At 67.5% G+C, this 114,100-nt stretch carries 110 protein-coding genes, 1 pseudogene and 1 riboswitch (1 of these 112 only partly in view); of the genes and pseudogenes, 51 read left to right on the top strand and 60 right to left on the bottom strand.

Annotation, left to right across the window (positions count from 1 at the left end; genetic code table 11):
- Nucleotides 1-86: 86 nt before the first annotated feature.
- On the bottom strand, nt 87-875 hold the full coding sequence (locus A37U_RS0135280) for an IclR family transcriptional regulator (protein ID WP_020501379.1): 789 nt from the start codon (nt 873-875) through the stop codon (nt 87-89).
- A 303-nt stretch (nt 876-1,178) separates the two neighbouring features.
- Here A37U_RS0135280 and A37U_RS0135275 point away from each other — a divergent pair, with 303 nt between their 5' ends.
- From A37U_RS0135275 to A37U_RS0135250, 6 genes are read left to right on the top strand one after another with little or no spacing between them, the layout of a single operon-like run.
- Nucleotides 1,179-2,702 (top strand): ABC transporter substrate-binding protein, encoded by a 1,524-nt coding sequence (locus A37U_RS0135275; protein ID WP_157183203.1) that lies wholly within the window; start codon nt 1,179-1,181, stop codon nt 2,700-2,702.
- Nucleotides 2,695-3,522, top strand: a complete 828-nt coding sequence (locus tag A37U_RS46895; RefSeq protein WP_020501377.1) for an ABC transporter ATP-binding protein — start codon at nt 2,695-2,697, stop codon at nt 3,520-3,522. The genes A37U_RS0135275 and A37U_RS46895 overlap by 8 nt, the downstream gene beginning before the upstream one ends.
- Before the next feature lie 15 nt (nt 3,523-3,537).
- A complete protein-coding gene (locus tag A37U_RS46890) occupies nt 3,538-4,572 on the top strand; it encodes an oligopeptide/dipeptide ABC transporter ATP-binding protein (protein WP_083934158.1) in 1,035 nt (344 codons plus the stop codon).
- On the top strand, nt 4,569-5,516 hold the full coding sequence (locus A37U_RS0135260; protein WP_020501375.1) for an ABC transporter permease: 948 nt from the start codon (nt 4,569-4,571) through the stop codon (nt 5,514-5,516). The genes A37U_RS46890 and A37U_RS0135260 overlap by 4 nt, the downstream gene beginning before the upstream one ends.
- Before the next feature lie 16 nt (nt 5,517-5,532).
- Nucleotides 5,533-6,405 carry an ABC transporter permease gene (locus tag A37U_RS0135255; RefSeq protein ID WP_020501374.1) on the top strand — a complete coding sequence of 291 codons (873 nt, stop codon included), beginning with the start codon at nt 5,533-5,535 and terminating at the stop codon, nt 6,403-6,405.
- 43 nt (nt 6,406-6,448) lie between these two features.
- Nucleotides 6,449-7,804, top strand: coding sequence for a serine hydrolase domain-containing protein (locus A37U_RS0135250; RefSeq protein ID WP_020501373.1), 1,356 nt, complete (start codon nt 6,449-6,451; stop codon nt 7,802-7,804).
- On the opposite strand, the gene A37U_RS50570 is transcribed toward A37U_RS0135250, so the two are convergent.
- Genes A37U_RS50570 through A37U_RS52190 form a run of 4 tightly spaced genes read right to left on the bottom strand, consistent with a single transcriptional unit; the run spans nt 7,755 to nt 10,048 of the window.
- Nucleotides 7,755-8,315, bottom strand: a complete 561-nt coding sequence (locus A37U_RS50570) for a TetR/AcrR family transcriptional regulator C-terminal domain-containing protein (RefSeq protein WP_083934156.1) — start codon at nt 8,313-8,315, stop codon at nt 7,755-7,757. The genes A37U_RS0135250 and A37U_RS50570 overlap by 50 nt on opposite strands.
- Before the next feature lie 55 nt (nt 8,316-8,370).
- Complete coding sequence (locus tag A37U_RS0135245) at nt 8,371-9,276, bottom strand: WXG100 family type VII secretion target (protein WP_020501372.1); 906 nt, start codon at nt 9,274-9,276, stop codon at nt 8,371-8,373.
- A gap of 5 nt (nt 9,277-9,281) precedes the next feature.
- The gene (locus A37U_RS0135240) at nt 9,282-9,653 is read right to left on the bottom strand and encodes a type VII secretion target (protein WP_020501371.1); all 372 of its coding nucleotides are present in this window, start codon (nt 9,651-9,653) and stop codon (nt 9,282-9,284) included.
- Nucleotides 9,650-10,048, bottom strand: a complete 399-nt coding sequence (locus A37U_RS52190; RefSeq protein WP_020501370.1) for a YbaB/EbfC family nucleoid-associated protein — start codon at nt 10,046-10,048, stop codon at nt 9,650-9,652. The genes A37U_RS0135240 and A37U_RS52190 overlap by 4 nt, the downstream gene beginning before the upstream one ends.
- 343 nt (nt 10,049-10,391) lie before the next feature.
- Here A37U_RS52190 and A37U_RS0135230 point away from each other — a divergent pair, with 343 nt between their 5' ends.
- The gene (locus A37U_RS0135230) at nt 10,392-10,892 is read left to right on the top strand and encodes a 2'-5' RNA ligase family protein (RefSeq protein WP_020501369.1); all 501 of its coding nucleotides are present in this window, start codon (nt 10,392-10,394) and stop codon (nt 10,890-10,892) included.
- 6 nt (nt 10,893-10,898) lie between these two features.
- Here A37U_RS0135230 and A37U_RS0135225 read toward each other — a convergent pair whose 3' ends face one another.
- The gene (locus A37U_RS0135225; RefSeq protein WP_020501368.1) at nt 10,899-11,657 is read right to left on the bottom strand and encodes a FadR/GntR family transcriptional regulator; all 759 of its coding nucleotides are present in this window, start codon (nt 11,655-11,657) and stop codon (nt 10,899-10,901) included.
- A gap of 128 nt (nt 11,658-11,785) precedes the next feature.
- On the opposite strand from A37U_RS0135225, the gene A37U_RS0135220 reads away from it, so the two are divergent.
- Genes A37U_RS0135220 through A37U_RS0135210 form a run of 3 tightly spaced genes read left to right on the top strand, consistent with a single transcriptional unit; the run spans nt 11,786 to nt 15,004 of the window.
- Nucleotides 11,786-13,180, top strand: coding sequence for an APC family permease (locus A37U_RS0135220; RefSeq protein WP_020501367.1), 1,395 nt, complete (start codon nt 11,786-11,788; stop codon nt 13,178-13,180).
- A complete protein-coding gene (locus A37U_RS0135215) occupies nt 13,177-13,929 on the top strand; it encodes a serine hydrolase (RefSeq protein ID WP_020501366.1) in 753 nt (250 codons plus the stop codon). Before A37U_RS0135220 ends, A37U_RS0135215 begins: the two co-directional genes overlap by 4 nt.
- The gene (locus A37U_RS0135210; RefSeq protein ID WP_020501365.1) at nt 13,916-15,004 is read left to right on the top strand and encodes a dipeptide epimerase; all 1,089 of its coding nucleotides are present in this window, start codon (nt 13,916-13,918) and stop codon (nt 15,002-15,004) included. Before A37U_RS0135215 ends, A37U_RS0135210 begins: the two co-directional genes overlap by 14 nt.
- Here A37U_RS0135210 and A37U_RS0135205 read toward each other — a convergent pair.
- Complete coding sequence (locus tag A37U_RS0135205) at nt 14,976-15,734, bottom strand: MerR family transcriptional regulator (protein ID WP_020501364.1); 759 nt, start codon at nt 15,732-15,734, stop codon at nt 14,976-14,978. The genes A37U_RS0135210 and A37U_RS0135205 overlap by 29 nt on opposite strands.
- Nucleotides 15,735-15,771: 37 nt before the next feature.
- Here A37U_RS0135205 and A37U_RS0135200 point away from each other — a divergent pair, with 37 nt between their 5' ends.
- Entirely contained in the window at nt 15,772-16,233 is a 462-nt protein-coding gene (locus A37U_RS0135200) for a DUF6194 family protein (protein WP_040589470.1), read from the top strand.
- Complete coding sequence (locus A37U_RS0135195) at nt 16,230-16,949, top strand: IclR family transcriptional regulator (RefSeq protein ID WP_020501362.1); 720 nt, start codon at nt 16,230-16,232, stop codon at nt 16,947-16,949. Before A37U_RS0135200 ends, A37U_RS0135195 begins: the two co-directional genes overlap by 4 nt.
- Nucleotides 16,950-16,958: 9 nt before the next feature.
- Here the strand turns inward: A37U_RS0135195 and A37U_RS0135190 are convergent, their stop codons facing one another.
- The 7 genes from A37U_RS0135190 to A37U_RS0135160 form a co-directional block, all read right to left on the bottom strand.
- Entirely contained in the window at nt 16,959-17,444 is a 486-nt protein-coding gene (locus A37U_RS0135190; RefSeq protein WP_020501361.1) for a nuclear transport factor 2 family protein, read from the bottom strand.
- Nucleotides 17,441-18,853, bottom strand: a complete 1,413-nt coding sequence (locus tag A37U_RS0135185; RefSeq protein WP_020501360.1) for an FAD-dependent oxidoreductase — start codon at nt 18,851-18,853, stop codon at nt 17,441-17,443. Before A37U_RS0135185 ends, A37U_RS0135190 begins: the two co-directional genes overlap by 4 nt.
- Nucleotides 18,853-19,674 (bottom strand): SDR family NAD(P)-dependent oxidoreductase, encoded by an 822-nt coding sequence (locus A37U_RS0135180; RefSeq protein WP_020501359.1) that lies wholly within the window; start codon nt 19,672-19,674, stop codon nt 18,853-18,855. The genes A37U_RS0135185 and A37U_RS0135180 overlap by 1 nt, the downstream gene beginning before the upstream one ends.
- A gap of 32 nt (nt 19,675-19,706) precedes the next feature.
- Nucleotides 19,707-20,099 carry a nuclear transport factor 2 family protein gene (locus A37U_RS0135175; RefSeq protein ID WP_020501358.1) on the bottom strand — a complete coding sequence of 131 codons (393 nt, stop codon included), beginning with the start codon at nt 20,097-20,099 and terminating at the stop codon, nt 19,707-19,709.
- On the bottom strand, nt 20,096-20,860 hold the full coding sequence (locus A37U_RS0135170; protein WP_020501357.1) for an SDR family NAD(P)-dependent oxidoreductase: 765 nt from the start codon (nt 20,858-20,860) through the stop codon (nt 20,096-20,098). The genes A37U_RS0135175 and A37U_RS0135170 overlap by 4 nt, the downstream gene beginning before the upstream one ends.
- Nucleotides 20,857-22,176 (bottom strand): MFS transporter, encoded by a 1,320-nt coding sequence (locus A37U_RS0135165; protein ID WP_020501356.1) that lies wholly within the window; start codon nt 22,174-22,176, stop codon nt 20,857-20,859. Before A37U_RS0135165 ends, A37U_RS0135170 begins: the two co-directional genes overlap by 4 nt.
- Before the next feature lie 309 nt (nt 22,177-22,485).
- A complete protein-coding gene (locus A37U_RS0135160; RefSeq protein WP_020501355.1) occupies nt 22,486-23,193 on the bottom strand; it encodes an MBL fold metallo-hydrolase in 708 nt (235 codons plus the stop codon).
- A gap of 44 nt (nt 23,194-23,237) precedes the next feature.
- On the opposite strand from A37U_RS0135160, the gene A37U_RS52185 reads away from it, so the two are divergent.
- On the top strand, nt 23,238-23,633 hold the full coding sequence (locus tag A37U_RS52185) for a hypothetical protein (RefSeq protein WP_157183202.1): 396 nt from the start codon (nt 23,238-23,240) through the stop codon (nt 23,631-23,633).
- Here A37U_RS52185 and A37U_RS0135155 read toward each other — a convergent pair.
- Nucleotides 23,561-24,670, bottom strand: a complete 1,110-nt coding sequence (locus A37U_RS0135155; protein ID WP_020501354.1) for an NADH:flavin oxidoreductase — start codon at nt 24,668-24,670, stop codon at nt 23,561-23,563. The two genes, A37U_RS52185 and A37U_RS0135155, sit on opposite strands and share 73 nt — an antisense overlap.
- A 162-nt stretch (nt 24,671-24,832) precedes the next feature.
- Here A37U_RS0135155 and A37U_RS0135150 point away from each other — a divergent pair, with 162 nt between their 5' ends.
- Entirely contained in the window at nt 24,833-25,291 is a 459-nt protein-coding gene (locus A37U_RS0135150) for an RrF2 family transcriptional regulator (RefSeq protein ID WP_020501353.1), read from the top strand.
- Here the strand turns inward: A37U_RS0135150 and A37U_RS0135145 are convergent.
- Nucleotides 25,277-26,227 carry an LLM class flavin-dependent oxidoreductase gene (locus tag A37U_RS0135145; RefSeq protein WP_020501352.1) on the bottom strand — a complete coding sequence of 317 codons (951 nt, stop codon included), beginning with the start codon at nt 26,225-26,227 and terminating at the stop codon, nt 25,277-25,279. The two genes, A37U_RS0135150 and A37U_RS0135145, sit on opposite strands and share 15 nt — an antisense overlap.
- Before the next feature lie 66 nt (nt 26,228-26,293).
- Here A37U_RS0135145 and cmtR point away from each other — a divergent pair, with 66 nt between their 5' ends.
- Nucleotides 26,294-26,617: a Cd(II)/Pb(II)-sensing metalloregulatory transcriptional regulator CmtR gene (cmtR, locus tag A37U_RS0135140; protein WP_020501351.1), complete on the top strand. Its 324-nt coding sequence runs from the start codon at nt 26,294-26,296 to the stop codon at nt 26,615-26,617.
- The gene (locus A37U_RS0135135; RefSeq protein ID WP_020501350.1) at nt 26,614-27,231 is read left to right on the top strand and encodes a cation efflux transmembrane domain-containing protein; all 618 of its coding nucleotides are present in this window, start codon (nt 26,614-26,616) and stop codon (nt 27,229-27,231) included. The genes cmtR and A37U_RS0135135 overlap by 4 nt, the downstream gene beginning before the upstream one ends.
- Nucleotides 27,232-27,243: 12 nt before the next feature.
- Here the strand turns inward: A37U_RS0135135 and A37U_RS0135130 are convergent, their stop codons facing one another.
- From A37U_RS0135130 to A37U_RS0135110, 5 genes are all read right to left on the bottom strand, one after another.
- Nucleotides 27,244-28,059, bottom strand: a complete 816-nt coding sequence (locus A37U_RS0135130) for a MerR family transcriptional regulator (RefSeq protein ID WP_020501349.1) — start codon at nt 28,057-28,059, stop codon at nt 27,244-27,246.
- A gap of 81 nt (nt 28,060-28,140) precedes the next feature.
- A complete protein-coding gene (locus tag A37U_RS46880; RefSeq protein ID WP_020501348.1) occupies nt 28,141-28,752 on the bottom strand; it encodes a cysteine hydrolase family protein in 612 nt (203 codons plus the stop codon).
- A 10-nt stretch (nt 28,753-28,762) separates the two neighbouring features.
- The gene (locus tag A37U_RS0135120; RefSeq protein ID WP_020501347.1) at nt 28,763-29,566 is read right to left on the bottom strand and encodes an AraC family transcriptional regulator; all 804 of its coding nucleotides are present in this window, start codon (nt 29,564-29,566) and stop codon (nt 28,763-28,765) included.
- 60 nt (nt 29,567-29,626) lie between these two features.
- A complete protein-coding gene (locus A37U_RS0135115) occupies nt 29,627-29,902 on the bottom strand; it encodes a hypothetical protein (protein ID WP_020501346.1) in 276 nt (91 codons plus the stop codon).
- 137 nt (nt 29,903-30,039) lie between these two features.
- Entirely contained in the window at nt 30,040-30,624 is a 585-nt protein-coding gene (locus tag A37U_RS0135110; RefSeq protein ID WP_020501345.1) for a CGNR zinc finger domain-containing protein, read from the bottom strand.
- A gap of 51 nt (nt 30,625-30,675) precedes the next feature.
- Here A37U_RS0135110 and A37U_RS0135105 point away from each other — a divergent pair, with 51 nt between their 5' ends.
- Together A37U_RS0135105 and A37U_RS46875 are read left to right on the top strand one after the other, a co-directional pair.
- Nucleotides 30,676-32,061, top strand: a complete 1,386-nt coding sequence (locus A37U_RS0135105) for an MFS transporter (RefSeq protein WP_051111810.1) — start codon at nt 30,676-30,678, stop codon at nt 32,059-32,061.
- A gap of 26 nt (nt 32,062-32,087) precedes the next feature.
- Nucleotides 32,088-33,120, top strand: a pseudogene (locus A37U_RS46875) (epoxide hydrolase family protein).
- 127 nt (nt 33,121-33,247) lie between these two features.
- On the opposite strand, the gene A37U_RS0135090 reads toward A37U_RS46875, so the two are convergent.
- The 7 genes from A37U_RS0135090 to A37U_RS0135060 all read right to left on the bottom strand — a co-directional run bounded on the left by A37U_RS0135090 (nt 33,248) and on the right by A37U_RS0135060 (nt 42,227).
- Nucleotides 33,248-34,198, bottom strand: a complete 951-nt coding sequence (locus A37U_RS0135090; RefSeq protein ID WP_020501341.1) for an electron transfer flavoprotein subunit alpha/FixB family protein — start codon at nt 34,196-34,198, stop codon at nt 33,248-33,250.
- Nucleotides 34,198-34,944: an electron transfer flavoprotein subunit beta/FixA family protein gene (locus A37U_RS0135085; RefSeq protein WP_020501340.1), complete on the bottom strand. Its 747-nt coding sequence runs from the start codon at nt 34,942-34,944 to the stop codon at nt 34,198-34,200. Before A37U_RS0135085 ends, A37U_RS0135090 begins: the two co-directional genes overlap by 1 nt.
- A gap of 3 nt (nt 34,945-34,947) precedes the next feature.
- The gene (locus A37U_RS0135080) at nt 34,948-37,452 is read right to left on the bottom strand and encodes a GcvT family protein (RefSeq protein WP_020501339.1); all 2,505 of its coding nucleotides are present in this window, start codon (nt 37,450-37,452) and stop codon (nt 34,948-34,950) included.
- A 9-nt stretch (nt 37,453-37,461) separates the two neighbouring features.
- On the bottom strand, nt 37,462-39,159 hold the full coding sequence (locus A37U_RS0135075; RefSeq protein WP_026197949.1) for a formate--tetrahydrofolate ligase: 1,698 nt from the start codon (nt 39,157-39,159) through the stop codon (nt 37,462-37,464).
- A gap of 10 nt (nt 39,160-39,169) precedes the next feature.
- Entirely contained in the window at nt 39,170-40,009 is an 840-nt protein-coding gene (locus A37U_RS0135070) for a methylenetetrahydrofolate reductase (RefSeq protein ID WP_020501337.1), read from the bottom strand.
- A 20-nt stretch (nt 40,010-40,029) separates the two neighbouring features.
- Nucleotides 40,030-41,268, bottom strand: coding sequence for a glycine cleavage T C-terminal barrel domain-containing protein (locus A37U_RS0135065; protein ID WP_020501336.1), 1,239 nt, complete (start codon nt 41,266-41,268; stop codon nt 40,030-40,032).
- A gap of 257 nt (nt 41,269-41,525) precedes the next feature.
- Entirely contained in the window at nt 41,526-42,227 is a 702-nt protein-coding gene (locus A37U_RS0135060; protein ID WP_020501335.1) for a GntR family transcriptional regulator, read from the bottom strand.
- A gap of 76 nt (nt 42,228-42,303) precedes the next feature.
- Between A37U_RS0135060 and A37U_RS0135055 the strand changes: the two genes are divergently transcribed.
- The 4 genes from A37U_RS0135055 (at nt 42,304) to A37U_RS0135040 (ending at nt 47,774) form a co-directional block, all read left to right on the top strand.
- On the top strand, nt 42,304-42,900 hold the full coding sequence (locus A37U_RS0135055; RefSeq protein WP_020501334.1) for an RNA polymerase sigma factor: 597 nt from the start codon (nt 42,304-42,306) through the stop codon (nt 42,898-42,900).
- Between the two features lie 634 nt (nt 42,901-43,534).
- Nucleotides 43,535-43,748, top strand: a riboswitch (cobalamin riboswitch).
- A 111-nt stretch (nt 43,749-43,859) separates the two neighbouring features.
- Nucleotides 43,860-46,142, top strand: coding sequence for a 5-methyltetrahydropteroyltriglutamate--homocysteine S-methyltransferase (metE, locus tag A37U_RS0135050; protein WP_020501333.1), 2,283 nt, complete (start codon nt 43,860-43,862; stop codon nt 46,140-46,142).
- A 112-nt stretch (nt 46,143-46,254) separates the two neighbouring features.
- Nucleotides 46,255-46,950, top strand: a complete 696-nt coding sequence (locus A37U_RS0135045) for a FadR/GntR family transcriptional regulator (RefSeq protein WP_020501332.1) — start codon at nt 46,255-46,257, stop codon at nt 46,948-46,950.
- Nucleotides 46,947-47,774 (top strand): sulfite exporter TauE/SafE family protein, encoded by an 828-nt coding sequence (locus A37U_RS0135040; RefSeq protein WP_020501331.1) that lies wholly within the window; start codon nt 46,947-46,949, stop codon nt 47,772-47,774. The genes A37U_RS0135045 and A37U_RS0135040 overlap by 4 nt, the downstream gene beginning before the upstream one ends.
- Here the strand turns inward: A37U_RS0135040 and fgd are convergent.
- From fgd to A37U_RS0134975, 13 genes are all read right to left on the bottom strand, one after another.
- Nucleotides 47,731-48,732, bottom strand: a complete 1,002-nt coding sequence (gene fgd, locus A37U_RS0135035) for a glucose-6-phosphate dehydrogenase (coenzyme-F420) (protein WP_020501330.1) — start codon at nt 48,730-48,732, stop codon at nt 47,731-47,733. The two genes, A37U_RS0135040 and fgd, sit on opposite strands and share 44 nt — an antisense overlap.
- A 222-nt stretch (nt 48,733-48,954) precedes the next feature.
- Nucleotides 48,955-49,716 carry a precorrin-6A synthase (deacetylating) gene (cobF, locus tag A37U_RS0135030; protein ID WP_026197946.1) on the bottom strand — a complete coding sequence of 254 codons (762 nt, stop codon included), beginning with the start codon at nt 49,714-49,716 and terminating at the stop codon, nt 48,955-48,957.
- Nucleotides 49,717-49,787: 71 nt separating this feature from the next.
- Nucleotides 49,788-50,573, bottom strand: a complete 786-nt coding sequence (locus tag A37U_RS0135025) for an IclR family transcriptional regulator (RefSeq protein WP_026197945.1) — start codon at nt 50,571-50,573, stop codon at nt 49,788-49,790.
- 124 nt (nt 50,574-50,697) lie between these two features.
- A complete protein-coding gene (locus A37U_RS0135020; RefSeq protein ID WP_020501327.1) occupies nt 50,698-52,092 on the bottom strand; it encodes an NAD(P)(+) transhydrogenase (Re/Si-specific) subunit beta in 1,395 nt (464 codons plus the stop codon).
- Nucleotides 52,092-52,409 (bottom strand): NAD(P) transhydrogenase subunit alpha part 2, encoded by a 318-nt coding sequence (locus tag A37U_RS0135015; protein ID WP_020501326.1) that lies wholly within the window; start codon nt 52,407-52,409, stop codon nt 52,092-52,094. The genes A37U_RS0135020 and A37U_RS0135015 overlap by 1 nt, the downstream gene beginning before the upstream one ends.
- 1 nt (nt 52,410) lies before the next feature.
- A complete protein-coding gene (locus A37U_RS0135010; protein ID WP_020501325.1) occupies nt 52,411-53,568 on the bottom strand; it encodes a Re/Si-specific NAD(P)(+) transhydrogenase subunit alpha in 1,158 nt (385 codons plus the stop codon).
- A 528-nt stretch (nt 53,569-54,096) separates the two neighbouring features.
- A complete protein-coding gene (locus A37U_RS0135005; RefSeq protein WP_020501324.1) occupies nt 54,097-54,924 on the bottom strand; it encodes a siderophore-interacting protein in 828 nt (275 codons plus the stop codon).
- Nucleotides 54,925-55,088: 164 nt separating this feature from the next.
- Nucleotides 55,089-56,189, bottom strand: a complete 1,101-nt coding sequence (locus tag A37U_RS0135000; protein WP_020501323.1) for a WXG100 family type VII secretion target — start codon at nt 56,187-56,189, stop codon at nt 55,089-55,091.
- Between the two features lie 39 nt (nt 56,190-56,228).
- Nucleotides 56,229-57,683: a WXG100 family type VII secretion target gene (locus A37U_RS0134995; protein ID WP_157183201.1), complete on the bottom strand. Its 1,455-nt coding sequence runs from the start codon at nt 57,681-57,683 to the stop codon at nt 56,229-56,231.
- Nucleotides 57,680-58,282 (bottom strand): YbaB/EbfC family nucleoid-associated protein, encoded by a 603-nt coding sequence (locus A37U_RS48840; protein WP_020501321.1) that lies wholly within the window; start codon nt 58,280-58,282, stop codon nt 57,680-57,682. Before A37U_RS48840 ends, A37U_RS0134995 begins: the two co-directional genes overlap by 4 nt.
- Nucleotides 58,283-58,429: 147 nt before the next feature.
- On the bottom strand, nt 58,430-59,278 hold the full coding sequence (locus tag A37U_RS0134985; RefSeq protein ID WP_020501320.1) for a crotonase/enoyl-CoA hydratase family protein: 849 nt from the start codon (nt 59,276-59,278) through the stop codon (nt 58,430-58,432).
- 57 nt (nt 59,279-59,335) lie between these two features.
- Nucleotides 59,336-61,489: a 3-hydroxyacyl-CoA dehydrogenase NAD-binding domain-containing protein gene (locus A37U_RS0134980; RefSeq protein WP_020501319.1), complete on the bottom strand. Its 2,154-nt coding sequence runs from the start codon at nt 61,487-61,489 to the stop codon at nt 59,336-59,338.
- A gap of 37 nt (nt 61,490-61,526) precedes the next feature.
- The gene (locus A37U_RS0134975; protein WP_020501318.1) at nt 61,527-62,741 is read right to left on the bottom strand and encodes an acetyl-CoA C-acetyltransferase; all 1,215 of its coding nucleotides are present in this window, start codon (nt 62,739-62,741) and stop codon (nt 61,527-61,529) included.
- Between the two features lie 155 nt (nt 62,742-62,896).
- Here A37U_RS0134975 and A37U_RS46865 point away from each other — a divergent pair, with 155 nt between their 5' ends.
- Nucleotides 62,897-64,120, top strand: a complete 1,224-nt coding sequence (locus A37U_RS46865; protein WP_020501317.1) for a TetR/AcrR family transcriptional regulator — start codon at nt 62,897-62,899, stop codon at nt 64,118-64,120.
- Nucleotides 64,121-64,434: 314 nt separating this feature from the next.
- Here the strand turns inward: A37U_RS46865 and A37U_RS0134965 are convergent, their stop codons facing one another.
- On the bottom strand, nt 64,435-65,094 hold the full coding sequence (locus tag A37U_RS0134965) for a response regulator (protein WP_020501316.1): 660 nt from the start codon (nt 65,092-65,094) through the stop codon (nt 64,435-64,437).
- Nucleotides 65,091-66,116 (bottom strand): sensor histidine kinase, encoded by a 1,026-nt coding sequence (locus A37U_RS0134960; protein ID WP_020501315.1) that lies wholly within the window; start codon nt 66,114-66,116, stop codon nt 65,091-65,093. Before A37U_RS0134960 ends, A37U_RS0134965 begins: the two co-directional genes overlap by 4 nt.
- Nucleotides 66,117-66,280: 164 nt before the next feature.
- Between A37U_RS0134960 and A37U_RS50560 the strand changes: the two genes are divergently transcribed.
- From A37U_RS50560 to A37U_RS0134935, 5 genes are all read left to right on the top strand, one after another.
- A complete protein-coding gene (locus tag A37U_RS50560; protein WP_169526985.1) occupies nt 66,281-67,144 on the top strand; it encodes an SPFH domain-containing protein in 864 nt (287 codons plus the stop codon).
- Between the two features lie 44 nt (nt 67,145-67,188).
- The gene (locus tag A37U_RS0134950) at nt 67,189-67,644 is read left to right on the top strand and encodes a CBS domain-containing protein (protein WP_026197941.1); all 456 of its coding nucleotides are present in this window, start codon (nt 67,189-67,191) and stop codon (nt 67,642-67,644) included.
- Between the two features lie 27 nt (nt 67,645-67,671).
- The gene (locus A37U_RS0134945) at nt 67,672-68,952 is read left to right on the top strand and encodes an ArsB/NhaD family transporter (RefSeq protein WP_020501312.1); all 1,281 of its coding nucleotides are present in this window, start codon (nt 67,672-67,674) and stop codon (nt 68,950-68,952) included.
- Nucleotides 68,953-69,257: 305 nt separating this feature from the next.
- Complete coding sequence (locus A37U_RS0134940) at nt 69,258-69,599, top strand: ArsR/SmtB family transcription factor (RefSeq protein ID WP_020501311.1); 342 nt, start codon at nt 69,258-69,260, stop codon at nt 69,597-69,599.
- Nucleotides 69,600-69,602: 3 nt separating this feature from the next.
- Nucleotides 69,603-70,058: an SRPBCC family protein gene (locus A37U_RS0134935; protein ID WP_020501310.1), complete on the top strand. Its 456-nt coding sequence runs from the start codon at nt 69,603-69,605 to the stop codon at nt 70,056-70,058.
- A gap of 7 nt (nt 70,059-70,065) precedes the next feature.
- Here the strand turns inward: A37U_RS0134935 and A37U_RS0134930 are convergent, their stop codons facing one another.
- From A37U_RS0134930 to pheA, 3 genes are all read right to left on the bottom strand, one after another.
- The gene (locus tag A37U_RS0134930; RefSeq protein ID WP_476707426.1) at nt 70,066-70,863 is read right to left on the bottom strand and encodes an ArsR/SmtB family transcription factor; all 798 of its coding nucleotides are present in this window, start codon (nt 70,861-70,863) and stop codon (nt 70,066-70,068) included.
- Between the two features lie 178 nt (nt 70,864-71,041).
- Entirely contained in the window at nt 71,042-71,647 is a 606-nt protein-coding gene (locus A37U_RS0134925) for a histidine phosphatase family protein (protein ID WP_020501308.1), read from the bottom strand.
- On the bottom strand, nt 71,644-72,543 hold the full coding sequence (pheA, locus tag A37U_RS0134920) for a prephenate dehydratase (RefSeq protein ID WP_157183224.1): 900 nt from the start codon (nt 72,541-72,543) through the stop codon (nt 71,644-71,646). The genes A37U_RS0134925 and pheA overlap by 4 nt, the downstream gene beginning before the upstream one ends.
- Before the next feature lie 67 nt (nt 72,544-72,610).
- Here pheA and A37U_RS0134915 point away from each other — a divergent pair, with 67 nt between their 5' ends.
- From A37U_RS0134915 to A37U_RS0134895, 5 genes are all read left to right on the top strand, one after another.
- Nucleotides 72,611-73,243, top strand: a complete 633-nt coding sequence (locus A37U_RS0134915) for a flavin reductase family protein (RefSeq protein ID WP_020501306.1) — start codon at nt 72,611-72,613, stop codon at nt 73,241-73,243.
- A gap of 4 nt (nt 73,244-73,247) precedes the next feature.
- The gene (locus A37U_RS46860; RefSeq protein ID WP_020501305.1) at nt 73,248-74,768 is read left to right on the top strand and encodes an amidohydrolase family protein; all 1,521 of its coding nucleotides are present in this window, start codon (nt 73,248-73,250) and stop codon (nt 74,766-74,768) included.
- 225 nt (nt 74,769-74,993) lie between these two features.
- Nucleotides 74,994-75,623, top strand: coding sequence for a response regulator (locus A37U_RS0134905; RefSeq protein ID WP_020501304.1), 630 nt, complete (start codon nt 74,994-74,996; stop codon nt 75,621-75,623).
- 67 nt (nt 75,624-75,690) lie between these two features.
- Entirely contained in the window at nt 75,691-76,953 is a 1,263-nt protein-coding gene (gene serS / locus A37U_RS0134900; protein WP_020501303.1) for a serine--tRNA ligase, read from the top strand.
- A gap of 258 nt (nt 76,954-77,211) precedes the next feature.
- Nucleotides 77,212-78,048 (top strand): chitosanase, encoded by an 837-nt coding sequence (locus tag A37U_RS0134895; RefSeq protein ID WP_020501302.1) that lies wholly within the window; start codon nt 77,212-77,214, stop codon nt 78,046-78,048.
- Nucleotides 78,049-78,112: 64 nt separating this feature from the next.
- Here A37U_RS0134895 and lhgO read toward each other — a convergent pair whose 3' ends face one another.
- Together lhgO and A37U_RS0134885 are read right to left on the bottom strand one after the other, a co-directional pair.
- Nucleotides 78,113-79,294 carry an L-2-hydroxyglutarate oxidase gene (gene lhgO, locus A37U_RS0134890; protein ID WP_020501301.1) on the bottom strand — a complete coding sequence of 394 codons (1,182 nt, stop codon included), beginning with the start codon at nt 79,292-79,294 and terminating at the stop codon, nt 78,113-78,115.
- Nucleotides 79,291-80,169, bottom strand: coding sequence for an LLM class flavin-dependent oxidoreductase (locus A37U_RS0134885; RefSeq protein WP_051111809.1), 879 nt, complete (start codon nt 80,167-80,169; stop codon nt 79,291-79,293). The genes lhgO and A37U_RS0134885 overlap by 4 nt, the downstream gene beginning before the upstream one ends.
- A 31-nt stretch (nt 80,170-80,200) precedes the next feature.
- On the opposite strand from A37U_RS0134885, the gene A37U_RS0134880 reads away from it, so the two are divergent.
- From A37U_RS0134880 to A37U_RS0134805, 14 genes are all read left to right on the top strand, one after another.
- The gene (locus A37U_RS0134880) at nt 80,201-81,016 is read left to right on the top strand and encodes an HAD family hydrolase (protein WP_020501299.1); all 816 of its coding nucleotides are present in this window, start codon (nt 80,201-80,203) and stop codon (nt 81,014-81,016) included.
- A gap of 212 nt (nt 81,017-81,228) precedes the next feature.
- Nucleotides 81,229-83,139 carry a DUF6541 family protein gene (locus A37U_RS0134875; RefSeq protein WP_020501298.1) on the top strand — a complete coding sequence of 637 codons (1,911 nt, stop codon included), beginning with the start codon at nt 81,229-81,231 and terminating at the stop codon, nt 83,137-83,139.
- A 19-nt stretch (nt 83,140-83,158) separates the two neighbouring features.
- The gene (locus tag A37U_RS46855) at nt 83,159-84,139 is read left to right on the top strand and encodes a lysylphosphatidylglycerol synthase transmembrane domain-containing protein (RefSeq protein WP_020501297.1); all 981 of its coding nucleotides are present in this window, start codon (nt 83,159-83,161) and stop codon (nt 84,137-84,139) included.
- Nucleotides 84,126-84,734, top strand: a complete 609-nt coding sequence (locus A37U_RS0134865) for a class I SAM-dependent methyltransferase (RefSeq protein ID WP_020501296.1) — start codon at nt 84,126-84,128, stop codon at nt 84,732-84,734. Before A37U_RS46855 ends, A37U_RS0134865 begins: the two co-directional genes overlap by 14 nt.
- A 52-nt stretch (nt 84,735-84,786) precedes the next feature.
- Nucleotides 84,787-86,019 (top strand): hypothetical protein, encoded by a 1,233-nt coding sequence (locus A37U_RS46850; protein ID WP_157183200.1) that lies wholly within the window; start codon nt 84,787-84,789, stop codon nt 86,017-86,019.
- A 104-nt stretch (nt 86,020-86,123) separates the two neighbouring features.
- The gene (locus A37U_RS0134850) at nt 86,124-87,308 is read left to right on the top strand and encodes a hypothetical protein (RefSeq protein WP_020501294.1); all 1,185 of its coding nucleotides are present in this window, start codon (nt 86,124-86,126) and stop codon (nt 87,306-87,308) included.
- Between the two features lie 150 nt (nt 87,309-87,458).
- Complete coding sequence (locus A37U_RS0134845) at nt 87,459-88,826, top strand: hypothetical protein (protein ID WP_020501293.1); 1,368 nt, start codon at nt 87,459-87,461, stop codon at nt 88,824-88,826.
- A gap of 78 nt (nt 88,827-88,904) precedes the next feature.
- Nucleotides 88,905-90,089, top strand: a complete 1,185-nt coding sequence (gene glf / locus A37U_RS0134840) for a UDP-galactopyranose mutase (protein ID WP_020501292.1) — start codon at nt 88,905-88,907, stop codon at nt 90,087-90,089.
- A 421-nt stretch (nt 90,090-90,510) separates the two neighbouring features.
- Nucleotides 90,511-92,430: a glycosyltransferase gene (locus tag A37U_RS0134830; RefSeq protein WP_020501291.1), complete on the top strand. Its 1,920-nt coding sequence runs from the start codon at nt 90,511-90,513 to the stop codon at nt 92,428-92,430.
- 17 nt (nt 92,431-92,447) lie between these two features.
- Entirely contained in the window at nt 92,448-94,325 is a 1,878-nt protein-coding gene (locus tag A37U_RS0134825) for a glycosyltransferase (RefSeq protein ID WP_020501290.1), read from the top strand.
- Nucleotides 94,326-94,491: 166 nt separating this feature from the next.
- Nucleotides 94,492-95,028 (top strand): hypothetical protein, encoded by a 537-nt coding sequence (locus A37U_RS0134820; RefSeq protein ID WP_020501289.1) that lies wholly within the window; start codon nt 94,492-94,494, stop codon nt 95,026-95,028.
- On the top strand, nt 95,025-95,669 hold the full coding sequence (locus A37U_RS48835; RefSeq protein WP_020501288.1) for a DUF3558 domain-containing protein: 645 nt from the start codon (nt 95,025-95,027) through the stop codon (nt 95,667-95,669). The genes A37U_RS0134820 and A37U_RS48835 overlap by 4 nt, the downstream gene beginning before the upstream one ends.
- 20 nt (nt 95,670-95,689) lie before the next feature.
- The gene (locus tag A37U_RS54555; RefSeq protein ID WP_020501287.1) at nt 95,690-96,976 is read left to right on the top strand and encodes a hypothetical protein; all 1,287 of its coding nucleotides are present in this window, start codon (nt 95,690-95,692) and stop codon (nt 96,974-96,976) included.
- 72 nt (nt 96,977-97,048) lie between these two features.
- Complete coding sequence (locus A37U_RS0134805; protein ID WP_169526983.1) at nt 97,049-97,780, top strand: ESX secretion-associated protein EspG; 732 nt, start codon at nt 97,049-97,051, stop codon at nt 97,778-97,780.
- Here the strand turns inward: A37U_RS0134805 and A37U_RS0134800 are convergent.
- The 4 genes from A37U_RS0134800 to wzm form a co-directional block, all read right to left on the bottom strand.
- The gene (locus A37U_RS0134800) at nt 97,777-98,028 is read right to left on the bottom strand and encodes a hypothetical protein (RefSeq protein WP_020501285.1); all 252 of its coding nucleotides are present in this window, start codon (nt 98,026-98,028) and stop codon (nt 97,777-97,779) included. The two genes, A37U_RS0134805 and A37U_RS0134800, sit on opposite strands and share 4 nt — an antisense overlap.
- Before the next feature lie 102 nt (nt 98,029-98,130).
- Nucleotides 98,131-99,060, bottom strand: coding sequence for a galactofuranosyltransferase GlfT1 (glfT1, locus tag A37U_RS0134795; RefSeq protein ID WP_026197937.1), 930 nt, complete (start codon nt 99,058-99,060; stop codon nt 98,131-98,133).
- 15 nt (nt 99,061-99,075) lie between these two features.
- Entirely contained in the window at nt 99,076-99,951 is an 876-nt protein-coding gene (gene wzt, locus A37U_RS0134790; protein WP_020501283.1) for a galactan export ABC transporter ATP-binding subunit Wzt/RfbE, read from the bottom strand.
- A 9-nt stretch (nt 99,952-99,960) separates the two neighbouring features.
- A complete protein-coding gene (gene wzm, locus A37U_RS0134785; protein WP_020501282.1) occupies nt 99,961-100,902 on the bottom strand; it encodes a galactan export ABC transporter permease subunit Wzm/RfbD in 942 nt (313 codons plus the stop codon).
- A 187-nt stretch (nt 100,903-101,089) separates the two neighbouring features.
- On the opposite strand from wzm, the gene A37U_RS0134780 reads away from it, so the two are divergent.
- Both A37U_RS0134780 and A37U_RS46835 read left to right on the top strand, forming a co-directional pair.
- Nucleotides 101,090-101,716 (top strand): hypothetical protein, encoded by a 627-nt coding sequence (locus A37U_RS0134780; protein WP_026197936.1) that lies wholly within the window; start codon nt 101,090-101,092, stop codon nt 101,714-101,716.
- Between the two features lie 19 nt (nt 101,717-101,735).
- A complete protein-coding gene (locus A37U_RS46835) occupies nt 101,736-102,221 on the top strand; it encodes a hypothetical protein (protein WP_020501280.1) in 486 nt (161 codons plus the stop codon).
- Nucleotide 102,222: 1 nt separating this feature from the next.
- On the opposite strand, the gene A37U_RS0134770 is transcribed toward A37U_RS46835, so the two are convergent.
- From A37U_RS0134770 to A37U_RS0134735, 8 genes are all read right to left on the bottom strand, one after another.
- A complete protein-coding gene (locus A37U_RS0134770; protein WP_020501279.1) occupies nt 102,223-103,089 on the bottom strand; it encodes a TIGR03621 family F420-dependent LLM class oxidoreductase in 867 nt (288 codons plus the stop codon).
- 5 nt (nt 103,090-103,094) lie between these two features.
- Entirely contained in the window at nt 103,095-103,703 is a 609-nt protein-coding gene (locus A37U_RS0134765) for a LysE family transporter (protein WP_040589589.1), read from the bottom strand.
- Nucleotides 103,704-103,854: 151 nt separating this feature from the next.
- Nucleotides 103,855-105,171, bottom strand: a complete 1,317-nt coding sequence (locus tag A37U_RS0134760; RefSeq protein WP_020501277.1) for a reverse transcriptase family protein — start codon at nt 105,169-105,171, stop codon at nt 103,855-103,857.
- Nucleotides 105,172-105,526: 355 nt separating this feature from the next.
- A complete protein-coding gene (locus tag A37U_RS0134755) occupies nt 105,527-107,380 on the bottom strand; it encodes a phosphoenolpyruvate carboxykinase (GTP) (RefSeq protein WP_051111808.1) in 1,854 nt (617 codons plus the stop codon).
- A gap of 394 nt (nt 107,381-107,774) precedes the next feature.
- Nucleotides 107,775-108,497: a hypothetical protein gene (locus A37U_RS0134750; protein WP_020501275.1), complete on the bottom strand. Its 723-nt coding sequence runs from the start codon at nt 108,495-108,497 to the stop codon at nt 107,775-107,777.
- Between the two features lie 85 nt (nt 108,498-108,582).
- Nucleotides 108,583-110,421, bottom strand: a complete 1,839-nt coding sequence (locus tag A37U_RS0134745; RefSeq protein WP_040589464.1) for a dynamin family protein — start codon at nt 110,419-110,421, stop codon at nt 108,583-108,585.
- A 35-nt stretch (nt 110,422-110,456) separates the two neighbouring features.
- Nucleotides 110,457-110,801, bottom strand: coding sequence for a nucleotide exchange factor GrpE (gene grpE, locus A37U_RS0134740; RefSeq protein WP_020501273.1), 345 nt, complete (start codon nt 110,799-110,801; stop codon nt 110,457-110,459).
- Between the two features lie 44 nt (nt 110,802-110,845).
- Complete coding sequence (locus A37U_RS0134735) at nt 110,846-112,396, bottom strand: dynamin family protein (protein WP_020501272.1); 1,551 nt, start codon at nt 112,394-112,396, stop codon at nt 110,846-110,848.
- Between the two features lie 84 nt (nt 112,397-112,480).
- Between A37U_RS0134735 and A37U_RS0134730 the strand changes: the two genes are divergently transcribed.
- Both A37U_RS0134730 and A37U_RS46830 read left to right on the top strand, forming a co-directional pair.
- Nucleotides 112,481-113,668: a sensor histidine kinase gene (locus A37U_RS0134730; RefSeq protein ID WP_020501271.1), complete on the top strand. Its 1,188-nt coding sequence runs from the start codon at nt 112,481-112,483 to the stop codon at nt 113,666-113,668.
- 88 nt (nt 113,669-113,756) lie between these two features.
- Nucleotides 113,757-114,100: the start of a hypothetical protein gene (locus A37U_RS46830; protein WP_020501270.1), read on the top strand. Its footprint extends 376 nt past the window's final position; the window shows 344 of its 720 coding nt (coding positions 1-344); it begins with the start codon at nt 113,757-113,759; its stop codon lies beyond the right edge, outside the window.

Raw genomic sequence — 114,100 nt, 5'->3', positions numbered from 1 at the left:
AAGCGGCGTCGAAGTCGATCGCGGGCAATACCAGCCCGTTCTGTGCGGACGAGACGGGTCACTCCGAGATCAGAGTCGTCTCGCGTTCAGCGCAATCCTCCCAGCCGCCGGGAGATCTGCCCGGCGGCAGCACATACCTGCTCGGCGATCTCGGGCACCCGTTCGCGGGGCAGGCGTTGTTCGGGGGCCGATACGCTCACCGCGCTCGTGCACTCGCCCGCTCCGTCGAAGATCGGCGCGGCCACACAGCGGATTCCGTTCTCGTTTTCGATTTCGTCCACGGCGTAGCCGTCTTTTCGCACCCTGGCCAGCTCTCTGTGCAGTGCCCCGGCGGTGGTGATGGTGTTCGGGGTACGCGCGGGCATCCCGTCGGCGACGACCCGGGCGACGGTCGTTTCCGGGGCGTGCGCGAGCATCGCCTTGCCCACGCTCGTGCGGTAGGCGGGTTGGGTCCTGCCGATCCGGGAGAACATCCGGACCGGGTGCGGGCTGTCCACTTTGTCGATGTAGACGATGTTGGGGAAATCGGCAAGTACCAGGTGCGCGGTCTCGCTGGTGCGCTCGACCAGTTCGGTGAGCAGATCGTGCATGCTGGTGCGCAGGTCGAGGCCGGAAAGGTAGACCTGTCCGAGCTGGGCGTTGCGCCAGCCGAGGTGGTAGGCACCCGATCCGGACTGCTCCACGAACCGTGTCTCGAGCAACGGTTGCAGTAGGCGCAGGGCCGTACTCTTGTTCATCTCCAGCGCGCGGCACAGCTCGCTGACCGAGGCGCCGTCCTGCCCCGCCTCGCCGAGGTACAACAGGATCGACAGCGCCCGCCGCAGAGACGCGGAATTGTTGCGGGTCCCCGGTCTCGGGCCCAGTGAGTCGGTCATCCCTTCCCCCTTCGGATCGCCCGTCCCGCGGGCACACCGGTCAGTTCACCGTCACGGAGTACGAACCGGCCGACGGCTGCCCGGCACGCATTCGCCTTGTGCACAGACTGTTCCCCGGGCCGGTTCGACTCCCGACCGGACGCCGGTGAAGCCCGCGGAGACCTTGACAGCACTATGCCGCATCGGTAAGCATCCGTGCAATGCGCAATGCTATGTTGCATTGCAAACCTCGTTGGCCGCCCGGCCGATCGCGGTGCGCACTTGGTGCGCCGGTCATCCGTGATCGCCGAGAAAGGTTCGAAGATGAACAGGAGTCGCGACCGCCTTCGTGCGGCCGGGATGGCGCTGACGTGTCTGACACTGGTCCTTGCCACCTCGTGCGCACCCCCGCTCGGTCGCCCTTCGAAGTCGGTATTGCGTGTCGCCGAGACCACCGCACCGACCACTCTCGACCCGCAGGGCTCGGGCATCTTCAACGACCGGTTCGCCTGGCAGCTCTCCTACCAGTGTCTGCTCACCACGACCGCGGACGGCAGCGTCCGGCCCGAGCTGGCCACCCGATACCGGAAGTCGGCCGATGGCCTGCACTACACCTTCTCGCTGCGGCCAGGGGTGCGGTTCCACAACGGTGAACCGCTCACTTCCTCCGATGTCGTGTACACCTTCGACCGGCTCAGGCACAGTCCGGACGGCATCGACGACCAGATGTTCCCCACGCTCGCGGACACCGTCGCCGTCGACGACCACACTGTCCGGTTCGATCTGCGGAAACCGGATGCGGGCTTCACCAACAACATGGCGAACCCGCTGGTCTGGGGCTGTGCGATCCTGAGCAAGCGGGCCGGCGAATCCGAGAACCTGGCCGCGAACATGGTCGGAACCGGGCCATGGGCGCAGAAGTCCTACCGGGCCAACAGCGAACTCGACCTCGATCGCTTCGACGGATACTGGGGTGAACGCACCAAAACGCCACGGTTGACGGTGCTCTATGTGCCGAACCCCTCGACCCAGGTGAGCAACCTGCAAGCCGGCCAGGTCGACCTCATCTTCCCCGATGCGTCCGGTGTGGACAGTCTGCGCGGCGATGGCCGGGTCGCCGTCGAACGGGCACCGACCGATTCCACGATCTTCATGCAGATCAACAACATGACCAAACCCTTCGACGACATCCGGGTCCGCACGGCGCTCGCCCTGGCTCTGGACCGCGACCGGCTCGCCAGACAGGCCTATCGCGGTGCCACCCGGCCGAGCGGCTATCTCCCGCCCTCTGCCGAATGGGCACCGAAACCCGGCCAGCTGCCCCATTCCGCTCCGGACATCCGCAAGGCCCGGCAACTACTCGCCGAAGCGGGCTACCCGAACGGATTCGCCACCTCGCTGATGTACATCAGTGGCTACGACGTCGGCACCGACGACCTCGTCGCCGCGATCCAGAGCCAGCTCGCCGAGGTCGGCATCCGGGCCAGGCTCGATCCCCTGGAGCGCGGTGCCTGGGGCGACCGGCTCTCCGCTGCCGACTACGCGCTCAGCTGGAATGCCCAGTCCTACTACTCGAATCCCTACCAGTACGTCCAGCCGGCCGAAGGGCGCCAGGGCCCGGTGCCGCGGGCGCTGCGCCAGGAGCTCGACACGGCTATGCACGCCACATCCGATGCGGAATACCGGCGCGCGCTCGTCGCGGTGGAGAAAGAGGAGGCGAGAACCGTGTATCCCACACTCACACTGCTCGCGACCGATATGTTCGTGGCCTACGACAAGAGCCTGACCGGGGTCTCCGTGCCACCGAGCCAGAGCAGGACCTTCCTCGCACAGGTGCGGCATGGCTGATCCGCGAGCGGCGAGCACGCCGATCCTGACCGTCGAGGATCTCAGCATCCGCTACGCGGGTGCACCGGAAGACAGCCTGGCACTGGATCACGCCTCGTTCACCGTCGAGCGCGGCGACCGCGTCGGTCTCGTCGGCGAGTCCGGTTCGGGCAAGTCCACACTCGCCTCGGCGGTGCTGCGGATGCTCGCTCCGGGCGCGCAGCTCGCGTCCGGCCGGATCGAGTTCGACGGGGAAGATCTGCTCGGGCAGTCCGGCGAACGGATGCGGGCGCTGCGCAGCACACGATTGGCGCGCGTGCCCCAGGATCCGCTCGGCAGCCTCAATCCGGTGTTCACGGTCGGCCGCCAACTCGCCGACGTGGTGCGGGCACACCGTCCCGAGCGGATCGGCAGGCGAGAACTGCGCTCGCTGGTGGAGCGCGAGCTCACCAGTGTGGGAATCGGCGATGCCGCACTGAAACGCCGCAGCTTCGCCCACGAGCTCTCCGGGGGCATGCGTCAGCGTGTGGTGATCGCCATGGCACTGATCAACCGCCCCGACCTGTTGATCGCCGACGAGCCGACGACCGCGCTGGACGCGACCGTGCAGGCGCAGGTGATCGAACTACTGCGGGAACGGGTCGCCAGTGCCGATATGACGCTGATGCTGATCTCCCACGACATCGGCGTGATCTCCGAGCTGTGCACCCGCGTGCTGGTGATGTACCAGGGGCGGATCGTGGAGCAGGGCAGCACGAGGGAAGTACTCACCCGGCCTTCGCATCCCTACACCCGTTCGCTGCTCGATGCCGCACGCGGCCACACCGCGGCCGCAGTCTGAACCCGAGGAAGCCCAGTGACAACGTCAAACCAGAACGGCCAGGTGCTGTCCGTGCACGAGGCCGTCAAGCACTTCCCGCTCCGGCGGACCGTGCTTCGCGGTCCCCGGCCACGGGTCCATGCGGTGGACGGCATCAGCGTTTCCCTGGCCGCCGGGAGAACGCTCGGCGTCGTCGGCGAGTCGGGCTGCGGGAAATCCACGCTCGGCAGGCTCGTCACCGGGCTGGAGAGCGCCGATTCCGGCCAGATCACCATCGGCGAGGAGCAGCTGCCCGTCGGCCGGGCCAGCGGCACCGGAATCGTGCAGGCAGTGTTCCAGGATCCGGCGAGCGCACTCGATCCGCGGATGCGGGTCGCCGATTCCGTCGCCGAGGCTTTGCCCGGGCAACCCCGCGCCGAACGGGAAACACGCATCGCCGAGGCCTTCGAGGCCGTCGGCATCGCCGCCGAGCTGCGCGCCCGATTCCCCCACGAGCTCTCCGGCGGGCAACAACAGCGGGTGTGCATCGCGCGCGCGATCGTCAGCAGGCCCCGGCTCATTCTGCTCGACGAGGCGATCACCTCCCTGGACGCCTCGCTGCAGGCTCAGACCCTCGCACTGCTCGCTCGACTACAGCAGAACACCGGGACCGCTTATGTGTTCATCTCGCACGATCTGCGAGCGGTCCGCCGAATCAGCCACTCGGTGGCGGTGATGTACCTCGGCCAGATCGTGGAACAGGCCCCAGCGGCGGTGTTCGAGCACGGACTGCTGCATCCCTACTCCGTGGCGCTGCGTTCGACCGAACCGCGCATCCTCGATGAGGATTCCGGCCAGGAACCGGTCGAGCGCATCGTGCTCACCGGGGAACCGCCGAGCGCGGTCGATCCTCCGCGGGGCTGCCGGTTCGCGCCACGGTGCCCGCTCGCCGACGACCAGTGCCGGGCGAACGCCCCGCAGCTGCGCGAGACGGGCTCCGGCCACTTCGTGCGCTGTCACAAACCGGGCGGGCTCGCCCTGGTCCCGCGCGACCGGAACACCGAACCGACCGCAACGGACGTGGCCTCGTGATCCGGTACGTCGGCAAGAAAGTACTCGGCGCCGCCGCGGTGCTGTTCGTGCTGTCCGCGCTCGTGTTCATGGCCGGGCGCGGGCTGGCGCCCGGAAACCCCGCGATGACGCTCGCCGGTCCGAAAGCCTCGCCCGCCGACATCGCCGCCATCGAGCACAAACTCGGCCTGGACAAGCCGGTCTGGCAACAGTATCTCGACTGGCTCGGCAACGCCCTGCACGGCGACTTCGGCGTCTCTCCCATCTCCGGACAGGCCAATATCGAGGTGATCGGCCAGCAGGCGCCGGTCTCGTTCGAGCTCGCGGTCCTCGGACTGGTGATCGCCGTGGTCCTCGGGGTTCCGGTCGGCGTGATGACGGCCAGCCGAGCCGGAACGGCCGCCGACTGGACGATGCGCATCCCGCTGCTGGTGATCTTCGCCTTCCCCGCCTTCGTCTCCGGATCGATCGCCCTCTACCTCGCCACGCATTACCTGACGAACCTCTACTCGGCGAGCTACATCCCGCTGTCCCAAGCACCACTGGCGAATCTGCAGGCGATGCTCCTCCCGGCACTCGCGGTCGGCATCCCCACTGCTCCGCTCGTCGCCCAGATGACCAGGTCCTCGATGATCGAGACCCTCGCCCAGCCGCACATCGCCACCGCGCGGACCAATGGTATCGCCGAATGGCGCATCAAGTACCAGTACGCTCTGCGTGCGGCCCTTCCCCCGGTGCTCACGCTGATCGGGTTCATCTTCGGCCTGCTGGTCGGTGGCCTGTTCATCGTGGAGAAGATCTTCAGCCTTCCCGGTCTCGGCCGGGGCGTGCTGGATTCGATAACCAACCGGGACTTCGTCCAGGTGACCGGGCAGGCGCTCGTTCTCGCCGCCGCGTTCATCATCGGCAACCTCATCGTCGACCTGGTGCTGCCGCTCGTGGACCGGCGCATCCTTCGCAGGTAGTGGAAACGGAGTGAGCATGTCCTCGGTAACCGCGCAAGGCACACCGGTGACCAGGCGGCTGCGCTGGCCGTTTCGTGGAATCATCGCCAACTTCGCGATCCTGGTGATCCTCGCCTACCTCGTACTCGCCGTGCTCGGCCCGGTACTGGCTCCCTATGGACCGAACGACATCGGCGCCGGTCCGCAGCTGTCCACCCCCTCTGCCGCGCACTGGCTCGGCACCGACGGGCTCGGCCGTGACGTGTTCTCCCGGATCATCGCCGCGACCCGGCCCGCACTGCTCGCGGCCGTGATCGCGGTGGTCTTCGCGCTCGTACTCGGGACCGCGATCGGCATCGCCTCGGGTTTTCTCGGGCGGTTCTGGGACAGCGCGCTCTCCCGCATCGTCGACCTGCTTTTCGCCATCCCCGAGTACCTGCTCGCCATCCTGGTACTCGCGGTGATGGGCAGTGGACTGGTCAACGCCTCCCTGGCGATCGGGCTCGTCGTCATCCCCCGCTTCGCCAGGATCGCGCGCGGTTCCACGATCGAGGTCAACCAACGGCATTACATCGACGCGGCCAGGCTGTGCGGGCGCAGCCGGATCTGGATCATGCGCAGGCACATCCTCCCGAACATCGCCTCGCCGCTGGTGATCATGACCGCGATCAACCTGTCCACCGCCGAGGCCGCCTACGCCGCGCTGAGCTTCCTCGGATTCGGCAGCACACCACCGGATTCCGATTTCGGCAGCATGATCTCCTCATCGCAGCAGTACTTCCTGACCCATCCGTGGATCGTGGCCTTCCCCGCGATCGCCTTCGTGATCCTCGTAGTCGCGTTCAACCTGCTCGGGGACGCCATGCGGGACCGCCTCGATCCGCGCTCGCGCACCACCGCCGGTGCCTAGCACCAGACAGACCGCCCATCCCCGATCGACGAAGGAGAACCCAGTGGCCGATTTCGGCGAACTGCTCGACGAGCGGATCGACGCGATCCTCGAACGCCACGGCGTACCCGGTGCCGCCATCGGTATCCGGCACGCCGGAACCGAGATCCTGCGCGGCTTCGGGCACACCAGCGTGGCCAACCCGCTCCCGGTGGATCCGGACACGATCTTCCAGGTCGGCTCGATCTCCAAGACACTGCTCGGTTTCATCATCGGCAAGCTGCTCGACGAGGCCGAGGTGGGGCTCGACGATCCGGTGGCCCCACTGCTCGATCCCGAATCCGGCATCGATCCCCGGATCACCCTGCGCCACACCATCACCCACACATCCGGCATCGACGCGCAGAACATGATCGCCGACGCACCGAACCTCCTCGCCGGCCGCGCGAACGACTCGATCCAGGCCTCACTGCGGCACTTCGCACGGCGCCCGCTGCTGTTCGAACCGGGCAGTGATTTCTCCTATAGCGGACCGGGAATCATGGTCGCGGCCGCGGTCGTCGAACGAGTCACCGGCCGCGCCTACGCCGACGTGCTCCGCGATACCGTCCTCGTCCCCGCCGGAATGGAGATCACCTGCACCACCGCGGACGAGGCGATCCTGCGCCGGGTCGCCGCTCCGCACGGCCGCACCCCCGATGGCGAACCCGAGCTCTTGGTGGACCGGGGCTGGCAACGGCACTGGCAGTTGCCCGGTTGGGATGTTCCCGGCGGCGGGGTTCTCAGCACCGCACGCGAGCTGATGCGGTACGCCCGGTTCGTCACCTCCGATGCCGCACCCTCGCGACTGTTCGAGATACTCGCCGATCGTGGCCCACGTGGCGAGCACATCGGTCTCGCCTGGCACCTCGACGAGATCGAGGGCCACCCCAGCATGTCCCATGACGGGCTGACCATCGGCTACGCCTCCCGGCTGGTCCTGGTCCCCGCGCTGGATCTGGCCTACACCGTCCTCACCAACTCGCTCGAGGGCGGCGGCGTGGTCGCCGAAATCGATCGACTCATCAAGACCGAGGTCCTCGGCCATATACCGGGGCGGACACTGAGCCCGGTACCCGCGGAACTGGCCGAGGCACTCGCCGGAACCTACGACTGCGGCTTCTACGGCACCATGACCGTCGCCCCCGGGCGACACTCCGGCGAACTCCGGCTGATCGCGAACGCCGCGGCCACCGAACCGGGACAGTATGTGATCGACCTCGAATCCGCCGACCGAGTGCTGCAATGCGCACCGGACGCACTCATGATCATCGACGACGATGGTTCCCCCGTCTCTGATGTCCCCTTCGTCCAGGACAGGTACGGCCGGATCACCGCCATCCGCTGGCACGGACGAATCGCACACCGCACCGGAGCCTGAAGGTAGCCGCGGCGTTTGTCGTGGCTGAGGCGGGCTTGGTGTTGTCGTCGGCGGTGCAACCGTGACCAGGACCAGACGTGTTCGGCGGAGTCGGCGATTCCCGCGGTGATCGTGGGATGGCGTGCGGCGAACGATTCGGCGGTGACTGCTCTTCAAGGACGTGGCCGATGATGAACCGCTGTCTGGCAAGCACGATCAGGCGGGCCTGCCGCAGGTGCAATCCTCGACGGACGGGGGTGCTCATCGCCAGCTCCGTGACGGCCGCGAGGGCCGGTGACAGGTGCGCGGTGGAGACGACCCAGGCGCCGCCGGGATGGGTAAGGATCGCTTCTCGCATGCGTTGCGCCGCGACCGTCAGCCAGTCCCGCCAGGGTTCGCCCGCTGTCGGCCGACTCAGCTCTGTGAGGTCTTCGAGGGCGGCCTCGGCCGGTTCGTTGATCAGTTTCAACGCCAGCGTCACCTGCACTGTGTCGGTGTCCGCAGTCTGGCCAATCCGTTCGCAGGTGTCCAAGACGGAAATGATCTGGCTCGATGCCGAAATGTCATCACCGCTGTACGGTCGCCGATCAGTCTTCGAGGCGTTCGATGATTTTCACGATCTCGTCGAGGATCGTGAGGATTTTCGGGATGAGTCCCTCGATCTTGAACGCCCCCTCCACCGCTTTCGCGACGGCTTTCGCCGCGACCCCGCTGGCCCGCACGACCTCGCCCGTGGTCTGTTCGGGAATGGCCGCGGCCCCGACGACGGTCGCTGCCTCGGCCAGATCCTGCACGATCTGCCCGACAACGGCGGCGATGAGTTCTCTGATGAAGTCGTGCACGATGCCGACGAGTTCGCTGACGATGCGGACGAGTGTGGCCCAGGAGTGGCACATCACCCCAGCGGAGGCGAGGGCGCCGATCAGCTGCCGCGCGTGTTCCCGGTAGGCATCGGCGGCCTCACCCTGCCAGAACTGTACGGTCTGCTCGACCTTGTCCGCGTAGTTTTTGGACGCCTCCTGCAGTGCCCCGGCCATGTTCTCCCAGGTGTTGGCCACCGCGTTGACGGTGTCCTGATTCCCGGTCACCTCGTCGAGCAGTAACCGCAGTGGTTTGACATGTTCCAGCGCCCAGGACACGAGGGGCGCCACCGTGGTTCCGCCCCAGTCGCCTTCGGCAACGGCCACCCCGTAAGTGCCGAGGCTGTACCCGGCGGCGAACTGCTCGATCCAGTCGTGCACCTGCAGCTTTTCACCCTGCGCCGCCTTGTCGATGTTCTTGGCGATCGTGACCGCGTCATTGACCACCGGCGCCCCCTCGAACCAGTGGCTGAACCTGTCGAGGTCGGTCTTGTCCGTGGTGTAGCCCTGCCCCGGGGTGAACGGGTTCCACCACTGGGTACCGCCGTGGTCGCTGCCATCCTGGACGGGCGCGTAGTCACCCCATTCGAATCGGGAGTTCTTGTCGACGAGTGGATTATCCGAACCGGTCATGCCGCTCACTCCCCATCGAGCCGCTCGTGGAAGCTGCTGCGGCCTTGCGACCGCTGCCGCTGCTCGTACACCCGTTCCAGTTCCTGCTTGTTACGCCGTTCCTGACCGGCATAGTCGGTCGCGTTCTGCTCCAGCTTGGTCGCGCTCGTGCCGAGCACCCGATCGAGCCGCTTGATCAGGTCGAGATGGTGCTGCACATTGGCGCGCACGGCGATCGGAAACCCTTGGCAGGCAAGGCCGTAGGCATTGTCCCAGCCACCGGGTGTCACCTCGGTGCCCGCGTCGATCACCTGTTGGATCCGTGCGCGGACTTCGGCGATCGAGCTCGCGTGTTCGCGAAGCCGGTCCGGGTCGACGTGAAAACCCTTGTCGTTCATCGCGCGTCCTCCTGACCGCCGAACGCCTCGCGCAGCAGCGAGACCGCATGTTCGGCAGCGGCGTCGTGCGCACCGAACCGCTCCGCATAGACCTCCTCGGCCAGCTCAGGCAGTTTCGCGTACGCCCGCCGCACGCAGGCCAGGATCTCCGTGGAGAGTTCGGACCGCGACCAGCGATCGGCGCGCTCCCCGAGTTCGAGATCGCGCAACGTCCCGTTCGCCGCGACGGTGACCCGCACCTCGCCACGCGTGGACTCGGCGCTGACCGTCCGGTGCTCCAGGTCTTCTCTTGCCGCCCGCGCCCGTTCGTAACGCTGCTCGGCCTCCGCGACGATCCCGTCGATCCGGCTCTGTGCTTGCCGAAACGCCTCCTCCGAGGCCCAGGATTCAGTCATGACTCGCCTCCTGTCCGCAGGCCCGCCGACTGTCGGCGGACGATCCAGACCTGAGACCCACACGGCACCGGCAGGGGTTCCACCGGAGCATGCCTCGTAAGAAGTCCGAAAGAAACCCCGATGCGCAATTCGGTTCAGGAGTTGCAGCCAGGGAACTACACTACGTAGGTGGCCGCTGACAGCAACGGGCGTGTTGCCGGTCGGATAGCGGCTGCCCGCGGAAGCGAGGGAAAACGGCGGCGCGGGGCAAAGCCCTCGAAGAGTCGCCCATTCTTTCACCGCCATAATCGCCACCTGAGGAATGGGAGTGCACGCGAAGACAAACCCGCGAGACGGAGAATCCATGCCCGAGCCCGGTACCACGGCCGTCCTCGTCCTGCTCCCGGAAGCCGATCCGCTGCTCACACTGGCCGATCCGGGAATGACGCGGCCGGGCATTCCGGCGCACATCGCCCTTTCGTATCCGTTCCTGCCGCGGGACCAGGTCACCGATACCGTTACCGAGCGGATCGGCGTGCTGCTCGCGGGCACCGGTCCCTGTGAGGTGGTGCTCGAGGAAGTCACCACGGCACCGGGATTCGTCGCGGTGGACGCGCCTTCGCTGCAGCCGCTCGCCCACCGCTTGCGGGGCGCATGGCCGGAGCTGGTGCCCTACGGCGGACGGTTCGGTTCCGATCCCCGCACCCATTTGACGGTGGGTATGGGCGGCACGGAGCACGAAGCGGCGCTGCTCGCCGATCGGCTCGGCGAACAGCTGCCGGTGCGGGGCACGGTGCGCGAAGCGGTGCTCGTCACGCTCGGCGGCATGGGCTGGGAAACCCTGCACACGATTCCGTTGTGCTGAGGTGAGTCAGGACGCGGAATCCGGTTCGGCCGTGCTGCGTTCGAGGATGGCGCGCAGGTTCTCCCCGGTGATGGTGAAGTGCTCGCGCGCGATCCGGGCGGCCCGTTCGGCTTCCCCGGCGAGCACCGCTTCGGCGAGGGCACGGTGCTCGGCGAGCGATCGTTCGGTGAGGTTTCCGCTGTACGGCTCGATGGGGAAGCCCGCGGTGATCTCCTGCAGCAGCTGCCTGCTGTACACGGCGAGCGGCTCGTTGTGCGCCGCCCTGGCGATCGCCTCGTGCAGGCCCGCGCTCGTGCTGCGCACCTCGGCCGGTTCGCTTGCGGACTCGTAGGCCGCCAGTGCCGCCCGGATGTCGGCGGCTTCGTCCGCCCCACAGCGTTCCGCCGCGGTCCTGGCGATCAGCGATTCGATGAGGCAGCGGGTGTCCTGCAGGGTGTGCACCCGCTCCCATTTGGGCATCAAGGTGCGCCGCACCGCATCGGCGGATTCCGCGCGCCATCCGGTGCGCACGTAGTGGCCGCCGGAACGGCCGCGCACCACCTCGAGGCACCCGATCTCGCGCAGCCTGCCGACGGCGATGCGCACGGTCGGCCTGCTGACCCCGAGCTGTTCGGCGAGTTCACGTTCCGGGGGCAGCCGCTCACCGACGCTGAACTCGCCGAGCGCGATCGCGGTGAGCAACCGGTCGGCCACCTCATCGGCAGCGCTCGGTACCCGGACCGGCTCCAGACCGGCCTGTCCGGCCCGCCGCTGGCCCTGACCCATGCTCACCCTCCTGCCGCTGCTTCCCGTTCAGCATGCCAGGTCGGCCCGCCGAACGATTTTAAGGTCTTGTCTATTTACCTTTTATCGCTCAGGATGGGCGGGCACAAGAATCACGGGAAGAGGTGAGCATGGCGACGGACTCGCAGGCGGCGCGCGGAGCACCGGAATCCGGTGAACTCGCGGACTTCGGGTACACCCAGCAGCTCAAGCGCAGCCTCGGGCTCAAGGACCTGCTCGTCTACGGGCTGGTGTTCATGGCCCCGACCGCGCCGTTCGCGATCTTCGGCCCGGTGTTCAACGTCTCGCACGGCATGGTCCCGCTCGTGTACCTGATCGGCGTGCTGGCGATGATCTTCACCGCGCTGAGCTACCGGGAGATGTCCCGGGCCTTCCCGATCGCGGGCTCGGTGTACGCCTATGCCGGGCGCGGGCTCTCCGCCCCGGCCGGTTTCCTCGCCGGCTGGGCCATCCTGCTCGACTATCTGCTCATCCCCACCCTGCTCTACGTGACCGGGGCGGCGGCGATGTCCGCGATCGTGCCCGCGATCCCGGAACCCGCGTGGGTGGTGTTCTTCGTCGTGGTGAACACGGTGATCAACATGCTGGGCATCGAGACGACGGCGCGGGCGAACCGCATCATGCTCGCCGCCCTGCTGCTCGTGCTCGCGGCGTTCCTGGTGCTCGCGGTCATCGCGATCGTCCAGGGTGTCAACGGGGCACACTGGAGCACCGATCCGATCTTCAACCCGGCGACCTTCCATCCGGACATGGTCTTCGGCGCGGTCTCGGTGGCCGCATTGTCCTTCCTCGGTTTCGACGCCATTTCCACACTGGCCGAGGAAACCAAGGGCGGCCCCAAGGTGGTCGGCAGGGCGACCGTGCTTTCCCTGCTCATCGTCGCGGGCATGTTCATCGTGCAGACCTATCTGGCCGCGTTGTTGTTGCCGGGCAAGACATCCTTCGTCGGCACGGAAGCGATCAACGACGCCTTCTACGGGGTCGCGTATCTGGTCGGCGGTGGCACGTTCAAGGCGATAGCCGCGCTCACCGTGGCCCTTTCCGCCGCTCTCGCGGATTCGCTCGTGGCCCAGGCCGCCACCTCCCGGCTGCTGTTCGCCATGTCCAGGGACGGGCAGCTGCCCCGGTTCCTGGCCCATGTGCACCCGAAACGGCGCGTCCCGCAGCGCGCGGTGCTGCTCGTGGGCGGGCTGTCGGTGGTGCTCGGGATCGTGTTCGTCGGCCAGGTGGAAACCCTGTCCAGCCTGGTGAACTTCGGAGCGCTGGCCTCGTTCCTGCTGCTGCACGTCACGGTGTTCGGCTACTACATCGTCAAGCGCCGCACGCGCAGCTACGGCATGCACCTGGTGGTTCCGCTGATCGGTTTCGTGATCATCGGTTATGTGCTGTGGAACGCGGACCTGCACGCGAAGATCGGCGGACTGGTGTGGCTCGCGATCGGTTGCGTGATCCTGTTGGTGCGCAAGTTCACCGGTCGATCGATCAGCCTGGCGCAGCCGTCATGAGCGAGCTCGGGGACCACGCCTCGGTGTGGTGCGGGCGGCCCGGTCGTGCACCGGTGTTCGCCCACCGTGCTGAGATCGCGTACTACGCGGCGAGCCTGATGAAACTTCCGCTGCTGGCCGCCGCGTATCGAGCCGGTGCGCTGGACCTCGCAGAACGGGTACCGGTGCACGCGGAGTTCGCCTCGGCACACAGCGGCCGGTTCTCCCTCGACCACGCGGACGACAACGACGAGCAGCCCTGGGAGCTGCTCGGTCGCACGGCAACGCTCGGCTGGCTGTGCGAGCGGATGATCGTGGCCAGCAGCAATCTCGCCACCAATCTGGTGCTGGAACGGACCGGAATCCCCGCCGTGGCAACGGAATGCCCGCCAGGGATGCGGGTGCTGCGGGGTATCGGCGACGCGACCGCCTCGGCCGCCGGGATCAGCAACACCGTCACCGCGGCCTCAGTCGCCGCCCTGCTCGCGCGCTTCGCCGCGGACGAGGAACTGCTCGCCGTGCTCGACGCGGCGCAGTACCGCGACTGCATCCCGGCCGCCCTTCCGCCAGGGACCAAGGTGGGCAACAAAAGCGGCTGGGTGGACCGGTTGCTGCACGATGCCGCGATCATCCGCCCCGCCGACGCCCCGGCGTATGTGCTCGTGGTCTGCACCAGCGGGCTCGACGAGGGCACCGCGCTCGAACTGATCCACGAAGTGACCGCGACAACCTGGTCACTGCGCGCCGAGGAGCCGCATGCCGGTCACTGAGCTGCGCACCCACCGGGTCCGGATCCCGCTGCGTGAGCCGTTCGTCACCGCGGTGCGCCGGACCGACGCGGTCGAGGCGGTGCTCGTCGAACTGCGCGATGATCAGGGCAACCGTGGCTGGGGTGAGGGCACCGAAACCTGGCGGGTCACCGGGGAGAGCGGGCCGGGGATCACCGCGGCGCTCGAGGGACCGCTGCGCGAAACGGTGCTCGACAGGGATCCCGCGGACACCGAGGCACTGTGCCGGGACATCGAGCGCGCGATCGTGGCCAACACCTCCGCGAAATCCGCACTCGACTGCGCGGTGCACGATCTGGCCGCGGCCCGCAGTGGAGTGCCGCTCGTCCGGTTCCTCGGTGCCCGGCCGCGCACGATGCCGACCGATGTCACCCTCGCCGTCGGTACCACGGCCGCGATGGCGGAGACGGCGAACACCCGCACAGGCGAGGGATTCGGCACGCTCAAGATCAAGGTCGGCGATCGGGGCGAGGACGAACTGGACCGGCTGCGCCGCATCCGCGCGGCCGCAGGCCCCGAGGTACGGCTGCGGCTGGACGCCAATCAGGGCTGGACGGCCAAACAGGCGATCCGGCTGATCCGGCAATTCGAAGACGCCGGACTGGATGTGGAACTGGTCGAACAACCGGTCCCCGCCGGCGATCTCGACGGGCTCGCCCGGGTCACCGCGGCCGTGGACACACCGATCCTCGCCGACGAATCCGTGTGTGTGCCCGCCGATCTACTCGAACTCATCCGGCGCGGCGCGGCCGACATGGTCAACATCAAGCTGGCCAAATGCGGCGGACTGCGCCCGGCCCGCGCGCTCGCCGCGATCGCCGAATCCGCGGGCCTCGGCGTGCTTTTCGGTTCCATGATGGAAACCCACGTGGGTATCGGGGCCACAGCGGCACTCGCCGCGGCCACTCCCGGCGCCGATCCGGTACCCGATCTGGACGCCGCCTGGTGGCTGCGCCACTCCCCCGTGCTCGGCGGGATCGGTTACCACGGCAGTGAGATCACCATTCCGGACGCACCCGGTTCCGGTATCACCGGCCGCACCGAGGAGGTGTTCTAGGCAGGGACCCGATGATCGCGGCCAGCGTGGTTCCGGCCCGTAACAGGGCGAGGGAACGCGCGCCGATCGCTTCGATCCGTTCGTCCAGCGCGGCAAGGGACGGCTCGGTCTCACGCAGCCCGCGAATCGCCGTGAGTGCGCGCTGCACATCGGGGATGCGGTACCCGGCCGCGCGCAGTGCCGCGGTGATACGGGCCTCGTGAATCGCGGCGAGCGGATAGCTCCGGGCCGAACCCGCTGCGCTGGCGATCCGCTCGGGTTGCACGAGACCGGCGGTTTCCCAGAACCGCAGCGTGGAGGTGCGCACTCCGAGCGCATCGGCCAGTTCACGGATCGTCATCACGTCTTTTTCAGTGGGCACATCCGCTCCGGTGGCCGCCGCCTCCGTCACCGCTTCGGCGTGGATAGTCTGGAGGGCGCCCCGCGCGGCGCGGGCCTGTTCGCGCTCTTCGTTGAGCCGCGCGTGCAGAGAACACACCAGGGCGGCCGCCGCGTCCGGCGAGAGTGAGCGGATCTCGCGCATCGTCCTGCGGGCCGCCACCGGGCCCACCGCCGCGGCCAGGTCCCGGTAGGCGTGCAGATCGCGCACGTGCACCGGGGAGAACCGCCGGTACCCGTTGTCCGCGCGCTCCGCCGCCGGGATGACACCGATCGACTCCAGATCCCGGATCTGCTGGACTGAGTACCCGGTGGCGGCGGAGACGGCGGCGGTACTCAGCGCTCGACTCATGAACCCTCCATAAGCACTTCAACCTCATACTTGAACCATGAGTATGGAGCAGATCCTGGAAACCGCACGCGGGCTCGACGACGTTCTCGAGCTGGCGCCCACCGAAGGCAGCACCTTCCCCGAGATCGCCTGGGGTGACCGGTTCTTCTACTACGCCCCGGATGGACAGGTACCGCAGCGCGAACAGCCCTATGCCACCGTGGTCACCAAGAACTACCCCGGCGACACCCGCTCCGAGCTCGACCGGCCCGGTCGGCAGCGGCTGAACATCCACGTCGGCACACAGACGTTCACCGAGCTCATCGGCGAGGACCCGCGGACCGAGGGCGCTGAAGTCGACTTCGCGGCCGTGGACACCGTCCTTGCGCACCCGCTCTATCGCAGGCAGGGCTGGATCGCGATCGTCGACCCCGGTGAGCGCACCACGGACCTGGCAATCCGCCTCCTGCGCCGAGCGCACGAGGACGCCGCACGGCGGAAAGCTAGGATCGGACCGTGAGCTCGAATGTGGAGCGCGGTCGGGCGGTGGCAGGCGCGCAGACCCTCGACAGGGGAATCCGTGTGTTGTGGCACCTGGCGGCCAGGCCGGACGGCGAGACGGTGACCGAGATGGCGCACTCCTTGGGGCTCAACCGCAACGCGCTGCACCGGCTGCTGGAAACCCTGGCCGAGCATGATCTCGTGCGGCGCACCGAGGACAAACGCTTCCACCTGGCCTATGGACTGGTCGAGCTCGCCTCCTCGGTGGACAGTGGCCTTCGCGGTATCGCCTATCCGGTCATGGCCGAGCTCGCCGACCGGGTGGATGCCACCGCGAATCTGATGGTGCCGATCAGCGAGGACGAGGTGCAGGCGGTGCTCGTCGTGGAACCGCGCCTCGCCGCGGCGCACATCGCCTTCCGCACCGGGCAACGGCACGGGATAACCCAGGGCTCGGGTGGTATCGCGATCCTCGCCGGGCGCCCGGCCCGTCCCGGCGATGTTCCCGAAGTGGTCGAGGCTCGCGAACACGGTTACGCGGTCTCGCTCGGCCACATCATCCCCGGCGTCGTCGGGATCTCGGTCTCGGTGACCACCCCGCAGACGATGTCCGAGATGAGCGTGGGTGTCTCGCTCGTCGATCGGGAGGCCGTCGGCGAGGTCGCCCCGCATGTGGTGCGCGCCGCGGCCGATATCGGTGAGGCACTGCGGAATCCCCGCGCCAGGCTGCGCTGAGGACCGCGCTCAGCCGTAGACCGGATCGGTACGATCACGCGCCGAACGCACCCAGCTCGCGGGCAGTTCATCCGCGATCCGGCTCATCCGGTACTCGTCGAAGACCACGGTCCGCGCGGCGATGCGCCAGCACCCTGCGCGGTATTCGAACCGGTCCACATAACGGCAGCGGATGGTAGCCAGCAGCTGAGTGGTTTCGCCTTCGGCGAGCAGCTGGCGCAGATAGCACAGGCAGTACGATTCGACAGCGGCACTGTCCGCACCGGTGAATTCCACGAGAACATTGCTGATGAAATGCTGCGAGGAATCGATCGTGGCGTGCCTGGCCCGAATATCCTCGACCAGCCCCTCGGCGGTTCCCCGGTATCCGCCGTGATCGTCGATCGCCTCGGGGAAATAGCACGCGCGAATACCGTCGAAATCAAGCCGGTCTACCGCGCGCGCATAGGAATAGAGCACATTCTCGATCGCGATCCGGTCCTCGACCCTGGTCATCGGCGCTCCTTTGCTGCCTGTTTTCCCGCGATATACCCGAAAACCACGGCGTGCGCCACGGAGTTCCCACCGCCGACATACCGCTGCCCGAGCACTCCGCCCGCGGCCTCGCCCGCCGCGTACAGTCCGGGGACGGTCCGCCCTGCGGTGTCCTGTACCCGGGCCGCGCCGTCGATGCGCAGCCCGGCGTGGGTGCACACGAGCTCGGCGGGCAGCATCCGGACCGCGTAGAACGGTCCACTGTGGATCGGTTCGAGATGTGGGTCGACCCGTTTGGCGGCAAGGGTTTCGTGGCGGAGGAAGTCCTCGTCGTGCCCTGCGGGCAGCAGAGTGTTGAACCGGTGCACGCTGGCCGTGAGGTTCGCCGCGGGCACCTCGATGCACTCGGCCAGCCCGGTGAGGGTGTCCGCGCGGCGCACCACACCCTTCTCGGCTTCCTCGAGCACCCGGTCCGGGGTCCAGTCCGCGTATCCGTTCGGCAGCCCGGTCCGCGCGGACTCGTCGAACACCGCCCACACGAAACCGCCGTTGTCCGCGAGAATTCCCGGGCTCACCGCATACGGCGCGTCCTCGTCCATGCACCGGATTCCCGCGCGGTCGACATGGATCCGGGAGACCGGCGGGAAACCGCTCTGCCAGTGATGCATGCGCTGGAATTCCGCGGTCACCAGCAGCAGTCCCCATCCCTGGCCGAACAGGGCCAGCCCGTTCCGTTCGGCGAACCCGATGTGATCGCCCCTGCTCCCCGGGGCCGCGACCACGAACAGGTTCTCCCCCGCGATCCGCGTATCGGGGAAGAACCGCTCGCGCAGCACCGGATCCTGGGCGAGTCCGCCGCAGGCCACCACGACCGTGCCCGCGCTGACCCGCTCCCCGCCCACCACGACACCGCGCACGGCACCGTTCTCGACGACCAGATCATCGGCCCTGCTGCCGAGCGCGAGGTCGGCACCGAGCCGCCTGCGTGCCCGGTCCAGGGTCTGCACGAGGCCGTATCCCTGATCCTTGGGTACATGCCCGCGCCAGACATCCTCGACCCCGGCCCTGGTCAGCCCCGGCATGTGCGCATTGCCCGACTGCCGCGCGGGTATCTCCACGCCGAGTTCGAGCAACCATTCCAGCACCGGACCCGATTCGGCGCAGAATGCCTTGACCGGACCGGGAAGCACCCGCCACTGGTTGAGGTCCATGTAATGCTGGTACATCGCCGAAGGCGAGTCGGCGACACCGAGCCCGGCCTGCACACTGGTCGCCGAGGCGGTGAGCATGCCCGCGGAGAGCTGGGTGGATCCGCCGACCTCGTCCTCGGACTCCAGCACGAGCACCCGAAGTCCTTCCTGTGCCCCGGAAACGGCAGCGGCAAGGCCCGCCCCGCCCGCGCCGATCACCACCAGGTCGTAGTCGTCCATCAGGCGTGCTGCGATCCGCCGTCGACCGGGAGCACCGCGCCGGTCATGTACCGCGCGCTGTCCGAGAGCAGGAAATACAGCGCCCCGAACACCTCGATCGGCGCGCCCACCCGGTGCAGCGGGACCGCGCTGAGCGCGCGCTCGAGCGCTGCCGGGTCCTCCCGCACCCAGCGCGTCATCTCGGTGTCCACGAAACCGGGAGCGATGGCGTTGACCCGGATGCCGTCCGAACCGAGCTCCACCGCCATGCAACTGGTCAGGTGGCGCACCGCGGCCTTGGAGGAGTTGTACGCGGCCCTGGTCGCGCGCACCCGTACCCCCGCGACCGAGGCCATGTTCACGATCGCGCCGCCACCGTGCTCGCGCATGTGCCGCGCAGCGGTCTGCGCACCGTAGGCGACGCCGTTCACGTTGACCTGGTAGGTGGAGGTGAGCTGTTCCGGGGAGATCTCGGTGAACTCGGCCTGCGGGAAGATCCCGGCGTTGTTCACCCAGTAATCCACCCGGCCGAACTCGGCGAGCGCGGTCTGCAACAACCGCTGGTGCTGCTCGGCGACCGTCACGTCGATCTCCGCACCGAATACTCGCGCCGCCCCCTCGGTGCCGGTGAGCCGTTCGTTCACCTGCCCGGCAAGCTGTTTCATCGCGGCGCCGTCGAGGTCACCGCCGACCGCGTGCACACCGCGCCGGGCGAGTTCCTCCACGAACACCGCACCCATGCCGCGCGCCGCACCGGTGACCACGGCGACCTTGCCCACGGTCTCCGGGTAACGCGCGTACAGCGGGGCGGAATCGGTGCGCGCCGGGTTTTCCGTTGTCATCACTGATTTCCCTTCCAAATCTCGAACCTTCCTCAGTCTCGGGTGACCACGCGTTCGGCGACGCGGAGTGCGCCGTGTTCACGCAGCAGGTGGTCGTGGATGGTCGTCACCCGCTCGATGCGCACCGCACCGTCCTGGAGGGTGCGCACGATGAGCAGATTCGCCATGGCACGGCATTCATCGGGGCCGATCGAGTCCGCGATGCAGGCATTGGTGACGATGTGGTGCGCGCCAGGATTGTTCGCGGCGAACCGCTCGGCGAACCTGGTCAGCGCCGCCCTGCCGCGTACCGGTTCCGGATAGCTCGGCGAGGCGAACACCCCGTCCTCGGTGAAGGTGCGCGCCCAGTCGAGTGCCCGTCCCGAATCGATCGCATGTGCCTGCCCGCCGAGCAGTTCGAGTAGCTCGAAGAACTGTGCGCTCATACGGTCCCCGCCGCGAGCTCGGTCGTGATGCGGTGATAGATCCCGCCCGCGACGAGCGCACCGTCGACGACGAGTTCGGTTCCGTTGACATAGGAGGACTCCGGACCGAGCAGGAACGCGACGGTGTGCGCGATCTCCTCCGGGCTGGCAACCCTTCCCTGCGGCACCGAGCGCAGGCTCTCGGCGACGAACCGGCCGTCCCCGGAATGCAACAGCGGGGTGTCCACCAGTCCGGGATGCACGGAGTTGACCCGGATTCCCGCACCGGCGAATTCCAGCGCGGCGACCTTGGACAGCCCGCGCACGCCCCATTTGCTGGCGCCGTAGGAGGGGGAGAAGTACCCGAGCATGCCCGCGATCGAGGAAACGTTGACCACCGAGGCACCTTCGGCGCGAGACAGCGGCTCACGGAGGAACTTCATCCCGTAGAAGACACTGGAGAGATTGATGTCCATGACCCGGTGCCAATCCTCGACGCTGGTGTCCGCGATGCCGTTGCGGAAACTCACCCCGGCGTTGTTCACCAGTCCGTGCAGCACCTCCACCTCGGCGCGGATGTGTTGCCACGACTCGGGATCGGCGACATCGAGCCGATACGCGGTTCCACCGGTCTGTTCGGCGACGGTCTCGGCCGCGCCGAGATCGATGTCCGCGGCGAGGATCCGTGCGCCCTCATCGGCGAGCAGGATCGACTCGGCGCGACCCATTCCACTTCCCGCCCCGGTGACCAGGATGGTGCGTCCGGCGAAACGCGCGGTCATAACGGCAGTTCCTTTCCCTTGGTCTCCTTGACGAAGAAACACGCGATCAGGCTGATCAGCGCGCACACCACGAAATAGGCGGCGGGCGCGAGGGTATTGCCGCTCACGCTGACCAGCAGGGTGGCGATGAACGGCGCGGTGCCGCCGAGCAGCATGTTGGTGACGTTGTTGGCCAATGCGATGCCGCTGTACCGGAACCGGGCGCGCAGCAGCTCCGCGTACACGGTGAACGAGACTCCGTTGACGATGGAGACGCACACGAACAGCACCGCGGGCGCGAGGATCGCCAGGCCCGCCGGGCCATCGGACATCAGCATGAACATCGGCACACCGAGCACCACTGCGGCCGCGGATCCGAAGAGCAGCACCGGTTTGCGGCCGATGCGATCGCCGAGATAGCCGGAGACCGGCAGCGTGATCACCCCGAAGACCATGGCGATGCAGGTCGCGGTGAAAGCCAGCTGCGGTGAGCGTCCGCCCGCGGTCTGCAAATAGCTGGCGGCGTAGACCGAAGCGATGTAGTAGCCGCCCGTGATGAGCGCGCCGAGCCCGATGACGACGAGAATGTGCCGCCAGGATGTGCGCAACAGGGAGAACAGTGGCACCCGCTCGATTTCCGCCCGGTCGCGCATGTCCTTGAACTGTTCGGTTTCATCGAGGGAACTGCGGATCCACAGCCCGACGACCCCGATGACGAGGCTGAGCAGGAAGGGGATGCGCCACCCCCAGGCGGCGACCTGGTGCTCGCCGAGACCACTGGTCAGCGCCAGGGCCATCAGCGAGGCGACCAGCGATCCGATGTAGGTACCGGAATTGACCATCGAGGTCTGGAAGGCCCGCCAACGCCGCGGCGCGTGCTCGGACACGAAGGAGTTCGCCCCGCCGATCTCCCCGCCCGCCGCGAATCCCTGCAGGCAACGGGAAAGCGTGAGCAACACGGTCGCCCACACGCCGAGGGTCGCATAGGTCGGCAGGATTCCCATGATCGCGGTCGCCACGGCCATCAGGATGATGGTCCAGGTGAGCGCACGTTTCCTGCCGAACTTGTCGCCCATGTGCCCGAAGAAGATCCCACCGGGCACCCGGAGGAAGAAGGCGACCGCGAAGGTGGCGAACGTACCGAGCAGCCCCGCGGTCGAATCGCTTTTCACGAAGAAGTGCTCACCGATGACCGTGGCCATATAGCCGTAAATGCCGAAATCGTAGTACTCGACGATGGTGCCGAGGACAGCACCGCGGATGACCTTCGCGTGCGCCTTCGACGGTCTCGCGGGCACCTCGTCCACCACGGCGTCCGGGGAAACGGGTTTCGTCATTGACAACCCTTCTATGTTCACATAGTGAGCATCACGTTCGATAATTGAAGTATAAAAGGGCGATGATGGACGCGCAATGCCGCGAGATGCACGAATACCGGAAGCACAGGACCGGACGCCAGGTGTAGCCCACTCGATTCGCCGGCCGCGACCGGGGCGCAGTTCGCCGAACCGGCCGGGTCGGCCAGGACGCGAGAAGTGCGCTCCGCCCCCGAGAGCCGAGGACGGCTGATGCAGCCGGGCACGCACCAGCCGCGTGCAGAAGACGGCCGCCGAGAATTTCAGCGGCGTCCCGAACGAAGCCGCTGGTTAACCGAACAGGGTGCGCCACTCCTCGAGTGAACGCGGCCGGTAGACGAAGTTGGTGTCGCGCACCGTGGACAACGGCGCGGACGGCTCGGCGGAGTACTGGTGCCCTGGGTAGACCACCGGGTCACCGGGAAGATCCGCGAGCGCGCGCAGGCTGTGGTACATCTCCTCGGCGTTCCCACCGGGGAAATCGGTGCGCCCGCAGCCTTCCAAAAACAGGGTGTCCCCGGCGATGATCCGGTCCTCGAGCAGGAAACACTGGCTGCCCGGGGTGTGCCCCGGCGTGTGCAGCAACCGGATCGGAATCTCCCCGACGGTCACCACATCGTCGTGATCGTGGGTGATCAGATCGCTGGCGGACAGCCCGGTGACGGTCTGGACCCAGTCCCGCTCGGTCTGCTGCACGTGCACCGGAGCCGGCCTGCTGGCCATCAGCTCGGCGAGCCCGGCCAGGGTGAACCCCATCATCGACCCGCCGACGTGATCCGGATGGTGATGCGTGGCCAGCACCCCGGTCAGCCGCATGTCATCGGCGTCGAGCACGGCCAGCAGATCCTCGACCGCGTAGGCCGGATCGATCAGCACCGCCTCGCGCGTGACACGGTCACCGATCACATAGGCGAAGTTGAGCATCTGGGTCGCGATCGGGTCACCGGCGGCGAAGTCCCGGCCGGAGAGCAGCTGACGGAAATACAAGCGCTCGGACACGCCCCGACCCTACCGCCGCGCCCCCCGCCAGGGACAACGCCCGGGTGGGTGCCCTGCGCACCGTGCTCCCGGTCGAACCCGCCACCGCCGAGCACCTCGCCGCGCTGCACGGGCTGCGCCGCCGGATCGAGGATCGGCTGCACGACAGGAGAATCCGGCAGTGGCCGCGCGGCGAGGTCCCGCCCGAACGGATCGCCGCGCAGCTCTCCCGCGGGGAATGGCACGTACTGCGCCGTGCCACCGGGGTGGCCGCGGTCTGGGGCGGCCAAATACCGGGCGTGCCTGCGGGAGTTCTACCGGCGGCTCGGGTTCCGCGAGGTCGGCAGGCGCGAGTTCGCGCAGCTGAACACCGTGCTCGAGAAGCCGCTCAGTGCAGCGTCTGGATCGCGTCCTTGCTGAACGGGATCAGTTCCCGCTCGCGCCCCTCGAGGACCTTCTGACCCCATTCCGGATCGGCGAGCAGCGCCCGGCCGACGGCGACCAGGTCGAACTCGTCGCGCTCGAACCGGTCCAGCAACCGCTCGATGCTCTCCACTCCGGCGACCGCGCCGGTCAGCGAGTCCATGCCGAAGACCTTGTCCAGCCCGACCGAACCGACCGTGATGACGGGTTTCCCGGTCAGTTTCTTGGTCCAGCCCGCCACGTTCAGCTGTGCGTCGTGCTCCGGGAATTCCGGCTCCCAGTAGCGGCGCCCTGAGGCGTGGAAAGCGTCCACCCCGGCCTCCGCGATCGGGGTCAGCAGCGCGGAAAGCTGCTCGGGATCGGCGCCGAGCTTCGCGTCGTAGTTGTCCGCCTTCCACTGCGAAAACCGGAGTATCACAGGGAAATCGGCGGCGACCCGCTCCCGGACGGCGGCGGCGATATCGGCGGCGAACTTCGCCCGCGAGTTCCCGTACTCATCGCTGCGGCGGTTCGTGCGCTCCCAGAGGAACTGGTCGATCAGGTAGCCGTGCGCGCCGTGCAGCTCGATGCCGTCGAAGCCGATGCGCTCCGCCTGCTGCGCGGCCTCGGCGAACGCCTCGATGATGCGGTCCACCTCGACAAGGGACAGCGGTGTGCCCGCGCCTTCGGTGCCGTCCAGGGCGATCCCGGACGGGCCGACCGAGGGCGCCTCCGGGAACGGCGGCTTGCCCGCGGCGCGCTGAATGCCGACGTGCCACAGCTGCGGCATGATCTTGCCGCCCTCCGCGTGCACCGCTTCGACCACGCGCTGCCAGCCCGCCAGCTGCTGCTCGCCGTGGAACCGCGGCACGCTTTCCACGTCCCCGGCCGAAGGGTGATCGATATAGGTGCCCTCGGTGATGATCAGGCCGGTACCGGCAGCGGCACGCCGCGAGTAGTACCCGGCTACGTCCTCGCCGGGCACACCACCCGGAGAGAATGCCCTGGTCATCGGGGCCATGACGATCCGATTCGGCAATTCGGCCGAGCCGAGGGTGAACGGGCGGGCGAGGGCCGCGGCCGCGCGTGTCGACATAGTGACTGCTCCTGAGGTTCGCGCTGAGACTTCGTCGTGAAACTGCTCCTGTCAAAGATACATATCCGCGGCGAAAGCGCAACTGTGTCGAGTACCATTTACGGTGTGACGCCCGGCCCCGGGTACGATGGGGTGACCGACCATGGAGGGTGGTGAACCGACGTGCTGGACATCCGGTTTTCCAGTGCCCTCAAAGCGATGCTGTTCCTCGCCGTGGCCGCCGAGGACGAACCGGCGGTGCTGAGCTCCACCTACCTCGCCGCGGGACTGGGCACCAACCCGAGCCTGATCCGCAAGCTGCTGGTGCCGCTGCTGCACGCGGGGCTCGTCGAGTCGGTGAAGGGCCGCGGCGGCGGGACCAAACTGGCCCGGCCCGCCGAGGAGATCACCCTGGCCGAGATCTACCGCTGTTCGATCGGCGACAAACCGGTGTGGGCTTGCCGCCCGGATGGCGAGGTCGCCTCGTGCGAGGTGACCGCGAACGCCGCGGAGTACTTCACCCGCCTGATGACCGAGACCGAGCAGGCCATGCTCGAAGTGCTCGAACGCCGCACCCTCGCGGACAGCGTGACGGAACTGCGCCAGCTCGGCCGGGAACCCGTCTGCTCAACCGAGCACTGAGCCGAGCCGGGAAAGAATCCGGTACGACTCGAGCCGGTCCTCATGTTCGTAGACCGGTGTGGTGATCATCAGTTCCCCCGCGCCGGTCCGGTCGCGTAGTTCACGCAACCGCGCGGCGATGGTGTCCAGCGTACCGGCGATCGGGGTGGCCCGGATCCGGAGCACGGCGAGCTCGTCCTCGGTGTACGCATAGGCCGCCGCCTCTTCCGGTGGCGGCAACAGGATCGATTTTCCCTTGGCCCGGCACAGGGTTTTCAGTCGTGCGGACCCGGCGAGCCATTCGGCGCGGGCATCGGTTTCGGCGGCGATGACGGACACGCTGAGCAGGCTCGTGGTTCCGGAGTAACCGGCGAGGGACTCCTCGGCTGCGTGCGGGGCGATGTGGTGCGCGAAGGCATAGGGCAGCCCGTTTTCGCTTGCCACGGCGGCACTTCGCGGGCTCGAACCGAGAACCCAGACGGCGGGTTCGTTACCCCGCGCGGGAACGGCGACGGTCCGGCGCGCGTCATCGCCGCGGAAGAACCCCAGCAGCTGCCGGATCTGTTCGGGGAACGCGTCCGGCACCGGCCGCAGTTCCTCGAGCGCGTACGCGGGTGAACCACTCGCCCTGCCGAGGCCGAGATCGATCCGGCCCGGATGCAGTGCTTCGAGGGTGCCGAACTGTTCGGCGACGATGAGCGGGGCGTGCTGCGGGAGCAGGACCCCGCCCGCGCCGACCCGGATGCGGTTCGTGCGCGCGGCGATGGCCGCGGTCAGCACCGGCGGCGCGGCGCTCGCGACCCCCCGCATGCTGTGGTGCTCGGGAACCCAGTAGCGGTGGTAGCCGAGCTCGTCCGCGAGGGTGGCCAGCTCGAGCGTGTTCCGCAGCGCACGCTGGGCCGTGGAACCCTCCGCGATCGGCGAGGTGTCCAGCACCGAGCAGCGATTCTCGACCATGATGCCGCCAAGATACCCGCGCCCTGTTACTGGAAACAGTTCAGCATCGGATGTATTATTGCCTCCATGCTGACCTGTGAGACCCGTGGGGCGGCGCTGGCCCGGCTCGGTCGCGCCCTTGCCGACCCGACTCGCTGCCGCATCCTGATGGCTCTGCTCGACGGGGTGAACTATCCGGGCCAGCTCGCCGAACAGCTGGGGCTGACCCGTTCGAACGTGTCGAATCATCTCGCCTGCCTGCGCGGTTGCGGCCTGGTGCTCGCCACCTACGAGGGCCGCCAGGTGCGGTACGCACTCGCCGACGAACACCTGAGCCGTGCGCTCGGTGAGCTCGTGCAGGTGGTGCTCGCCGTGGACACCGAGCAGCCCTGCTTGCAGGAGTCGCGATGACCGAGGCCGTGCCGTGCTGTGCGGCCCGGCGCACCCAGCTGTCGCGCCGGGTGCGGTGGCTGGTCGCCGCGACGATCACCTACAACATCCTCGAGGCGGTCATCGCGATCTCGGCCGGGGCCGGGGCCGACTCCACCGCGCTGCTCGGATTCGGCCTCGACTCGGTGATCGAGGTGGCCTCCGCGGCCGCCGTGGCCTGGCAGTTCTCCGGGCGTGATCCGGAGGCGCGGGAACGCACCGCGCTGAAGGTGATCGCCGTTTCGTTCTTCGCCCTGGCCGCGTACATCACCGTCGATTCGGTTCGCGCCCTCACCGGAACCGGGCACGCCGGGGAATCCCTGACCGGGATCGTGCTCGCCGCGGTCTCGGTCGCCGTGATGCCCGTGTTGTCCCATGCGCAGCGCCGCGCTGGCCGGGAGCTCGGCTCGCACAGCGCGGTCGCGGACTCCAAGCAAACCCTGCTGTGCACCTATCTTTCCGTGGTGCTGCTCGCCGGGCTGTTGCTGAACGCGTTGCTCGGTTGGTGGTGGGCGGATCCGGCGGTGGGCCTGGTGATCGCCGTGCTCGCGGTGCGCGAGGGCCGCGAGGCGTGGCGGGGCCGGCATTGCTGCTGACCCCGCCGCCGTTCAGCCCACGGTGACCGACAGTTCGTAGACTGGGTCGGCCTCCCCGACCGTTTGCGGGTCACACAGGAAGGTCTGCCGCGGTGCCCAGTCGGCTTCCGCGCCGTTGTCCACGAGCCATTGGTGCAGCGACTCGAATCCGAGGGTTCCGCGCATATCCGATTTCGGCACCCGCACATAGATCTCCCGCGCCGCGGGTTCGGTGGTGCGGTTCATCTCCGGGAACCGGTGCGCGACTTCCTCGGCCCCGTCCTCGGTGACCGGCCCGCAGAATTCGACCGGCGCCTCGCTCTCCGGTCCGATTTCCCCGTGATAGCGCAGAAACGGGCGACCCGCGGCACCTTCCGGATGTGGCACATCCGGACCGGAGAACGCGGCGAGCAGTGGGCCGAGGAATTCCCCGATCTGGTCCGCGGTCAGCTGTTCGACACTGGTGAACAGGGTGCGCGCGGGCAGTTCGCGGCTGAGTACTTCGTACATTTCGGGACTCTTTCCGTCGAATCGATCGACGAGGAAATCGACCACGGCCCGCTTGGCCGCCATGTTCCGCTCTTGTTCGCGCCAGAATTCCTCCAGCGCCCGCGCCGCGGATTCCGGTGCCATGGCAAGCAGTTCGCGGATCCGGGCCAGTGGCATGTCCACCTGGCGCAGCAACCCGACCTGTCGTGCCGTGCCGAGCTGCGCCGTGGAATACCACCGGTAGCCCGTTTCCGGATCCACCCGGGCCGGCGGAAGCAGCGCCAGCTCGTCGTAGATCCGCAGCGCTTTCGGCGAAAGATGGGCCAGCCTGGCGAATGCGCCGATCGTCAGCAGCTCCATGCTCTCCTCCCTCGTCCCAGGCGGGATTGCCTGGTACGCGCCACTGTGTGCCCGTCCCCAGGGGCAAGGTCAAGGCCGAGACTACCCCGCGATTCCGGCCAGGATGTCCACCGCGCGCAGACTCACCACACCGATCCCGTCCAGGTCCTCGGCCAGCCAACCGGAGAGCCCATCGCTGACCGCGACCGTGCGCAGATCCCGTTCGGTGGCATCGATCAGCGTGGCCCGTGGACAGTTCGGGTAATTGCATCCGGCCACGGTCACCGTGTCGGTGCCGAGCACGGTGAGCTGGTCGAGCAGCCCGGTGCCGTGGAAGGCGCTCCAGCGGGGCTTGTACAGCAGCCATTCCCGTGGGCCGAGTTGCTGGGATTCCCCGCCGAGCAACAGTTCCGGGTCGAGAGTGGCCTCCACCGCGGCGGGTTGCGAACCGGGCGAGTGCGGGGTCACGAGGGTGTCCCCGGAGCGGAGCTGCGCGCGGCGGCAGCGCTCGGCATTGCTGCCGTCCGGCAGGTACAGCCGGATCACGTGCACGATCGGCAGCCCGGCCGCGCGGTAGGCGGCCACCAGTTCGCGCACCGTTCCCAGAATGTCGGCGGTACCGGGCACCGCGTGCGCCCCGGTGCAGAATTCGTGTTGCAGGTCGATGGCCAGCAGTGCGCTGCTCGGCCAGTGCGGTGCGATGTCCTCGTGCATGCCCGGCAGGTTAGGGCGCGCGGTGCTGCCGGTCTTGTACGTGATTGCGGGCGAACGCGCCCGGTGTGGCCCCGAACGTCCTGCGGAAATGCCGGTGCAGGTGCGCCTGGTCGTAGAACCCGCTCTCCACCGCGGCCTTGGCCACCGGTTGCCCGGCGGAAAGCACCTGCTGCGCTCGTTGCAGGCGCAGCTGCAGCAGATAACCGCGCGGGGTCACCCCGGTCTCCCTGCGGAATGCCCGCAGCAGCCGGAACCGCTCCAGCCCGGTGACCGCGGCCAGTTCTCCGAGCGAGGGGGCACGCCGCAGGTCGGCGTGCAGGTGGCGGATCACCTCGCCCACCACGGCGGGCGGCGCGTCCGGTGGGGACCAGCGCCGCGCGTGCCGGGCAAGGATGGCGGAGACCACGGTGTACAGCCGCTCCTCGGTGGCGGGTCCCGGCGGTTGCCGGTGCACAGCGGCCAGCAGTGCGGCCAGTTTCGGATCGTGCGGGGTCGGGTCCGGGAACATCGGCCGCTCGCCCGCGATCTCGGCCAGTAGTTCCGGCGCGAGGTAGCAGACCCGGTAATCCCAGCCCGCCGTATCCGCGGGGCCACCGGTGTGCAACTCCGCCGCGTCCAGCAACAGCAGACTGCTCGCGGGCGCATAGTGGGTGGCACCGCGGTAGCGCACTGCCTCTACCCCGCGCATTACCGCGGCAACCGCGTACTCCGGGTGCGCATGCGGCTGGAACCGGTGCGTCCGGAAGGATGCGGTGACCAACCGCACCCCGTCCGGTCCATACCGGTGCCGCACCCGGTTCCCGCTGTCTGCCACACCACGAGGATAGGTCACCCGACCCGGTATTCGGGTGGGGTGAATTCGGACGGGGTCGATTCAAGCTAGCCCGTTGTGGATGTAATCCGGCATCAAGTGCCGCGCGAAGTTGCTCCACCGCTCCAGTCGCCCCGGCACAGCACACGTGCCTTTCCCGGAAAACGTGCTCATCTCGGCCCATTCGATTTCCGCATCAAGTTCTGCTGTATCGCATGGGTACCCAGGTTCTGCCTCCGGCACCAGTTGCTCCTTGCCGTCCTCGCTTTCGAAGGGCAAGAGACCTTGGGGAGCGTCATTGGTGTGGAGCAGATCGACGTAGGCGTCGTAGTCGATCACCCGGGCGGCGAAAAGCGCGAGAAGAACGGGGTTGTCGATATCGCACCAACTGTCGCGTGTTCTTCAGCTTGACGAGTTCGTCGTAGGCGGGCGAACGAAACCCCGGAGCCTATCCGGCAGGGCCGGGTGCCGAACGCTCAACCCGGGCTGTGCCGGCTCCGGTAGGCCGCGACGCTGGCCCGGTGTGCGCAGGTTCGGGTGCAGTACTGCTTCGAGCCGTTGCGTGAGAGGTCCACGAAAGTGGCCCGGCAGGTCGGCCCGGCACATACGCCGAGACGAGCGGGACCGAGCGTGGCGATCACGGAGGCCAGCGCGCTGAGCGTAGTCGCGGCAAGGTGTGCCGAGCGGCGGTCGGCGTCGGAGGTCACCTCGGTCCACCAGCGGTCGTCCTCGTGGCGCAGTACCGGGATGGCGCGGCTGCGACGCAGACCGTCGTTGATCAGAGCCGCAGCTTCGACCGCGTCCGTGTTCGCCCGTTCGAGCACCGCACGCACCGTCTCGCGCAACGCGCGGACTTCCGCCAGGTCGGCGCGGGTGAGATGCCGCGGACCGCTCCCTTGGTTTGCGGCCGAACTCGGAGGCCCGGCCGCGGGGTGGTCGTCAAGGAAGTCCCGGAGCTGCGCCACGGTCTCGAGCGCGTCCTCTCCCTTGACCGGCCTCAAGGTGTTGGCCAGGTCGACGGCCGTCTGGACCACCACCGAGCTGTAACACGCGTCCTGCATTTGACGTATCTCCTCACCGCTCCGTAGTGTTACACTCAAAGGAGCTTTCACATGTCACAACATACTCCGCAGGGGACGGCGCCGCAGACGATCCGGTCTGCAGGGGCACCGGACGGGCGTCGGCTGGGGTTGACCTTGGGGATGCTGGTGCTGCCGATGTACGTGGCATTGGGAGCACCGTCGGTGGCCCTGCCGGCCATCGGCCGCGCGCTCGCGGTGCCGTTCGGGGCCACCGCATGGATTCTCGCCGCGTGGTCGCTGACCTCCGCGCTCGCGATGCCGGTCGCGGGTCGGCTGTTGGTCCGCTGGAGCCCCTTCCAGGTCCTCGTCGCCGGGGTCGTGGCGCTCGCCGCGGGCTCGGCGCTCGCCGGAGCCGGGCCGACACTGTCCGCCGTGATCGTCGGCCGACTGATCGGCGGCGCCGGGGCGGGCGTGACCGTGATCGCCGTCTTTGCCGCGGCCACCGCCCTTCCCGGGCGGCAACGGATCCGCGCTCTGGGAATCATCGCGGCCGCCAGCGCGACGGCGTCGGGGTGCGGGACACTGTTGGGCGGGGCGGTGACCGCGTGCCTCGGGTGGCGTGCCGTGCTCGCGATCCCGGTCCTCGCGCTGCCCCTCCTGTTGGCCGCATTGCCGAGTAGGCACGCGCTGACGCGGAACGGCAGCGGCGGGCGAAACGGCTCGACCGGGCGACTCGATATCGTCGGCGCGGCCGCGCTGTCGGTACTCGCCGGTTCCTTGATCACGTTGCTGCAGGCACATTCGGTCGGCCTGCCCGCTCCGGTCACGCTCGTCGTGGTTGCCGCCGGGGCGCTCGCCGCCGTGGGACTGTGGTGGCGCGTGCGAAGCACGCCCGACGGGTTCGTGCCTCGGCGGGTGATCGCATCCCGCGGCTTCCTGGCGGCCGGGCTCATCGGCGGAACCGTCTTCGCCGGCTACTACGGGGTGCTGTTCCGCGCCCCGTCCCTGATCGAGCAGGCCACGGGCGGTGGCCCCCTGGAAGCCGGCGTGCTCTTGGTCCCGGCCGCCGCCTGCTCGGTGCTGGCCGGGCGGCTGGTCGGCACCTTGACCGTCCGATTCACCGGCTGGCAGGTGTCGGCCGGGCTTGCTGCGCTCACCGCCGTCGGCGTGCTCGTGGTCGCGATCTTCACCGGGCCGATCCCGATCGTCGTCGGCACGGCGTTGACCGTGTGCGGGTTCGCCGGTGCCCAAGCCGTACTGGTGAGCCTCGCGCCGGACCTGGTCGCCGCGGACGACCGCGACACCGCACAGAGCCTGCTCAACTTCATGAACGCCCTGGGTGGCGGGATCGGTCCGGCCGCTGTCGCGGGTCTGTCCGGCATCGTGCCGGTGCCGGTGGCCCTCGCCGGGCTCGCGGCACTCCCCCTGGCCGGACTCGTCCTCAGCCTGACCCGGCGCCCCCAACCGATCCGATGACACCTTGGCCAGTAAGGAGTTTCGCCGTGTCCGCCGAGCCATTCGAGGTCAGCATCACCGAAGCCGAGATCGCAGACCTGCGTGCACGATTGCGACGGACCCGGTGGCCCGAGCGCGAGCCGGTGGACGACTGGTCACAGGGTTTGCCGCTGGCGTATGCGCAGGAGCTGTGCCGCAGCTGGGCCGAGGACTACGACTTCGGGTTCGCCGAGCGGCTGAACGTGTTCCCGCAGTACCGCGACACGATCGACGGGCTGGGCATCCACTTCCTGCACATCCGCTCGTCGGAGCCGGACGCGTTCCCGCTCGTGCTCACGCACGGGTGGCCGGGTTCGGTGCTCGAATTCCTGGAGGTGCTCGGCCCGCTGACCGACCCGCGCGCGCACGGCGGTGACCCGGCGGACGCGTTCCACGTGGTCGCGCCGTCGTTGCCCGGGTACGGCTGGAGTGACAAGCCGTCGACGACCGGGTGGGGCATCACTCGCACCGCGCGCGCCTGGGACACGTTGATGGTCTCGCTGGGTCACCAACGGTACGGCGCGCAGGGCGGCGACTGGGGTTCGGCGGTGTCCGCGGTGCTGGGCGAGGTGGCGCCCGAGCGGGTCGCCGGCGTGCATCTGAACCTGGGATCCGTGGCGGCGGGCGCGTTCGACGACCCGACACCTGCGGAGCTGGCGAATCTCGGGGCCGAGAAAGAGATGCAGCGCACCGGCCGGGGAGTTCTGGGCGTGGACGGACAACGACGGCCATCCCGAGGAAGCGTTGTCGCGGCAGACGATCCTCGACGAGATCTCGGTCTATTGGTTCACCGCATCGGCCACGTCGTCGGCGCGCCTGTACTGGGAGAGCTTCGCCAACTTCCGGGACAAGGTGACCGCACCATCCGGACTGTCGGTCTACCCGCGGGACATAACCCGCCCGTCAAGGCGGGAGGCCGAGCTGCGGTTCACCGACCTGCGCTGGTTCGAGGAGCTGCCGCATGGTGGCCACTTCGCCGCGCTGGAGCAGCCGGAGTCGCTGATCGAGCAGGTGCGCGGGTTCTTCCGCCTCTTCCGCTGACTGTCCGTGCCCCCTGGGAAGCCCACACCCAGGGAACGGTCCTGTCCGGCCCCGGGTTACCGGCATCGCGGCGCGTATCGAGGAGGGCGATCCCGCTCACGACGGACGAGAGCTTTCGGACGCACTCTCAGCGCGCCCTGATCGCGGCCACCAGCGCCGGGATCACCTCGTGCACATCACCGAGCACCGCATAGGTGGACCGGGTGACCATCGGGGCCTCGGGATCGGTGTTGATCGCGAGAATGTGTTTGGCGTGCATGCAACCGACCCAGTGCTGGGTGGCCCCGCTGATCCCGCAGGCGATGTAGAGCTCGGGCGCGATCTTGGTTCCGGTGAGCCCGACCTGATCGCTGTGCGGCCGCCAGCCGTTGTTGGTGGCCACCCGCGAGCATCCGACGGCCCCGCCGAGCAGCGCGGCGAGTTCCTCGAGCGCGGCATATCCCTCCGCGCTGCCGACACCGCGCCCGCCGGATACGACAACGGGCGCGGTCGCGAGGCTGATCCCGCCGCCGCGCTCGGTGCGCTCCACGAGCCGGGCCCTCGGCAGCTCCGGATCGAGCTCCGGAACGTACTCGAGCACCGAGGTCTCCTGCGCTGCAACGGTTTTCGTGGCGATCACCGCACCCTGCGCGATGCTGCAGAGCTTGACCTCCGCCGCGAGTTCGGCGTCCTCGAACAGCACCCCGCCGCCACGGCTCCTGGTCAGCGGCCAGGGTTCGCCGGTGCCGATTTCCAGGCAGTTGGCGGCGAACGGCAATCCGAGGCGCGCGGCGGTGTTCGCGAGCAGTTCGTTGCCGTGCGCGGATCCCGGGGCGAACACCGCCTCCGGGGCAAGCTCGGTGACCAGCCCGGCCAGCGCGGCGGATTCGAGCTGCGGGGAATGTTCGGCGAGCAGTTCGTGGCGCACCACATGAAGGGTGCCGATGCCGTACGGACCAAGGGATTCCGCGCAGTCACCGAACGCGAGAGCGGCGAGCTCGATCCCGTTCGCCGCACCGAAAGCCGCGGCAAACCGCAGTGTCTCGACCGAATCGGCGGCGATGGTCCCGTCCTCGACATCGACGTAGGCGAGCAGCATCAACGCAACACCCCCAGATCCTCGAGTACGCTCAGCACGGCATCGGCCGCCTCGGCCCCACTGCCGAGCACCTTGGTCTCGGTGCCGATTCCCGGTGGGGTGCGCAATCGCAGCGTGCGCAATCCTCCCGGGGCAGCTTCGGGCGAGATCCGGTGCAGCGGCGCCTTTTTCGCACGCAACCGGCCCTTGATGCTCGGATAGCGCGGTAGGTTCAGCCCCTCCGCCACGGCGGCCACGGCGGGCAGTGGCGCCCGGTACACCTCGACACCATCGGGGACATCCCGGCGCAGCGTCACTTCTCCGGCACCGATCTCGATCCCTTTCACCCCGGCGAGTACGGGCAGGCCGAGCCCGTTCGCAACGCGCGCACCGACCTGATACTGGCAGGCATCGGCGGATTCGTTGCCGAACAACAGCAGATCGTAGGGGCCGATTTCACGCAGCGCGGCGAGGATCGCGGCCGCGGTCGCCTGCGGATCCTCCCCCGTTCCCTCGACGAACACCCCGTGATCGGCGCCCATGGCCATGGCATACCGCAGTTGTTCCTCGGCCTCCGGCGGTCCCACGGTGAGCACTCCGGCCGAACCCGAGGTCCGCTCCGCGATCCGCACCGCCTCTTCCACCGCGCATTCCTCGTGCGGTCCGATGGTGAACCCCAGGTGCCTCGTGTCGAGCTCGCCGTCCTCGGTGAGCACGACCTCGGCGCCGAAGGCGGGCACCCGTTTCACGCAGACGAGCACATCCATGGTTCACACCCGCATTCGCGTATCGTCCGGATCGAACAGCGGTGTGCGCCCGGCCCGCGCCACGACGACCGGATACCGCTCCCCCATGTACTCCACCGTGAGTTCGGTGCCCTCCACCGCGTACTGCGCGGGCAGGTACGCCATCAGTAGATAGGTGCCGAGTGTGGGCCCGGATCCCGCGCTCGTCACATGGGAACCGCGCCCCTTACGGTCCACGATCCGCTCGCCCCCGGTGGTCAGGATCGGTTCGCCACCCTGCGGGAACCGTTGTGTGCCACCATAACTGAGGGTGCACAGCGTGGCGATCGGTTCACCATCGCGGGCGCGCAGGTATGCCTCCTTGCCGATGAAGTCCGCGCTCTTGACCTTGGGCAGCGCGAGCCCCGCCTCGACCGGGCTGTATTCGAGTTCGAGCTCTGCACCCATCAGCCGGTAGCCTTTCTCCAGCCGCCCGGTCGTGCCGTACACCCCGATCCCCGCGGGCACCAGGCCGTGCGGGCGCCCCGCCGCGTAGAGCGCGTCCCACAGTTGCGCCCCCTGTTCGAACGGGGCATGCAGTTCCCAGCCCAGATCGCCCACATAGGACAGTCGCATGGCGAGCACCGGAACCGAACCGACGAGGATCTCGCGCGCGGTACCGAAGGGGAACCCGTCATTCGACACATCGTCCTCGGTACACGCGGCGAGCACATCCCGGGCGCGCGGGCCCCACAGACCGATCGTGCACACCGCCGAGGTCACATCGTGCAATGAGACATCCGCGTGCAGTGCGGCATCGACGGGCAGGTTCCCGGTGAACCACTTGAGATCCCGTGCCCCATCCGCGCCGCCGGTGACCACCCGGAACCACCGCTCCCCCAGCCGAACCACGGTGAGATCGCTGCGGAATCCGCCGTTCGGGGCGAGTACCGGGGTGTACATGATCCTGCCGACCGGCCGATCCATCTGCGCCACGGTCATCCACTGGATGAATTCGAGCGCGCCCGGACCGGTGATGTCGAACTGCGCGAAGGCGGTCAGATCGATCATGGCGGCATGCTCGCGCATGGCAAGGTGCTCGGCATTGCTGATCGGCGACCACCAGCGGGCGTCCCACTCGTGCGGCCGGTCCGCGACCGGATACCGCTCGAGCAGTTCCCGGTTGCTCTCGTACCACTGCGGGCGTTCCCAGCCACCGACCTCGAAGAACCGTGCGCCGAGCTCGACTTCCCTGGTATAGAACGGGGAAAGCCGCTGTTCCCGGTTGGATTCCCACTGTTCGCGCGGATGCACGATGCCGTAGGTCTTGTTGAATCCCTCGTTCGCCCGCGCGCGCACATGGGCGCGGGTGCGCTGGTGCGGGTAGAACCGGGCGATGTCCGCGGCGTGCGGGTCGATCTCCGGTGCCCCATCGGTCATCCACTCGGCGAGCATCCGGCCGACCCCGGGCCCTTCCTTGATCCACACCGCGGCCGCGGACCACAGCCCGCGCACTTCGGGAGTCTCCCCGAGCAGCGGCCCGCCGTCCGGGGTGAGCGAAAGCAGCCCGTTGATCGCGTGCCGGATCCCGGCTTCGGGGTTCCCGAGGATGTCCGGGAACAGTTCGAGCGCCTGTTCCATCTGCGGGTCGAAGTCCGCATCGGTGAACGGCAGCTGCGTCGGGGAAAGGGCGGCGGCCGCGATCGAGGGGATCTCGTCCGGCTCGTGCAGGATCGGGCGGTGCGCGTAGGATCCGACCTCCAGATCGGCCCCGCTCTGCCGTTCGTACATCAGCGGATCCATATCGCGCACGATCGGATAGGCGATCTCCGCGTTGGTCCGTTCCAGTTCCGGAATCGGGCCGACATCGATCATCTGGTGTACCGCGGGGGTCAGCGGGATGTGCGCCCCGGCCATGCGGGCCAGCCGCGGGCTCCACACCCCGCAGGCGATCACCACGGTGTCGGTCTCGATGTCCCCGCGATCGGTGCGCACCCGCCGGATCCGGCCATCGGTGGTCTCGATGGCGAGCACCTCGGTGTTCGCCGCGGTGTGCAGCGCGTCGAGTTGGTTCGCCTGTTCGCGCATGAGCACCCCGGTCTGCAGTGGGTCGACCACCGCGACCGAGGGCGTGTGGAATCCGGCCAGGATCACACCCGGATCGAGGAACGGCATGAGTTCGTGGGTCCGCTGCGGGCCGATCAGTTCGGCGCTGATGCCCCAGGATTTCGCCGATGCCATGCGCCGCTCGAGTTCCTCGACCCGCTGCGGTTCACGGGCCACCTCGATCCCACCACAGGTGGTGAGCGTGTTGAATTTCTCGTACTGGCGCATCGAATCCAGCGTGAGCCAGGTGATCTCCTTGGAGTGGTCCACCGGAAAGATGAAGTTGGAGGCGTGCCCCGTCGAACCGCCCGGGTCGGGCAGCGGCCCCTTGTCGAGCAACACGATGTCCCGCCAGCCGCGGTCGGCGAGGTGGTGCACGAGCGAGTTGCCGACGATTCCCGCTCCGATGACGACGACGGTGGCGCGGTCGGGAAGTTCAGCCATGGCAAGCTCCTAATACAGTCCGACGATCTGGCCGGACTCGTCGATATCGATGTGTTCAGCGGCCGGTGTCGAGGAAAGCCCTGGCATGGTGCGCATTTCCCCGCAGATCGGGTAGACAAACCCGGCGCCCGCCGAGGCGCGCACTTCGCGGACCGGGAGCAGCCAGCCGCTCGGCGCACCCTTGCGGCCCGGGTCCGCGGACAGCGAGAGGTGTGTTTTCGCGATGCACACCGGGAGATTCCCGAAGCCATTGCGTTCATAGTTGCGCAGCTGGCGCTTGGCGAGCGGGGAGATATCGAGTCCGTCCGCCCCGTAAATCCGCCGGGCGATCGTGTCGATCTTGTCCACAAGGGACAGATCATCCGGATAGAGCGGATGGTACTCCGAGGGTGCGGCACAGGCATCGGCCACGGCCTCGGCGAGCGCGGCCGCCCCCTTTCCACCGTCCGCGACATGGGTGCTCACCGCGGCGCGGGCGCCCTCCTCGGTGGCGATTTGCAATATCGCGCGATGTTCGCTCGGATAGTCACCGGGGAAGGCGTTCACCGCGACGACCGGGGTGACCCCGTGCACGCGAATGTTCGCCAGCTGGCGGCGGAGGTTCGCCGCACCCGCGTACACATCATCGGGGTTCTCCGCCAGCAGTTCCTCGGGCAGCGGTTTCCCCGCCACGATGCGGTATTTGCCGGAGTGCGCCTTGAGCCCGCGCACCGTGGCGACCACGACCGCGGCATCCGGCACCAGCCCCGAGGCGCGGCATTTGATGTTGAAGAACCGTTCCGCGCCCATGTCCGCGCCGAATCCCGCCTCGGTGACGAGATAGTCGCCCGCGTGGATGCCGATCAGGTCGGCCACGATCGAGGAGTTCCCGTGCGCGATGTTCCCGAACGGTCCGCAGTGGACGAGCACCGGAGTCTGTTCCACCGTCTGCATCAGGTTCGGCTTGATCGCCTCACGCAGCAGCACGCACATCGCACCCGCGGCGTGCAGAGATTCCGCGGTGACCGGTCGGCCCGAACGGTCGTAGCCGACCACGATCCGGCCGAGCCGTGCCCGCAGGTCCCGCAGCGAGGTCGCCAGCGCGAGCACCGCCATGACCTCGCTCGCCGCGGTGATGTCGAACCCGGTCTGGCGCGGATTGCCGTCCCCTGCCCCGCCGAGTCCGGTGACGATCTGACGCAGATCGCGGTCATTGGAGTCGAGTACTCGCCGCCAGGTGATGGAGTGCGGGTCGAGATCGAGCGCGTTTCCCTTGTCCAGGTGGTTGTCCACCATCGCGGCGAGCAGATTGTGCGCCGCGGTCACCGCGTGCAGATCCCCGGTCAAGTGCAGGTTCATCGACTCCATCGGCACGACCTGGGAGTACCCGCCACCGGCCGCCCCGCCCTTGATACCGAAGGTCGGGCCCATGGACGGCTGACGGATCGCGATCACCCCGCGGCTGCCGATGTGTGCGAACGCCTGGCCGAGTCCGACCGTGGTGGTCGTCTTGCCCTCGCCGAGCGGGGTCGGGGTGATCGCGGAGACCACAACGTATTTCGCGCGCGGTCGGGTTTCCAGTTCCCCGATCGCATCGAGCGAGATCTTGGCAACCGCGTCCCCATAGGGTTCGAGCAGCCCGGGACGGATTCCCATTTCCGCGCCGAGTTCGGCCAACGGCCGGCGTACCGCGTTCCGCGAGATCTCCAGATTCGTCGGCATCGTGATGACACCCCCTTCAGGCCACCGCTCGGCGGCGCGCGGTCAGCCAGCGCACCGTCGGACCGATGTGGTTGAACGTGTACACGTGCAGTCCGGTGATCGCACCGTGCGCGCCGAGCTTGCGCACCAGCGAATCCGGCCGGTATCCACCGGGCCGCAACAGTTTCCCGGCCACCGAGCGGTTTCCGCGCACGAATCGCACCGAGTCCCCGACCCCGATGCGCATGCTGACCCGCAGCAGTTTCCGTGGATCGACCACCCCGGGAACGCCCGCGATGATCGGCAACCGGATTCCCCTGCTCCGCGCGGATTCCGCGAACCGGCACACCAGATCGGCGTCGAAGCAGAGCTGGGTGACGGTGTAGTCGGCGTACTCCTGCTTTGCCTCGAGCGCGTCGAGCATGCCGGTGAACGACATCGCGTGGTGCCCGTCCGGATAGGACGGTACGCCGACCCGCGGCGGGCGCTTGCCGAGTTCGGCCATGGCGCGCAACAGGTCGAGCCCGTTCTCGAACTCGCCGAGCGGCCGCGCGCCATCGCCACCGACGACGAACACATCCCGGATCCCGGCCGCGGCGATCCGGTCGAGCAGATCGGCGAGCTCGGCACCATCGGTCACCAGCCGCGCCGCGAGATGCGGCACCGCGTCGAACCCGAGCGCACCAAGGCTTTCGGCGAGCTCGATCGTTTCCAGCACGCCCCTGCTCGGCGAGGAGGTCACGGTGACCGTCGCCCCCGGGGGAAGCTCGGCGGCTTTGTCGAGCGCCCCGCGAAGTGGCATCACCTCGTAGCGCGGAGCGGCGAGCAGGGCAGCTTGGACCCGCCGCTTTCCCGCTCTCGTCAGGGACTCGGTCATGGCGACCCCCTCGATGATCGCTAACTCTTCGGGGTGTCTTTACGGGGATCCACGAACGGCTTCTCCACGACGGCCCCGCCGTGCACTCCCTCCGGAGTCAGGATCCGCAGTTCGGTACCGAGCGCGGTGTACTCGACCGGCACCATGGCGAGCCCGATATTGCGCTCCAGACGTGGGGAGTGACAGGCGCTGGTGACCGAACCGATCACGGTGCCCGCGGTGTCCTGCACGCTGAACGGTTCGATCATCGAGCCGTCGTTGTACGAACCGACCGAGGGCCCCTCGATCTCCACCCCTACCATGGAACGGGAGATGCCCTTCTCCTTGGCCCGGATCAGCGCGTCCTTCCCGATGAAATCGGCCTCCTGATTGAGGTCCACCATCCACTTGTAGTCGTAGCCGACCTCGAGCGGATTGGTGTCCAGGGTGATATCGCAGCCGTAAGCGAGCATGCCCGCCTCGATGCGCCGCATATGGCATGGCCCGATCGGGCGGATCCCGTGCGGCTGCCCGGCTTCCCAGACCCGGTCCCACAGCGCGACCGCGTTCCGGCTCGCCTCGTAGAGATAGATCTCGTAACCGATCTCGCCGCTGTACCCGGTGCGGCTGATCACCACGTCCATTCCGTCGATGGTGTCGTGGCGCAGCGCGTAGTACGGCATGTCCAGCACCTCGGGACCGACGAGGTCGGACATGACCGCCTTGGCCTTGGGGCCCTGGATCTGGATCGGTGCCACATCGACCTCGCCGACGTGCACGTTCCAGCCGCCCGCGTGTGCGAGCGCCAGTGCCCACAGACCCACATCGCTGTCCGCGAGGGAGAGCCAGAACCGATCCTCCTCGACGCGGAGCAGAATCGGATCGTTGACGATCCCGCCGTCCGGTGCCGTGATGAACACGTACTTGCACTGTCCGACGGCGCACTTGTGCAGATCGCGTGGCACGAGCGTATTCGTGAACGCGAGCGCGTCCGGTCCGGAGATCTCCAGCTGCCGTTCGACGCCGACATCCCAGATCGTCACGTCATTGAGCAGGGTCCAGTATTCGGCAACCGGATCGCCGTAGTGGCGCGGGTGATAGGTGTGGTTGTACACGCTGTACATCGCCACACCGTGCCGCCGGGAAGCCCAGAAGTACGGGGATTTCCGCAAACGGGTGTAAAGCATGACCGCTGGCTTGTCGACGACCTGCTGCGTCGCATCCGTAGTCGAATCGGGCGCGGAATCGTTCGCGAGCCGCGGCTTGAGCACGTCCGTCATCGCTCGCCTCCTGACGCCAGTGGTCGCTCCACCGGCTGCGCAAGGGGTAATCAAGGGAAGCTATTTAGTTGCGTATGATGCAGCCAGTTGTGACTGATGCAACAAGTGTGGCTCGCCCCGGAAAGCCGCGTCAAGGGCTGTCAAGACCCAATTTTTGCCGGTTTCCGGTGGTTACAGGGTGCGTCCGGGAGACACGGAGCGCCGCCCGGAGGTGTTGCAGCCGGGCCCGCGATCGGCTGACTTGTTCCAGCATTGTGTCATCGCCCGGCCACGTACCGGGGCTGGTCCGCGGCCCAGATCCCGCCCTCGTCGAGGTGTTTCACCAACCGCCGCTCGCCGTCGAGCACATGTTTGGCCATCGCGGAGCGAGCGGCCTGCTCGTCGGCCGCGCGCAGTGCCTCCAGGATCGCGCGGTGCGCGGGACCTAGACCGCGCCGCCAGCCCGCATCCGAGGAATAGAAGGACTGCGGGAGATACAGCGAGGCATTGCGCAGCACCCAGGCAAGCTTGCGGGAGTCCGCGACGAGGTTTACCCCGCGGTGAAAGGCGAACTCCAGGCGTTCGATCCGCTCCGCGTCCTTGTTCCGTACCGCCCTGGCCAGTTCGGTCTGGATCCCGGTCAGTTCCTCGAGCTGGTCCGTGGTGACCCGGGCTGCCGCCCTTCCGGCGAGCCGTCCCGCGATGTCCGCCTGCACCTGGAACAGATCCCCGACATCGCGGCGGGAAAGGGGATTCACCGCGAAACCCTTGCTCGGTTGCAGCGAGACCATGTCCTCACCACGCAGCGCGGCAAGTGCCTCCCGCACCGGGGTCGCACTGATCCCGAGCTCACCGGCGAGTTGATCGATACGGATATAGGTGCCCGGCTTGAGTGCCCCGGACATGATGCGATCCCGCAGATGCGCCGCCACATCATCGGAAAGCTGGCGCCGGTTCAGTCCCGGTTTGTCCGCATCCATCGCCTCTCCTTTGAGCCTGGATTATCTCTTCTCTATCATATATGATCTACGTCTCGGCTATCGAAGGAGCTGGTCGATGACTGCGGTGCTCACCGACCTTCAGGAAGACAGCGGAACCTGGTCGCTGGTGTCCTCGGCCCAATCCGGGGACATGGCTGCCTTCGGCGCGCTGTACCGGCACTACGCGCCCCAGGTCTTCGGACAGTGCCTGACGCTCACCCGGGACCGGGTACTCGCCGAGGACTGCACGAGCGAGACTTTCGTGCGCGCCCTCGCCCGGATGGATTCCCTGCGCTATCGGGGAATCGACATCGGAGCCTGGCTCGGCACCATCGCGAGGAACATCGTGCTCGACCATCTGAAGTCCGGGCGCAGCCGTCGCGAAGTGCTCACCGCCGAGAACCCGGAGACCGGGGCCTGCGAACCACAACCCGATTCGATCGTGCTCGCGGATATCGCCCGCGCCGCGGTGCGGGCCGCGCTGGACAACCTGGATCCGTCCCGGCGCCGCTGCCTCGTGCTGCGGTTCTTCCACGGATACAGCGTCGTGGAGACCGCGCGGATGATGAACCGCACCCCGGGCGCGATCAAAGTCTTGCAACACAGGGCCATTCGGGCACTGGCCTTCGATATTCCCAGTGATATCAAGGAGTTCTTCACGGCGGCGAGTTGACGGGCCTTCGCGATGCTCTAGTTGTATCGGACCGTCGGGTTGATGGCAGTCGCTGGTGGCTGGGCGTGCGCCGAGTACAGTGGCGGCGCCGTGCGTTGTAGTGCTCGCGCCTGCAGCCGCCCAACCGGAGACTCTCCCCCCGCTTCAACGAAAGCCGCCCGCTACCAACGTCCTGGCCAAATAAAGCTTATTCGCGTGGGGAGGTTGATTCCGAGCATATGGATCGTATTCGGAAGTTCGCTGCCGAGTTGCCCACGGACGTGCTCGCTGGTGAGACTGGGCCGCGTAGGTCGAGTCGTCCGATCCGGGAACCGCACGCCCGCCTCGATCCGACAGCAGCACGATCCCCGCCACCGTCCTCGGCTCAGAAAGCGAAGTGCTCGACAGGGGATGCCGGGACCGCGCCGCGCACCCGACTCCGATCACCAGCCAGCACTCACCCAAGCCCACCTTCAGCACCACGCCAACGGCAGCCGCACCATCGAACGGAAAGTCCACATCCACAACGGGCTAGCTCGAATCAATCCCGTCCGAATTCACCCCACCCGAATACCGGCGGCGCGTCTCCGAGCGGTAGGCACCCTGAGTGGTTCCCGCGTGACGGAACTCGCTTGGAAAACGTGCGATTGTTGCTATGCTCGAACGCGCTGATGGTTCACCGTCCCACCCCAGGGACGAGTGAGGCAAGAGGGAACCCAGTGTGAATCTGGGACTGCCCCGCAGCGGTGAGCGGGAACGACCGCCGTCATCGAGCACTGGGTACACGGCCCGGGAAGCGACGGCCAGTAGGTCCACCGATCCGGTGGGTGCCCGCGAGTCCGAAGACCTGCCATCGGTGTGCAAGTCCGATGGTCTCGAGGGCGGCAAGGGCGGAGGTGGTGCGGCGTTGTCCTGCCCACCTGTCCTCCACCACTCCCGCGCGGCCGCCGGAACACCGCGAGCTCGCGAGGAGAGAGCCCATGGAGCAAGGAAAATCGACGATCGGTTCGACCGTACTCGGCTATCCGAGGATCGGGCCGCGCCGGGAACTCAAACGTGCCGTCGAACGGTACTGGGCCGAGCGCATCGACGCCGGACAACTCGAACAGGTCGCCGCCGAACTACGTGCCGGAACGATCTCCGAGCTGTCCACGGCCGGGCTCGAATCCGTGCCGTGCAACACCTTCTCCTACTACGACCATGTGCTCGACACCGCGGTGCTTTTCGACGCCGTACCGCAACGGTTCCGTGAAATCGGCCTCGGCGCGCTCGACGAGTATTTCGCCATGGCTCGTGGGCGCGCCAAGGTCACCCCGCTCGAACTGACGAAATGGTTCGACACCAACTACCACTATCTGGTCCCCGAGCTCGCCCCGGACACGAAATTCCGCTTGGCCGGGGACAAGCCGCTCGCCGAATATGCCGAAGCGAAGGCGGCCGGTGTACAAGCGCGCCCGGTGCTGCTCGGCCCGGTGACCTTCCTGCTGCTGGCCAAGGCCGCCCCGCACGCACCTGCCGGGTTCGACCCGCTCGATCTGCTCGATCCGCTGCTCGATGCGTACGCCGAACTACTCGGGAAGCTGGCCGAGGCCGGGGCGCACTGGGTGCAGCTGGACGAGCCGGCCTTCGCCGCGGACCGCTCCAGCGGCGAGCTCGACGCCCTGCGGCGGGCCTACGATCGGCTCAGCGGTCAGCAGAACCGGCCGAAACTCCTTGTCGCCGGGTACTTCGGCGATCTCGGCGACGCACTCCCGGTACTCGCCGACACCGGTATCGAGGCCATCGCGCTCGACCTGGTCACCGCACCGCAAACGGCGGATCGCGTTGCCTCGCTTGGCAAACTGCGCGACAAGACCCTCGTCGCGGGGGTGGTCGACGGGCGCAATGTCTGGCGCACCGATCTACGTTCGGCCGCGTCGACCTGTGCCGCACTGCTCGGTTCGGTCGGCGGGCTCGCGGTGTCCACCTCGTGTTCGCTGCTGCACGTGCCCTACGACCTGAACGCGGAACCGGCGCTGTACGAGGAATTGCGGGAGCGGCTGGCGTTCGCGCGGCAGAAGGTCGACGAGGTGGTGCTGCTCGGGCGCGCCATGGAACACGAGGATTCCGGGATCTCCGAACAACTGGCCGCCGCCTCCGATCGGGTCCGGAAGGCGACCGCGCGGGCGCGCAAGGACGAGCAGCTGCGCGGCCGGATCGCCGCACTGCGCCCGGAACAGCGTAAGCGGGTCGACTACGCGAACCGGGCGCAGGCGCAGCAGGCACGGCTCAAACTGCCGCCACTGGCCACCACGACGATCGGTTCCTTCCCGCAGACACCCTCGATTCGCCAGGCACGCGCGGAACTGCGGGACGGCAAGATCGACGAGGCCACCTACACCGAGCGGATGCGCACCGAGATCCGCGAGGTCATCGAATTCCAGGAGAGCATCGGGCTCGATGTGCTCGTGCACGGCGAGCCGGAGCGCAACGACATGGTGCAGTACTTCTCCGAGGGACTGGAGGGTTTCTTCTCGACCGAGAACGGCTGGGTGCAGTCCTACGGTTCGCGTTGTGTGCGCCCGCCGATCCTGCACGGGGATGTGTCCCGCACCGCCCCGCTCTCGGTCGAATGGAGCACCTACGCCCAGTCGCTGACCGAGAAACCGGTCAAGGGCATGCTCACCGGTCCGGTCACGATCCTGGCCTGGTCCTTCGTGCGCGATGATCAGCCGCTGGCCACGACGGCCGATCAGGTCGCGCTCGCCCTGCGCGACGAGATCCACGACCTGGAGGCCGCGGGCATCCGCGTCGTACAGGTGGACGAGCCGGCGCTGCGCGAACTGCTGCCGCTGCGGGAAAGCGAACGCCCGGCCTACCTGGAGTGGGCGGTGGATTCCTTCCGGCTGGCCACATCCGGTGCGGCCGCGGCGACCCAGATCCACACGCACCTGTGCTACTCGGAGTTCGCCGATGTGATCGAGGCGATCGACGGGCTCGACGCGGATGTCACCACCATCGAGGCGGCCCGCTCGCGCATGGAAGTGCTCGAGGATCTGCGCGCGATCGGGTTCGCCAGGGGTGTCGGGCCGGGCATCTACGACATCCACTCCCCACGCGTTCCCGAGCTCGGTGAGCAGTCCGAACTGCTGAGCGCCGCCAAGGCAGCGGTGCCCGCGGAGCGCCTGTGGGTCAACCCGGACTGTGGTCTCAAGACCCGCGGCTACTCGGAGGTGGAGAAAGCGCTGCGGAACATGGTCGGCGCGGCCACCGCACTGCGGTAAAGCTCTCGGTCAGCGCAATCGGCGGGGTGAATCGGACCGGTCCACCCCGCCGATCTGTCGGCATAGTAGTCTCCACTTCTCAGACGTCTGAGGACTTGCTAGGCTCCGTCACGTGACAGGAGCCAATCAGGGCGCGGCGCACCGGATCAACCGCGGGCCGATCGTGCCGCAGATCGAACAGTCGCTCCGGGACCAGCTGCGCGAACGGCGCTGGGCACCGGGACAGAAGCTGCCGAACGAGTCCGCGCTCGCCACCGAGCTCGGCGTCGGGCGGTCCTCGGTGCGCGAGGCGGTCCGGCTGCTCGTCCGCGACGGACTGCTCGAGGTGCGCCACGGCTCGGGCACCTTCGTGCTCGACCAGGCAGCGAACGAACCGGACGTCGGCGAACTGCTGCGCAAGGCCCGGCTGCTGGAGGTCTACGAGGTGCGCCGGGGTATCGAGGTGGAGGCGGCGCGCCTGGCCAGTACCCGCGCACATGCCGAGCAACTGGGTCCGCTGCGTGACCGGCTCACCGAACGCAACACGGCGGGCGATCCGGTCGGCTACGTCGATGCCGATATGGCCTTCCACCGCGGGGTGGTGGAACTGTCCGGCAACGCCCTGCTGCTCGGGCTCTACGACGCGGTGCTGCCGAGCATCCGGGACGCCACCCTGGAGCGGATCGTCAACGACGGCGATGTGCCGGACACACCCTGCGCGCACACGGATCTGCTCACCGCCATCGAACGCGGGGACCCCGAAGCCGCGATCGCCGCGACACTGGCGAACCTGGACGCGACGTCCGCGCCGCTGCGAGATCCCCGGTGAGCACCCGAACGCTCGGTACCGCCGCGGCGGCCACCCTCGGCGGGGTCGGCGCGGCCGTCGGCGGGCTGCTCGGCGGCGGCAACGGCGTGGTCTACGTTCCGGCGCTCGACCGGCTCACCACGCTGCCACGCGCGGTGCTGCACGGAACCTCCGCCGCAGCCACCGTCGCGATCTGCGTGGTCGGCCCGCTGGTTTTCACGCTCGGTGGCGGCGGGGTCGATCTGCACAGCGGAACCGGGCTCATGATCGGCAGTGCGATCGGCGCATACTTCGGCGCCAGACTGCTGACCCGGTTACCGGACACGCTCCTGCGGATGCTGTTCCTCGCCGTGGTCGTGGCGACCGGCGTCAAGCTGTTCCTGGACGTGTTCGGGCTGGACCCGCTCGGCGGGACGGCGGCACTGCCCCGGGCGCTGCTGGACGACCCGTGGTTCCTCGTACCGCTCACCGCCGTGGCCGGGCTGGTCATCGGCGCCTGGTCGGGCGCGATGGGCCTCGGCGGCGGGCTGCTCGCGGTACCGGTGCTCGTGCTGCTTTTCGGCACCGACCTGCACACCGCGGAGGGCACCTCGCTGCTGATGTTCCTGCCCACCTCGATCGTGAGCGCTGTGGTGCACCTGCGCCAGGGCACCGCGGACGGCCGGCTCGCGCTGCTGCTCAACCTCGGCGCCGTCCCGGGCACGATCGCGGGCGCCCTGCTCGCGCTCGCGCTTTCCGGAACGGCACTGTCGATCGTGTTCGGTACGTTCGCCCTCGCGGTGGCCGCCCGCGAACTGTTCGCTATGCGCCGAGCTCCCGCAGTTTCGGCACCACATCCTCGGTAAACTGGGTGAGGAATCGCTCCTGGTCGTTGCCTGGACCGTGGAACACCAGGTGGTCGAAGCCCGCGTCGAGGTAGAACTTCACCTTCTCCACGGCCTCCTCCGGGTCGGAGGCGACGATCCAGCGACTGGCGATCTGTTCGCTGGTCAGGGCATCGCCTGCCTTCTCCATCTCCACCGGATCGGAGAGGCTGTGCTTCTGCTCCGCGGAAAGCGCGAGCGGTCCCCAGAACCGGGTGTTCTCGATGGCCCGTTCGTGGTCGCGGTCGTAGGAGAGCTTGATCTCGATCATCTTCTCGATCGAGCCGGGTTCCTTGCCCGCCGCGGCCAGGCCTTCCTCGACGGCGGGAAGCAGCTTGTCCCGGTAGAGTTCCTCGCCCTTTCCGCTGGTGCAGATGAATCCGTCACCGGCGCGGCCGGCGTACTTCGCGACGACCGGCCCACCGGCGGCCACGAACACCGGGATGCGCTCATCCGGACGGTCGTACACGGTGGCGTTGTCGGTTTGGTAGTAGTCGCCGTCGAAGCTGACCCGCTCGCCGTCCCAGAGCGCGCGCATCAGCCGCACCGATTCCCGCAGCCGCGCGAACCGCTCCTTGAACGCCGGCCACTCGAACTTGGCGACGGCCAGCTCGTTCAGCGCCTCCCCGGTGCCGATCCCGAGCATCACCCGGCCGGGGAACAGGCAGCCGAGGGTGCCGAAGGCCTGCGCGACCACCGCGGGGTTGTACCGGAAGGTCGCGGTGAGCACGCTGGTGCCCAGCTGAACCCGCGAGGTCCGCTCCCCGACCGCGCCCATCCAGGCCATCGAGAAGGGCGCGTGCCCGCCGTTGTGCCGCCAGGGCTGGAAGTGATCAGAGACCATGACACTGTCGAGGCCAAGTTCTTCGGCCCGCACCGCGTACTCGACGAGATCCCGGGGGCCGAACTGTTCCGCGGATGCTTTGTAACCGATCTTCACTACGTCATCCTGCCACGCTGTGCGCGGACCCCGCCAATGTTGCGAATCGCTACCCAGGGTTGCGGCGCAACAGATACGTGTCCATGATCCAACCGTTGCGCTCGCGTGCTTCCGCGCGCACCCCTGCTTGACCTACTCAGCATCTCCGCGGCCACCCCGGAAACCCCGCCCGGACACCGTGCCCCCCTCGGGAGTACCGAGACAGGCACCCCGGCCCAACCCCTACCCAGGGTTGCGGCGCAACAGATACGTGTCCATGATCCAACCGTTGCGCTCGCGTGCTTCCGCGCGGACTTGCTTGATCTCCGCGGCCACCTCGGGCAGCCTGCCGGACACCGTGACCTCCTCGGGAGTGCCGAGATATGCGCCCCAGTAGATCTCCATTCCGGTGTTCTCGATCTCGGCGAACGTGCAGTGCGCGTCCAGCATCACGACCACGTCGTCCACGCCGTCCGGGAATCCCTCGGCGAGCCTGCGTCCGGTGGTGATCTGCACCGGGCGACCGATCCGGTTCAGCCCGGTGCGATGCCGCGCCACCAGCGAGGAGACGCTGCTGACCCCGGGGATCACGGTGTACTCGAAGCTGAGCGTGCCGCGCGCGAGGATGTCCTCGAGGATGCCGAGGGTGCTGTCGTAGAGCGTCGGATCGCCCCAGACGAGGAACGCGCCCGTCTCGTCCTCGCCGAGCTCCTCGGTGATCATCCGCGCACAGACGTCGGCCCGCCGTTTGCGCCAGTCCTCGACCGCGGACACGTATTCGGCGCTGGACCGGTCCCGCGGCGGATCGTTCGCCTCCGCGATGCGGTAACCGCCTTCGGGCACGTAGCGGCCGAGCACCTCGGCGCGGAAGTCCACGAGCTCCTTCTTGCGTTCGCCCTTGTCCAGGATGAAGAACACATCCACGGTGCGCATCGCCTCGACGGCGCGCACCGTCAGATGTTCCGGGTCACCTTCGCCGATACCGATCAGCACAATATTCCGCACGGTGAGAGATTATGCGCGAGTGCGGTCCGGCACCCGGGAGCTACCCACGAGCACCCCGGGTGACCGCCGAATCAGTCCCAGTAGCCGAGATTCGCGGAGAGCTCCCCCGCCGCCCGGATGATCTCCACGCTGACCTGCCTGATGCGCTCGCGGGTGAGCCGATAGGCGGGCCCGGAGGCGGAAAGCGCGGCGACCACGTCACCGTGATCCCCGCGCACCGGAACCGCGACCGCGTGCATGCCGAGCTCCAGCTCCTCGAAACACCAGGAGTAGCCGTCCCGCACGATCGAGTCGAGTTCGGTGCTCAGCTCCGCGCCATCGGTGATCGTCTTCGGCGTGAAATCCTCGAGCCTGCGCCGCAACAGCGCACGTCTGCGCGCCAACGGAAGATGGGCCAGCAGTACCTTTCCGCTCGACGTCGCGTGCAGCGCGGTCCGCTGACCGATCCAGTTCTGCGTGGCGACCGCGGATGTGGAACGCGACTGCGCGATGTTCACCGCGACCCCGTCGTCGTTCAGGATCGCCACGTTCACCGTTTCACCGAGCTCCTCGGCGAGCTGCTCGCAGACCGGTTGACTCAACGAGGCGATATCCGTCCGGTTGCTCGCGGCTCCCGCGAGCCGGACGATCCCGATACCAATGGCGTACTTTCCACGCGAGCCGAGCTGTTCGACCAGCCCGCGCGCCTGCAATACCGAAACCAGCCGGGATGCCGTGGACTTGTGCACATCGAGCTCACCCGCGATCTCGGTGATACCCGCTTCCCCTTGTTTCGCAAGGAACTCAAGCACAGTGATGGCACGGTCGACCGACTGCACCGCTGTCGAGCTTCCCCGCCTTTCCGTTGGGTTGCTCATAACGCAACGGTATCGCATCCCGTACGTCGCGCAGTCGGCCTGGGGGTATCAACTAGGCATCGGTGCGCTGAAAACGCGTCAGGGATCCCGTGTGCCACGCACACGGAATCCCTGACGCACCTGCTCAGAGCGCTTTCAGTTCCTCGATTACCTCGTTGACCGAGGATTTCGCGTCGCCAAAAAGCATCGCCGTCTTCGGATTGTGGTAGAGCTCATTCTCGATGCCCGCGAATCCCGCGCTCATCGAGCGTTTCAACACGATCACCGACCTGGACTCGTCCACATTCAGGATGGGCATGCCGTGGATCGGTGACCCGGGGTCAGTACGTGCTGCCGGATTGGTGACATCGTTCGCCCCGATCACCAGCGAGACATCGGTGCGGGAGAACTCGCCATTGATGTCGTCCATTTCCTTGAGCTGGTCATAAGGTACGTCCGCCTCGGCGAGCAACACGTTCATGTGCCCCGGCATCCGGCCCGCCACCGGGTGGATCGCATAGTTGACGCTGACTCCCTTGTCCTCCAACAGTTTCGCCATGTCCTTGACCGCGTGCTGGGCCTGTGCGACCGCCATACCGTAGCCGGGGACCACGATGACCTGACCGGCGTAGGCGAGCTGAATGGCCGCATCCGAGGCACTCGTGGAGCGCACCGTCTTCTCCCCGGCGTCCGCGCTCGAGGCACTCGCGACGGCCGCGCCACCACCGAAACCGCCTGCCACGATCGCGGGGATCGAACGGTTCATGGCCTTGGCCATCTGATCGGTGAGGATCGAACCGGAGGCGCCGACGATCATGCCCGCCACGATCATCGCCGTGTTCTCCAGCGCGAGCCCCATGGCCGCGGCGGACAATCCGGTGAACGCGTTGAGCAGTGAGATCACCACGGGCATGTCCGCGCCGCCGATCGGGAACACCACGAGCAGGCCGAGTACCGCGGCGAACACGAGCACGCCGACGATCAGCCATTCGGTGCGGGAAGCCCCGATCGCGACGATCACCGCGCAGGCGAGGGTGAGCAGGATGACGAGAATGTTCAGCGGTTGCTGGAGTTTCCCCGCGCTCACCGGCTTACCGGGCAGGATCTCCTGCAATTTGCCGAAGGCGACCAGCGATCCCCAGAACGAGATCGAACCGACGACCGCGGCGAACAGCGAGGCGATCACGAAATACAGGGGGTGATCGAGATATCCCGCGGAATCACGGAATTCCACCCAGGCGATCAGCGCGACGGCCCCGCCACCGAGACCGTTGAACAGCGCCACCATCTGCGGCATGGCGGTCATCTTCACCTGGCGCGCGGACGGAATGCCGAGCAGCACACCGATCACCACCGCGCCCGCGATGAGCCACCAGTTGCTGATTCCGGGTTGCAACAGCGTCGCGATGACCGCGATCGCCATGCCGACGGCGGCGATCTTGTTGCCGCGCACCGCGGTTCGCGGACCGGTCAGGCCCATGAGGCCGTAGATGAACAACGCGAACGCGATGATGTAGAGAACGGTGATCAAGGTATGCATCAGGAATCACCGTCCTTGGCCGCCGCCTTCTTCTCCGTCGCGGGCTTCTGCTTGAACATGCCGAGCATCCGGTCCGTGACGAGGAATCCACCGATGACGTTGATGGTGCCGAACACGATCGCGACCACGGCGAGCAGTTTGGACCAGAATCCGTCCGCCCCGCTGCCGAGCACGATGAGCCCGCCGAGCAACACGATTCCGTGAATCGCGTTCGTGCCGGACATCAGTGGTGTGTGCAAAGTATTCGGCACCTTGGAGATGACCGAGAAGCCGACGAAACCGGCGAGCACGAGTATGGCGATATTCGCGAGCAACATGTCAGGAATTCCCCTCGTCTTTCGCCTCGCTCGTCACGCAGGACTTCGCGAGGATCTCGTCCGAGAAATCCGGAGCGAACGCGCCTTCCGAATCGAGCATGAGCTCGAGCAGGGCCTGCACATTGCGCGCATACAGTTCGCTGGAATGCTCGGGCATGGTCGCGGGCAGGTTGAGCGGCGAAGCAATCGTGACATCGTGTTTGACCACGGTCTCCCCGGGCTCGGTCAGCTCGCAGTTTCCTCCGGTCTCCCCGGCCATGTCCACGATCACGCTGCCCGCGCGCATTCCGCGCACCGCATCGGCACTGACCAGTTTCGGCGCGGGCCGCCCGGGAACGAGCGCGGTGGTGATCACCACGTCGAAACCGGAAATGGCTTCACTGAGGCGTTTCTGCTGCTCGGCCTTCTCCTCATCGGAGAGTTCACGGGCATAGCCGCCCTCACCGGCCGCCTCGATCCCGAGGTCGAGCCACTGCGCACCGAGTGACCGGACCTGTTCGGCGACCTCGGGGCGCACATCGTATCCGGTGGTGCGCGCGCCGAGCCGTTTCGCGGTGGCGAGCGCCTGCAGTCCGGCGACGCCGACACCGAGCACGAGCGCGGTGGCCGGTTTCACCGTTCCGGCTGCCGTGGTCAGCATCGGGAAGAACCGGGTCGCCGCGGTGGCAGCGAGCAATACCGCTTTGTAACCGCCGACGTTCGCCTGCGAGGAAAGCGCGTCCATCGATTGGGCACGCGAAATTCGCGGAATGGATTCCACCGCGAATCCGGTGACCCCTGCGGTGCGCAGCCCGGAAATCGTTTCGGCGTTCGTCAGCGGGGAAAGAAACCCGATGAGCGTCGATCCGCTGGAGAGTTTGCCGATCTCCTCGGCACTCGGCGGATTGACCTTGACGACGACATCGGCGCTCCACGGATCACCGATCGTGGCGCCCGATTCGGTATAGGCCTCATCGGGAATCAGCGCCTCGATACCCGCGCCCTGCTCGACGATGACCTCGAATCCGCTCGAGCGCAGCCGTTCGATCACCTTCGGCACGAGCGCGACGCGTCGTTCGCCTTCCGCGGTTTCCTTTGGTACACCGACGCGTGCCGCCGGTGTACTCGCCTCGTTCGGCTCGCGGCTCTGTGTCAATGATTCGCTCGCAGGCTCGCTCATTTGCGTCCTTCGACGAAGCCGTCCTTGTAGAAGCTGTTAGACATGGCGGAAACATAGCTTGTTTGCCGCCTTTCGCACACCTACCCGGTTGACGGGGCGTCCCACGCTGCGGACGCCCCGTCAACGCTGTTCCGATTCAGAACGGGTTCGGTATTGCCCACCGCACGCGGATGACCAGCAATTGTTGCTTAGCAAACCGAACGTCTGTACTTTTATTTTCCCCCTGTGGTTATCCCCACGTCGCTGAGCGCCTGGGCTTCCCGTCCGTCGCGAGCGGGAGTCAGGTTCGGCGCCTCACGGGACACCCGCGCCCGATATCGGCAAGGCGGAGGATCGAGCCGCGGTGGGTTTCTGCGGCGATTGCGCGCCTTCGCCGCGAGGCGCAGCCGTGGCACGCGAAGGTACTTCGCAAAGTCACCCGAAGCTACTTCGCCAATGTCACGCGAAGGTACTTCGCCAACGTCACGCGAAGGTACTTCGCCAACGTTGCAGCGCAGCAGGACATGGAGCCGCCAGGTGTGCTCATTCCTAGGATTTGGCCGCTGATGCCTCTTCGGCTTCGCGTTCGGCCCGTTTCGCCGCCTGGTGTCCGTCCTCGTTCATTCCGGTGCGCCAATAACCGGAGATCGAAAGGCGATCCGCGGGAATACCCCACTCATCGCGGAACAGACCGCGAAGCTGTTTCACCGCACCAGCCTCGCCGTGCACGAAGGCGTGTACTGGATCCGTGCCCGCCTCGAGCCCGCGCAGGGTCTCCACCAGCTTCTCCCCGTAGTGCGCGCCATCGCGGTGCACCCAGGTCACGGTCAGTTCGGCCTTGGTGGTCAACGGCTGGCGCTCCTGCTCACCGGCGACCTCGATCACCGCGTGCGCCCGCGCGCCATCCGGAAGGGCCTCCACCGCCGCACCGATCGCGGGCAGCGCGCTCTCATCGCCGACGAGCAGGTGCCTGGCGACATCCTCGCGCGGAGAGTACGCGCCACCCGGCCCGAGCATCGCGAGCCTGTCTCCGGGACCGGCCGTCTGCGCCCACGGCCCCGCGAGCCCCTCGGCACCATGGGTGAGGAAGTCGATGGCGAGCTCCCCGGCTTCCCGGTCCAGCCAGCGCACCGTGTACGTACGCATGTCCGGCCACTGCTCGCGCGGCAGCTCCTCACGGATCTGGTTGATGTCGAACGGTTCCGGATAGGCCACGCCCGGCTTCGGGAACAACAGCTTCACGTAGCTGTCGGTGAACCCGTTGTACCCGAAGTCCGCGAGCTCCTCACCACCGAAGATCACCCTGATCATCGTCGGGGTCAGCCGTTCGGTGCGTATCACTCGCAGCGTCGTGTTCCGCCGCTTCTTCTCCGCCACAGTGCCTCCTTGACTACTCTCAAGTAAGGCTACCCTAACCAGGGTGCGGCTGTCCCGCGGAATAACTTTTCAGCGGCAAAGCCGCTTTCCCCACCCACGCAACTCGCCCCGCGGCGGGTTCCGCCACCGGACCACCCACGCAAGGTGACCGCACGACCTTCCAATCAGGCGCGTTGGTTGACGTCTTGACCGTCGACGGTGCCCTGCTGGTCGGCGTCGTCGGCGTAGCTTCCAGAGTGGCCGGTGATCTGCTGGTCGATCTTGTCCCCGTCCTGCTCCTTGCCGCGCTCGTAGGCATCGTCGGCGTCCTGATAACTCTCGTAACCGGACTTGATGCCTTCCTTGGCGTCCTCGCGCACGCTCTTCCACGGCGACTCGGGGCCCTGTTCCTGTTCACCCTCCCGGCCGAACCGGGCGTTGTCGTAGGACCGGCTCACACTGTGCTCGGCCTCGCTGCGGGCTTCACCACTGAGCCCGCTGCGCCCGACGCGCTGGGCGATGTTCTCGCCGCGCCGCCCGAGGGTGCGGGCCGCACGGTTCAGTTTGAGGCCGCCCTTGGTCGCGAATTTCCCGATCTTCTCGAGGATCCGGCCGATCCGCCCGAGCACCCGGGCTGCCGATTCCAGCACGCGCCCGATCTTCATGATGATCTTGCCGACCTTGGAAACGAACTTCACCGCTTTGCCGACGCATTCGGCGATCTTCACGCCGAGCCGGGTGACCAGTGCGGCCTGCCCGGCGACCGGAACCCAGCCATAGGCGGCGGCATTGGTGATCGCGGTTTCCACGAAGTCCGCGATGATCGAGATGATGGTGTCCTTGGCGGCCTTCATCATCTCGCCGCTGGACTTCAGCAGATCGGAGATCGCGGAGGCGAGCTCACCGGTCCCCTTGACGCCCTCGACGAGACCGTCCATCTCCTTCTTCGCGGCCTCGGAGGCTTTGCCCTCCCAGCCCTGGGACCCCGACTTGAACTGCTGCTCGAGATCCTTGCCGATCGCGTTGATCTCCTGCTGCAGGTTCAGATAGTTCTGCGCCCCCGTGTTGAGCGCGTCCGGGGATCCGGTCACCATCTCCAGCGCTTCCTTCAACGGCTGGATGTGGTCGATCAGGAAGCCGAGGCCCTTGTTGATCAGCGTGTTCAACGGGTCCCAGCTGGACTCGCCCGAGCTCTCGTTCGCGACCGAGTCGGCCTCGCCCCGCGCCTGCTGCGCCTGGTTGGTCGTCTGCTGGACGTCATTGGTGATCTGCGTCGGTGCTGACATGTTCTAGCCCCTCCTAGGTCTGTGTCTCGAAGCTCGCGGTCAGTTGCCGGTGAGCCGATCCGCCGCTGCCTGCTTCGGGTCCTCGGCATCGAAGTCGACTTCCGGCCAGGCGTACGAATTGCGGTGCTGCTGTCCGCCGGACTGGCCACCCGCGCCACCGCCACCCATCGGCCCCATGGGCATGCCCCCGCCACCCTGCTGACCGGCTTGACCGGATTGCTGCTGGCCCGCGGCCGCATCCGTACCGCCCTGCTGGCCCGGCTGACCGCCCTGGCCGGTCGCCGCCGGGTCCGCACCGCTGACCGGGCCGGGCTGGCCACCCGCTGCGCCACCGGCCGCGTTGGTCTGGGTCTGGCCTCCGTCGCCCGGAGCCGCCCCACCCGATCCGTCCGCTCCGGCGCCACCACCGGACCCCGCGCCGAGGCCGCCGTCCGCATCGGAACCGGAACCGCCCGCGGCGCCACCACCATCGGCGCCCGCGGATCCGCCGCCGTCGAGGCCACCACCATCAGCGCCGGAACCCGATCCCGCGTCGGCGCCCGGGGCCGGTGCCCCGGTGGTGCCGGAAGCCGGATCGCCGGTGCCCGGACTGCCTGGAGCACCGTCGTGCCCGCCCGCGGCGGCATCGGCACCCTGACCACTCACCGTGCGGATATCGGAGTCGGCGCCACCGGGCTTGTCTCCCGGTGCACCGTCCTTGGCCTCGGCGCCACCGGAGCCATCTGCCCCGGCCGGATCCACATCGACCTTGGCGTGCCCGCTCTGATCGATGGTGGTGTGCGTATCGAAGTGCTCGGGTTTGCCGTCCGCTCCGGTGACGGTGCCCTCCACCTCGACGTTCTCCCCAGCCTTGCCGTCGACCTCGACCTCGGCCTTGCTGCCGCCTTCCACGGTGACCTTGATGCCGCCCTCACCGGAGCCGTCCTTGCCCTCGCCGGGCTTGTTCGGATCGGACCCGTCCGGCTGCTTGCCGTCCTTGTCGCCGTTCTTGAGGAAATCCTTGGACGGATCGGTGCCGCCGGGATTCTGCTTCGGGTCGTTGATGTCCCCGCCGTCCTGCGGTGCGTTCTGCCCCGTCTTGGGCGGCTGCGAGACCTGGCCGGTGTTTCCCCCGTTGTCGTTCCCGCCGTTATTGCCGCCACCGTTGTCGTTCCCACCGGTCTTGGGCGGTTTCCCGTTGTCGTCCGAGCCCTTGCGGTGGCCGTCGAACTGCTTCTTGGCGTCCTTTTCCTGCTGGTCGTAGTCGTCGGCGGTGTCCACGAGGTTCTGCCCGTGCGAATCGATCCCGCCCTGGAGCCGCGAGGCATGGCTGATCAGTTCGTTCTGCAGTTCCTGATACTTGCCGTGCGTGGTCATCAGTCCGAGCAGGCCCCAGGACTTGTCCGGGAGCTGGGCGTTCTGGGCGTGGGTCGAGGCCTGGGCACCGCGCTCGGCCATTCCCTTGACCTGCTTACCCGCACCACGCAGGTTCTCGGTGTTTACCTTGTAGTTCACCACTTACCCCGATCCAACTTGAACTCGAACGAGTCGTCGTCATCGACCTCATCCCGGCGGTGCTGCCCACGTGCGGCAGGCCCCGGTTGCGCACTGGGACGCGGCGCCGGGCGCGGTGGTTCCGGGGTGAAAGCAGGTTTTTGCGGTTCGGGTTCCGGCTCGGGATCCTCGGCCGGCCCGAAGGACAGTTCGTTCGGGCGGCCGCGCTCCTGATCCTGCTCTTCCTCCGGCGGGTGCGCCAGCTCCTCGTGCAGGTCATCGATGCTCTTTTGCAGGGCAGGGTTGTGCGTGGTGCCCTCGCGGATCATTTCGAGCTGACGCTGGGTGGCCTTCGAGACGGCCTGGTGCAGGGTGTTCAGCACGGCCGAGGAGAGACCGGCCGCCCCCTTGCTCAGCCCGGCCTCGGTGATGTTGATGGCCTTGATGGTCCCGGTCGCCCCAGCGGTCACGCTGACCGAACGATCCGTGCTCGTCTCGGTGACCTCGAGATTCTGCAGCTCCTGCTGGATCTGCTGCAGCTTCTCGAAATCACGCTCCGCCGCTTCACCGGTGGCAACGAGGCTCTCGTAGCGCTGCTGTGCTTCTTCACTCGATGTCATGGATACTCCCGTTCGCCCCTCGGTCTGGTCAGGCGGGCAGCATCATATGCGAAGTCGTCCTGCTTATTGCCGCATATGACGATATACCTATCCACGCTGCGACAACAGACCTTCGCTACGGACAGCGATGGGCGTCAGAGGGCCTGCTCAGCGGCCGGTGAACCTCGGCTCGCGCTTCTCCATGAAGGCGGCGACGGCCTCCCCGAGATCCTCGCTCGGCAGGAAGGCGGCATTCCAGGCACCGACGTAGCGCAGCCCCTCGGCGATCCGCGCTTCCCGGTTGACGTCCAGCATCTGCTTGACGCCTTGCACGACGAGCGGCGGGTTGGCGGCGATCTCCTCGGCGAGTGCGCGGGCACCGGCGAGCACCGCGTCCTGATCGGAGTAGACCTCGTTGACGAGGCCGAGTTCCTTGGCCTTGGCGGCGTCCACGTCCTTACCGGTGTAGGCGAGTTCGCGCAGCGCGCCCTCCCCGATGATTCCGGAAAGCCGTTGTAGTGAACCCAGATCCGCGACGATGGCGACCTTGACTTCGCGCACCGAGAACTTCGCCTCGGCGCTGGCGAGCCGGATATCGGTCGCCGCGGTCACGTCGATGCCACCGCCGATGCACCAGCCGGAGATCGCGGAGATCACCGGTTTGGCGCAGGCGGCGACCGAGTTGACGCTGGCCTGCATGCTGCGCAGTTGCGCGAGGAAATCGTTGCGCTGCTTGGCAAGGCCGCGTTCGGCGAGCAGTGGTGCCCAGTCGGGCATCATGGCGGGAAGGTCGAGTCCGTAGGAGAAGTGCTTGCCACTCCCGGTGAGCACGATCGCGCGCACCCGCTCATCGGCGTGCAGCGCGTTGAACACCAGGGGCAGTTCCCGCCAGAAATCCGGCCCCATGGCGTTGCCCTTGCCGGGGCCGAGCAGGGTCACGGTCGCGACGTGCCCGTCGAGCTGCACGCTCAGGGCCTTGAACTCCGTCGTATCGAGACCTTCGACCTGCTCGGCCACGGCAATTGCTCCTTCGGTTGAATCAGACTGGATCCGAGTGAATCAGACCAATTCCGATTATTCGAAAATTTCGCCCTTTTCAGCCTTTTCGACCAGGGACGCGGGCGGGTTGAACCGGTCACCGTAACGCTTGGCGAGTTCCCGCGTGCGCGCCACGAATCCGGCCGGTCCGCCCGGGTAGTTGTTGATGTACTGCACCACGCCACCGGTCCACGGCGGGAACCCGATGCCCATGATGGCGCCGATGTTCGCGTCCTGCACGGTACGCAGCACACCCTCGTCGAGGCACTTCACCGTCTCCAGCGCCTCGGCGAACAGCATCCGCTCCTTGAGGTCCTCGAACGGAATGTCGGTCTCCGCCTTGGTGAAGGCGTCCGCGAGCCCTTCCCAGAGCCCGCCGCGCTTGCCGTCCTCGCCGTAGTCGTAGAACCCGGAACCGGTGGACCGGCCCTTGCGGTCGAACTCCTCGACCATCCGGTCGATCACCGTGTCGGAGGGGTGTGCCTCCCAGGTGCCGCCCGCCTCCTCGACCGCCGCCTTGCTCTCCTTGCGGATCTTCTGCGGCAGCGTCAGCGTGAGCTCGTCCATCAGCTGCAGCGGCGGGGCCGGGTAGCCAGCCTGCGAACCGGCCTGCTCGATCGAGGGCGCCGAGACACCCTCGCCGACCATGGCCACCGCCTCGTTGATGAAGGTGCCGATGACCCGGGAGGTGAAGAACCCGCGCGAGTCGTTGACCACGATCGGGGTCTTCTTGATCTGCTGGGCGACATCGAAGGCCTTGGCCAGGGTGGCGTCCGAGGTGTTCTTCCCGCAGATGATCTCCAGCAGCGGCATCTTGTCCACCGGGGAGAAGAAGTGCAGGCCGATGAAGTTCTCCTGCTTCTGCACGCCCTCGGCGAGGCCGGTGATCGGCAGCGTGGAGGTGTTCGAGCCGAGCACGCAGTCCGGGTCGACGACGTCCTCGATCTCCTGGAAAACCTTGTGCTTGAGGTCCTGGGACTCGAAGACGGCCTCGATGATCAGGTCCGCGCCCTTGAGGTCGGCCGGGTCCGCGGTCGGCTTGATGCGGGCCAGTGTCTCGTCGGCCTGCTCCTGAGTGGACTTACCGCGGGAGACGGCTTTTTCGAACAGCTTCTGCGAGTAGCCCTTGCCCTTCTCGGCGTTCTCCTGGGAGACATCCTTGAGTACGACCTCCATGCCACCGCGCGCGCACACGTAGGCGATGGCCGCGCCCATCATGCCCGCGCCGAGCACGCCGACCTTGGTCGCGGTGAACTTCTCGTACCCGTCCGGGCGAGACTTGCCGGAGTTGATGTCCTGCAGGTCGAAGAAGAACGCCTTGATCATGTTCTTCGAGATCGGGCCCACGACCAGATCGGTGAAGTACCGGCCCTCGATGGTGAAGGCGTTGTCGATGTCGACCTGACTGCCCTCGACCGCGGCGCTCATGATGTTCAGCGGGGCCGGCATGTTCGCGCCCTTGAGCTGCTTGCGCAGGTTCGCGGGGAACGCGGGCAGATTCGCGGCGAACGAAGGGTTCGACGGGGTGCCGCCGGGGATCTTGTAGCCCTTCTGGTCCCAGGGCTGCACGGCCTCCGGGTTGGCCTTGATCCACTCCTTGGCCTTGGCGATGCCCTCTTCCGTGCTGGCCACCACCTCGTCGACAAGACCGATCTCCTTGGCCTTGGCGGGCTTGTTGCGCTGGCCCTGCAGCAGCACGCCCATCAGCGCGGTCTGGATACCGAGCAGTCGCACGGTCCTGGTGACCCCGCCGCCACCGGGCAGCAGGCCGAGGGTCACCTCGGGCAGCCCGATCTGCGAGCCCTTCGCGTCCACCGCGATGCGACGGTGCGTGGCGAGCGCGATCTCCAGTCCGCCACCGAGCGCGGCGCCGTTGAGCACCGTGACCACCGGCTTGCCCAGGGTCTCCAGCCTGCGCAGCTGGGCCTTGATCTCGGTGACCTGGTCGAACACCCGCGGGGCGTCCTCCGGCTGGGCCTTGATCAGGTCGTTGAGGTCACCACCGGCGAAGAAGGTCTTCTTGGCGGAGGTGATCACCGCGCCGGCGATCGAGTCCTTCTCGTCCTCGAGGCGCTTGACGGTCTCCGCCATCGAGCGCTTGTAGAGGTCGTTCATCGTGTTGGCCGACTGGTTCGGGTCGTCGAGCGTGAGCGTGACGATGCCGTCGGAGTCGGATTCCCAGCGGATCATGTTGTCAGTCAATGGTTTGTCCTTCGCCTTTGAGTTTTCAGACCCGCTCGACCAGGGTCGCCACGCCCATGCCACCGCCGATGCACAGGGTGACCACCGCACGGCGGGCGTCGCGGCGCTCCAGCTCGTCGACCATGGTGCCGAGGATCATCGCCCCGGTCGCGCCGAGCGGGTGACCCATGGCGATCGCGCCACCGTTCACGTTCAGCTTCTCGTCCGGGATGTCGAGGTCCTTCTGGTACTTCAGCACCACGGAGGCGAAGGCCTCATTGAGCTCGAACAGATCGATGTCGTCCACGGTGAGGCCGGTGGTCTCGAGCAGCTTCTTGGTCGCCGGGGTCGGACCGGTGAGCATGATCGTCGGCTCGGCACCGGTGGTCGCGGTACCCACGATGCGGGCGCGCGGGGTGAGCCCGGCGGCCTTGCCCGCTTCCGCGCTGCCCACGAGCACGAGCGCGGCGCCGTCCACAATGCCCGAGGAGTTGCCCGCGTGGTGCACGTGGTTGATGCGCTCCACATTGTGGTACTTCTGCAGGGCGACCGCGTCGAAACCGCCCATGTCGCCGATCATCGCGAAGGACGGGTCCAGCTTGGACAGGTCGGCGGTGCTGGTGCCCGGGCGCATGTGCTCATCGTGGTCGAGCACGGTGATCCCGTTGCGGTCCTTGACCGGGACCACGGACTTGGCGAAGTAGCCACCGCTCCACGCGGCCGCGGCGCGCTCCTGGGAGCGGATCGCGAAGGCGTCCACGTCATCGCGGGAGAATCCCTCGATCGTGGCGATCAGGTCGGCCCCGATGCCCTGCGGAACGAAGTAGGTGTCGTAAGCGGTCTCCGGGTCCATCGCCCAGGCGCCACCGTCCGAGCCCATCGGCACCCGCGACATGGACTCGACGCCGCCGCCGAGCACGAGGCCGTCCCATCCGGAGCGCACCTTCTGCGCCGCGGTGTTCACGGCCTCGAGGCCGGATGCGCAGAACCGGTTCAGCTGCACACCGGCGACCGTGTCCGGGAGGCCGGCGGCGAGCGCGGCGGTCCGCGGCAGCACCGCGCCCTGGTCACCGACCGGGGACACGATGCCGAGCACGATGTCGTCGATGAGCGCGGGATCCAGTTCCGGATTGCGGCTCCGCAGCTCCTCGATCAGGCCGACCACGAGGGAGATCGGCTTGATCGTGTGAAGCGAACCGTTCTTCTTGCCCTTACCACGCGGTGTCCTGATCGCGTCGTAGATATAGGCCTCAGTACTCACGATTCCGAGTTCCCTTCGCCCGATAGTGTCGCTAGCAAATTTCGAGATGTATGCGAATCCTTATTAACATGATGCCCCGAACCAGGCTATTGTCAATGGTCAGTCGTAAGCCCTGGCCTCTCACAAAGGTGGCGCGGGACACAGCGGGAGGTCGGATGACGCGCAGCACGAACGGTGACCGTCCATCCAGGCCCAAGGACCGCACCGCCCGCCTGCTCGCGATCGCCGAAGAGCTGTTCGGCCGCTACGGGTACCACGCGGTCAGCGTGGCCGATATCGCCGCGGCGGCCGATATCAGCGGACCCGCGCTCTACCGGCACTTCTCCTCGAAACAGGAGCTGTTCGCGCGGGTGCTCACCGAGGCGCTCGACGTGACCAGGACCGCGACCGAGGCCGCGCTCGCCGAATACCCCGAGGCGGGCAGGCAACGGCTGCGCGCGATCACCGAAGCACTCGGCGAGCTCGCGGTCAGCCGCCGCACCACGCTCGCCCTGTGGCGGTGGAACGCGAGCGAGCTGGACCGCGCCACCCGGGTGCGGATCGCACGGGAGAGCCGCACGCTGCTTGCCTCCCTCGGCGAGGCGCTGCGCACCGACCGCGGGGACATCAGCGAGGACCAGGCCGGGCTGCTCTGCCTCGCCGGTCTCGGAGTGCTCGGCAGTGTCGCGGTGCACCGCACCCGGCTGGCCAAGGGCCGGTTCACCGAACTGCTCGCCGATATCGCGGGGCGGGTGCTGATGGCCCGGCTTCCCGATCCGGCCGCAGAGATCCAGCCACCCCCGGTCGCGGTGCCGCACGGCCGCCGCGAGCAGATCCTGGCGGCGGCGACCGAACTGTTCGCCGAGCGCGGCTACTCGCACGTGAGCATGGCCGAGATCGGCAAAGCGGTCGGGCTCGCCGCGGCCAGTGTGTACCGGCATTTCCCGAGCAAGGAACAGATCCTGCTCACCGTAGGACAGCGGATGGCCGAGCGGCTGACCATGGAGGCCTCCCGCGCACTGGGCACCGCGAACACCCCGGAGCAGGCGCTCGGCGCGGTACTCGAGTCCTATGTGGACACCATCTGGCAGTACTCGGACCTGGCCACCGTGTACAACACCGAGATGCGCTCGCTCTCCGAGACTCAGCGCGCCGAACTGCTCACCGTGCAGCGCGACTACGTCTCCCAGTGGGTGAGCCTGTTGCGCAAGATCGACCCGGACAGCACCGAGGCCGAGGCCAGGGTGATCGCGCACGCCGGGCTCACCGTGGTCAACGACCTCGCCAGGGCGAACATCGCACGCGACCGGCCCGCCCACCGGGCCGAATCGGTCGCCCTGGCCCGGGCAGCCCTTGGCCTCGACGTGCCCGCGATCGCCGCCGGACCGGTCAGCGGGTGAACCACTCGCCGGGCTGTTCGATGTTCGGAACAACTCCGAGCTCTCGGCACGGTGCTGGAAACGTGGCACGGCGTCCGGGGTTTCTTCGTAGACCCGCGGACGGTGCAGCCCGTAATGGATCGGCACCGCCGTGCTCGCCCCGAGGATGTGCGCGGCCACCGCGGCCTGTTCCGGCAGCATGACGGCGTTGAACGGGCTGGGTGGTTGCAGGTGTCCGAGTTCGACGACCGGGCCGACGCCGTGGTGAGATCCATACATCGCGGGGAGACGACACACGACCGGTTCACCACCCGTATCGGTTCGAGCCGAGCTGGTCACGGTTCGACAAGGCCGGCACGGATGGCGAACCGGGTCAGTTCGATCCGGTCTCGCATACCGAGTTTCTGCATGATGTTGGCACGGTGCCGATCGACGGTGCGGACGCTGATCACCAGCGTCTCGGCGATGCCGCGCGCCGAATACCCTTCCGCGATCAGCTTGACGACTTCCTCCTCGCGGGCGGTCAGCAGGGCCTGCGGAAATCCACCACCTGGCGATGGCTCGTTCTGGATGTGCTGCTGAATCAGCAGGGTCACCGCACCCGGATACAGGAATGGTTCGTCGCGCATCGCGGCCCGGCAGGCTTCGAGGAGATCTTTATCGGCCGCGGACTTGAGCACATAACCGCTCGCCCCGGCCTTGAGGGCTTCGAAAAGGTACTGCTCATTGTCGTACATGGACAGCATGATCATGCGCACGTCCGCGGCACGCCTGGTGATCTCGCGTGCGGCCTGGATCCCTGTCATGCGCGGCATCGCGATGTCCAGAATGGCCAGATCGATCCGTTCCGACTCGGCGGCTCCGATGGCCTCGGCTCCATCGGATGCTTCGGCCACGACGGCCAGGTCCGGTTCGGCGTCCAGGATCAGTCGCAGACCATTGCGCACGAGCGCGTGATCATCCGCGAGCAGGATTCGCGTTATCGGGGCATTCACCGAGGCGCTCCGTTCGGGTCGATCGGGAGGTCGAGGCGTACTTCGGTGCCTTCCGGGTCGTCGGTCTTAATCGTCAGCCGGGCTCCTACGAGTGCGGCGCGCTCGTGCATTCCGCGGATTCCGGTGCCTTCCTCGATGATCCCGCCACGGCCGTCGTCGATGATCCGCAGCGTTTGCCCCGCGGCGTGGGTGCCGAGTTCGACGATCACGTTGGTGGCCTGTGCGTGCCGGAGTACGTTCGTGAGACTTTCCTGGGCGATGCGGTAAGCGACGAGCTCGGTGTCGTGACCGATCGAGGGCAGATTGTTCGCGATCGCCTTCCGGACCCGGACTCCACTGATCTGCGCGAATTCGCTGCACAATGAAATCAGCGCGCTGCGCAGCCCGAGTTCGGCCAATTCACCGGGACGCAGCCGGCGCGCGACCTGACGTACCTGCTCTACGCATCGGCGCACGGACTCCTGGGTGTCGTGCAATTCCCCGCGGAGCCCCTCGGGGGCTCGGTCGATGGTGCGTTTGAGCCCGAGCAGGACCACGGTGAGGTTCTGCCCGATCTCGTCGTGCAACTCTCTGGCGATCCGTTCCCGCTCGGCCTCTTGAGCCGCAAGTGTTTCCGCGCTGCTGGCGCTGCGTTCGGCCTCGAGACGATCGAGCATGGTGTTGAACGTACCGATCAGCCTGCTCAAGTCCCCGGTACCTTGCTCGGTCATCCGGTCCCCGCTGCGCAGCAGATCGGCACGCTGCATCAGCGCGGACAGCTCCTGTAAGGGGGCGAGGCTTGCGCGGACGAGCAGCGCGTTGGTCGCCAGGATCAGCGAAAGACCGATCACCAGGATCGGGACTTCTTCGAGGATCAGCACCGGGGAGGACACGGTCGCCGGGGAGAGGGCGAGTACCAGTGTGCCGAGGCCGAACAGCAATCCGTTGATGAGGAACAGCCGAAGAAACAGGCGCCGGGCCGGGTTTCCCGGAGCGGCTGCTGCCTCGGGCCCGTTGGCGCTTGGCCGGTCACCGTCGTGCATGGGTTCAGCTTGGCGTGGCCGGGAGGAGTTGTCGATCTCTCGGGTCCGCTGGGGGCCGATTGGGTATCGCGCCACGCACAAATGGGTGCTGCTACCGATGCCCGGCACGGCAGCCCGCAGCGAGGATGGAAGGCAGGAACAGGACCGCGAAGGGAGTGGTCGCCGTGCTCGCTACCGTCGCGCAGCCGATAGCCAGAGCTCCTGGATCGGAGCTCGAGTTCACGACACTCGGCTGGTCGGTCAACGCCATGATCGTGCTCACCGGCCTGATCATGACCTTTGTGCGCCGCGTTCCCGCGGGCGCGTGGCTGGTGGTGTTGCACGCGGGCCGCGTGGTCACGGTGCGCGGCGGTGGGTTCGCCATCGTCGTTCCCTGGCGCCACCACGCGGTCTCGGTGCCCGCGCGGCCCGAGTGGCTCGAAGTATGGGTCATCGCCCGCACACGTGACTCCGTATCGGTGCGGCTGCATTGCACCGCGCAGGTGGTCGTCGTGGACCCGGGAGCGTTCGCCGGTCACGGCGCCACCGTGGTCCAGGCCGAAACGGAGATCGACTCGGCCGTGCGTGCCGAGGTCGCCGAGCACCGACTGGCGAGCCTGCTTCGCTCCGGCGGAGGCGGCTTCCCGGATCTGACCGATCGGCTCCGCGCTCGCACCAACGCATTCGGCGTCGAGCTGACCGAGCGCGTATGCGTGAACGTCGAGGCGTTGCTGGAGAACGGAGAGCACGAACGAGGAGGTGGTCATGCTATGGACATCGCCATGGCAGGAGTGCCCGGCACCGGAACTCTGCACTACGGCACTACGCGTGACGGTCAGCGATTCGGATTGCTCGTGGAGCGCGAGGGTGACCTCCGATTCTTTGTCTACAGACAGGATTCCGATCTGCCAGCGCAGACGATCGTGCTCGACAAGGACGAGGCTGCTCAACTCGCCGACCTGCTCCACGACCGATCGATCGCCGACCGCCTTGCCGCGCTCGAACGCTGCTGGCAACGAATGTGCGATGAAACCGAGAGAGAAACCTGATGCACACCCCGGAATCCACTGTCCACAGTCGTGAAGGTGCCACCATGCGAGCTCGTGATATCGCGATGATCATCCCGACCGTCCGGGTCGAGGATCCGGTCGCCGAGGCACTGCGGGTGATGGCGGTACGCCGGCTGCCGGGGTTGATCGTGGTGGACAACGCCAATCGACCCCGCTTGGTGTTGCCGGGCACCCAGGTGCTGCGGCTCGTCGTGCCGAGTACCTACCAGGACGACCCGGCCCTGTGCCGGGCCATCGACGAGCAGCACGCCGCGGAATTCTGGTACGGCTTCGGCGATTTGACGGTCGGCGACTGCCTTCCCGCGAAACCCACCCGGCTCGGCACCGTCCCGACCGACGCCACCTTGCTCGAGGTCGCGGCACTGATGGCGCGCTCACACAGCCCGCTGGTCGCGGTCATCGACGAGAGCGGGATGCTCACCGGCGGGATCACCCTGGAACGGTTGGTCACCAGCCTCGCGGTCTCCTCGCCCAGCTGAGCCGGACGACGAGACGGGAGGAAATCCGTGCAATCCATTCTCGCACTGTCCATATTCTTGGTGGCGTTTTCCCTGATCGCCAGCGAGCGGGTGAACAAGGTAGCGGTCGTATTGGTCGCGGCCGGTGCAATGGTGGTGACCGGAATCATTCCCGGGGCGGATGTGTTCTTCTCGGAACGCGAGGGGATCGACTGGAACGTCATTTTCCTTCTGCTGGCGATGATGCTCATCGTCGCTGTCGTGAAACAGACCGGGCTGTTCGACTACCTGGGTATTTGGTCGGCCAAACGGTCCGGCGGCCGACCGTATCGGTTGATGGTGCTGCTCATGGCGGTCACGGCGATCGCATCGCCCATTCTGGACAACGTCACCATCATCATGCTGGTCGCACCGGTGACCATCGTGGTCTGCAACCGGTTGAAGTTACCCGCCCAGCCCTATCTGATCGCCGAGGTACTCGCCTCGAATATCGGCGGCGCGGCAACGCTGATCGGTGATCCACCGAACATCATCATCGCCAGTCGCGCGGGACTGAGCTTCAACGATTTCATCGTGCACATGACACCGATCGTCGTAGTGGTGTTCGTACTGTTCGTCTTGTTGACACGAGTACTTTTCCGCAAGCAGTTCCGGTACAACCACGAAGAAATCGCCGCCGTGCTCGCACTCGACGAACGAAGAGCGATCACCGACCCCAAGCTGCTGCGCCGCTCGCTGGTGGTGCTTTCCGGTGTCATCATCGGGTTCTGCCTGCACCCCTTGCACGGGCTGGAACCATCGATGATCGCACTGCTCGGTGCCGGACTGATGCTCCTTGTCACCCGCGCGGACATCGGCGAACTGCTGCCCGAGGTGGAATGGCCGACCCTGGTGTTCTTCGCCGGTCTGTTCATGATGGTCGCCGGCCTCTCGCACACCGGCGTCATCGATACCGTCGGAAACTGGGCCGTGGACACTCTCGGCGACAGTCCATTCGGTTCCGCGACGACGCTGCTTTTCGGATCCGGCGTGTTCGGCGCGTTCTTCGACAACATTCCTTACGCCGCGACGATGGCACCGGTCGTCGAAGACATGGTCGCGCAAGCACCCGAAGGCAGCGGCCAAGCCCTGTGGTGGGCCTTCGCGCTCGGCGCCGATTTCGGCGGGAACGGCACCGCCGTGGCCGCCAGCGCCAACGTGGTCGCCATCGGGATCGCCGCTCGCGCCGGGCACAAGATCACGTTCTGGCAATTCACCAAATACGGTGCCTGTGTCACCGTCTTCAGTATCGTTCTTGCCTGGATCTACGTCTGGCTGCGCTACTTCTGAGGCCGAGGCTGCCGAAGAACCGACAGATCGCGTGGTGTGGGCAACTGCCACATCAGCGGGAAGGACCGTCGCCCCTGCTGCGTCCAGGTTATCGGTACCGGTATCGGGTGGCCGATGACACGGATCGCATCCGCGATGTGTCACGGCCCCTGGTGCGCATCGCGGCTGGTGGCCGGTCAAAACGCACACGTACTCCGGCCGCCTCGGAGCCCCCGGTCATCCCGGCGGCGTTGACAAGCGCACACCCGGGCTCCTATAGTTCACCAACTAGTTAATTAACCATTCAGTTAAGCAAGGGTCTTCGGGTGAGTGACCAGCTCAGCAGCACGTTCGCCGCGCTCGCGGATCCGACGAGGCGGGCGATCCTCGCGCGGCTGGCGGAGGGCGAGGCGACGGTGAACGAGCTGGCCGAGCCGTTCGAGATGAGCCTGCCCGCGATCTCCAAGCACCTGAAGGTGCTCGAACGGGCGGGACTGATCTCCCGCGGCCGCAATGCGCAGTGGCGGCCGTGCCAGCTCGAGGCCGCACCACTGGCCGAGGCCGCCGACTGGGTCGAGACATACCGGCGGTTCTGGGACACGAGCTTCGACCGGCTCGACGCACATCTGCGCTCCCTGCAGGACCAGAACATCCAACGAGAGGACTGAGAAATGCCTACGGAGACCAAGGAATTCACCATCGTCCGTACCTTCGACGCCCCGCGCGAGCTGGTGTTCGACGCGTGGACCGATCCGGAGCAGATGACGCACTGGTGGGGACCGAAGGAATTGACCACGCCGCGCGAGACGATCTCGATCGACCTGCGCGAGGGCGGGCGCTGGTCGGTGCGCATGGTGCACCCGCCGAGCGGTTACGTCTGCCCGCAGGGCGGGCTCTACCGCGAGATCGACCGCCCGGAACGGCTCGTGTTCACCTGGGGCATCGGAGAGGACGAGTTCACCGACCGCTCGGTGGTCACGATCGAGCTCGCCGAGGTCGACGGCAGGACCCGGATGACCTTCCACCAGATCGGCCTCGCCTCCGATGAGGAGCGGGAGAACGTCACCGGCGGCTGGTCGGAATGCCTCGACAAGTTCGCCGAATACATCGAGCGGGCAGCGGTGTGAGTTCCGCTCAGCCTTCGGGTAGCGTCTCGCCGGTCTCGAGCAGCGTCTTGAGGCCGGCGAGGATCGCGGGCCAACCTCCGGTGATACCGGCGAGCACGGCGCTTCCCGGCTCGAATCCGTAGTGCCGCACGGTGAGTTTGACCGTCTCGCCCTGTGGTTCGAGCTCGAAACGGACCGTGGAACGCTTCTCCTGCTTGGCTTTCGCCAGCCATTCCCGGTCGATTCCGGCCGCCTCGCCGAATTCGTCCGTTATGGTGTGCCAGGTGTAGGAAAGCACCCGGTAGGGATCCGATTCCACGATCACCTGTTCGGGATCCTCGATCAACACCCCGAACTGTTCGTAGCTCAGCGGCGCACCGGTCTCCCAGGTGCTCTTCAGCGCGACTCCCCAGTACCGGGTGGTGAACGCCGGATCGGTGAGCGCGGTCCACAGCTGCTCGCTCGTGGTCCGGATGTAGGTCACGTAGAGAAATTCGTTGTCCGCCATGGGTTTCGACTCCAATACCGTCTTCAGATCGGCGAGCGCGTTCGCCCGCTCGCGCTCGTACTGGTTCATCCAGCGTTCGGCGATGGCGTTGATGGGCTCGGCGTTGAGGTAGTGCAGCTTCTCCCTGCCACGCCAGGTGGTCGCGATGAGACCCGCCGCCTCGAGGACCGCGAGGTGCTTGCTCACCGACTGGCGCGCCATGTCCAGCCCGGCACACAGCTCCCGAAGACTCTGCCCGTTGTGGGCGTTGAGCCGGTCGAGCAAGCTGCGCCGGTTGGCATCGGCCAGCGCGCGGAACACTTCGTCCATATCTGCCATCCAAACATGCAGCCGTTCGGCTGCATTTTCGACTATAGGCAGCCGGACGGCTGCATGTCAACCGCCAGGCTTAGTTCAGCTCGACGCCTCAGTTCAGTTCAAGGCCTCAGTTCAGTTCGACGCCCCAGCCCAGTTCGACGCCCCAGCCCAGTTCGATCCCTCAGCCCAGTTCGACGCCTCAGCCCAATTCGACCTCGGGCCAGGAGAGGCAGTGCCACCCGCTCGCGGTGGCCTCCAGCACGACCTGCCCGGTGTTCGGCAGCAGTGCGAGCCCGCTGCGCTCGCTGTCCACGTTGTCCGCGAGATGCCCCGCGGCGAGCCGGATCGCGGCGCCGTGGCTGACCACGACCACGAGCTCGCCCGCGTGCCTGGCGCGCAGTTCGTCGAGGGTGCCCTGGTATCGGCCGATGAACTCGTGCCCGGTCTCCGCGCCCGGCATGGCCACGTCCAGTTCACCGCGCGACCAGGCGAGGCAGACCTCCTGGTAGCGCACGAGCGCATCGCGATCGCTGCGGTCCTCGAGCTCACCCGCGGCGACCTCGTGCACCCCGTCGAGCACGCCGATCTCGTGCCCGAGCTTGCCGGCGAGCGGTTCCCCCGTCTGCTGTGCCCGGGTTGCCCGGCTCGCGTACACCGCGGCGATGGGCTCCCCGGCGAGCCGTTCGGCGAGTTCGAGGGCCTGGCGTTGCCCTTCCCCGGTGAGCGGGGCACCCGGTGGGCGAGTGTCCAGGCGCAGTTCGATGTTCGACTGCGTCTGACCGTGCCGTGTGAGCATGACCCTCATGCGCGCTCCCCTGCTCTGATCGCCGCCAGCCACTCGGCGGCAGCACCGAATACCGCTTCCGTTGTACCAGTCGGGCGGTCATCGGCCTTCGGATACGAGCCGAGGAAGGTCAGCGAGCGGGTGCGCCGGTAGAGCGCGGAGACCGCCTCGCCGATGTGCCGTTGCGCGATGTGCCCGTCGAAATCCAGGTAGAACCGGTACTCGCCGAGCTGCACCCTGGTCGGCCGCGCGTCCAACCTGGTCAGGTTGACGTCCCGCACCGCGAGCTCGACAAGCAGTTCGGAAAGCGAACCCGGACGGTTCTCGGTCACCGCGACCACGGATGTGCGATCGCGGCCACTCGGTTCGGGAAGCGTGCCCGGTTTGCGCACCAGCAGGAAGCGGGTGAGCGCGTCCCGTACATCGGCCACGTCCTCGGCGTACACGTGCAGCGACTGATGCTGGGTGACCACGGGTGCGCACACCGCGGCGTCGTAGCGGCCCTCGGTGACGGCGACCGCGGCGGCGGCGGTCGAGCTCTCCACGATGCGCCGCGCGCCCGGAAGGTGTTCGTCCAGCCAGCCGGACACCTGCGCGAGCGCGTGCGGATGACTGGCCACGGTCTCGATGGGGCCGCCGTCGTCGCGGGTGAGCACGGTGAACCGGATGGGAAGCACGTGCTCGGCGACAGCGACCACCGGCTGCTCGGCGGCCAGCGCATCCATGGTCGCGGGCACCGCGCCCTCGACCGAGTTCTCCACCGGAACACAGGCGTATTCGGCCGCACCCGCGCGCACCTGGTCCAGCGCCGCGGGGATCGTCTCGACCGGGCGCAGCTCCACCCCGTCCGGGGCGAGCGCGCGAGCGGCCTGCTCGGTGAAGGTGCCCTGGGGGCCGAAATACACGAGGTCCATCAGCCCACCGTAATGACCACTGTGCGGCCACTCACGCTCGCACCGGCGCCTCGTGCGCGAGGATGGAGTCATGACCTTCGCGAAACGCACCGACTTCGATCCGGCAACGCTCGAACGCAGGGACTTCTACCGGCTGCTCACCGCGGTGGTCGTACCCCGGCCCATCGCGTGGGTGTCCACGGTTTCAGCCGAGGGCGTGGACAATCTGGCGCCGCACTCGTTTTTCACCGTGTCCTGCACCGAACCGCCGATCGTGCAGTTCACCACGGTCGGCCGCAAGGACAGCCTGGTCAACGTGGAGCAGACCCGCGAATTCGTGGTCAACCTCGCAGGGGAACGACACTTCGAGCAGATCAACGCGACCGGGACCGAATTCCCCGCCGAGCACAGCGAATTCGAACGGGTCGGCATCACGGGCGAACCGAGCGCGCTCGTGCGCCCCAAGCGGGTCGCGGAATCCCCGGTCGCCCTGGAATGCGTGTTGCACTCGGCGACCCGGTTCGGCGACTCCACCGTGGTGTTCGGCCGGGTGGTGCACGCGGCGGTGCACGCCGAGGTGCTCGAGGACGGGCATCCGCGGATCGAGCGCTTGCGCCCGCTCGCCCGGCTCGGTAAGGACGAGTGGGCCACGATCGGCGAAGTGCGCTCCATCCCCCGGATCCGCTACGCCGAATGGCCGGGACACTACGGCGGACAGGAGTAGGCGGATGCGGTTCACCCCGATCACGGCGGGCAGCTCTGGCAGCACGGGAACGGGGCCGTTCGGCAGGCTGGTGCTGCGCGGGGTGACCGTCGTGGACGGTACCGGTGGACCACCGTACGGGCCCGCCGATGTGGTGATCGAGCGGGACCGGATCGCGGCAATCGTCTCCGCGGGCCGCAACACCGATATGAGCCAGCTGGGCCTGCGTACCGGAACCGCGGACGAGGTACTCGACCTTCCCGGGTACTACGTGCTTCCCGGGCTGGTGGACGCGCACGCGCACATCGGCTGGGCGGAACAGGGCCCGGACGCGGACTACATCTACCGGCTCTGGCTCGGGCACGGCATCACCAGCGTCCGCGAGCCGGGATCACTCGGCAATGGGCTCGGGTTCACCGTGCGTGAGGCGGAGCGCGCGGAACGCGGGGAGATCACCGCCCCACGCATCGTGCCCTATGTGGCCTTCGGATCCGGCACCAGCGAACCGATCCGCACCGAACGCGAGGCCCGCGCCTGGGTCGCCGAGCAGGCCGAGAACGGGGCAAGGGGCATCAAATTCTTCGGCGCGGCACCGGAACTGTTCGCCGCGGCGCTCGAGGAAGCGAACACCCTCGGCCTCGGCAGTGCCTGCCATCACGCTCAGTCCGATGCAGCGCGCGCCAACGCATCGCACACCGCGCGCTGGGGACTGGGCAGCATCGAGCACGGCTACGGGTTGCCCGAGGCGATGTTCACCGACCGGCGCATCCAGCACTTTCCCGGCGACTACAACTACAACGACGAACACGACCGGTTCGCCTATCTCGGCAGGCTCTGGCGCGAGGCCGCCGAACCCGGAAGCCGGGTGTGGGAGGAGACCATCGAGGAGCTCGTCTCGCTCGGTACCGCGATCGATCCCACCCTGGTCGTCTACGTCGCCGCCCGCGATGCCGCACGGGCCAGGGGCCGGGAATACCACCGCGACTACTCTGCCCCGCAGTCCTGGAAATTCTTCCAGCCCGATCCGGAATCCCATGGCTCCTTCTTCTTCGACTGGGGCACCGAGGAAGAGGTCGCCTGGCGGGAGAACTACCGGCTCTGGATGGCCTTCGTGCGCGATTTCCACCTGCGCGGCGGGCTGCTCACCACCGGATCCGATGCCGGATTCATCTACAACCTCTACGGATTCGGGCTCATCGAGGAACTCGAACTGCTGCGCGAGGCAGGACTGCACCCGTTGGAGATCATCCGCTGCGCCACCGCGAACGGCGCGCGTCTGCTCGGCCTGACCGACACCGGAACCATCGAACCCGGCAAGATCGCCGATCTGCTCGTCTGCGCGGAAAACCCGCTCACCAACCTCAAACTGCTCTACGGGCACGGCCACCTGCGGGTAGGAGCGAACGGTGCCGAACGCGTCGGCGGAGTCACCCACACCATCGCGGGCGGAGTGCTGCACGACGCGTCCGCACTGCGTGCCCGCGTGCGCGACCAGGTCGCCGCCGAACGCGAACGACTCGGAACAGGCGTTCCGAGCACACCGTGACTATCCTGGGGCCGTGGGTGCGAGTACGTCTGAGAGGTCTCGTCCGTCGCCAGCGGGAGTCGGATCGGCGGTGCCCCTGCAGGACGCCCGCATCCGAGATCGGCAAGGCGGAGGAATGAGCCATAGCGGGGTTCCACGGCGATCGAGGACAACGCAGCGGGGCAACGATTGGCACGCGGAGGTAGTTCGCCGACCTCGCAGCGCAGCAGGACAAGGAGCCCTCGGATGTGCTCGATGATCCGAGTGCTGCTGGTCGACGACCACGAGCTCGTCCGCCGTGGACTGCGCGACCTGCTCGACTCCGAGCCCGGCATCACCGTGATCGGCGAGGCCGCGAGCGTCGCCGAAGCCCACACCAGGGCCGCGGCCGATCCACCCGATGTCGCCGTGCTCGACATGCGGCTGCCCGACGGCACCGGAGCGCAGCTGTGCGCCGAACTGCGGGCGCTGCCGAGACCACCCGCGTGCATCGTGCTCACCGCCTTCGACGACGAACCCGCCCTGTTCGCCGCCATCGAGGCCGGGGCCGCCGGGTACCTGCTCAAACAGGTGCGCGGGCAGGACATGGTCACCGGGGTGCGCGAGGTCGCGGCCGGGCGTTCCCTGCTCGATCCGGCCACCACCGCCCACGTGCTGCACCACCTGCGCGAACCCGATGCCCTCGCCGAACTCACTGAACGCGAACGGGCCGTGCTCGAACTGCTCGGCGAAGGGCTCACCAACCGGGAGATCGCCGAACGCCTCGTGCTCGCCGAGAAGACCGTGAAGAACCACGTCACCTCGGTGCTCGGGAAACTCGGGCTCACCAGGCGCACTCAGGCGATCGCCTGGATGTCGCGACGCCCACCGCGCTGATCCTCTTTTCTCGGCGGCTCCTAATGCGTTTCGGCAGGCTTCGGGGTACCGACTACTCTCTACAACCGTGATCGATCTGAAGACCTTGCGCGAAAGCCCGGACATCGTGCGCGCCTCGCAGCGCACGCGGGGCGAGGACGAGTCGCTCGTCGATGCCCTGCTCGCCGCCGATGAGCGCCGCCGATCCGCGGTCGCCGAGGCGGACGCCCTGCGTGGCGAGCAGAAACAGCTCGGGAAACAGGTCGGCAAGGCATCCGGCGAGGAGCGCGAACAGCTGCTGGTCACCGCGAAGGAACTGGCCGCGCGGGTCAAGGCCGCCGAGGCCGAGCAGTCCAACGCCGATGAGGCACTGCGCGCGGCACAGCTGGCGATCCCGAACATCGTCGAGGACGGCGCCCCGGCAGGCGGCGAGGACGACTACGTCGTGCTCGAGCACATCGGTCAGCCGCGGGAATTCGACTTCCCGGTTCGCGATCACCTCGAACTCGGCGAATCCCTCGGCGCCATCGATATGGAGCGCGGCGCCAAGGTCTCCGGTGCCCGGTTCTACTTCCTCACCGGGATCGGCGCCCGCCTGCAGCTCGCCATGCTCAACCTGGCCGCGGCACAGGCGACCGAGTACGGGTTCGACCTGATGATCACCCCGTCTCTGGTGCGCCCGGAGATCATGGGCGGCACCGGTTTCCTCGGCGCGCACGCCAGCGAGGTGTACCAGCTGCGCGAGGACGACCTGTACCTCGTCGGCACCTCCGAGGTGGCGCTGGCCGGGTACCACTCCGAGGAGATCATCGACCTCTCCGCCGGGCCGAAACGGTATGCGGGCTGGTCCTCCTGCTATCGGCGCGAGGCGGGTTCCTACGGCAAGGACACCCGGGGCATCATCCGGGTGCACCAGTTCGACAAGCTCGAGATGTTCTCCTACTGCAAACCCGAGGAAGCGCACGAGGAACACCTGCGTCTGCTCGCCTGGGAGGAGGAGATGCTCGGGAAGATGGAGCTGCCGTACCGCATCATCGACACCGCGGGCGGCGATCTCGGTTCCTCCGCGGCGCGCAAGTACGACTGCGAGGCCTGGGTGCCCTCCCAGGGGGCGTACCGCGAGCTCACCTCCACCTCGAACTGCACCACCTTCCAGGCACGCAGGCTGGCCATCCGGTACCGGGACGCGGACGGGAAGCCGCAGACCGCGGCCACCCTGAACGGGACACTGGCCACCACCCGGTGGATCGTCGCCATCCTGGAGAACCACCAGCAGGCCGACGGTTCGGTGCACGTCCCCGCCGCATTGCAGCCCTTCCTCGGCACCGACACACTGCAGCCGAAGAACTGACACCGGAACGCCGAGCCACCGGGCCGGATTTCGACCTTCTGGCCCAAGTCGGCGGTTTCAGCACGCGGACACCGAGCCGGTGGCACACGCTCGGTGTCCACAGTGGGCGCAGAGCAGCGTGCCGCCACCCGGATGCAGCAGTGCCCGGGTGGCGGCACCACGCTGCGCGACCGCGACGGACCGTGACGGCATTGACAAGCCGGGCCAAACCTCGCAGTTTGTTAGGAAAATTTCCTAATAAATATCCAGGAGGTCCCCATGACGAAGAAGCCGGGTACTCGTCTCGCCGCGGTCGTCCTCGGCGCCGCCCTTGCCGCGGGCCTGCCTCTCGGCACGGCGAGCGCCGCACCCGAGACAGTGCACAGCGCCACACAGCGGGCCGGGGCGGATCTCACCGAACCGCACAAGAAAGAGATCGCGATGGAACTCGTGTCCAGCGCGGAGAATTCCTCGCTGGACTGGAAAGCACAGTACCGGTACATCAAGGACATCGGCGATGGGCGTGGTTATACCGGCGGCATCATCGGTTTCACCTCGGGAACCGGGGACATGCTCGAACTCGTCGAGCAGTACACGAAAGCCAAGCCGGACAACGTTCTCGCGAAATACCTGGACGCACTGCACAAGGTGAACGGGAGCGATTCGCACGATGGGCTCGATCCCGATTTCACCGCGGACTGGCACAAAGCCGCGAAAGATCCGGCCTTCCAGAAGGCGCAGAATGATCTCCGCGATTCAATGTACTTCGATCCCGCGGTGGACCAGGCGAAAAAGGACGGGCTGCGCGCGCTCGGCCAGTTCATCTACTACGACGCCATGGTGATGCACGGGCCGGGAGACGGCGACACCAGCTTCGGCGGCATCCGGCACACCGCACTCGAGCACGCCAAACCGTCCGCGCAGGGCGGAGACGAACGCGAATACCTGGACGCGTTTCTCGACGCCCGCAAGGCGGCCATGCTCACCGAAGAAGCACACTCGGACACCAGCAGGGTGGACACCGAGCAGCGCGTGTTCCTCGACAAGGGCAACTTCGACCTGAACCCGCCACTGCACTGGAAGACCTACGGGGACAGTTACACGATCCCCGAGTGAGACCGTCGGCCGTGAACAGTGTTCTCCTTCGAGAGCACCGTTCACGGCAGTCCGAGAACAGTGTTCACAACGGAGACAACTGATCCGCGATGTGTACACCGATCTGGAAAGCACAGCTCGCCGCGGGCGAGGGCGCGTTGAGCACGTGCACCTGCCCGGGCACGGTGTCGAGCAGGAAGTCCTGCACCAAGGTGCCGTCGGCGCGCATGGCCTGGGCGCGCACCCCGGCACCGCCCGCCACGAGATCCCCCGCCGCGATCCCGGGAACGAGCCGTGCCGCCGAAGCCGCGAACCGTTTCCGGGACAGCGAGCGCGCGACCTCCTCGGCCCCGGTGCGCCAATAACGCCTGCCGAGCCGCCACAGTCCCGGATACCGGGCGAGGGAGGCGAGTTCGCCCGGCGAGACATCGGTCCACCGATACCCCTCGCGGCGCAGCGCGAGCACCGCATTGGGCCCGGCGTGCACGGATCCGTCGAGCATCCTGGTCAGGTGCACACCGAGAAACGGCAGCGAGGCATCGGGTACCGGGTAGATGAGCCCCCGCACCAGATCCCGCGCCGCGCCGCGCAGGTGCAGATACTCCCCGCGGAACGGCACGATGCGCGCGGCCGGGCGGATTCCGGCAAGCTCCGCGACCCGGTCGGCGTGCAGGCCGGCACAGTTGACCAGCCCATCGGCGCGCAACACCTCGTAACCGGTCGCGAGCTCGATCCGGTCACCCCGGAAACGGATACCGCGCACCACGGTGCCAGGCCGCAAATCCGCCCCGGAAAGGGACTCCACGAGCGCGGCGCACACCGCCCGGTAATCGATGATCGCGGTCGATTCCACGCGCAGCGCGGCGACACAGGCGACGTGCGGCTCGTATTCACGCGCTTCGGCGGGCGAGACCAATCGTGCGGGTACCCCATTGGCATCGGCGCGGCGGGCGAGTTCGTAGAGCGCGGGCAGTTCGTCCTCGGTGACCGCGACGACGAGCTTCCCGCACACCTCGACCGGAACCCCGTGCTCACGCGCGAAGCCGACCATGGCGGTGTTTCCGGCGACCGACATCCGCGCCTTCGCGGAACCGGGCGCGTAATACAGCCCGGCGTGCACGACATTGGAATTGTTGCCGGTCTGGTGCGCGGCCCAGTCGGGTTCCTTCTCCAGGACCGTGACGCCGTACCCACGGCGGCGCAGTTCCGCGGCGGTGGCCAGACCGAGAATTCCGCCACCGATGACGGCGATTGTGCGCGCCGTCACGACTCTACGTTCGGCAGCACATCGGCGGCGACCTGTTCGAGCACCGATTCCCTCGCCGCGTACACCCCCTCATCGCGCGGCCAGGGCGCGAGCATATCGGTGAACCCCATCTCCTTCGCCCGCCCGAGTTGTTCGGCGAAGAAATCCACCGATTCGAACGCGGTGACCGGGCAGGCATCGGTCTGCAGATAACGCGGCACCGAGCGGGGATCCCGGCCTTCCTCGGCAAGCGCCTCCTCGAAGCGCGCCACGGTGTCCCGGACCAGCCGCCACCACTGCTCCGCGTCCTCGGCGTGCCCACCGGTGGTCACCCAGCCCTCGCCTTGACGCGCGGCGAACCGCAACGACTTCGGGCCGTTGGCCGCGAGCACGAACGGCATCCTTGGCTGCTGCACGCATCCCGGCGCGCCGTAGGCATCGACCGCGGTGAAGTACTCGCCGGAATAGCTGCTCTGCTTCTCACCGAGCAACCGGCCGAGGCTTTCGGTGAATTCGGTGAACCGCGCGAACCGCTGCGCCCCGGAGAGCGGTTCCGCACCGAAGACCTCCGTGTCGTAGCCGAGCCCGCCGGCGCCGATACCGAGGGTGAACCGGCCGTCCGAGATGTCGTCGAGGGCGAGCAGTTCCCGCGCGAAGGGCACCGGATGCCGGAAATTCGGGGACGTGACCATCATCCCGAGCCGGATGCGAGAGGTGATCATCGCCGCCGCGGTCAGGGTCGGCACCGCGCCGAACCACGGCCCTTCGACGAGCGAGCGCCAGCCGATGTGGTCGTAGGTCCACACATGATGAAAGCCGAATTCCTCGGCCGCCCGCCACTTCGGCTCGGCAACCCACCAGCGGTGCTCGGGCAGAATCACAACCCCTATACGCATATGGACGACCGTAACGGGTCACACTGGAAGAGTGGAACAACCCTTGTTGATCGCGTCCGATGTGGACGGCACCCTGCTCGACGACCAGGACAAGGTCGGCGTGCGAACCCGCGCGGCCATCGCAAGGGTGGTGGCGGCCGGGACCCCGTTCGTCCTGGCCACCGGCAGGCCACCGCGCTGGATCCCGTGGATCGCCGAGGAAGCCGGGATCGACGGGCACGCCGTGTGCTGCAACGGTTCCGTGCACTACGACATCGGCAAGGACCGGATCCTCGGCACAAACACCATCGCACCGGCCGTCCTCGAACAGGTCACCGAACGGTTGCGTGCGGCCATTCCCTCGGTGAACTTCGCGGTCGAGCGCATCGGTGAACGCGCCGAGGACCCCGGTATCGTCGCCTTCCTCACCGAGCCCGGTTATACGCACCCGTGGGACGGCGAGCGGCCGCGGCGCAACGCTCCGGCCACCGAACTCACCGCGCAGCCGGGCGTGAAACTGCTCGCCCGGTCCGCCGAACTCAGCAGCGCCGAGATGGCCGGGATCGTGCGCGGTATCGAGGGAATCGACCTGAACGTCACCTACTCGGCGAACTACGGGCTGATCGAATTCAGCGCGCCCGGGGTGACCAAGGCGACCGGGCTCGCGCACCTCGCCGCCGAGCACGGCGTGACGCCCGAGCGGGTGCTCGCCTTCGGCGATATGCCCAACGACATCGAGATGCTGAGCTGGGCGGGCAACGGGATCGCGATGGGCAACGCGCACGACTCGGTGCTCGAGGTCGCCGACGAGGTCACGGCGAGCAATAACGAGGACGGGATCGCCGAAATACTCGAACGCTGGTTCTGAGCGTTCCGGGTACCGAGGAACACATCCGCGAACGCAACATTCGGAAAGCGTTTTGCAGTACGGGTGGTGATGGCGTCATTACTACCGGGGGGCTGGTCAGCACGGTGCGATGATCCGGACCGGCCCGCCTCCCGTTCCGGTAGCGTGCCGAAACCACTCCGAACACATCCGCTAACGTGACGGCGTCTCCAGCCCTTTACGGATAGTTTGAGATGCCCGCTACTGATGATCTTCCGCTGGTCGTACTGACCGCCCTGCTGTATATCGTCGCGCTCTGGCTCCCTGGCCTGGCCGCCGGATTCGCCGCGGGACTGCGCGGATGGCTACTTGCCGCGACCGCCCCGCTGATCTCCTACGCCATTGCCGGGCTGTTCGGCCCGCTGACCACAGCGATCGGTATTCCCTGGTCGGTATGGACCTACCTGGGCTCGACGGTCGTGGCCACGGCCATCCTGCGCGGGCTGTATCTCCTGTCCAGCAGGCGCCTTCCGGCTCCGCGGAGCACCGCGGGATGGAACCGCAACGAGACGCTGTTCGCGATCGGGGCGGTCGCCGTGGCCGCCGTGGCCGGTGCGGCGATCGTCGCGGGAGCGACCGGCAACCTCACCCACATCCCCCAGGACTGGGATGCCGTGTTCCACGCGAACAGCATCCGCTACCTCGCCGAGACCGGCGACGGCAGCCTCACCGGGATGAGCAAGATCAACTACTACGAGCAGGGCGGTGCGTTCTACCCGAACGCGTATCACCTGGTCGCTGCGGTGGTCTTCAAGCTGACCGGGATACCGGCGGGCGTGGTGCTCAACACCCAGACCGTGCTGCTGCCCGGCATGCTGGCGCTCGTCCTGGTGGCGCTGCTGCGCTGGTTCGGCGTCCGGGTGCTCACCGCGGGGTTCACCGCCCTGATCGCGGTCGGCTCGCTTTCCGCCCTCTACGACATGCTCTGGCGCGGACCACTGCTGCCATTCGAGACGGCCAGCATCCTCAGCCTCGCTTTCCTGCTGCTCACCACGTATTTCCTGGACAACCGCAGGTTCGAGGCCGGGTTGCTGTTCGCGATCGGTGCCGCGGGCCTGCTCGCGCTCCAGCCGTCGGGACTGTTCACCGCCATCCTCTACGCGATTCCGCTGCTGCTGACCAGATGGTGGGGTGATCTGCGCCGGTTCGGCCGCGAACTGCGTGCCCTGGTGCTCGCGGGTATCCTCGCCATCGCGGTCAGCATTCCGTTCCTGCTCGGTTCCGCCTCGAGCGCGTCCGACAGCACGATCATCATCTGGAAGAGCGACTTCACCGCGAGCAGGGCGATCGGTTCGCTGCTGAGTTTCCAGTTCCTGCAGGACTTCCCGCAGATATGGCTGGCCATCCCGCTGTGGATCGGGCTCGCGGTCCTGCGCAAGCTGCGCGGGGCGCGCTGGCTGCTGTTCTCCGCCGCGATCTTCGGGGCCCTCTTCGTCGCCGCGACCGCGTACAACAACCACCTGGCGATCACGCTGACCCGGCCGTGGTGGAACGACCAGTGGCGGCTCATCGCGCTCGCCACGATCCCGCTCACCGTCATCGCCGGACACGGTCTCGCACAGGTGTGCACCGGTCTCACCGCGCTCGGCACCCGGGTCCTGCCGCGGCTGCGTGGCACGCAGATCATCGCGACCGCCCTCGTGGCCGTGGTGTTCGCCCTGCTCACCAGCGGTTTCTACTACGGGCTGAACACTTCGATCATGGCCAAGCAGTACGGCGACGGTCCCGCGGTGGACAGTGGTGAGTACGAGGCCCTGGAAAAGCTCGGCGAGCTCGCCGAACCGGGCGAGTGGGTGATGAACGACCGCAACGACGGCTCCGCGTGGATGTACGCGGTCTCCGGGGTGCGCCCGATCGCGGGGCACTACGACAAGCACCACGTCGGGAAGGATCCGGCGCTGCTCATGGCGAAGTTCGACGAGTACGACACCGACCCGGCCGTGCGCGCGGCGGCCAAGCGGCTGCGGGTCAAGTACGTGATCGTCGGGGACGGGCACATCCGGGAGAACCTGCACCGGGCGCGCGGCCTCGACGAGCTGTCGAAGGTCAAGGAGCTGACGCTGGTCTTCCGCAACGCGGACGCGAAGATCTATCGCCTCGGCTAACCCCCTACGCTATTTCTTCATGACCGAGGAATCCCCCAAGAGCACGCGCGCGCTGCTGCTGAACTGGGGACGCAGGCTGCTGGTCGTCGCCGTGCTCCTCGGCGCGGTCTGGGCGATCTACCGCGACTGGGACCGGGTGTGGGCCACCATCCGGACGATCCCCTGGGAAGCGACGGTGGCCTCCGAACTGGCCGCGCTCGCCGCCGTGTTCGTCGCGGTGTTCGCCTGGCGGGTGCTGGTCAACGGGCTCGGCAAACCGCTTTCGGTACTGCGTGCCGCGCAGGTGAACCTGGTCGGGATCCTCGGCAAATACATCCCCGGTTCGGTGTGGGCCTACCTGCTGCAGATCGAGCTCGGGCGCAAGGCGGGTGTCTCCCGCTCCCGGGTGTTCGTGGCCACGATCATCGGAGTGGGCACCGGGATGCTGGCCGCGGTGCTCTACGCGGCGAGCACCTTCGGCCCGCTCTCGGCGAAGATCGGTTGGATCTGGTATCTGACCCCGCTGCTGCCCATCGGCCTGATCGCGGCCTGCCCCCCGGTGCTGACCAGGCTGGTGAACCTGCTGCTCAAGCTGATGCGCAGGCCGCCTCTGGACCAGTCGCTGCGCTGGTCGATGGTGGGCAAGAGCATCGGGCTGCAGCTGCTCGCCTTCGCCTGCTACGGCCTGCACCTGTGGATCCTGGCCCAGTCGGTCGGCGCCACCCCGGGCTTCATCGGCTTCCTGCTGTGCACGGCGGCGATCAGCATCGGTTTCAACGCGGGGATCCTCGCCTTCGTGGTGCCCTCGGGCATCGGCATCCGCGAGGCCGTGATCGTGGCGATCCTGATCGCTTCGATGCCCTACTCGCAGGCCTTCACGTTCGCGATCGTGTCCCGGGTGATGCTGGTGGTCGCCGACCTGCTCGGAGCGGGAATCGCGGCAATTACGGCAAAACGGTGGGCACCGATCGGTAACAACGAAAACCGGACGGCTACCCTTGACGCCCATGAATCCGGATAGTGCCAATGCGGGCACCGAAGGAACCGAGTACACCGACCGGTTGCGCACCTATGAGGCCCGCCGCTGGAAGAAACTGCTCGACGTCCAGGCGCCGTACCGCAGAAACGTGCGCCGACTCTTCGGCGGCCGCGAGGTTCTCGACGTAGGGTGCGGGATCGGGCGCAACCTCGGGCACCTGTACCCGCACGCGGTCGGCGTCGACCACAACCCGACCTCGATCGAGGAATGCCGCAAGCGCGGGCTCACCGCGTTCACCTCCGAGGAGTTCCACGAGTCGGAGTACGCCCAGCAGGGCCGCTTCGGTGGACTGCTGGCGGCGCACCTGATCGAACACATGTCCCGGGAGCAGGCGCTCGAGGTGCTCGGCGAGTACACCGGCTATCTCGCCCCCGGTGCGACCGTGGTGTTCATCTGCCCGCAGGAGAAGGGCTACGCGACGGACGCGACCCACGTGGCCTTCACCGATTTCGACGGGCTCGCCGATGTGGCCCGCCGGCTCGGGTTCACCCCGCGTAAGCAGATCTCGTTCCCGCTGCCCCGGGCGGCGGGCAAGGTGTTCCCTTACAACGAATTCGTGCTGGTCGCATCCGCCTGAAGCACTAATTATCGCAGCCACAACCGGACCGAGCTCGGGTACGGTGAACAGCGTGAACCGCACCGTATCGAGGGTGTTCACGGCCGTAGCGCTCGCCGTGCTCGCCGCAACGACCGCTGCACCTGTTTCGGCCAGCGAGCCCACGCAGCGTGACGGAATCACCACCGAACTGCACGAGGGAGCGGCCGCGCCCTCGATCGGGGACCTCGCGGGGTATCCGAAGGGGAAATACGTCTCCTATGCACCGTTCCGGTTCATCGATACGCGCGCCGACAACAAGCCGCTCGGCCCCCGCGGCACCTCCACCATGCAGTTCACCGGCGGGGTACCCAAGGGCGCCACGGCCGTGGTGTTCAACCTGACCGCCACCAACGTCACCGCGGACACCTTCATCTCGGTGTTCCCCGCGGGACAGCCACGATCCTCGGCATCGGCGATCAACCTCACCAAGGGCATGACGCGCAGCAACCAGGTGGTCGTCCCGCTCGGCACCGATGCGGGCAAGCCGGCGATCAGCTTCTACAACAACGCCGGAAGCGCGCACGTCATCGGGGATCTCTCCGGTTTCTACTCGAGCTCGCAGGAGGGCGCGACCGGATACGGCGCGACCGCCCCGAAACGGGTACTCGACACCCGCTCCGGCGATCCGGTCGGTCCCGGCAAGGAAACCGTGCTCGATCTGAGCAAGCAGGTCCCGGACGGGGTCAACGCGGTCACCCTCAACGTCACCGGGATCGCGCACACCGGAAACACCTACCTCACCGCCTACCCGGACGGAACACCGCGGCCGACCGGTTCCTCGGTGAACATCGACGCGGGGGACACCACACCGAACTTCGTCACGGTCGGGCTCTCCCAATCGAAGAAGCTGCGCGTCTACAACAACAACGGCAGCACCGACGTGATCGCGGACCTCTCCGGCTACTACGGCGGGGACGGCACCGCCTCCTATCAGCCGGTCGCACCTACCCGGATCGCGGACACCCGCAGCAGCGGCGGACCGCTCGGCCCGCACGGGGTGCGCACGGTCACCGCGACCGGGGCGCCCTCGGATTCGCCCGCCGCCACGGTGAACCTGACCGGGGTCACCCCGACCGTGGACACCCACCTGGACGCGTACGCGGCGAACGCGCAGCGCCCGGACACCTCGAACCTGAACCTGAAAAAGGGCCAGATCCTCTCGAACATGGCGAATATCCCGCTCGGTGACGGAAAGTTCGCGGCGTACAACGCAAACGGTTCGACCCATCTCGTCGCCGATCTCAGCGGGTATTTCGTACCCTGAATCATTCGGCCCTGACTGAATGGTCGTCGGCGCCGGCAACCGTCGTGAATCCACCTGCGTCGTCAAGGTATCCATCCCTCCCTTGACGAATCAGGAGGAAAGAAATGTCGGCCAAACTCAGATATCGCGCATTCGGCGTGCTCGCGGCAACCGCTGTCGTCCTCGCATTACCGGCTACGGTTTCCGCGGCCGAGGCACCGAACACGACACCGCTACAGGTACAGGACGCGAAATTCACCCCGGCCGGACCCGCCCGGGTGCTCGATACCCGGACGGGCGCGAAGCTCGGCCCGAGGGGACATCTGCGCCTCGACCTCGGCAAGGCGGTGCCCGCCGATGCCACCGCCGTCACGCTCAACCTCACCGGTACCGAAGGCACCGCGGACACCCATGTGGACGCGCAACCCGGTTCCGGGGTACCGAAGTACTCGCACCTGAACCTCGCCAAGGGTGAGACGCGGGCGCTGCAGGTCACGGTTCCGCTGGCCACCGACCGGTCGATCGATCTGTACAACGCGAACGGTTCGGTGCACGTGATCGCCGATCTGCAGGGCTACTACGGCGCGCAGCGCGAATCCGGTTACGCCCCACAGAATCCCGCCCGCGTGCTGGACACCAGGGACACCGTGCCCATCAACGGCGGGCAGACACGCACCATCGATTTCTCCGGCCTGGTACCCGATTCGGCGACCGCGGTGACCTTCAACCTCACCGGAACCGATGCCACCACGTCGACCTACCTCACGGCGTGGCGCACCGAGGATCCCCGGCCGCCGGCCTCCGCACTGAATCTCGTGCAGAACGGGACGACACCCAATCTCGTCACGGTGGAACTCGGGCCGAGCAAGAAAGTGGACCTGTACAACAATGCGGGCAGCGCCGATGCGATCGCGGATTTCGCCGGATACTACACATCCGATGGCGGCGCGCTCTTCAACACGGTTTCCGCGAAATACCCGGAAATGCCGGTGCGGATTTACGATTCCCGGGAATCCACTCAGGGACCGATTCGCGCCGACCAGACCCGCAGCATCGATCCGGGGCTGACCGAGAGCGGAATCGCCGGTTATCTGTTCAACATCACCGGGGTGAACCAGTCGGGCCCGACCTTCGTCACCGCATGGGACGGCGGACCGCGCCCGGCCACCTCGAACCTCAATCTCGCCGCGAACCAGACCGCGAGTAACGCGGTGAGCATGAAGGGCAGTGGTGTGGTCGACCTCTACAACGCGCTCGGCTCGGTCCACGCCATCGCCGACCTGCAGGGTTACTTCACCCAACCGGCGTAAGAGCCATTGCCGTCACGCGGGATGGGGGATTCCCTCACCCGTCGTGACGGCAATACCCTACGTCAAGGGGAATCCGGCAGAAGCCGTTGCGGGGGATTCACCGGGGCGGAAGACTACGCCCGGCAACAGCTATCAGGAGTGGGAGAAAGCATGCAGAAGCGACAGGTGCTGACGGCGCTGGCCGTCGCGGCCACGGTTACCGCCGGTAGTGCCGCCACCGCGTCCGCGGCGGGGGCCGGCGAGCAGGCGAAGGCATCCGGTGGCGCGCAGACCGGCGCGGCCTCGGCGAACGAATCGCTGATCCACGGCGCGCCGACGGTCCGCGCCGCGCACCCGAGGCCGGCGAGCCAGGACAAGGCCGCGGAACCGGAGAAGCCGCTCGCCGGGACGCACTACGTCTCGATGCAACCGACGCGCAGCCTCGACACGCGGACCACCAAGGAAGGCCCGCTCAAGGCAGGCGAATCGCGGATCCTGAAGTGGGAGAAAGGCAAGATCGATCCGCGGGCGACCGCGATCACCTTCAACCTCACGGTCACGAACCCGACCAAGGACACCCACGTCACCCTGTGGTCGGGCAACGGCGCGGTGCCGACCGTGTCCAGCATCAACGTGCGCGCGGGCGAGACCCGGTCGAACCAGGTCACCGTGCCGATCGGGCACCTGCAGGACGGCACCGCGACGATCGGCATCTACAACAACGCCGGTTCGGCCGATGCGGTCACCGATATCGCGGGCGTCTACGGCACCGGCCAGCCAAACCCCGGGGAGCACTACACCGGGTACACGCCGCTGACCCCCTCGCGCGTGCTGGACACCCGTGAGCGCAAGGCCACCATGGGCCCGAACTCGACCGCGAAGCTCGACCTCTCCGGTCTGGTGCCCGCGGACGCCGATTCGGTGACGCTCAACGTCACCGCGATCAACCAGTCCAAGGCCGCCGGGTTCCTCTCGGTTTACCCGTACGGACAGCAGCGCGGCGGGATCTCGAGCGTGAACTACATGCCCGGCGCGACCACGCCCAACCAGATCACCGTGCAGCTCGGCAAGGACAAGTCGCTCGAGGTGTACAACTCCGCGGGCAGCGTTGACGTGCTCGCCGACCTGGTCGGCACCTACACCCCGGGCGGAAAGGGCCTCTACTACCCGGCCGATCCGGTGCGCGTCGCCGACACCAGGGACGGCAGCGGCACCAGCGGGGTCAAGGGCGCGCTCAGGCCCGGCGAGACGATCAACGTGCCCTTCCCGGGTGAGGCCCGCAAGGTGATGGCCGCGAACACCAACCTGACCGGGGTCGCCGGTCCCGAGGCCACCCACCTGACCACCTGGGACGGCAACGGCAAGGCCCCGGAGACCTCCAACCTCAACCTGAACGCGAACCAGATCGCCAGCAACAGCGCGGCGGTCAAGGTCGCTCACGACGGCACGGTCGCCTACTTCAACAAGAACGGCAGCACCAACGTCGTCGTGGACGTCTCGGGATACTTCGCGAGCGAACAGGTCGACCAGGACCAGTAGCAAAACCCCACCGCATGCGCCCGGGCCGTTTTCCGGCCCGGGCGCACTCGCGAACGCGACCGCTGTACCCTGTCCGGCGTGACTGAGTTTGACCTGGTAGTAGTCGGTTCCGGTTTCTTCGGCCTCACCATCGCCGAGCGCGCGGCGACCCAGTTGGGCAAGCGCGTGCTCGTGCTCGAGCGCCGTTCGCACATCGGCGGCAACGCCTACTCCGAACAGGAGCCGGAGACCGGGATCGAGGTGCACCGCTACGGCGCGCACCTGTTCCACACCTCGAACAAGCGGGTCTGGGACTACGTCAACCAGTTCACCGAGTTCACCAACTACCAGCACCGGGTGTTCGCCAAGGCGGGCGACCAGGTCTACTCCTTTCCGATGAACCTGGCACTGATCAATCAGGTCTTCGGGAAGTCGTACTCGCCGGACGAGGCCCGTGAGCTGATCGCCAAGGAAGCCAGCGAGTTCGACACCGGCTCCGCGCAGAACCTCGAAGAAAAGGCGATCTCGCTGATCGGGCGCCGGCTCTACGAGATGTTCATCAAGGGTTACAACGCCAAGCAGTGGCAGACCGACCCGAAGAACCTGGACGCCAGCATCATCACCCGGCTCCCCGTGCGCTACACCTTCGACAACCGGTACTTCAACGACACCTACGAGGGTCTTCCGGTCGACGGGTACACCGCCTGGCTGAACAAGATGGCCGAACACCCGAACATCGAGGTACGGCTGAACACCGACTACTTCGAGGTTCGGGGGCAGCTGCCGGAAGGCATCCCGACCGTCTACACCGGTCCGCTCGACCACTACTTCGACTACTCCGCGGGCCGGCTCGGCTGGCGCACCCTGGACTTCGAGCAGGAGGTCGTCCCGACCGGCGATTACCAGGGCACCTCGGTGATGAACTACAACGACGCCGAAGTCCCGTTCACCCGCATCCACGAGTTCCGGCACTTCCACCCGGAGCGGGACTACTACCCGAAGGACAAGACGGTCATCGTCCGCGAATACTCCCGGTTCGCCGACGAGAACGACGAGCCGTACTACCCGATCAACACCCCGGAGAACCGCAGCAAGCTCGAGGCGTACCGGGAACTGGCCAAGGGCGAGGCGCGGAAGAACAACGTCATCTTCGGCGGGCGGCTCGGCACCTACAAGTACCTCGACATGCACATGGCGATCGGTTCGGCGCTCTCGGTCTTCGACAACAAGATCACGCCGTACTTCACCCAGGGCACCGCGCTGGACGGTTCGCTCGACGACTGAGCATTTCGGCTACAGCTTTCGACAGGAACGGGCGGGCGCGGGTTCTCCGCAGCCGCCCGTTTCTACGTCAGCCGGTCGAACACGACCTCGGCAACCTTGCGGGTCGCCGGACACGGATCCCCGCTCGCCTTGGGGCACAGCACCGAGACCAGTCCACATCCTTCGGGCGTCACGCTGCACGAGGGCAATCGGCTCATTCCCCGCGGGAGCCGTTCCTGCTGCGTGCGCCGCGCTCCCCCACGACCGGCGAACCGGACGCAACCGAAAGCGGTACACGACGTCCTATTCAGTGCAGCTCAAGCCGGGTAACAAATGGGTCAGCGATCCCGTATCGGGCCCGGCAGCTATGGTAGGGCGTCCCCGGTCCGGTGTGCCCGGCCGATGGTTCACCACTGAAGACTTCCTGGAGGCCAGGACACAGATGCCGAGCAGCGCGCAAACGCCGAACAAGGCAGGCGCCGGGTCGACCAAACCCAGTGCCCGGTCGAGTAAGCCAACCACGCAGCCCAGGCACGCGGATGCACAGGGAACGGTCGCGGCACGCGGACTGTTCTCCGGTCCCGCCCAGGTCCCCGCCGAGCTCTACGCGCGGGTCGACGAGGGCACCGTGCACCGCGAGCGTGAACAGCTGACCGTTCTCCCCGAAACCGTCGCGAGCACGAACGCCTACTTCGGCCGGTTCCCCGCTTCGTACTGGCAGCGCTGGACCACGGTCAAGGTGGTCACCGCGCGCCTGGACGTGCGCGGCAAGGGCACGGTCCGGCTGCAGGCCTCGGACCACGAGGGTTACCTGCGCACCGTGGCCGTGCGGGAGGTCGATGGCGCGGACACGATCACCCTCGAGGGCAAGCTGGACAAGTTCGTGGACGGCGGCTCGCTGTGGATCGAGCTGCGCACCGCCGAGTCCGAGCTGGTGGTGGAACAGCTGCGCTGGCTGGTCCCCGCCCCACAGCGGCTGCGCAAGACCTCGCTGATCATGCCGACGTGCAACCGCGTCGAGGACTGCATGACCACGCTGACCAACCTGGCCGCGGACCCGGTCGCGCTGGAGAGCCTGGACACCGTCTACGTCGCCGACCAGGGGTCCACCCCGGTCGAGGAGCAACCGCGCTTCGCCGAGGTCACCGCCGCGCTCGGGGATCACCTGCGCTACTTCCGCCAGCCCAATCTCGGTGGGGCGGCCGGCTACACCCGCGGCCTCTACGAGGTGGCCGAGTCCGGCGAGGAGCACGCGAACGTCCTGTTCATGGACGACGACATCCTGCTCGACCCGGAGATCGTGATCCGGCTGACCGAGTTCGCCAACCACGCGAGCAAGCCGATCATCGTCGGCGGGCAGATGCTCAACCTGCTGCACCCGAACCAGCTGCTCGCCTCGGCCGAGTACGCGGATGTGCCGCGGATGATCCACGGCCTTCCCGCGGCGGGCACCAAGGTGAACCAGGACCTGCTGGCCACCGACGAGAAGACCGGCCTGCCGAAACTGCAGGAGCGCCGGGTCGACGCCGGGTACAACGGCTGGTGGTCCTGCCTGATCCCGTCCGAGGTGATCGCCGAGATCGGTTACCCGCTCCCGGTGTTCTTCCAGGGTGACGACGTCGAGCTCGCCTACCGCGCGCACGAGCACGGTTTCCCCACCGTCACCCTGCCCGGCGCCGGCGTCTGGCACGCCGACTTCCACTGGAAGGACTGGGACGAGTGGCACCGCTACTTCAACATGCGCAACTGGCTCATCGTCGCCGCGCTGCACAGTGAGTTCAAGGGCTCCACTATCGCCACCGAGCTGGGCACGAAACTCGTGCAGTACCTGCTCGGCATGCAGTACGGCCTGGCCGCCTCGCTACTCAAGGCGGTCGAGGATTTCATGGTCGGCCCGGACATCCTCGAGGACGGCGGGGCCGCTGCCATGGCCGAGATCCGCAAGATCCGCGCGGACTACCCGGAGACCGTGAAACGTGATCCGGCGACCGACGAGCTGGTGCCGAGCGACATCCCGCTGATCCCGTCCGCCCCGGAACCGAAGCTGTGGGGACCGGTCACCGTCAAGCGCATCGCCTACCAGCTGCTCGGCAAGGTAGTGCACCCGATCGGCGAGGTTCCGGCGAAGTCGAACGCCTGGTGGCACGTTGCCCTGTTCGACACCGCGATCGTCACCGACATGTCCCAGGAGGGCGTGCGGGTGCGCAAGCGCGATCGCCAGCTCGCGCTCGCCCAGGCGAAGCAGGGCGCGAAGCTGCTCCGCGAGCTCGCCAAGCGCGCCCCGGAGCTGAGCGCGCGCTACCGTGCGGCGATGCCAAGGCTGACCAGCAGGGAAAACTGGCGCCGTCTCTATAACCTCTGAGACCACGGAAGGTCACCATGGCTGCCGATACATCCACGACCCCCGAACAGACCCGCGCGATCACCGGCCAGCTGCTCGTGCAGCGCGGGCTGTTCCGCGGCCCCGCCGAGACCGTTCCGGACGAACTCTACCTGCGTGTCGAGCAGGGCGCGGCGAACCGCACCCGGAACAAGATCGGCATCGACACGCACTCGCACCTGACCGGGAACACCTACTTCGGCCGGTTCCCCGCCTCCTACTGGCAGCGCTGGACCTCGGCGACCGAGGTCTCGGTGAACGTCACCATGACCGGGGGCGGCCGGGTCGAGCTGTGGCGCTCCGATGCCAACGGTGAGCGCAGCATGGTCGCCGCGACCGCCGCGCGCAGTGAAATCACGCTCAGCTCCCCGCTGCAGACCTTCGTGGACGGCGGGGCGCTGTGGCTGGAGTTCCGCACCACCAACGAACCGCTCACCGTCACCGACCTGTACTGGACGGTGGCCGCCCCGGAGCGCCAGCGGCTCGCCTCGGTGGTCATCTGCACCTACAACCGGGTGGACGACTGCCTGACCACGCTCACCGCGCTGGGCAGCGACCCGGTCGCGTTGCAGCGGCTGGAGAACGTCTACGTGGCCGACCAGGGTGACGACAAGATCGACACCCGCGAGCGGTTCGCCGAGATCACCGAGCCCCTCGGGGACAAGCTGCGCTACATCCAGCAGCCGAACCTCGGTGGCGCGGGCGGGTTCACCAGGGGCATGTACGAGACCCTCGGCGAAGAGGGCCGCACCGGCAGCGACGTGCTGATCATGGATGACGACGTCCTGTTGGACCCGGAGATCATCATCCGGCTCACCGCGTTCGCGAACTGCACCACCTCGCCGACCCTGGTCGGCGGGCAGATGCTGCGCCTGCTGCACCCGTCCTACCTGTTCGCGAGCGCCGAATGGGCCGATATGGACGAGTTCGTGCCCGGCAAGGTCAAGGAGGGCGGGCTGGACGACGCGAATCTGCTCGCCCGCGGCCAGGACCTCGGCGACCGGCGCATCGACGCGGACTACAACGCCTGGTGGTCCTGCCTGATCCCGTCCGAGGTGATCGCCGAGATCGGTTACGCGATGCCGTTCTTCTTCCAGTGGGATGACATCGAGTACGGCTACCGCGCCAAGAAGGCCGGGTTCCCGACCGTCACTCTGCCGGGCGCCGGGGTGTGGCACGCCGACTTCGACTGGAACGACCTGGACGACTGGAAGCGGTACTTCTCCATCCGCAACGCCATGGTCTGCTCCGCCCTGCACGGCCGCCTCGACCCGATGCGCACCTGCCGGGTGCTGCTCGCCCAGATCGTGCGCAACCTGATGACCATGCAGTACGGACTCACCGCGACCATCATCAAGGCCGCCGAGGACTTCCTGGCCGGCCCGGATGTGCTCTACGACGGCGGCGCCTCCGCTGCCGCCGAGATCCGTGCACTGCGCTCGGAGTACCCGGACACCGTCAAGCACCCGGTCACCGACATCCCCCGGGTCATCGACCAGCACCGGCCGCGCGGCTACGAGGGCCGCCAGCTCGGCCAGCCGCCCAAGACCAAGCGCGGTATCACCGAGCGGCTGCTGCTCATCCGGCGCCTGACCGACATGATCACCGGCCGCAAGGGCATCGTCGGCACCATCGCCGCCGATGAGAGCTTCTGGTGGCACATCTCCCAGTTCGAGACCGCCGTGGTCACCGACGCCTCGCAGACCGGGGTGCGCATCCGCACCCGGGACCGCGCCCAGTTCGCCGCGCTGCTGCGGTCCGGGATCCGCACCGTGCGCAGGCTGCACCGGGAGATCCCGCGCGCCAAACAGGAGTGGCGGGACGCCTTCCCCCAGCTCACCAGCAGGGAGAACTGGCAGCGCCTCTACAACCGTTAGGGCTGTAGTTCACCGCTGAGGCCGTAATTCACCGCCGAGCTCACCCGGCCGGGTGAGCTCGGCGACTCTGGTACTCACGTCCCGAACCGGCTCGCTATTCTGTGCGTCGGAGCCTTGACGCGGACCACACACGTCCACGTCGGCGGCGATCATCGGGAGGGGCCATATGGCGGGGAACGAGCCGGTCACGAGTGGCCCGGAAATCCAGGGGCCATCTGGCGGCGGGGAGGACAACCCGTACACCCAGACGCATCTGCACTACTCGCAGAACGCGCCGGCCATGGTGCAGGTCTACGGCATGGTGATGGACACCGTGGACAAGGCCTACCACCAGCAGATCAGCGGCTGGGCCGAAACCCAGGCCGATTCACCGGGCGGCGGCGGGGCTGGCCAGCTCACGTGCAGCCTCGGCGAGCTGAAGAAGTACCGCCAGCAGGTGGACATGATGGTGGATGCGGCACAGCAAGACATCGAACCTGCTAAGCGGATCGCTCAAGCACAGCCCACCGCGCAGGACGCGGACGGCAGCGTGATGTATGCGGACAAGCTCGGCCAGTGGGGCCAGGACCTCCTCGACGAGGTCAATAAGACACACGACGAGCTGCGACAGTACCGTGATCACCTCGATGCGGTGATCAAGTCCTATGCCAACCAGGAGGATTCCGCACAGGTGTCGTTCAAGGATTTTCAGGGGCGGCTGTGAACACCCGTAAGCCACTCGGGCTGGTGCCGGTTCTCGTCCTCACGGCCACGCTCGCCGCCTGCGGGGGCGCACCCACCGAGGGCAAGCCCAACCCGGAAGCGAACACGAGCGAGCACCCCTCCAGCGGTGCCCCGGCCTCAGACACGCCCCAGAAGCTGCTCGCACCACCGGTACCCAAACCGCTCAATGCGAGACCATTCCTCAGCAAGGACCAGATCTGCAAGATCCTCAACGCCAACCAGGCCAAGCAGCTCGGCATCGAACAGCCCCACATCGCCAAGGAACCAGTCGCGAACGGCCTCATGGTCAGCTGCGATTACGACGACAGTGGCAATTCAGACATAACCCTCGGCATCAACTTCGGCATGGCTAATCCGAACGGGCTCAGCGATATCTACCGGCAGAAGGAAAAAGAGAAGACCTGGGAACCCCTAGCCGTCGAGGGATACCCCGCTGTCATCGTCGACCGCAGGGACGACAATGGACACAGTGGTACGTGCATCGCCTATCTCGGCGTTACCGACCACCTCAATGTGATGCTCAACTTCGGCAGCGGGTATGACATGGACAAGAACGCAGCTTGTGAGAAGGACAAGCAGGCCGCGGGCATGGTCATTTCCAATCTGAAACTGCAGAGATAACGGGGGCGGCAATCGTGAGCATGGACGGGAAACAGATCTACACCCAGCTTTCCCCGACGGATGTGAGCAAGCTGGATCCGGCGCATCAGGGCGGCCAGAAACTCACCGATATCTGGCCGGATCGTTCGGTGGAGATCGCCAGGCAGACGCAGAATCTGCAGGGGTGGTCCGGGGCGGCCGCCGATTCCGCGAAGTCGCTCGCGGCCCGGTTCGCGGTGCGCTATCAGCAGTCCGGCGGCAAGATGGCGGCTGCCCAGACGATGTTGAGCAATCAGATGGAGGCGGCGGGACGGGTGAAGAGTTCCGTCGTCGACATTCCGCCCGCACCGACCCCGGCGGAGATCACCGGTGCGACCGCGGGACTGAACCCGTTCGCCGCCATCGATGTGGTGCGCAAGCAGGCGGCGCACGAGGAGGCGAACCGGAAGAACGTCGAGGCGTACACGAACTACGTCAACGCTTCCCGGGCGAACGTGAACATGCCGCCGATCGCGGAACAGCAGCCGGGCGGCTCCGGCGGCAGCGGGGACAGTGGCGGCGGAGGCGCGCGCACCCCGGCGGGCGGCGGTGGCAGTGGCTACCGGTACTCCGGCCCGAGCGGCGGCGGCGGCGGTGGCGGCAGCCACAAGAGCGGCAGTGGTGGCTCCGGTGGCGGCGGAGGACACAACGACGCTCCACCGAATCCCGGCGGTGGCGGCGGTTCCACACCGGGACCGGGGCACGGTGGTGGTTCCGGGCCCGGTCCGGGGAACACCGATCCCGGGCACTATCCGAGCGGACCGGGTAGGCAGCCAGGACGGCTGGACCCGAGCTCGATCGGGGGCGGCGATGTGCCGTATTCGCCGAGCAATTACGGCGGTGGCTTCCCCGGCGGGGGCGGCGGTTACACGGGAGCCGGTGGCTACAGCGGAGGCGGGGGTGTGCCACTCGGTGGGCTCAGCGGCTTCGGCGGTGGGCTCGGCGGCGAGGACTCGGCCGGCTCCGGGCGTGGCTTCGGCGGTTCCGCGCGCGGCTTCGGCGGCGCGGGCTCCGGCTCGGGAGGTTCGAGCGGTTCAGGCGGTGGCCCCGGTGCGGGGCCGAAGTCCGGCGCGAGTGCCGGTGCGGCTGCGGAACAGGCCGCTGCGCGCGCCGCGTCCACCGGCACCGGCGGGCGCGGCACCGGCAGCGGGATGCCGATGGGCGGTGGCGCAGGCGGGAAGAAGGAGGACGAGGAGCACCAGACGCCCTCGTACCTGATCACCGAGGAACACGGGGACCAGATCGTCGGCGAACTCCCGCCGACCGTGCCCCCGGTCCTCGGCGAGTGACACCCCGGCACGGATAGCCAACGGCATAGCATCTACAGGGGGACGACCATGGCGCTGCCGGGTGACCTCTCCATGTCGGAGAAGGCCCTCGAGCGCGTACTGCGCAGATCCGGGCTCGGCGAGCTGCCGTTCGGGCTCGCGCCGAGCGCACTCTGGCTCACCGACGCCGAACAGGCCGAGGAAAACCGGGTGCTCGACCCGGAGACCGCCGCGCTGCCCATCTACGAGCGAGCGGGCGTGCTCGACCGCGAGTTCGAGGACAGCCTCCGCTGCTTGGCGCATCCGGAAACCAGCTATGTAGCGATGATCCACGTGCACGAGGAAGTCCGTTACGTCCTCGCCTGTGCACGTGCCAAGGAGGCGATCGTTGCGGTCCGCGAGGACGGGACCATCACGCTGCGCCAGACCCACTTCTCCCGGCTTCCGGAGGCCCTGGTCGCCGCGCTGCCCGCGCATCCGCCCGCCCGCTTCAAACCGTTCTCCGTGCCGTTCCACGACGAGCGGGCCGGACCATCGGGCTACCTGCGCAGCGCGCACTCGACAACGGGCTGGTCACACCAGCTCTGGGACGAGCTCATGGCACGCGAGCAGGTCGGCGGCGGGCAGATCGTGCTCGAACTGCGCGATGCCCTCGGACGTGCCCGACGCACCGAGGAGCCGCTCGTCTATGTGGACACCGACCTCGGCCGCTGGTCGCGCAGCACCGAGTACCGGGGCGCCAGCCGCCACGTGTTCTGTGCGCCGCTGCCCCGGGAGGACTTCACCCGCCGGCTGCACGCGATGCACGAACAACTCACGAGCTAACGCCGTGAGGGCGAGCCGTAGATCTGCCCGAGCGGTGGCGCGATATCCACGTGCGCGGCGACGACATGAGAGAAATTGACCACGATGCGCGCACCGTTCGCGGCCGTGATGGCCTCGATCTCTCCGGCGAGCAATTTCGCGGCCAATTTATCCGGCAGTTCGCCGGATAATTCCTCACCCAGCTCGATCAGCATGGGCTCGGCTACACCGGCGAGGTGCAGTACGAGTGCGTGTCGATTTTCCGCCATGCACCCAGATCATCACCCGAACCGCCTGACCGGCAATAGTTTTCGCGCAGAGCTGAATTGTTTCCTATTTACGGAAACCGCGTTTATTTTCTGAAACTGTGCTTATTTCCTGAAGAAGTGCTCGCGCTGCCCCTTGCGCACGAGCTTGAGCCATTCCGCGAATCCGCGAACGTCTTTCTTGACGGCGATGAAATAGAGCCCGAAACGCAGCACCTCGAGCATCCCGATCTTCCGCATTCCCGGCTGGGAAAGCAGATATCCACGGTTGCGGTAGGTGTAGTAACGCTTGCCCGCGTCCTCGGGATCCTGCGCGTGGAACCGGCCACCGAGCATCGGCCGGAATTCCGCGGAACCGTTCGGATGCGCGTAGGCGACCCGCAGCGAGGTACCGAACGGCAGCCCGGAACGCACCAGCCTGCGGTGCACCTCGACCTCATCGCCGCGGAAGAACAGCCGGTAGTCCGGCACGCCGATCACGTCGAGGGTGGATGCGGCGAACAGTGCCCCGTTGAACAGCGAGGCGATCCCCGGCAGGTAGTCGACGGGTGCACCACCGGACTCGTCCGGCGCGGTCAGTTCCTCGACGGTGCGCTTCCAGGTCAGTCCGCGGCGCATCGGGAAGGCCAGGTTTCCCGGCTCGTCGATGTCCACCACGACCGGGGAAACCTCGGCGAGGCCGCGGTCGGTGGCCTCCTCGAGCAGGGTGGCGAGCACGTGTTCATCGGCGGGGCGGCCATCGTCATCGGCCAGCCACACCCAGTCCGCGCCGAGCGCGAGCGCGTGCAGCATGCCGAGCGCGAAACCGCCCGCACCGCCGAGGTTTCGCCGGGAAAGCAGATAGGTCGAGGGCACCGGGCAGGACTCCACGACACTGTGTGCGGGCTCGTCCGGTCCGTTGTCCACGACGATGAGGTGATCGGGCACCCTGGTCTGCGTCGCGAGCATCTTCAGGGACTCGGCGAGCAGCTGGGTCCGATGGCGCGTGACGACGACGGCGACAACCGCTCCGGGTGGCAGCTTCGCTTCGGTCATCGCGGGCACCTCCATTTACCTGGCCCCATCGGGCGCGACACTACCGGAGCCGGTCGCCAGTTCCTCGGAAGCGAGGCTGTTGTCGGCCCGGTGGACCTCGGCCGGGTTCACGCCGATGCGCTCGAGGCCTTCCGCGCTCATGTTCTGGTAGGGGTCGTAGCCCTTGTACTGCCAGATTACGTCGCGCAGGGAGCCGTGTGCCCTGATGTGTCCCTCATCCATCCAGATCGCCGAGGTGCACAGTTCGAAGAGCAGCTCGTCCGAGTGCGAGGCGAACACGAGCATTCCGGAGCGGCGGACCAGATCGGCGAGCCGGTTGCGCGCCTTCTTCAGGAACGCGTCGTCGACCGCGCCGATCCCCTCGTCCAGCAGCAGGATCTCCGGATCGATCGAGGTCACCACGCCGAGCGCGAGCCGCACTCGCATACCGGTGGAGTAAGTACGCAGCGGCATCTGCAGGTAGTCGCCGAGCTCGGTGAACTCCGCGATGTCGTCCACCCGCTTCTCCATCTCCCTGCGGGATTTCCCCAGGTAGAGACCGCGGATCAGGATGTTCTCGTAACCGGAGATCTCCTGGTCCATGCCGACGCCCATGTCGAAGATGGGCGCGATCTTGCCGCTGATCCGGCAGCTGCCCGTGGTGGGCTCGTAGATCCCGGAGAGCAGGCGCAGCAGGGTGGACTTGCCCGCGCCGTTGTGCCCGACGAGGGCGACCCGCTCGCCTTCGTTGAGACTGAGGGTGATGTCGTGCAGCGCCTCGATCACCGGGACCTTCGCCTCGGTACCGATCTTGCCGCCGACCTTGCCGAGCACCTTTTTCTTCAGCGAGCGCGATTTCGCGTCGAAGATCGGGAAGGCGACCGAAGCGTTGTTGACGTCGATGGAGACCATTACCTCACCTCACACCCAGTAGGAGATTCGGGCGCGGTAGTTACGCATCATGAACACGGTGACAAACCAGCCTACGATGGCCATTCCGCCGCAGACCACGTAGCTCCACGGACTGACCACCTGACCGATGAACGGGGCTCGCACGACCTGGATCAAGTGGTAGATCGGGTTGAGCTTGATGATCGGCAGCACGATGTGCGCCAGGTTGTGCCGCGGTCCCGCGGGCGAGGTCAGCTGGTCGATCGGCCAGACGATCGGGGTCAGGTAGAACATCAGCTGCACGATCGCGTTGATCAGCTGCGGGAAGTCCCGGAATCGGGTGGAGATGATCCCGAAGAACATCGTTATCCAGGCCATGTTGAGGATGACCAGGATGAAACCCGGGAGACCGAGGAGCCACTGCCAGCTCAGTCCGGGGTGACAGGTCAGGCCCGGCCGGCAGATGCCGTCCTGATCACTGGTCGCGTACGGCTGGCTCAGGTTGACGAAGAAGATCCCCACCACGACCACGTACACGATCGCGTTGTGCGCGAACATCAGGAACTGCCGCCACACCGTACGCAGCGTGTAGATAGAGATCGGCGCGGGTAGGTGCTTGATCAGCCCCTCGTTCGCGATGAACGTCTCCATGCCCTCGGTCAGGCAGTTCTGGATGAACGTCCAGGTGATCAGCCCGGTGAGCACGTAGGGCAGGAACGTCTGGAAGTTCTGCCCGAACAGCACGCCGTAGAGCAGACCGAGGCCGAGCGCGATGACCGCCTGGCTGATGGTGATCCAGAACGGCCCGAGCACCGAGCGGCGATATCGCTGCTTGATGTCCTGCCAGCCGAGATGGCTCCACAGCTCGCGTGCGGCGAACCCGTCACGCAGGTCCGCGAACGCGCGGGTGAGACTACGCGGGGACGATTCGGCGAACGCGGCGGCCCGCTTCTCCTCGACGGTGGCTTGCACGATCGCCGAGGGTACCGGCGTGCATTTCCGGGGTGCGTGTCTGGGGCGGTATGCATTTTCTCGCTCACTCGCACGCAACCTTGGCCAGGCGTGTGATCGGTGTGAGGACCTGCCCCGGGTCAGCGTGTGTGGTGGTGGCGGGCATCCGTTGTCTGAGTAGCATGTCGGCGTGGCGACCACCCCACTATTGCGTGAACTTCTCGATGCCTACGCCGACCGGCCGAATCCGTCGACGGTCGCCGTCGTCGGTAACCAGCCGCTCGGCGCCGATCCGGCGCGCGCGGCCGCGGTGGACGCCTGTGAGCTGGTCATCCGGGTCAACGGGTTCAAGCTCGACGAGCCCGGCGAACCGAGCACCGGAACGCGGGTGCACGCCGTGGTGTTCAACCGGGCCCTGCGCGCGACCCCGTGGGTGTTCGCCGATTACCCGAGGCGGTGTTACCTGCTCGTGGAACCGGGCAGGCTGCACTGGGAACCGGAGACCCTGCCCGGCTGGTGGCCCGCCGACCTCGGCCAGGTGCACGTCTCCAATTACGAGGTGACCCTCCCGCTCTCCGATGCGCTCGGGCTCCCCTCGCGTACCGAGTCGACCTGGGCCACGACCGGCACCATGGCGGCCTGGATCGCCCGCACCACCTACCCTGAAGCCAAGCTGCTGCTCACCGGGTTCTCGTTCATCGACGATCCGGCGCAGACCAGCTGGGCGCACGCGTCCGGGGATTCCTGCATCGTCGGGCCCGAGCATCAGATCGCCGCTGAGGGCAGGCTGCTCGAGTCGTGGACGCGTACCTCGACAACCGAACTACTGCGGTAACACGCCAATGGAGGCGCCCATGAACGATCAGACCCTGCTGCGCAGAGCGCGCCGGATGCTCACCTCGCGCATCGAGCACGTCATCGACTGGCGCATCGACAACCGCATTCCGCCGCAGCGCCTCGCCGAATACGACCGGCTGCTCGCCGAGGCCGCGGAACGCCTCGCCGAGGACCGCAAACAGCTCGACGAACAGGCCGGGCTCCTCGACGAACTGCGTGGGCGGCTGGACGAGGCACACGGGCGGATCGATGAGCTCTGGGCCAAGGCCGACTGGAGCGCCAACGAGCTCGAGCGGATCATCCCGCACATCGCCGCCCAGGAGTCACAGCTGGACGCGCTGCACCAGAAGCTGACGGCCACCGCCAAACCCAAGGACGGCGAGATCGAGCAGGCCCGCTCGCTCATCGAGGAAGTGCGTCGCGAGCACGCCCAGATCCGCACCAGGCTGACCGGTCTGTCCCGCTACGAGGAGCGCCTTTCCCGCCTGGAGGGCTCCGACTGAGTCAGCGCAGGTAAGGGATCACCTTCGCGAGATCCGCCATCCCGCGCTCGATCACGGTGACATAAGTGATTCCGTATTCTTCCCGGTATTCGAGCAGTTTCTCGGCGATCTCCCGCGCGGTCCCCACGAGCAGGATCGGGGTCTCGGCGAGCAGCTCCGCGCTGACCACATTGCCGAACTGCACGGCGAGCTCGGCATAAGCGCTCGCGCTGTCCTCGGTGAGCATCACCTGCTGCACGAGCAGATTCCGTTCGATATCCCGTCCGTTCAGCGCCGCCTCCACGTGGCGCACCCGTTCGGCGAATCCCGCGGCATCGCGCGGCCGCAGCCCACCGTCCAGGTAGGCACCCGAGAAGGCCACGATATCCGCACGCTCGGCGGCCAGGCGCAGTACGCGGTTCCCGTCCCCGCCGATGAGCACCGGTGGACCGGGCCGCTGTACCGGATCCGGCTCGGCCTCATCGGCGTAGTAGCGCGCCAGCTCATCCAGGGTGCGCTCCAGGTGGTCGATGCGCAGCCCGGCCCGCTCGAACGGAATTCCGGCCTTGTCGAACTCCGCCTGCGCATACCCCGCGCCGAGCCCCAGTTCGAACCGTCCATCGGTGTACTGATCCGTTCCCACCACGTCCCGGGCGAGCAGGGTCGGGTTGTAGAACGCCGTGTTCAACGTCAACGTTGTCAGTCGCACCCGCTCGGTCGATTCCGCGGCGAGCACCACCGCCGGGAACGGGGCAGGCATTCCCAGATGGTCGGGCACCGCGAGCACATCGAAACCGAGGTCCTCGACCGCGCGGCAACGTCGTACCCATTCCGCGCGCGGGCCCGGCTTCAGCATGTTCACCCCGAACCGGAAATCACGAACCGCCATGGCGCTCAACTTACCGGGGAGCCACCGGTCAGCGCGGCCACCGCGAGCACCGACATCAGCGCCGCCGAGACGATGGCGATCACCAGCCGGCCACGCGCACCGGTGAGCACCCGGCCGAGCAACCGGCCCCCGCAGGCGAGCAGCAGCTGCCAGCTCGTGGAGGCCAGGAAAGCCCCGAGCACGAACGGCGCGCCACCGCCCTCGGCCCCGCGGCCGAGTACGAGCGCGAGGAAATACACCAGGGTCGCCGGGTTGATCGCGGTCAGCACGAGCAGGCCGAGGAACGCGCGCGCGGGGCTCGAGGCGGAAACCGTCAACGGGCCGCGGTACCGGCGTACCGCGCGCAGTACCGTGAGCGCGGCGAGCAGCGCCAGCGCCCCGGCGCTCAGATAGCCGAGCGGGACCGCGATCGGGCGAAGCGGCGCGGCCAGACCCACGCCGCCGAGCACCGCCAGCAAGGCATACGCCCCGTCCACCACGGCCACCCCGAGTGCAGCCGAGGCCGCCACCGCGAACCGCTCCCGCGCGGCCAGGCCGACCAGGTACGCCCCGACCGCGCCGACCGGGATCGCGATGCCGTAACCCGCGAGGATCCCGGTGAGCAGGGCGCCCATCAGCAGCCGCCCGGACGCCACCTCACCCGGCCCGCGCGCTGCTGTCGAACCGCGCGGGTACTCGCGGCGGCTCGGAACAGTGCGGTACTCGGAACGGACATACCGCGCACGGTGCCGCAGCCGACCGGGCGCGGGCAACCGAATTACGGGATCAACGCGACCAGTCGAGCGCTTCGAAACCGGCCCGCAGCCGGGCACCGCGCACGGGATCGTGGTTCGCGACCCAGGCGATGCGTCCGCTCAGGTGCGCCGCGAAATCGGCATGACCGGACCGATTCTGCGTGCTCGGGCCATACCGGGCGCAGTTGTGCAGAATGGCGCGCAATCTGTCCAGCTCCACGCGCGGAACCCGCACGTGTTCGTTCACGACGAGCCCGCCGAGCGACTGCCGCGCCGAACTGCCCTGCACGGCGGTCTTACGCGCGTTGAGCCGGAAACCCTCCTCGCCCACGATGCGCTCCACCATCCGCAGTAGCGCCGCCGCACCGGCACGCCGCCCGCCCGCGCAGGAGAAAGCGAGATCATCGGCATAGCGGGTGTAGTTCCATCCCCACGCTTCGGCGAGCCCCGCGCAGCGCGCATCCAGCCGGTGCGCCACCAGGTTGGCCAGCATCGGCGAAGTGGGTGCGCCTTGGGGCAAATGCGCCTGGGCGAGCCTGCGGCCGAGCCGCCAATGCGCGTCGAGCAGGCCGGGATCCGCCGGGCGCGGAACCTTCCGCCACACGGATGCGGGCAGCACGGTCGTGGTCAGCCCGGCAAGCGCGTGCGCGACCGGTTCCGGGTACCCCGCGGTGCGGAACAAGCCGTAGACCCGGCCCACGGTCACCGAGGCGAAGAACCCTTCGAGGTCGCAGCGCAGCACGAGCGCCTTTCCGGCGTGCGGCCCGGCGAACGTGGCCACCGAACGCCCCGCGCGGAAACCGTGCGCGGCCGCATGCGGTGGGATCGCGCCGAGCAGGTCCGCGAGCAGTCGCCGCTGCAGCGCCTTGAGCTGGTATTTGGGCGCCTCCAGCACGCGGATCGCACCGCTGGGCGCGCGCCGCGTCGTCACCCGGTAATGCCGCAACCGCGGATCAGCCGCCGTACGCGCCAGCCGTTTCGGATCGGAGAACCAGGCGAGTTCGGCCGTGGTGAGCCCGAGCAGCCCGGCGAGGTCTTCGAGCGAGTGGAGCACGGGAAGATGCCACGGATTGCGCAGCATCCTCGTCGGCGAAACGGGCCACCGGCAGGGTACGGCGTGCTCGGCATCCCTGCCCTGCGCCGCCTCCTGCATGGCGATCACCGCGGCCAGCTCTCGCGGACGATCGTGGGGCGCGCACGCATAGAGCCCGAGGACTTCTCGGACAAGGGCGGGCAACCAGACAGCATCCCGCCCGAGCACCCGCGCGCCGCTGCCCCAGAGGCCGGATTCGGTCCACTCGCCGGAGAGGAAAGCACCCGCGAACGCCGAAGCCAGCTCGGACCGCATCACACACCTCCCGACCGGAGTGCGGCAGCGCGACTCGACCAACCACGTCGTGCGCGCGAATGTCTGCGGCGTTCCGCGGTGGCTCGCGCGCGGTGCGCTGCCGGACCCTGCCGGTGATCCCAGGGGGAACCCCTGAGTGGTCGAGCGAGGTCACGCCCCTGCCGACCGTTCTCGAGATCGCGCTACCGCACGCCGGACAGACTAAGAGTTCGTTGCACAATGACGCCACCTGCTGCGCGGCGCCGACTCACGACGGAGGTCATCACGCAACGAACCCTGAGACCCTCGTGAGTGGTTGTGTCGGTCAGCACCGACACAACCACTCACGAGGGTTATTTACCCAGTTCAGGCCCGGTCAGTCGAGGCGGTGGCGCAGCGCGGAGAGCTCGTCGCGCAGTGAGCTCGGCACCTTGTCACCGATCTTGTCGAACCATTCCTCGATCAGCGGCAGCTCGGATTTCCACTCCCCGGCGTCGACCGAGAGCGCGGCCTGGATGTCCTCGAGCGGCTCGGAAAGGCCCTCGGTGTCCAGGTCCTCGGCGTTGGGCACGAGGCCGACCGGGGTCTCGCGCGCGTTCGTGGTGCCTTCGAGGCGGCCGACGATCCACTTGAGCACGCGGGAGTTCTCGCCGAATCCGGGCCACAGGAACCGGCCGTCGTCGCCGCGGCGGAACCAGTTCACGTAGAAGATCTTCGGCAGTTTGCCCGCATCGGCGTTCTTGCCGGTGTCGATCCAGTGCTGCACGTAGTCGCCGACGTGGTAGCCGATGAACGGCAGCATGGCCATCGGGTCGCGGCGGACCTCGCCGACCTTGCCCGCGGCGGCCGCGGTCTTCTCGCTGGACATCGTGGTACCGAGGAACACGCCGTGCGACCAGTCACGGGCCTCGTTGACCAGCGGGATGGTGGTCTTGCGGCGGCCACCGAACAGGATCGCCGAGATCGGCACGCCCTGGGGGTCGTCCCATTCCGGGGCGAGGCTGGGCACCTGCGCGATCGGGGTGCAGAATCGGGAGTTCGGGTGCGCGGCGGGCTCGGAGGACTCCGGGGTCCAGTCGCGGCCCTTCCAGTCGGTGAGGTGTGCGGGCGTTTCCTTGGTCATGCCCTCCCACCACACGTCGCCGTCATCGGTGTGCGCGACGTTGGTGAACACGGTGTTGCCCCTGGCGATGGTGTCCATGGCGACCGGGTTGGTCTTCTCCCCGGTGCCCGGGGCGACGCCGAACAGACCGAACTCCGGGTTGACCGCGTAGAGCCGCCCGTCCTCGCCGAAGCGCATCCAGGCGATGTCGTCCCCGATGGTCTCGGCGCGCCAGCCGGGAATGGTGGGCTGGAGCATCGCGAGGTTGGTCTTGCCGCACGCACTCGGGAACGCTGCCGCGATGTAGTACGACTTGTTCTCCGGGGAGGTCAGCTTGAGGATCAGCATATGCTCGGCGAGCCAGCCCTCATCGCGGGCGAGCACCGAGCCGATGCGCAACGAGTAGCACTTCTTGCCGAGCAGCGAGTTGCCGCCGTAGCCGGAACCGTAGCTCCAGATGGTGCGGCTCTCCGGGAAGTGGGTGATGTATTTGACCGGGTTGCACGGCCAGGACACGTCCTGCTGTCCCGGCTCGAGCGGGGCACCGACCGAGTGCAGGGCGGGCACGAACTCGCGCTCGGTTCCGTCCCCGGTGACGAACTTGTCCAGCGCCTTCTTGCCCATCCTGGTCATCACCCGCATCGAGGCGACGACGTAGGCGAAATCGGTGATCTCCGCGCCGAGTTTGGGATCGTCCGCGCCGAGCGGGCCCATGCAGAACGGGACGACGTACATGGTGCGCCCGCGCATACAGCCGCGGTAGAGCTCGGTCATCGTCGCGGTCATCTCGGCGGGGTCGGTCCAGTTGTTCGTCGGACCGGCGTCCTCCTCGCGCTGCGAGCAGATGAAGGTGCGCTCCTCGACCCGGGCCACGTCCTCCGGGTCCGAAGCGGCCAGGTAGGAGTTCGGCCGCTTCTCGAGGGGGATGAAGGTGCCCGCCTCGACGAGTTCGGCGTTGATCCGCTCGGCCTCCTCGTCGGACCCGTCGCACCACACGACCCGGTCGGGGGTCGTCAGCGCCGCGATCTCGCGCACCCAGGCAAGCAGTCCACTGTGAGTCGTTGGAGCGTCCTCCAATCCTGGCACGGTAGTCGGGTTCGCTTGCGTAGCGCTCGACGTAGGCGTCATCTCTTCTCCATGAGTTGTGTTGCCAGTCCGTGACCAGCCCGTGCCCGCGCACGCCGCCGTCCGCGGGCATGGACTGCGTCGTCCGTCTTGCTCGGTGGTGCGCCCTTGCACCCATCCCCCGATCCGGACCGGACCGGGAAACGTCGAAGCCGCGCCCATTTGTGATGAGCGCGTCAGCGAAAAAGGGATGCGTTCGAGGCTAGCGGTCGAACCCACGAGTAACCGAGCCCGGATCTGTCGGTTCACTCACAAAACCGTTAAGGGAATCGATTCAGATCAGCGATGAACAACAGGCGAACAAAACGCCCCCGCCCGGATTGCCCGGAACGAGGGCGTGAATGTCGGTGAAACACCGCGCGGCGATCGGATTGACCGGCCGCGGGACAGGACGATCCTAATTACGGCTGATCCATTGGCCGGTGGTGGCATCGATCCGGGCAACCCCTTCGGCGTGCGCGCCCTGACCGTTGCCCCACACCGAATCCGAGGCCGGATCCACGGCCGGTTTCGCCGACTGGTCGGTGGAATCCTGGTGGTACTGCCCCTGCCCGTCGAGGTGGCCGTGTTCCTCGACGGTCCACTGCCCGTCCCCGGTGTGCGTGGAGACGGTGACCTGTCCGTCCGCGCCGATCTGGGTGAGCACATCGGCGTTTCCGTCACCGTTGGAATCGGTGGCCAGCACCTGGCCGCCCTGACCGTCGTCGGTGACCGCCGTGTCCGGGGTGCCGTCGTGGTCGCTGTCGATGGTGGCCTTGCCCGCGTCCACATCCCCGTGCGGGCCGTCGATGTGGATGGAACCGCCGGTGTTCGCCTCGGCCTGCGCGTCGGGTCCGCTCGGCGCCCCCTGCTCACCGGTGGAGATCCAGGAGTGGTTCGCGTTGTCGAAGTGCGCGGTCGCCGTGACCCCTCCGGACTGGTCGAGCTCGGCGTAGGTGTCCGCCACCCCGTCGCCGTCGGTGTCCGCGTACACCGTCTGGCCGGTATCGGTCTGCACGAGATAGGCGTCGGCGACCCCGTCCCGGTCGAGGTCGACGTTCGCCTCAGCGGCGTACTCGTGGCCGTCGACGTCGACCTTGAGCTCGCCCTCGTGCTGATCGCTGCCGTCGTCGATGTACATCGTCGTTCCCCTTATCGTGGGTGGCCGTGTCCGATCTCTAGGACCAACGTTATTCCGGTTCGGTTCCCGGAACAATCGGAGGAGTTCAACGATCCCGCAGGTCGCGAATCCGCGCGAGCAGGTTCCCCAGCTGTCCCTCGCCCGTGCTCAGTTCCTGTAACTGTCTGGTAATCCGCTGTAACTGGGTGTTGCGTTCGGCCGTCTCCAGTTTGAGCGTCTTGTCCACGCTCTTGATCTCCGCCTCGATGGCCTCGATGCGCTGCCCGAGTGCCTCGTCGAGCGCGAGCGAGAGCTGGGACTCCGCGGAGATGATCTGCTCGGAGACCAGCTGATCGAGTGTGCTGCGGGCCTCCGCGATGGCCTCGGTGAGCCAGGTCTTCATGTGCGTCTTCTCCGCCTGGTGCTTGCGGGTGCGCGCCATCCACACCCCGGCGCCGAGCCCGACCACGATCGTGACCGGCAGCAGGAACGGATTGAGCGCGGCCGCGCCGAGTCCGAGCACCCCGGGCGCGAAGGATGTGGCCATCCGCGCGACGCCGAACCCGGAGTAGACGCCCATGGACACCATGAGCTTGTCCTCCGCGGTTCCCGCGCGCTTCTCCGGCGGGCGCAGTTCGAGGAACGGGCGCTGCTGCTTGGCGAACTCGGCGCGCAGCACCTGCAGCTCGCCGTCGGAGAACACCTCGGCGAGCGTGGTCTCGGTGGCCCTGGTCAGCCGCTCCGCAAGCGATTGGCTGATCCGCCCGGACACCAGTTGCATGGCCGAGTCGACCTCGGCGGGCAGCTGGGCGAGCCGTTCCCGGTTCGCCGAGTCGATGGCACCACGGAACCACGTGGTCAGCTCGCGCATCTGCCGCCCGACATCGTGGGTCCCCTCGATCCGCGCGCGCTGGATCTCCGCGCGCAGTTTGACCTGGTACCCGCGGGTTGAGGAACGGCGCTGCGTGGTGAGTTCATCGCGGCGTTCGCGCAGCGTGGCGATCTCGTCCTCGCCGGTGGAAAGGGCGCGGTGCCGGGATTCGAGCTCGGCGCGCAAACCATTGAACGCCGTGGTCAGCGCGCGCAGGGTGTTCGCCTCGGCGAGCATGGCCGCCCGGCCCGCGACCTGTTCCTGCAGCCGCTGCTGCAGATCCGGGATCCCGGACCGTTCCCGCAGCACCCGCGCCGCCTGTTCGTTCGGGGCAGTCGCGGCCATGTCGAACATCCGCGCGGACACCGGATACATCGGCACGTTCGCGAACCGGGGCGCGTGCTCGGCGAGCAGTTCTTTATTGGCCTCGGCGACCTGGCGGTACCCGCGGTGCGAATCGGTCTTGGTCAGTGCGAACAGCACCGTCTCCACACTGTCCGCCACCTTGCGCAGGAAACCGAGTTCCCCACTGGTGAGCGGTCCGGAGGCGTCCACGACGAACAACAGCGCGGTCGCCGAGGCCGCGGCCTCGGTGGCCAGCTCGCCGTGCAGGGAATCGAGCCCGCCGACGCCCGGGGTGTCCACCAGCTGCAGCCGTTCGAGCAGCGGAATCGGCGCGTCCACCTCGACATAGCGCGGTGGCAGTTCCCCGTCCGGCAGCTCGTGCGCGGCGGATGCCCAGTTCAGCAGCTGCTCGGGCGGAAAGGCCACCGGTTCGCGCTGCGGATAGCAGGCCCTGGTGGCCATCGCCTCGCCGTAGCCGAACACCAGATAGGTCGCGGTGGCCACCTCGGCGTCCACCGGAGACAGGCCGGGGCTCGCCAGCAGGGCGTTCACCAGGGAACTCTTGCCCCTGTTCGTCTCACCGACCACGACGACCGACGGCGTACTCCGGCGCGCCTCGTGTACGCCACGTACCCAGGTGGCGGCCTCGGGATCGCAGTCGGCGAGGAAATTCACCAACTGCTCACGGGTCGTGCGTACCTGTTCGGGGAAGGAATTCACGCGTCTCATCCCACCACTTCGCCGACCGCGCGCGGTAGCCCTGGTCAGGAGCTCTGCTGGTACACGGTCACGATCGGCACACGCAGCAGCTCACCGCGGTCGGAGAACCCGGTGAGCTCGGTTTCGGCGATGACCCCGTCCAGGGCCGGATCACTGGTCGCGACCACCCCGCCCGCCTCGTGCACCGCGGGATCGAACCGTTGCCCGTCCGGGCGCAGTGCCTCGACACCGATCTCGGCGAGCCCCGATTCGATGCGCTCGGTCACCCCTGGGCTGCGCGCGCGATCGAGCGCGTACATGCACAACCGGACGAGCGCGGACCGTTCGGTCGCGAGGTCGTGCGCACTCGGTTCGTCCAGCCCGGCGCCGAGTTCCTGTTGGCCTGCCATGACCGTGTCTGACGCATCGCGAGGGGTTTCGGTTCCATCCCGGTTCACCGGCTCACCCCGGCCCGTGTGCGCAGCTCCTGCCAGATCAGAAAGTACGCGCGGTGCACGACGTGCGCGATGCGGGACTGCGCCGGTGTCGCGCCGAACGTGGAGAAGGACCGCCACCAGCCCGCCCGCTCGAGCGCGTGCGCGGTCAGCTGTTCGAGCCCGGCGCCCGGCATCCCGAGTTGCGTCTCGATGTCGACATTGCCGCCCACCCGCAGGATTTCCTCGGCGAGGTCGTCGGGCATGGCGACCGCGGAGGACACGACGAGGGTGAGTGCTTCGAGCAGCCGCAGCTGGTGCGCCTCGGGCTTGGCGAGCAGCACCTCGATCGCGTCGTGCACCCGCTGGCGTTCCCCGTGATCACCGCTTGCCTGGGCGATCGCGGTGACCGAGGCGAGCGCGGCCGCAGCCTTGATGCCATCGGCCCTGGTGGCGAACACCTTGCCCAGCTTGTCCCGGACCTCGGGCAGCCCGGATGCGGCGAGCAGGGTCCTGCGCAGTTCCCCAGCCGAGATGCCCGGCCGCGCGCGGATCGCGTCCACCGCCTTGCGGATCCCGTAGAGCTCCAGTTTCTCCAGCAGGCGCGCCCGCACCCCGGCGGGAACCTCGCATTCCCAGCTGGTGAAGATGTCGCCCGCGATGAGCATGGTTTCCAGATCGGCGTCGTCGAGCTCGGCGAGCCGGTGCAGCGCGTCGGCATCACCGGAGGTGAAGGTGCCGGTCTCCGCGGACTCCGCGATCAGCCCGGCGACCGGGAGCACATCGGCGACCCGCGGCTTGAGCACATCCGCCTGCGAACCCGCCAGCTTGCGGGCAGCTTCCCAGACATCCCCGTCCGCGCCCTCCACCGATTCGGGCGGGATCGTGTCGGCCTTGTTCAGCACCGCGATCGCGTTCACCGGTCCCGCGTCCCGGCTCGCCGTCGCCGCGGTGAACGCCGCGATGGCGTGCTGGTCATCGGCGCGCACGCCCTGGGTGACCACGTAGAGCACGGCCTCGGCGCCGGCGACCGCCGATGCGGAGGCCCGGTCGAGCTCATCGGATTCCCCGGACTCCCCGGCCTCGGTGCCCAGGATCGCCTCGGTCCGCTGCACCGAGGCGGCGTCCAGCGAACCGAGTCCCGGGGTGTCGATCACCGTGAGATTCGCGAGCACCGCATTGGTCAGATACGCCTCGAGGTGCGAGATCGTCGAGAAGTCACCGAGTTCCGCGGGGATCATCCCGTCCGCGTCGAACGGGATGATCCGGCGGTTGCCATCGGTGTACACCAGCTCGACCCGGTCCACCGTGCCGTAGGAGAACCGGGTGACCAACCGCGTGCACTCGCCGATATCGGTCGGTGCCACCCGGCGCCCGATCAGCGCGTTGACCAGGGTGGACTTGCCCGATTTGATCCGCCCGGCCACCGCGACCTGCAGCGGGGAGCGCAACCGGCGCACGACCTCGCGCAGCCCTGCGGCGGTACGCGGGCCGACCTGGGGCTCCAGGCTCGCGCACAACTGGGCGACTGCGCCGGAGAGCGGACCGGAGAACTGCTGCTGACCTGCCACGGTTGGCAAATCTACCTCCTGGGCAGGGTGCCGATCTGCTACCGAAGGCTGACGTGTACGCAGCGGGCGGACCCATAGGCTGGTGTGGTGCGAAGGCTGAGTCTGTGGATCAGGGCGCATCCCATCATCGGGGATGCGTCCATCGCGGTGTTCGTACTTCTTTTCGACTATGTCTTCATGGGGGACACCGGGCGGCCTGGCATCGCGCCGATCTCCTGGGTCGGGGTCGGTGCGCTGCTCGTCGCTCCGCTGCTGGTGCGCAGGCGCTTTCCGATCGGCGCCGCGATCGTCATCGCCTTCGGCGGGGTCATACAGCTGCTCACCCACCAGGTCGGAACGGGCATCGTGCAGCTGCGGCCCGCCGACCTGGCCCTCGGGTTCGCCCTTTACACCCTTGTCGCCTATGTCGGCCGCAAACCGGGCCTGATCTACGGATCCGTGCTCGTGCTCGGCACGATCATCTGGGCACTGCGGTCCGTCCGCGATGCGCACATCACCGTCGTCGGTACCTTTGCGTTCGGCGGGCTGATGATCTTCACCATCTTTTTCATCGCAGGCGAGTACTACGGTGCCCGGCGCGCCTACTCCGCCGAGGTGGAACGCAGGCTCGCACTGCTGGAGACCGAACGCGACCAGCAGGCCCGGATCGCCGTCGCGGACGAGCGCGCCCGCATCGCCCGCGAACTGCACGACGTCGTCGCGCACGCGGTCAGCGTGATCATCGTGCAGGCCGACGGCGCCTCCTACGCCATCCGCAACAACCCCGAACTCGCCGAGTCCGCCGTGGAAACCATCTCCACGACCGGCCGCACCGCGCTCGCCGAGCTGCGCAGGCTGCTCGGCGTGCTGCGGGAGGACGACACCGAGGCCGAGCTCGCCCCGCAGCCCGATGCCACCGGGCTCTCCCGCCTCGCCGACCAGATCGGCCTTCCCGTGCGGTTGCAACTCAGCGGCGATATCGACGGACTGCCCGCGGGCATCGGGCTCAATCTCTACCGGATCATCCAGGAAGCGCTCACCAACACCCTCAAACACGCGGGCGCCAGCGCGACCGCGCTCGTCACCGTGTGCCGCGGCGAAGACGACGTGGAGGTCAGCATCGAGGACAACGGATCCGGAGCGCCCACCGCCGCATTCCGCGAGGTCTCCGGCGGGAACGGCCTCATCGGCATGCGCGAGCGCGCCACCATGCACGGCGGTGAACTCGAGGCGGGCCCGCGGGAAAGTGGCGGCTGGCAGGTGCACGCGAGCATTCCCTTACAGCCCAGCTGATTTGCGGTTTGCCCCGAACGCGGGCTGTTGCCCGTGCGCAGGATTGTGCTTGCCTGGCAGAGCAGTTCGCTGGGGTAAGGGGTGCGCGATGGGGCGGAAACCGGATCGTTGGCGGACGATCAACGGCAAAAGAATCCCGATATACAACAGCAAAGGGAAAGCCGCGACCGCGGCTGTCGTCACCGGGGTGGTCGCCGCCCTCGGCTATGGCGGCGGTTCCGGACTGCTCAGCGGTGGCGCACTCGAAGGCGCGGCCGCCGATGCCCTGCCCGGAAACCTCAGCGGCGAGGTCGCCGATTCGCTGCCCGGCAGGAATCTTTCGGTGCGCAAAACCGAGGGAACCAGATCCGCGCGGCGCGGGCGCACCAAGGAAACCTTCGGCCGATTCCGGTTGAAAGAGCTCGAGCGCAGGGTCGAACACGATCTGGACTG

The organism is Sciscionella marina DSM 45152 (assembly GCF_000379465.1).
Taxonomy (GTDB): Bacteria; Actinomycetota; Actinomycetes; order Mycobacteriales; family Pseudonocardiaceae; genus Sciscionella; species Sciscionella marina.
Note: the sequence above shows the minus strand (reverse complement) of the source record. Positions and strands in the feature narration are given on the sequence as shown.

Excerpts from the sequence above, each read along its gene's own strand:
- A37U_RS0135280 (WP_020501379.1), bottom strand. The coding sequence starts at position 875 with ATGACCGACTCACTGGGCCCGAGACCGGGGACCCGCAACAATTCCGCG.
- A37U_RS0135275 (WP_157183203.1), top strand. The coding sequence starts at position 1,179 with ATGAACAGGAGTCGCGACCGCCTTCGTGCGGCCGGGATGGCGCTGACG.
- A37U_RS46895 (WP_020501377.1), top strand. The coding sequence starts at position 2,695 with ATGGCTGATCCGCGAGCGGCGAGCACGCCGATCCTGACCGTCGAGGAT.
- A37U_RS0135255 (WP_020501374.1), top strand. The coding sequence starts at position 5,533 with ATGTCCTCGGTAACCGCGCAAGGCACACCGGTGACCAGGCGGCTGCGC.
- A37U_RS0135245 (WP_020501372.1), bottom strand. The coding sequence starts at position 9,276 with ATGACCGGTTCGGATAATCCACTCGTCGACAAGAACTCCCGATTCGAA.
- A37U_RS0135240 (WP_020501371.1), bottom strand. The coding sequence starts at position 9,653 with ATGAACGACAAGGGTTTTCACGTCGACCCGGACCGGCTTCGCGAACAC.
- A37U_RS52190 (WP_020501370.1), bottom strand. The coding sequence starts at position 10,048 with ATGACTGAATCCTGGGCCTCGGAGGAGGCGTTTCGGCAAGCACAGAGC.
- A37U_RS0135230 (WP_020501369.1), top strand. The coding sequence starts at position 10,392 with ATGCCCGAGCCCGGTACCACGGCCGTCCTCGTCCTGCTCCCGGAAGCC.
- A37U_RS0135225 (WP_020501368.1), bottom strand. The coding sequence starts at position 11,657 with ATGGGTCAGGGCCAGCGGCGGGCCGGACAGGCCGGTCTGGAGCCGGTC.
- A37U_RS0135220 (WP_020501367.1), top strand. The coding sequence starts at position 11,786 with ATGGCGACGGACTCGCAGGCGGCGCGCGGAGCACCGGAATCCGGTGAA.
- A37U_RS0135215 (WP_020501366.1), top strand. The coding sequence starts at position 13,177 with ATGAGCGAGCTCGGGGACCACGCCTCGGTGTGGTGCGGGCGGCCCGGT.
- A37U_RS0135210 (WP_020501365.1), top strand. The coding sequence starts at position 13,916 with ATGCCGGTCACTGAGCTGCGCACCCACCGGGTCCGGATCCCGCTGCGT.
- A37U_RS0135205 (WP_020501364.1), bottom strand. The coding sequence starts at position 15,734 with ATGAGTCGAGCGCTGAGTACCGCCGCCGTCTCCGCCGCCACCGGGTAC.
- A37U_RS0135200 (WP_040589470.1), top strand. The coding sequence starts at position 15,772 with ATGAGTATGGAGCAGATCCTGGAAACCGCACGCGGGCTCGACGACGTT.
- A37U_RS0135190 (WP_020501361.1), bottom strand. The coding sequence starts at position 17,444 with ATGACCAGGGTCGAGGACCGGATCGCGATCGAGAATGTGCTCTATTCC.
- A37U_RS0135185 (WP_020501360.1), bottom strand. The coding sequence starts at position 18,853 with ATGGACGACTACGACCTGGTGGTGATCGGCGCGGGCGGGGCGGGCCTT.
- A37U_RS0135180 (WP_020501359.1), bottom strand. The coding sequence starts at position 19,674 with ATGACAACGGAAAACCCGGCGCGCACCGATTCCGCCCCGCTGTACGCG.
- A37U_RS0135175 (WP_020501358.1), bottom strand. The coding sequence starts at position 20,099 with ATGAGCGCACAGTTCTTCGAGCTACTCGAACTGCTCGGCGGGCAGGCA.
- A37U_RS0135170 (WP_020501357.1), bottom strand. The coding sequence starts at position 20,860 with ATGACCGCGCGTTTCGCCGGACGCACCATCCTGGTCACCGGGGCGGGA.
- A37U_RS0135165 (WP_020501356.1), bottom strand. The coding sequence starts at position 22,176 with ATGACGAAACCCGTTTCCCCGGACGCCGTGGTGGACGAGGTGCCCGCG.
- A37U_RS0135155 (WP_020501354.1), bottom strand. The coding sequence starts at position 24,670 with ATGTCGACACGCGCGGCCGCGGCCCTCGCCCGCCCGTTCACCCTCGGC.
- A37U_RS0135145 (WP_020501352.1), bottom strand. The coding sequence starts at position 26,227 with ATGGTCGAGAATCGCTGCTCGGTGCTGGACACCTCGCCGATCGCGGAG.
- cmtR (WP_020501351.1), top strand. The coding sequence starts at position 26,294 with ATGCTGACCTGTGAGACCCGTGGGGCGGCGCTGGCCCGGCTCGGTCGC.
- A37U_RS0135135 (WP_020501350.1), top strand. The coding sequence starts at position 26,614 with ATGACCGAGGCCGTGCCGTGCTGTGCGGCCCGGCGCACCCAGCTGTCG.
- A37U_RS0135130 (WP_020501349.1), bottom strand. The coding sequence starts at position 28,059 with ATGGAGCTGCTGACGATCGGCGCATTCGCCAGGCTGGCCCATCTTTCG.
- A37U_RS46880 (WP_020501348.1), bottom strand. The coding sequence starts at position 28,752 with ATGCACGAGGACATCGCACCGCACTGGCCGAGCAGCGCACTGCTGGCC.
- A37U_RS0135110 (WP_020501345.1), bottom strand. The coding sequence starts at position 30,624 with ATGCAGGACGCGTGTTACAGCTCGGTGGTGGTCCAGACGGCCGTCGAC.
- A37U_RS0135105 (WP_051111810.1), top strand. The coding sequence starts at position 30,676 with ATGTCACAACATACTCCGCAGGGGACGGCGCCGCAGACGATCCGGTCT.
- A37U_RS0135090 (WP_020501341.1), bottom strand. The coding sequence starts at position 34,198 with ATGCTGCTCGCCTACGTCGATGTCGAGGACGGGACCATCGCCGCCGAT.
- A37U_RS0135085 (WP_020501340.1), bottom strand. The coding sequence starts at position 34,944 with ATGGATGTGCTCGTCTGCGTGAAACGGGTGCCCGCCTTCGGCGCCGAG.
- A37U_RS0135080 (WP_020501339.1), bottom strand. The coding sequence starts at position 37,452 with ATGGCTGAACTTCCCGACCGCGCCACCGTCGTCGTCATCGGAGCGGGA.
- A37U_RS0135070 (WP_020501337.1), bottom strand. The coding sequence starts at position 40,009 with ATGACCGAGTCCCTGACGAGAGCGGGAAAGCGGCGGGTCCAAGCTGCC.
- A37U_RS0135065 (WP_020501336.1), bottom strand. The coding sequence starts at position 41,268 with ATGACGGACGTGCTCAAGCCGCGGCTCGCGAACGATTCCGCGCCCGAT.
- A37U_RS0135060 (WP_020501335.1), bottom strand. The coding sequence starts at position 42,227 with ATGGATGCGGACAAACCGGGACTGAACCGGCGCCAGCTTTCCGATGAT.
- A37U_RS0135055 (WP_020501334.1), top strand. The coding sequence starts at position 42,304 with ATGACTGCGGTGCTCACCGACCTTCAGGAAGACAGCGGAACCTGGTCG.
- metE (WP_020501333.1), top strand. The coding sequence starts at position 43,860 with ATGGAGCAAGGAAAATCGACGATCGGTTCGACCGTACTCGGCTATCCG.
- A37U_RS0135025 (WP_026197945.1), bottom strand. The coding sequence starts at position 50,573 with ATGAGCAACCCAACGGAAAGGCGGGGAAGCTCGACAGCGGTGCAGTCG.
- A37U_RS0135020 (WP_020501327.1), bottom strand. The coding sequence starts at position 52,092 with ATGCATACCTTGATCACCGTTCTCTACATCATCGCGTTCGCGTTGTTC.
- A37U_RS0135015 (WP_020501326.1), bottom strand. The coding sequence starts at position 52,409 with ATGTTGCTCGCGAATATCGCCATACTCGTGCTCGCCGGTTTCGTCGGC.
- A37U_RS0135010 (WP_020501325.1), bottom strand. The coding sequence starts at position 53,568 with ATGAGCGAGCCTGCGAGCGAATCATTGACACAGAGCCGCGAGCCGAAC.
- A37U_RS0135000 (WP_020501323.1), bottom strand. The coding sequence starts at position 56,189 with ATGTCAGCACCGACGCAGATCACCAATGACGTCCAGCAGACGACCAAC.
- A37U_RS48840 (WP_020501321.1), bottom strand. The coding sequence starts at position 58,282 with ATGACATCGAGTGAAGAAGCACAGCAGCGCTACGAGAGCCTCGTTGCC.
- A37U_RS0134980 (WP_020501319.1), bottom strand. The coding sequence starts at position 61,489 with ATGATCCGCTGGGAATCCGACTCCGACGGCATCGTCACGCTCACGCTC.
- A37U_RS46865 (WP_020501317.1), top strand. The coding sequence starts at position 62,897 with ATGACGCGCAGCACGAACGGTGACCGTCCATCCAGGCCCAAGGACCGC.
- A37U_RS0134960 (WP_020501315.1), bottom strand. The coding sequence starts at position 66,116 with ATGCACGACGGTGACCGGCCAAGCGCCAACGGGCCCGAGGCAGCAGCC.
- A37U_RS0134950 (WP_026197941.1), top strand. The coding sequence starts at position 67,189 with ATGCGAGCTCGTGATATCGCGATGATCATCCCGACCGTCCGGGTCGAG.
- A37U_RS0134935 (WP_020501310.1), top strand. The coding sequence starts at position 69,603 with ATGCCTACGGAGACCAAGGAATTCACCATCGTCCGTACCTTCGACGCC.
- A37U_RS0134930 (WP_476707426.1), bottom strand. The coding sequence starts at position 70,863 with ATGGCAGATATGGACGAAGTGTTCCGCGCGCTGGCCGATGCCAACCGG.
- A37U_RS0134925 (WP_020501308.1), bottom strand. The coding sequence starts at position 71,647 with ATGAGGGTCATGCTCACACGGCACGGTCAGACGCAGTCGAACATCGAA.
- A37U_RS0134915 (WP_020501306.1), top strand. The coding sequence starts at position 72,611 with ATGACCTTCGCGAAACGCACCGACTTCGATCCGGCAACGCTCGAACGC.
- A37U_RS46860 (WP_020501305.1), top strand. The coding sequence starts at position 73,248 with ATGCGGTTCACCCCGATCACGGCGGGCAGCTCTGGCAGCACGGGAACG.
- A37U_RS0134905 (WP_020501304.1), top strand. The coding sequence starts at position 74,994 with ATGTGCTCGATGATCCGAGTGCTGCTGGTCGACGACCACGAGCTCGTC.
- A37U_RS0134895 (WP_020501302.1), top strand. The coding sequence starts at position 77,212 with ATGACGAAGAAGCCGGGTACTCGTCTCGCCGCGGTCGTCCTCGGCGCC.
- A37U_RS0134885 (WP_051111809.1), bottom strand. The coding sequence starts at position 80,169 with ATGCGTATAGGGGTTGTGATTCTGCCCGAGCACCGCTGGTGGGTTGCC.
- A37U_RS0134875 (WP_020501298.1), top strand. The coding sequence starts at position 81,229 with ATGCCCGCTACTGATGATCTTCCGCTGGTCGTACTGACCGCCCTGCTG.
- A37U_RS46855 (WP_020501297.1), top strand. The coding sequence starts at position 83,159 with ATGACCGAGGAATCCCCCAAGAGCACGCGCGCGCTGCTGCTGAACTGG.
- A37U_RS0134865 (WP_020501296.1), top strand. The coding sequence starts at position 84,126 with ATGAATCCGGATAGTGCCAATGCGGGCACCGAAGGAACCGAGTACACC.
- A37U_RS0134850 (WP_020501294.1), top strand. The coding sequence starts at position 86,124 with ATGTCGGCCAAACTCAGATATCGCGCATTCGGCGTGCTCGCGGCAACC.
- A37U_RS0134845 (WP_020501293.1), top strand. The coding sequence starts at position 87,459 with ATGCAGAAGCGACAGGTGCTGACGGCGCTGGCCGTCGCGGCCACGGTT.
- A37U_RS0134830 (WP_020501291.1), top strand. The coding sequence starts at position 90,511 with ATGCCGAGCAGCGCGCAAACGCCGAACAAGGCAGGCGCCGGGTCGACC.
- A37U_RS0134825 (WP_020501290.1), top strand. The coding sequence starts at position 92,448 with ATGGCTGCCGATACATCCACGACCCCCGAACAGACCCGCGCGATCACC.
- A37U_RS0134820 (WP_020501289.1), top strand. The coding sequence starts at position 94,492 with ATGGCGGGGAACGAGCCGGTCACGAGTGGCCCGGAAATCCAGGGGCCA.
- A37U_RS54555 (WP_020501287.1), top strand. The coding sequence starts at position 95,690 with ATGGACGGGAAACAGATCTACACCCAGCTTTCCCCGACGGATGTGAGC.
- A37U_RS0134805 (WP_169526983.1), top strand. The coding sequence starts at position 97,049 with ATGTCGGAGAAGGCCCTCGAGCGCGTACTGCGCAGATCCGGGCTCGGC.
- A37U_RS0134800 (WP_020501285.1), bottom strand. The coding sequence starts at position 98,028 with ATGGCGGAAAATCGACACGCACTCGTACTGCACCTCGCCGGTGTAGCC.
- glfT1 (WP_026197937.1), bottom strand. The coding sequence starts at position 99,060 with ATGACCGAAGCGAAGCTGCCACCCGGAGCGGTTGTCGCCGTCGTCGTC.
- wzt (WP_020501283.1), bottom strand. The coding sequence starts at position 99,951 with ATGGTCTCCATCGACGTCAACAACGCTTCGGTCGCCTTCCCGATCTTC.
- A37U_RS46835 (WP_020501280.1), top strand. The coding sequence starts at position 101,736 with ATGAACGATCAGACCCTGCTGCGCAGAGCGCGCCGGATGCTCACCTCG.
- A37U_RS0134770 (WP_020501279.1), bottom strand. The coding sequence starts at position 103,089 with ATGGCGGTTCGTGATTTCCGGTTCGGGGTGAACATGCTGAAGCCGGGC.
- A37U_RS0134765 (WP_040589589.1), bottom strand. The coding sequence starts at position 103,703 with ATGGGCGCCCTGCTCACCGGGATCCTCGCGGGTTACGGCATCGCGATC.
- A37U_RS0134760 (WP_020501277.1), bottom strand. The coding sequence starts at position 105,171 with ATGCGGTCCGAGCTGGCTTCGGCGTTCGCGGGTGCTTTCCTCTCCGGC.
- A37U_RS0134755 (WP_051111808.1), bottom strand. The coding sequence starts at position 107,380 with ATGACGCCTACGTCGAGCGCTACGCAAGCGAACCCGACTACCGTGCCA.
- A37U_RS0134750 (WP_020501275.1), bottom strand. The coding sequence starts at position 108,497 with ATGTACATCGACGACGGCAGCGATCAGCACGAGGGCGAGCTCAAGGTC.
- A37U_RS0134745 (WP_040589464.1), bottom strand. The coding sequence starts at position 110,421 with ATGAGACGCGTGAATTCCTTCCCCGAACAGGTACGCACGACCCGTGAG.
- grpE (WP_020501273.1), bottom strand. The coding sequence starts at position 110,801 with ATGGCAGGCCAACAGGAACTCGGCGCCGGGCTGGACGAACCGAGTGCG.